General features: G+C 61.4%; 109 protein-coding genes, 1 tRNA gene and 1 pseudogene (2 of these 111 cut by a window edge). 69 read left to right on the top strand and 42 right to left on the bottom strand.

Annotation, left to right across the window (positions count from 1 at the left end; all coding sequences use genetic code 11):
* From M1R55_RS11300 to M1R55_RS11280, 5 genes are all read left to right on the top strand, one after another.
* Positions 1 to 68, top strand: the final stretch of a protein-coding gene (locus M1R55_RS11300) for a hypothetical protein (RefSeq protein ID WP_249391324.1). It extends 367 nt beyond the left edge of the window; 68 of the gene's 435 nt are visible here — the last part of the coding sequence; the start codon falls outside the window, past its left edge; the stop codon is at positions 66 to 68.
* A gap of 55 nt (positions 69 to 123) precedes the next feature.
* Positions 124 to 597: a hypothetical protein gene (locus tag M1R55_RS11295; protein ID WP_249391865.1), complete on the top strand. Its 474-nt coding sequence runs from the start codon at positions 124 to 126 to the stop codon at positions 595 to 597.
* Between the two features lie 168 nt (positions 598 to 765).
* Complete coding sequence (locus tag M1R55_RS11290) at positions 766 to 1,359, top strand: DUF5565 family protein (RefSeq protein WP_249391864.1); 594 nt, start codon at positions 766 to 768, stop codon at positions 1,357 to 1,359.
* A 254-nt stretch (positions 1,360 to 1,613) separates the two neighbouring features.
* Positions 1,614 to 1,871, top strand: coding sequence for a hypothetical protein (locus tag M1R55_RS11285; RefSeq protein WP_249391863.1), 258 nt, complete (start codon positions 1,614 to 1,616; stop codon positions 1,869 to 1,871).
* A 178-nt stretch (positions 1,872 to 2,049) separates the two neighbouring features.
* A complete protein-coding gene (locus tag M1R55_RS11280) occupies positions 2,050 to 2,469 on the top strand; it encodes a hypothetical protein (RefSeq protein ID WP_249391862.1) in 420 nt (139 codons plus the stop codon).
* Positions 2,470 to 2,620: 151 nt separating this feature from the next.
* Here M1R55_RS11280 and M1R55_RS11275 read toward each other — a convergent pair whose 3' ends face one another.
* Both M1R55_RS11275 and M1R55_RS11270 read right to left on the bottom strand, forming a co-directional pair.
* Complete coding sequence (locus M1R55_RS11275; RefSeq protein WP_249391861.1) at positions 2,621 to 2,950, bottom strand: hypothetical protein; 330 nt, start codon at positions 2,948 to 2,950, stop codon at positions 2,621 to 2,623.
* Between the two features lie 88 nt (positions 2,951 to 3,038).
* Positions 3,039 to 3,608: a dienelactone hydrolase family protein gene (locus M1R55_RS11270; protein ID WP_249391860.1), complete on the bottom strand. Its 570-nt coding sequence runs from the start codon at positions 3,606 to 3,608 to the stop codon at positions 3,039 to 3,041.
* A 274-nt stretch (positions 3,609 to 3,882) separates the two neighbouring features.
* Between M1R55_RS11270 and M1R55_RS11265 the strand changes: the two genes are divergently transcribed.
* Positions 3,883 to 4,404 (top strand): DinB family protein, encoded by a 522-nt coding sequence (locus M1R55_RS11265; RefSeq protein WP_249391859.1) that lies wholly within the window; start codon positions 3,883 to 3,885, stop codon positions 4,402 to 4,404.
* A gap of 98 nt (positions 4,405 to 4,502) precedes the next feature.
* Here M1R55_RS11265 and M1R55_RS11260 read toward each other — a convergent pair whose 3' ends face one another.
* Positions 4,503 to 5,129, bottom strand: coding sequence for a hypothetical protein (locus M1R55_RS11260; protein WP_249391858.1), 627 nt, complete (start codon positions 5,127 to 5,129; stop codon positions 4,503 to 4,505).
* 70 nt (positions 5,130 to 5,199) lie between these two features.
* Between M1R55_RS11260 and M1R55_RS11255 the strand changes: the two genes are divergently transcribed.
* From M1R55_RS11255 to M1R55_RS11195, 13 genes are all read left to right on the top strand, one after another.
* Positions 5,200 to 8,202 carry a phage tail tape measure protein gene (locus M1R55_RS11255; RefSeq protein WP_249391857.1) on the top strand — a complete coding sequence of 1,001 codons (3,003 nt, stop codon included), beginning with the start codon at positions 5,200 to 5,202 and terminating at the stop codon, positions 8,200 to 8,202.
* The gene (locus tag M1R55_RS11250) at positions 8,175 to 12,614 is read left to right on the top strand and encodes a hypothetical protein (RefSeq protein ID WP_249391856.1); all 4,440 of its coding nucleotides are present in this window, start codon (positions 8,175 to 8,177) and stop codon (positions 12,612 to 12,614) included. The genes M1R55_RS11255 and M1R55_RS11250 overlap by 28 nt, the downstream gene beginning before the upstream one ends.
* Entirely contained in the window at positions 12,614 to 13,045 is a 432-nt protein-coding gene (locus M1R55_RS11245; RefSeq protein WP_249391855.1) for a hypothetical protein, read from the top strand. The genes M1R55_RS11250 and M1R55_RS11245 overlap by 1 nt, the downstream gene beginning before the upstream one ends.
* Positions 13,042 to 13,389: a hypothetical protein gene (locus M1R55_RS11240; RefSeq protein ID WP_249391854.1), complete on the top strand. Its 348-nt coding sequence runs from the start codon at positions 13,042 to 13,044 to the stop codon at positions 13,387 to 13,389. Before M1R55_RS11245 ends, M1R55_RS11240 begins: the two co-directional genes overlap by 4 nt.
* Positions 13,390 to 13,392: 3 nt before the next feature.
* Complete coding sequence (locus M1R55_RS11235) at positions 13,393 to 15,627, top strand: hypothetical protein (protein WP_249391853.1); 2,235 nt, start codon at positions 13,393 to 13,395, stop codon at positions 15,625 to 15,627.
* A gap of 98 nt (positions 15,628 to 15,725) precedes the next feature.
* Positions 15,726 to 17,738, top strand: a complete 2,013-nt coding sequence (locus M1R55_RS11230) for a hypothetical protein (RefSeq protein WP_249391852.1) — start codon at positions 15,726 to 15,728, stop codon at positions 17,736 to 17,738.
* Positions 17,735 to 18,556, top strand: coding sequence for a PPC domain-containing protein (locus M1R55_RS11225; RefSeq protein ID WP_249391851.1), 822 nt, complete (start codon positions 17,735 to 17,737; stop codon positions 18,554 to 18,556). Before M1R55_RS11230 ends, M1R55_RS11225 begins: the two co-directional genes overlap by 4 nt.
* A 9-nt stretch (positions 18,557 to 18,565) precedes the next feature.
* Positions 18,566 to 19,048: a hypothetical protein gene (locus M1R55_RS11220; protein ID WP_249391850.1), complete on the top strand. Its 483-nt coding sequence runs from the start codon at positions 18,566 to 18,568 to the stop codon at positions 19,046 to 19,048.
* Positions 19,045 to 19,329: a hypothetical protein gene (locus tag M1R55_RS11215; protein WP_249391849.1), complete on the top strand. Its 285-nt coding sequence runs from the start codon at positions 19,045 to 19,047 to the stop codon at positions 19,327 to 19,329. Before M1R55_RS11220 ends, M1R55_RS11215 begins: the two co-directional genes overlap by 4 nt.
* An 8-nt stretch (positions 19,330 to 19,337) precedes the next feature.
* Complete coding sequence (locus M1R55_RS11210) at positions 19,338 to 19,826, top strand: hypothetical protein (protein ID WP_249391848.1); 489 nt, start codon at positions 19,338 to 19,340, stop codon at positions 19,824 to 19,826.
* Between the two features lie 2 nt (positions 19,827 to 19,828).
* On the top strand, positions 19,829 to 20,356 hold the full coding sequence (locus tag M1R55_RS11205; RefSeq protein WP_249391847.1) for a hypothetical protein: 528 nt from the start codon (positions 19,829 to 19,831) through the stop codon (positions 20,354 to 20,356).
* Positions 20,357 to 21,220, top strand: coding sequence for a hypothetical protein (locus tag M1R55_RS11200; RefSeq protein WP_249391846.1), 864 nt, complete (start codon positions 20,357 to 20,359; stop codon positions 21,218 to 21,220).
* A 1-nt stretch (position 21,221) separates the two neighbouring features.
* Positions 21,222 to 21,380, top strand: a complete 159-nt coding sequence (locus tag M1R55_RS11195) for a hypothetical protein (protein ID WP_249391845.1) — start codon at positions 21,222 to 21,224, stop codon at positions 21,378 to 21,380.
* Between the two features lie 88 nt (positions 21,381 to 21,468).
* Here the strand turns inward: M1R55_RS11195 and M1R55_RS11190 are convergent, their stop codons facing one another.
* Positions 21,469 to 21,723, bottom strand: a complete 255-nt coding sequence (locus M1R55_RS11190) for a hypothetical protein (protein WP_249391844.1) — start codon at positions 21,721 to 21,723, stop codon at positions 21,469 to 21,471.
* 246 nt (positions 21,724 to 21,969) lie between these two features.
* Positions 21,970 to 22,233: a hypothetical protein gene (locus M1R55_RS11185; RefSeq protein WP_249391843.1), complete on the bottom strand. Its 264-nt coding sequence runs from the start codon at positions 22,231 to 22,233 to the stop codon at positions 21,970 to 21,972.
* Positions 22,234 to 22,367: 134 nt separating this feature from the next.
* Here M1R55_RS11185 and M1R55_RS11180 point away from each other — a divergent pair, with 134 nt between their 5' ends.
* Positions 22,368 to 23,201, top strand: a complete 834-nt coding sequence (locus M1R55_RS11180) for a metallophosphoesterase (RefSeq protein WP_249391842.1) — start codon at positions 22,368 to 22,370, stop codon at positions 23,199 to 23,201.
* A gap of 108 nt (positions 23,202 to 23,309) precedes the next feature.
* Here M1R55_RS11180 and M1R55_RS11175 read toward each other — a convergent pair whose 3' ends face one another.
* Positions 23,310 to 23,579 (bottom strand): hypothetical protein, encoded by a 270-nt coding sequence (locus M1R55_RS11175; protein WP_249391841.1) that lies wholly within the window; start codon positions 23,577 to 23,579, stop codon positions 23,310 to 23,312.
* A 155-nt stretch (positions 23,580 to 23,734) separates the two neighbouring features.
* Here M1R55_RS11175 and M1R55_RS11170 point away from each other — a divergent pair, with 155 nt between their 5' ends.
* The 8 genes from M1R55_RS11170 (at position 23,735) to modA (ending at position 29,547) form a co-directional block, all read left to right on the top strand.
* On the top strand, positions 23,735 to 24,139 hold the full coding sequence (locus M1R55_RS11170; RefSeq protein WP_249391840.1) for a hypothetical protein: 405 nt from the start codon (positions 23,735 to 23,737) through the stop codon (positions 24,137 to 24,139).
* Between the two features lie 9 nt (positions 24,140 to 24,148).
* The gene (locus M1R55_RS11165) at positions 24,149 to 24,601 is read left to right on the top strand and encodes a hypothetical protein (RefSeq protein WP_249391839.1); all 453 of its coding nucleotides are present in this window, start codon (positions 24,149 to 24,151) and stop codon (positions 24,599 to 24,601) included.
* Complete coding sequence (locus M1R55_RS11160) at positions 24,549 to 25,076, top strand: hypothetical protein (protein ID WP_249391838.1); 528 nt, start codon at positions 24,549 to 24,551, stop codon at positions 25,074 to 25,076. Before M1R55_RS11165 ends, M1R55_RS11160 begins: the two co-directional genes overlap by 53 nt.
* Positions 25,073 to 25,792, top strand: a complete 720-nt coding sequence (locus M1R55_RS11155; protein WP_249391837.1) for a M23 family metallopeptidase — start codon at positions 25,073 to 25,075, stop codon at positions 25,790 to 25,792. The genes M1R55_RS11160 and M1R55_RS11155 overlap by 4 nt, the downstream gene beginning before the upstream one ends.
* Before the next feature lie 15 nt (positions 25,793 to 25,807).
* Positions 25,808 to 27,433, top strand: coding sequence for a hypothetical protein (locus M1R55_RS11150; protein WP_249391836.1), 1,626 nt, complete (start codon positions 25,808 to 25,810; stop codon positions 27,431 to 27,433).
* Between the two features lie 67 nt (positions 27,434 to 27,500).
* Positions 27,501 to 28,223, top strand: coding sequence for a hypothetical protein (locus tag M1R55_RS11145; RefSeq protein ID WP_249391835.1), 723 nt, complete (start codon positions 27,501 to 27,503; stop codon positions 28,221 to 28,223).
* Positions 28,220 to 28,627: a hypothetical protein gene (locus M1R55_RS11140; protein ID WP_249391834.1), complete on the top strand. Its 408-nt coding sequence runs from the start codon at positions 28,220 to 28,222 to the stop codon at positions 28,625 to 28,627. The genes M1R55_RS11145 and M1R55_RS11140 overlap by 4 nt, the downstream gene beginning before the upstream one ends.
* A 149-nt stretch (positions 28,628 to 28,776) precedes the next feature.
* Positions 28,777 to 29,547: a molybdate ABC transporter substrate-binding protein gene (gene modA, locus M1R55_RS11135; protein ID WP_249391833.1), complete on the top strand. Its 771-nt coding sequence runs from the start codon at positions 28,777 to 28,779 to the stop codon at positions 29,545 to 29,547.
* A gap of 97 nt (positions 29,548 to 29,644) precedes the next feature.
* Here the strand turns inward: modA and M1R55_RS11130 are convergent, their stop codons facing one another.
* Together M1R55_RS11130 and M1R55_RS32110 are read right to left on the bottom strand one after the other, a co-directional pair.
* Positions 29,645 to 31,111, bottom strand: a complete 1,467-nt coding sequence (locus M1R55_RS11130; protein ID WP_249391832.1) for an Ig-like domain-containing protein — start codon at positions 31,109 to 31,111, stop codon at positions 29,645 to 29,647.
* 334 nt (positions 31,112 to 31,445) lie between these two features.
* A protein-coding gene (locus M1R55_RS32110; protein ID WP_371827105.1) for an IS630 family transposase occupies positions 31,446 to 32,557 on the bottom strand; the annotation gives its coding sequence in 2 pieces (ribosomal slippage) (positions 31,446 to 32,143 and positions 32,143 to 32,557; 1,113 coding nt in all).
* A gap of 249 nt (positions 32,558 to 32,806) precedes the next feature.
* Between M1R55_RS32110 and M1R55_RS11115 the strand changes: the two genes are divergently transcribed.
* From M1R55_RS11115 to M1R55_RS11085, 7 genes are all read left to right on the top strand, one after another.
* Positions 32,807 to 33,238, top strand: a complete 432-nt coding sequence (locus tag M1R55_RS11115) for a response regulator (protein ID WP_249391830.1) — start codon at positions 32,807 to 32,809, stop codon at positions 33,236 to 33,238.
* 170 nt (positions 33,239 to 33,408) lie between these two features.
* Positions 33,409 to 33,795, top strand: a complete 387-nt coding sequence (locus M1R55_RS11110) for a response regulator (protein ID WP_249391829.1) — start codon at positions 33,409 to 33,411, stop codon at positions 33,793 to 33,795.
* A gap of 406 nt (positions 33,796 to 34,201) precedes the next feature.
* Positions 34,202 to 34,348, top strand: a complete 147-nt coding sequence (locus M1R55_RS11105) for a hypothetical protein (protein ID WP_249391828.1) — start codon at positions 34,202 to 34,204, stop codon at positions 34,346 to 34,348.
* A 23-nt stretch (positions 34,349 to 34,371) separates the two neighbouring features.
* Positions 34,372 to 35,892 (top strand): PilX N-terminal domain-containing pilus assembly protein, encoded by a 1,521-nt coding sequence (locus M1R55_RS11100; protein WP_249391827.1) that lies wholly within the window; start codon positions 34,372 to 34,374, stop codon positions 35,890 to 35,892.
* Entirely contained in the window at positions 35,889 to 36,320 is a 432-nt protein-coding gene (locus tag M1R55_RS11095; RefSeq protein WP_249391826.1) for a type II secretion system protein, read from the top strand. Before M1R55_RS11100 ends, M1R55_RS11095 begins: the two co-directional genes overlap by 4 nt.
* Positions 36,317 to 36,757, top strand: a complete 441-nt coding sequence (locus M1R55_RS11090) for a type II secretion system protein J (RefSeq protein WP_249391825.1) — start codon at positions 36,317 to 36,319, stop codon at positions 36,755 to 36,757. The genes M1R55_RS11095 and M1R55_RS11090 overlap by 4 nt, the downstream gene beginning before the upstream one ends.
* Positions 36,754 to 37,407 (top strand): type II secretion system protein J, encoded by a 654-nt coding sequence (locus M1R55_RS11085; RefSeq protein WP_249391824.1) that lies wholly within the window; start codon positions 36,754 to 36,756, stop codon positions 37,405 to 37,407. Before M1R55_RS11090 ends, M1R55_RS11085 begins: the two co-directional genes overlap by 4 nt.
* Positions 37,408 to 37,648: 241 nt before the next feature.
* Here the strand turns inward: M1R55_RS11085 and M1R55_RS11080 are convergent, their stop codons facing one another.
* A complete protein-coding gene (locus M1R55_RS11080) occupies positions 37,649 to 37,795 on the bottom strand; it encodes a hypothetical protein (RefSeq protein WP_249391823.1) in 147 nt (48 codons plus the stop codon).
* 567 nt (positions 37,796 to 38,362) lie between these two features.
* Here M1R55_RS11080 and M1R55_RS11075 point away from each other — a divergent pair.
* Entirely contained in the window at positions 38,363 to 38,590 is a 228-nt protein-coding gene (locus M1R55_RS11075; protein ID WP_249391822.1) for a hypothetical protein, read from the top strand.
* A gap of 332 nt (positions 38,591 to 38,922) precedes the next feature.
* On the opposite strand, the gene M1R55_RS11070 is transcribed toward M1R55_RS11075, so the two are convergent.
* The 3 genes from M1R55_RS11070 to M1R55_RS11060 form a co-directional block, all read right to left on the bottom strand.
* Positions 38,923 to 39,402, bottom strand: a complete 480-nt coding sequence (locus tag M1R55_RS11070) for a hypothetical protein (RefSeq protein WP_249391821.1) — start codon at positions 39,400 to 39,402, stop codon at positions 38,923 to 38,925.
* Between the two features lie 338 nt (positions 39,403 to 39,740).
* The gene (locus M1R55_RS11065; RefSeq protein ID WP_249391820.1) at positions 39,741 to 40,001 is read right to left on the bottom strand and encodes a DNA-binding protein; all 261 of its coding nucleotides are present in this window, start codon (positions 39,999 to 40,001) and stop codon (positions 39,741 to 39,743) included.
* A gap of 495 nt (positions 40,002 to 40,496) precedes the next feature.
* The gene (locus tag M1R55_RS11060) at positions 40,497 to 40,925 is read right to left on the bottom strand and encodes a hypothetical protein (protein WP_249391819.1); all 429 of its coding nucleotides are present in this window, start codon (positions 40,923 to 40,925) and stop codon (positions 40,497 to 40,499) included.
* 98 nt (positions 40,926 to 41,023) lie between these two features.
* Between M1R55_RS11060 and M1R55_RS11055 the strand changes: the two genes are divergently transcribed.
* Both M1R55_RS11055 and M1R55_RS11050 read left to right on the top strand, forming a co-directional pair.
* A complete protein-coding gene (locus M1R55_RS11055) occupies positions 41,024 to 41,218 on the top strand; it encodes a hypothetical protein (protein ID WP_249391818.1) in 195 nt (64 codons plus the stop codon).
* 279 nt (positions 41,219 to 41,497) lie between these two features.
* Positions 41,498 to 41,653, top strand: coding sequence for a hypothetical protein (locus M1R55_RS11050; protein WP_249391817.1), 156 nt, complete (start codon positions 41,498 to 41,500; stop codon positions 41,651 to 41,653).
* Positions 41,654 to 41,737: 84 nt separating this feature from the next.
* Here the strand turns inward: M1R55_RS11050 and M1R55_RS11045 are convergent, their stop codons facing one another.
* On the bottom strand, positions 41,738 to 41,989 hold the full coding sequence (locus M1R55_RS11045; RefSeq protein WP_249391816.1) for a hypothetical protein: 252 nt from the start codon (positions 41,987 to 41,989) through the stop codon (positions 41,738 to 41,740).
* A 126-nt stretch (positions 41,990 to 42,115) separates the two neighbouring features.
* Here M1R55_RS11045 and M1R55_RS11040 point away from each other — a divergent pair, with 126 nt between their 5' ends.
* A complete protein-coding gene (locus M1R55_RS11040) occupies positions 42,116 to 42,574 on the top strand; it encodes a response regulator (RefSeq protein WP_249391815.1) in 459 nt (152 codons plus the stop codon).
* 159 nt (positions 42,575 to 42,733) lie between these two features.
* On the opposite strand, the gene M1R55_RS11035 is transcribed toward M1R55_RS11040, so the two are convergent.
* Positions 42,734 to 45,058, bottom strand: coding sequence for a GAF domain-containing protein (locus tag M1R55_RS11035; protein WP_249391814.1), 2,325 nt, complete (start codon positions 45,056 to 45,058; stop codon positions 42,734 to 42,736).
* Between the two features lie 571 nt (positions 45,059 to 45,629).
* Positions 45,630 to 46,091: a peroxiredoxin gene (locus M1R55_RS11030; RefSeq protein WP_249391813.1), complete on the bottom strand. Its 462-nt coding sequence runs from the start codon at positions 46,089 to 46,091 to the stop codon at positions 45,630 to 45,632.
* A 1,028-nt stretch (positions 46,092 to 47,119) separates the two neighbouring features.
* On the opposite strand from M1R55_RS11030, the gene M1R55_RS11025 reads away from it, so the two are divergent.
* Both M1R55_RS11025 and M1R55_RS11020 read left to right on the top strand, forming a co-directional pair.
* Positions 47,120 to 49,825 (top strand): DUF11 domain-containing protein, encoded by a 2,706-nt coding sequence (locus M1R55_RS11025; protein WP_249391812.1) that lies wholly within the window; start codon positions 47,120 to 47,122, stop codon positions 49,823 to 49,825.
* A 780-nt stretch (positions 49,826 to 50,605) separates the two neighbouring features.
* Positions 50,606 to 51,394 (top strand): hypothetical protein, encoded by a 789-nt coding sequence (locus M1R55_RS11020; RefSeq protein WP_249391811.1) that lies wholly within the window; start codon positions 50,606 to 50,608, stop codon positions 51,392 to 51,394.
* A gap of 130 nt (positions 51,395 to 51,524) precedes the next feature.
* Here the strand turns inward: M1R55_RS11020 and M1R55_RS11015 are convergent, their stop codons facing one another.
* Positions 51,525 to 51,824, bottom strand: coding sequence for a hypothetical protein (locus M1R55_RS11015; RefSeq protein ID WP_249391810.1), 300 nt, complete (start codon positions 51,822 to 51,824; stop codon positions 51,525 to 51,527).
* Between the two features lie 125 nt (positions 51,825 to 51,949).
* On the opposite strand from M1R55_RS11015, the gene M1R55_RS11010 reads away from it, so the two are divergent.
* The 5 genes and pseudogenes from M1R55_RS11010 (at position 51,950) to M1R55_RS10990 (ending at position 55,672) form a co-directional block, all read left to right on the top strand.
* Positions 51,950 to 52,690 carry a hypothetical protein gene (locus tag M1R55_RS11010; protein WP_249391809.1) on the top strand — a complete coding sequence of 247 codons (741 nt, stop codon included), beginning with the start codon at positions 51,950 to 51,952 and terminating at the stop codon, positions 52,688 to 52,690.
* A gap of 227 nt (positions 52,691 to 52,917) precedes the next feature.
* A pseudogene (locus tag M1R55_RS11005) lies at positions 52,918 to 53,031 on the top strand (type IV pilin protein); the annotation flags it as partial.
* Between the two features lie 1,048 nt (positions 53,032 to 54,079).
* The gene (locus M1R55_RS32105; protein ID WP_371827104.1) at positions 54,080 to 54,490 is read left to right on the top strand and encodes a type II secretion system protein; all 411 of its coding nucleotides are present in this window, start codon (positions 54,080 to 54,082) and stop codon (positions 54,488 to 54,490) included.
* 80 nt (positions 54,491 to 54,570) lie between these two features.
* Positions 54,571 to 54,957 carry a type II secretion system protein gene (locus M1R55_RS10995; RefSeq protein ID WP_249391808.1) on the top strand — a complete coding sequence of 129 codons (387 nt, stop codon included), beginning with the start codon at positions 54,571 to 54,573 and terminating at the stop codon, positions 54,955 to 54,957.
* A gap of 478 nt (positions 54,958 to 55,435) precedes the next feature.
* Positions 55,436 to 55,672: a hypothetical protein gene (locus M1R55_RS10990; protein ID WP_249391807.1), complete on the top strand. Its 237-nt coding sequence runs from the start codon at positions 55,436 to 55,438 to the stop codon at positions 55,670 to 55,672.
* 753 nt (positions 55,673 to 56,425) lie between these two features.
* On the opposite strand, the gene M1R55_RS10985 is transcribed toward M1R55_RS10990, so the two are convergent.
* A complete protein-coding gene (locus M1R55_RS10985; protein ID WP_249391806.1) occupies positions 56,426 to 57,271 on the bottom strand; it encodes a hypothetical protein in 846 nt (281 codons plus the stop codon).
* Between the two features lie 353 nt (positions 57,272 to 57,624).
* On the opposite strand from M1R55_RS10985, the gene M1R55_RS10980 reads away from it, so the two are divergent.
* On the top strand, positions 57,625 to 58,770 hold the full coding sequence (locus tag M1R55_RS10980) for a S41 family peptidase (RefSeq protein WP_249391805.1): 1,146 nt from the start codon (positions 57,625 to 57,627) through the stop codon (positions 58,768 to 58,770).
* 1,187 nt (positions 58,771 to 59,957) lie between these two features.
* On the opposite strand, the gene M1R55_RS10975 is transcribed toward M1R55_RS10980, so the two are convergent.
* Positions 59,958 to 60,779, bottom strand: coding sequence for a hypothetical protein (locus tag M1R55_RS10975; RefSeq protein WP_249391804.1), 822 nt, complete (start codon positions 60,777 to 60,779; stop codon positions 59,958 to 59,960).
* A gap of 55 nt (positions 60,780 to 60,834) precedes the next feature.
* Positions 60,835 to 61,017: a hypothetical protein gene (locus M1R55_RS10970; protein ID WP_249391803.1), complete on the bottom strand. Its 183-nt coding sequence runs from the start codon at positions 61,015 to 61,017 to the stop codon at positions 60,835 to 60,837.
* Positions 61,018 to 61,869: 852 nt separating this feature from the next.
* Between M1R55_RS10970 and M1R55_RS10965 the strand changes: the two genes are divergently transcribed.
* From M1R55_RS10965 to M1R55_RS10955, 3 genes are all read left to right on the top strand, one after another.
* Complete coding sequence (locus M1R55_RS10965) at positions 61,870 to 63,048, top strand: acetyl-CoA C-acetyltransferase (RefSeq protein ID WP_249391802.1); 1,179 nt, start codon at positions 61,870 to 61,872, stop codon at positions 63,046 to 63,048.
* A gap of 144 nt (positions 63,049 to 63,192) precedes the next feature.
* Positions 63,193 to 63,507: a YciI family protein gene (locus tag M1R55_RS10960; RefSeq protein ID WP_249391801.1), complete on the top strand. Its 315-nt coding sequence runs from the start codon at positions 63,193 to 63,195 to the stop codon at positions 63,505 to 63,507.
* Positions 63,508 to 63,619: 112 nt separating this feature from the next.
* Positions 63,620 to 64,456: a 3-hydroxyacyl-CoA dehydrogenase family protein gene (locus M1R55_RS10955; protein ID WP_249391800.1), complete on the top strand. Its 837-nt coding sequence runs from the start codon at positions 63,620 to 63,622 to the stop codon at positions 64,454 to 64,456.
* A gap of 9 nt (positions 64,457 to 64,465) precedes the next feature.
* On the opposite strand, the gene M1R55_RS10950 is transcribed toward M1R55_RS10955, so the two are convergent.
* Together M1R55_RS10950 and M1R55_RS10945 are read right to left on the bottom strand one after the other, a co-directional pair.
* A complete protein-coding gene (locus tag M1R55_RS10950) occupies positions 64,466 to 65,062 on the bottom strand; it encodes a peroxidase-related enzyme (RefSeq protein WP_249391799.1) in 597 nt (198 codons plus the stop codon).
* Between the two features lie 52 nt (positions 65,063 to 65,114).
* Entirely contained in the window at positions 65,115 to 65,399 is a 285-nt protein-coding gene (locus M1R55_RS10945; protein ID WP_249391798.1) for a nucleoside triphosphate pyrophosphohydrolase, read from the bottom strand.
* 77 nt (positions 65,400 to 65,476) lie between these two features.
* Here M1R55_RS10945 and ffh point away from each other — a divergent pair, with 77 nt between their 5' ends.
* Positions 65,477 to 66,829: a signal recognition particle protein gene (gene ffh, locus M1R55_RS10940; RefSeq protein ID WP_249391797.1), complete on the top strand. Its 1,353-nt coding sequence runs from the start codon at positions 65,477 to 65,479 to the stop codon at positions 66,827 to 66,829.
* A 113-nt stretch (positions 66,830 to 66,942) separates the two neighbouring features.
* Positions 66,943 to 67,018, top strand: a tRNA-Lys gene (locus M1R55_RS10935).
* 106 nt (positions 67,019 to 67,124) lie between these two features.
* Here M1R55_RS10935 and M1R55_RS10930 read toward each other — a convergent pair.
* Positions 67,125 to 67,769 carry a CBS and ACT domain-containing protein gene (locus M1R55_RS10930; protein ID WP_249391796.1) on the bottom strand — a complete coding sequence of 215 codons (645 nt, stop codon included), beginning with the start codon at positions 67,767 to 67,769 and terminating at the stop codon, positions 67,125 to 67,127.
* Positions 67,770 to 67,898: 129 nt separating this feature from the next.
* Here M1R55_RS10930 and M1R55_RS10925 point away from each other — a divergent pair, with 129 nt between their 5' ends.
* Both M1R55_RS10925 and M1R55_RS10920 read left to right on the top strand, forming a co-directional pair.
* The gene (locus M1R55_RS10925) at positions 67,899 to 68,408 is read left to right on the top strand and encodes an OmpH family outer membrane protein (protein ID WP_249391795.1); all 510 of its coding nucleotides are present in this window, start codon (positions 67,899 to 67,901) and stop codon (positions 68,406 to 68,408) included.
* Between the two features lie 94 nt (positions 68,409 to 68,502).
* On the top strand, positions 68,503 to 68,982 hold the full coding sequence (locus M1R55_RS10920; RefSeq protein WP_249391794.1) for an OmpH family outer membrane protein: 480 nt from the start codon (positions 68,503 to 68,505) through the stop codon (positions 68,980 to 68,982).
* A gap of 86 nt (positions 68,983 to 69,068) precedes the next feature.
* Here M1R55_RS10920 and M1R55_RS10915 read toward each other — a convergent pair whose 3' ends face one another.
* The 7 genes from M1R55_RS10915 to M1R55_RS10885 all read right to left on the bottom strand — a co-directional run bounded on the left by M1R55_RS10915 (position 69,069) and on the right by M1R55_RS10885 (position 75,366).
* A complete protein-coding gene (locus M1R55_RS10915) occupies positions 69,069 to 69,668 on the bottom strand; it encodes a TetR family transcriptional regulator C-terminal domain-containing protein (RefSeq protein WP_249391793.1) in 600 nt (199 codons plus the stop codon).
* A 5-nt stretch (positions 69,669 to 69,673) separates the two neighbouring features.
* Positions 69,674 to 70,297, bottom strand: coding sequence for a uracil phosphoribosyltransferase (upp, locus tag M1R55_RS10910; RefSeq protein ID WP_305880264.1), 624 nt, complete (start codon positions 70,295 to 70,297; stop codon positions 69,674 to 69,676).
* Between the two features lie 104 nt (positions 70,298 to 70,401).
* On the bottom strand, positions 70,402 to 71,037 hold the full coding sequence (locus M1R55_RS10905; RefSeq protein WP_249391792.1) for a phospholipase A2: 636 nt from the start codon (positions 71,035 to 71,037) through the stop codon (positions 70,402 to 70,404).
* 272 nt (positions 71,038 to 71,309) lie between these two features.
* Positions 71,310 to 72,272: an electron transfer flavoprotein subunit alpha/FixB family protein gene (locus M1R55_RS10900; RefSeq protein WP_249391791.1), complete on the bottom strand. Its 963-nt coding sequence runs from the start codon at positions 72,270 to 72,272 to the stop codon at positions 71,310 to 71,312.
* Positions 72,273 to 72,294: 22 nt separating this feature from the next.
* Entirely contained in the window at positions 72,295 to 73,056 is a 762-nt protein-coding gene (locus M1R55_RS10895) for an electron transfer flavoprotein subunit beta/FixA family protein (RefSeq protein WP_249391790.1), read from the bottom strand.
* A gap of 203 nt (positions 73,057 to 73,259) precedes the next feature.
* On the bottom strand, positions 73,260 to 74,132 hold the full coding sequence (locus M1R55_RS10890) for a phosphotransferase (RefSeq protein WP_249391789.1): 873 nt from the start codon (positions 74,130 to 74,132) through the stop codon (positions 73,260 to 73,262).
* A gap of 220 nt (positions 74,133 to 74,352) precedes the next feature.
* Positions 74,353 to 75,366 carry an HD-GYP domain-containing protein gene (locus tag M1R55_RS10885; protein WP_249391788.1) on the bottom strand — a complete coding sequence of 338 codons (1,014 nt, stop codon included), beginning with the start codon at positions 75,364 to 75,366 and terminating at the stop codon, positions 74,353 to 74,355.
* Positions 75,367 to 75,401: 35 nt separating this feature from the next.
* Between M1R55_RS10885 and M1R55_RS10880 the strand changes: the two genes are divergently transcribed.
* Positions 75,402 to 76,178, top strand: coding sequence for a YkgJ family cysteine cluster protein (locus M1R55_RS10880; RefSeq protein WP_249391787.1), 777 nt, complete (start codon positions 75,402 to 75,404; stop codon positions 76,176 to 76,178).
* A gap of 246 nt (positions 76,179 to 76,424) precedes the next feature.
* Positions 76,425 to 77,084 (top strand): hypothetical protein, encoded by a 660-nt coding sequence (locus tag M1R55_RS10875; RefSeq protein ID WP_249391786.1) that lies wholly within the window; start codon positions 76,425 to 76,427, stop codon positions 77,082 to 77,084.
* A 34-nt stretch (positions 77,085 to 77,118) separates the two neighbouring features.
* Here the strand turns inward: M1R55_RS10875 and M1R55_RS10870 are convergent, their stop codons facing one another.
* Positions 77,119 to 77,571: a carboxymuconolactone decarboxylase family protein gene (locus tag M1R55_RS10870; protein ID WP_249391785.1), complete on the bottom strand. Its 453-nt coding sequence runs from the start codon at positions 77,569 to 77,571 to the stop codon at positions 77,119 to 77,121.
* Between the two features lie 254 nt (positions 77,572 to 77,825).
* Between M1R55_RS10870 and M1R55_RS10865 the strand changes: the two genes are divergently transcribed.
* Together M1R55_RS10865 and M1R55_RS10860 are read left to right on the top strand one after the other, a co-directional pair.
* Positions 77,826 to 78,545, top strand: a complete 720-nt coding sequence (locus M1R55_RS10865; RefSeq protein WP_249391784.1) for a c-type cytochrome — start codon at positions 77,826 to 77,828, stop codon at positions 78,543 to 78,545.
* Between the two features lie 76 nt (positions 78,546 to 78,621).
* A complete protein-coding gene (locus tag M1R55_RS10860) occupies positions 78,622 to 79,479 on the top strand; it encodes a group III truncated hemoglobin (RefSeq protein WP_249391783.1) in 858 nt (285 codons plus the stop codon).
* Between the two features lie 16 nt (positions 79,480 to 79,495).
* Here the strand turns inward: M1R55_RS10860 and M1R55_RS10855 are convergent, their stop codons facing one another.
* Complete coding sequence (locus tag M1R55_RS10855) at positions 79,496 to 80,062, bottom strand: dihydrofolate reductase family protein (protein WP_249391782.1); 567 nt, start codon at positions 80,060 to 80,062, stop codon at positions 79,496 to 79,498.
* A gap of 208 nt (positions 80,063 to 80,270) precedes the next feature.
* Here M1R55_RS10855 and M1R55_RS10850 point away from each other — a divergent pair, with 208 nt between their 5' ends.
* A complete protein-coding gene (locus tag M1R55_RS10850) occupies positions 80,271 to 81,905 on the top strand; it encodes a S49 family peptidase (RefSeq protein ID WP_249391781.1) in 1,635 nt (544 codons plus the stop codon).
* A 66-nt stretch (positions 81,906 to 81,971) separates the two neighbouring features.
* A protein-coding gene (locus M1R55_RS10845) for an IS5 family transposase (protein WP_249391780.1) occupies positions 81,972 to 82,744 on the top strand; the annotation gives its coding sequence in 2 pieces (ribosomal slippage) (positions 81,972 to 82,308 and positions 82,308 to 82,744; 774 coding nt in all).
* Positions 82,745 to 82,818: 74 nt separating this feature from the next.
* Here the strand turns inward: M1R55_RS10845 and M1R55_RS10840 are convergent.
* The 7 genes from M1R55_RS10840 to M1R55_RS10810 all read right to left on the bottom strand — a co-directional run bounded on the left by M1R55_RS10840 (position 82,819) and on the right by M1R55_RS10810 (position 91,697).
* On the bottom strand, positions 82,819 to 84,615 hold the full coding sequence (locus M1R55_RS10840) for a M3 family oligoendopeptidase (protein WP_249391779.1): 1,797 nt from the start codon (positions 84,613 to 84,615) through the stop codon (positions 82,819 to 82,821).
* A 140-nt stretch (positions 84,616 to 84,755) separates the two neighbouring features.
* The gene (locus M1R55_RS10835) at positions 84,756 to 85,364 is read right to left on the bottom strand and encodes a phosphate uptake regulator PhoU (protein WP_249394195.1); all 609 of its coding nucleotides are present in this window, start codon (positions 85,362 to 85,364) and stop codon (positions 84,756 to 84,758) included.
* A gap of 214 nt (positions 85,365 to 85,578) precedes the next feature.
* A complete protein-coding gene (pstB, locus tag M1R55_RS10830) occupies positions 85,579 to 86,343 on the bottom strand; it encodes a phosphate ABC transporter ATP-binding protein PstB (protein WP_249391778.1) in 765 nt (254 codons plus the stop codon).
* A 99-nt stretch (positions 86,344 to 86,442) separates the two neighbouring features.
* Positions 86,443 to 87,312, bottom strand: coding sequence for a phosphate ABC transporter permease PstA (pstA, locus tag M1R55_RS10825; RefSeq protein ID WP_249391777.1), 870 nt, complete (start codon positions 87,310 to 87,312; stop codon positions 86,443 to 86,445).
* Complete coding sequence (gene pstC / locus M1R55_RS10820; RefSeq protein WP_249391776.1) at positions 87,309 to 88,313, bottom strand: phosphate ABC transporter permease subunit PstC; 1,005 nt, start codon at positions 88,311 to 88,313, stop codon at positions 87,309 to 87,311. Before pstC ends, pstA begins: the two co-directional genes overlap by 4 nt.
* Before the next feature lie 250 nt (positions 88,314 to 88,563).
* The gene (gene pstS / locus M1R55_RS10815) at positions 88,564 to 89,598 is read right to left on the bottom strand and encodes a phosphate ABC transporter substrate-binding protein PstS (protein WP_249391775.1); all 1,035 of its coding nucleotides are present in this window, start codon (positions 89,596 to 89,598) and stop codon (positions 88,564 to 88,566) included.
* A gap of 77 nt (positions 89,599 to 89,675) precedes the next feature.
* Positions 89,676 to 91,697, bottom strand: a complete 2,022-nt coding sequence (locus M1R55_RS10810) for a serine/threonine-protein kinase (protein WP_249391774.1) — start codon at positions 91,695 to 91,697, stop codon at positions 89,676 to 89,678.
* A gap of 625 nt (positions 91,698 to 92,322) precedes the next feature.
* Here M1R55_RS10810 and M1R55_RS10805 point away from each other — a divergent pair.
* On the top strand, positions 92,323 to 93,777 hold the full coding sequence (locus M1R55_RS10805; RefSeq protein WP_249391773.1) for an NAD(P)/FAD-dependent oxidoreductase: 1,455 nt from the start codon (positions 92,323 to 92,325) through the stop codon (positions 93,775 to 93,777).
* Here the strand turns inward: M1R55_RS10805 and M1R55_RS10800 are convergent.
* Positions 93,774 to 94,991 (bottom strand): DUF885 domain-containing protein, encoded by a 1,218-nt coding sequence (locus M1R55_RS10800; RefSeq protein ID WP_249391772.1) that lies wholly within the window; start codon positions 94,989 to 94,991, stop codon positions 93,774 to 93,776. The two genes, M1R55_RS10805 and M1R55_RS10800, sit on opposite strands and share 4 nt — an antisense overlap.
* Before the next feature lie 187 nt (positions 94,992 to 95,178).
* Between M1R55_RS10800 and M1R55_RS10795 the strand changes: the two genes are divergently transcribed.
* The 3 genes from M1R55_RS10795 to M1R55_RS10785 all read left to right on the top strand — a co-directional run bounded on the left by M1R55_RS10795 (position 95,179) and on the right by M1R55_RS10785 (position 98,215).
* Positions 95,179 to 96,468, top strand: coding sequence for a replication-associated recombination protein A (locus M1R55_RS10795; protein WP_249391771.1), 1,290 nt, complete (start codon positions 95,179 to 95,181; stop codon positions 96,466 to 96,468).
* Between the two features lie 210 nt (positions 96,469 to 96,678).
* Complete coding sequence (locus M1R55_RS10790; protein ID WP_249391770.1) at positions 96,679 to 97,167, top strand: cupin domain-containing protein; 489 nt, start codon at positions 96,679 to 96,681, stop codon at positions 97,165 to 97,167.
* A 148-nt stretch (positions 97,168 to 97,315) separates the two neighbouring features.
* Positions 97,316 to 98,215 carry a hypothetical protein gene (locus M1R55_RS10785; protein ID WP_249394194.1) on the top strand — a complete coding sequence of 300 codons (900 nt, stop codon included), beginning with the start codon at positions 97,316 to 97,318 and terminating at the stop codon, positions 98,213 to 98,215.
* Between the two features lie 201 nt (positions 98,216 to 98,416).
* Here M1R55_RS10785 and M1R55_RS10780 read toward each other — a convergent pair whose 3' ends face one another.
* Both M1R55_RS10780 and M1R55_RS10775 read right to left on the bottom strand, forming a co-directional pair.
* Complete coding sequence (locus M1R55_RS10780) at positions 98,417 to 99,361, bottom strand: hypothetical protein (RefSeq protein WP_249391769.1); 945 nt, start codon at positions 99,359 to 99,361, stop codon at positions 98,417 to 98,419.
* 130 nt (positions 99,362 to 99,491) lie between these two features.
* Positions 99,492 to 102,629: a DEAD/DEAH box helicase gene (locus M1R55_RS10775; RefSeq protein WP_249391768.1), complete on the bottom strand. Its 3,138-nt coding sequence runs from the start codon at positions 102,627 to 102,629 to the stop codon at positions 99,492 to 99,494.
* Between the two features lie 115 nt (positions 102,630 to 102,744).
* Between M1R55_RS10775 and M1R55_RS10770 the strand changes: the two genes are divergently transcribed.
* Complete coding sequence (locus M1R55_RS10770; protein ID WP_249391767.1) at positions 102,745 to 103,734, top strand: ABC transporter substrate-binding protein; 990 nt, start codon at positions 102,745 to 102,747, stop codon at positions 103,732 to 103,734.
* A gap of 476 nt (positions 103,735 to 104,210) precedes the next feature.
* On the opposite strand, the gene M1R55_RS10765 is transcribed toward M1R55_RS10770, so the two are convergent.
* Positions 104,211 to 104,408 carry a hypothetical protein gene (locus M1R55_RS10765; protein WP_249391766.1) on the bottom strand — a complete coding sequence of 66 codons (198 nt, stop codon included), beginning with the start codon at positions 104,406 to 104,408 and terminating at the stop codon, positions 104,211 to 104,213.
* Between M1R55_RS10765 and M1R55_RS10760 the strand changes: the two genes are divergently transcribed.
* From M1R55_RS10760 to treY, 4 genes are all read left to right on the top strand, one after another.
* Positions 104,398 to 105,021 carry a hypothetical protein gene (locus M1R55_RS10760; protein WP_249391765.1) on the top strand — a complete coding sequence of 208 codons (624 nt, stop codon included), beginning with the start codon at positions 104,398 to 104,400 and terminating at the stop codon, positions 105,019 to 105,021. The two genes, M1R55_RS10765 and M1R55_RS10760, sit on opposite strands and share 11 nt — an antisense overlap.
* A gap of 396 nt (positions 105,022 to 105,417) precedes the next feature.
* Positions 105,418 to 107,571: a glycogen debranching protein GlgX gene (gene glgX / locus M1R55_RS10755; RefSeq protein WP_249391764.1), complete on the top strand. Its 2,154-nt coding sequence runs from the start codon at positions 105,418 to 105,420 to the stop codon at positions 107,569 to 107,571.
* Between the two features lie 247 nt (positions 107,572 to 107,818).
* Entirely contained in the window at positions 107,819 to 109,663 is a 1,845-nt protein-coding gene (gene treZ / locus M1R55_RS10750; protein WP_249391763.1) for a malto-oligosyltrehalose trehalohydrolase, read from the top strand.
* On the top strand, positions 109,660 to 112,254 hold the 5' portion of the coding sequence (gene treY, locus M1R55_RS10745) for a malto-oligosyltrehalose synthase (RefSeq protein WP_249391762.1). 294 nt of this gene lie beyond the right edge of the window; only the first 2,595 of its 2,889 coding nucleotides appear in the window; its start codon is at positions 109,660 to 109,662; its stop codon lies off the right edge, out of view. Before treZ ends, treY begins: the two co-directional genes overlap by 4 nt.

Genomic DNA, 112,254 nt, shown 5'->3' with positions numbered 1-112,254 from the left:
AATCGCATGTCAGTTCTGTGGACGCTTTAGAAGGCGGCTGGGTGCTCAGATTTCGCTCTCCCTCATAAATTGTGTCAGGCCGTCAGGATTGGAAGCCCACGAGCGCCAGGAGCAGTTCGTGACATGAGGGTCAAGATTGAACAGGGCAGCAAAGGGCTATGGGCGAAACGCGCGAAGGCTATCAGCAAAGGACTGGGAGGGTTGGCCCGGGATGGCGCACGCTCAGCGGAACTGCACGTCCGGCGCGGGCTTCAAATTAATGTCTATGCCACCGAACCCGGCGAGTACGAGCGCACCAAGCTCCTGCTGCGCCAGGTGTATTCCGCGGGGCAGGCCAACGCGACTTCGCTGGGGATTCTGGTGGGCAACCGTGCGCCTTACGCCACGGAGATTGAGTTCGGGACAGGGCCGTACGAGTTGAGCGAGGCGCAGTTGGCGTCCTACCTGGAGGTGCTGCCACGCGGGGGCCAGCTGCAGTTCGGACGCAGTGGTAAGGCTTACCTGTTACCAGGGCCGACACTTGGCCCTGGAATCACGTTTGCCCGCACCCTCACTCGCGAGCGGTTTCAGCGACTGATGGCAGACGCCTGGGCGTAGCCACCAAGCTGAAGAGACCCCAGCGGTCATCTTGGACAGGACTTCAGTGTCTGGATTGAGGCGAGGGCCCAGGATCACGGCCGCTTGCCCTAATCGAGTACAGCCAACTCTCTACACTGCCGATGGGTTGCAGCTGATCACGCCTGAGGCTGTACCCTCGAGGTAACCATGAAAAAGATTGTCAGTCTGTTCCAACGGAATTACGAGGGCGACCGCCTCGTTCGGGACGAAGTGGTGCCAGGTGCTGAATGGGTTATGGCGGGCGAAGGGACCGCGACGCGGAAGGTAGACGGCACGTCCTGCCTGGTACGTGATGGCCGTCTGTATAAGCGGTATGACGCGCGGGTGGGAAAAACGACCCCAGAAGGCTTTGAGGCAGCACAGGAGCCTGATCCGCAGACGGGCCATTGGCCGGGCTGGCTGCCGGTGGGTGAAGGCCCTGAGGACCGCTACCACCGAGAAGGTTGGGCCAACACGCCGGGCCTTGCGGAGGGGACGTACGAGCTTGTCGGTCCAAAGGTGCAAGGGAACCCAGAGGGGTTTGACCAGCATCTGCTCGTGCAGCATGGTGCTGAACTTCTGCCTGAAGTCCCTAGGGATTTCGAAGGGCTGAAAGCGTACTTGGAGCCCCTGCACATCGAGGGCGTCGTCTGGCATCACCCAGACGGACGGATGGTGAAGATCAAGCGCAAAGACTTTTTTAAGTCAGCCAAGCGCGCCTCTAACCCGGCCCAAACAGCTGAGCAGCTCAGAGCGAAATGAAGGAGAGTCTGCAGCGTCATGCCGCAGTTTGAACACCCTCTTTCACCTCTCAGGCAGAGCGGGGCGCCAGGAACGCTTGGCTCACGGCTTACTTTTAGGTGTTCTATTGATGGGCAATTTACCGGAAATGGAACGCTTAGGCCGGGCACTCTGCGTCTGGTTTGGAGACTTCAGCCTCGACTGCCTCCCCCTCACCACACCGCCACGCTAGCCCAGATGAACCGTTGAAACGCCAACGCTCCCAAGGACATCCCATGCTCGAACTCCAATTGACCGCTTCCGGACGCTCCCGAACCGACATTGCCAAAGCCCTGCGCGCCGCCCTAGAGAGCATCGAGGCGGGCGAGGTCACTGGCCAGGGCCAACAGGACACCAGTACGTATACGTTTACCCAGACCGGCACGGATGACCAAGCACAGTTAGAGGCGGCCGGATGGATCTGGGACGGCGACGGATGGAGCAAAGGGGCCCTGAGCGGCCTGAGCTATGGCGAGGCGTTGACCGACGACTGAGCGCAAGAGCAACAGAGCGGCAAGAGCAAGGCCCGCAATCACACGGGCCTTTTTCTTGGAGGAAACGATGCCGACAGGTTCAACTGAAGGAAGGGCACTCGTCCAGCGGCCCTTTGCCGAAACGGTCAGTCCTGACAAGACATCAGATCCTCATCACCTGAAGCGGCAATGTTGAGTTATGCGATTTCTCCTGTTGCCTTGCTTCTTGCTCACTGGCCTCGCCTCCGCTCAAGCTGTCCCCGCGCCCTTGAACGGCATCTGGCAACTCAAAGACATGAAAGTTTTTGGGAAGGCAGAAACGACCTTGCCCTCGACACAATTGATGATCTCTGGCGGGCAACTTCGGGGCATGATCGCTTGCGGCACCTATGCGGGCACCATCGCGGCGGCCAACAACCAGATGAAGATTCAGGTGATGCCGTTGCCGCCTCGCCCCAATGAGAAGTGCTTGTATGCCCTACCTGGGGTCTTTCACAGCGCCCTGAATACGTCTGGGAACTACATCATCAGTGGGGACACTCAGGTGTTGGTTCTGTTCTCTAAAACGACGCGGCTGACGTTTAAGCGCATCGGGTATGTGACCCCCGTCAAGCCCTAAACACGCTGGGAAAGGAAATCAAAAGAAAGGCCTGCATGATTGCAGGCCTTTCTCATTGAAGGAACTTATGAAGGTATCCACCGTTGAGCACCTCGCCTCAAGACTTGTCGCCTTGGTTGAGCCGACGCCTGAGGCGCAGGCCGCAGACTAATTATTTCGGCAATTGAATAATAACCGTAGGGTTGCGAGCATCCCCGCCAACTGAACATACGGCGGGGATTTCGACGGAGCCGCCGAGGGCCGTCACATTGAACCTTGCCCTGTAGCCATTCTGAGCGAAGCCGCTTACATCAAAATTCCCCTGAGTCTTCAATTGCTGCTTTGCTGTCTGTTCGCACAATTCTCGCACCTGTGACTGCGGAACAGCGCGGGGCGCGAAGTAGACGCCAATCGCTAGAACTACCAGCGCAAGTGCCGCTCCACATCCAAAGTTTGCCCGCCTTTTTGATACGGCGGGTTTGTCTGTTTGCACTTGAGTCATTCCGCCACCGTACCTCACCGTTTCTGACAGGGAGGTTTACTATTACGAGGAATTGAGATGCACAACCTTACGCATCCATGAACTTAGTTCAGAGCTCTCGGAGGAAATGAAGGACACGCTGCTGGAGCGCGGAAGTTGCCGCGGCGTCATAGGACTCCAAACTACGATCTGAAAAGAGGTGCTGATCACCGGGGTACAGAAAGAGTTGTCCTTTCGGCGCCGTGTCTACCAACGCTCTGGCGGCTTCAGCATCCTCTTCAAAGAAGGGGTCGTCCTCCATGGCATGGACTTGAACGGGGACATCCTCAGGCCATCCCGTACCAAACTCAGCAGCGGGAAAGCAAGCATGGAAGAACAGTGCACCTCTCGCTCCTGGCCGGGTCTGCACCAATTGTTGTGCTGGCGAAACACCAAGTGAAAATCCAGCATAGACGAGGTCATGGGGTAAGCCATCGGCTACCTTGACACCGCGTTCCGCGATGTCACCGAAACCGAGTTGCTTGGCGTAAGCAATCCCGTCGTCCAGCTTGTCAAAGGTTTGCCCATGGTAGAGATCCGGGGTATGGACAATATGCCCGGCTTGGCGTAAGTCGTCTGCAAAAGCGAGAAGGCCAGGGGTCAACCCTTGGGCATGATGGAAGAGGAGGATTTCACTCATGTCTTCAGAGCATAGACTTGATACCTGACAGGGTGTGTCGCATTTATCCAAGCAAAAACTGTCTAGGGCGAGGTCATGGCGGGCTCCATCAACCGCCTGACGTAGCCCTAAATGGGGTAAGAAATTGATGGTGTTCAAAAATAAAATAACCCCCGCCTCACTGGTGGGGGTTTTCCATTGGAGGTGACACCGAATGTGACCGAAACAGACACGGGCGGGGAGATGGCCCAGCATTGCGACACGTTCTGACAGAAATCGAGCATAGGCTCAGTCCATGGAGACCAAATCGTTCTACCACTACCTCACACAAGCCCGCCGCCGCCTCTGGCACAGCCTGCGTTCCCTGACGGATGAAGAGCTCTCCAAAGCCGTCATCCCGACCGAAGGAGCACGCTGTATTAAAGATTTCCTGGCGCATATCCCGATGGTCGAAGACGGTTGGTTTCGGGGTGACCTGCTGAGCGAGACGCTCGTGATGGACCGGATGGGCCGAGAACAACCCACCTCCGATGACGCCTATTGGCACCATCAAGCCGAGTCCCTGGATGCACTGCTTGCCTATTGGGAAGCCGTTGAGACGGAGACACTGAATCGCTGGGACGACCTCATGGCGGTTGTGGCGCAAAACCCCCGGGTGCAGGTGAATGAAGACCGGATTGAAACCCTCTCGGCAGATGAAGTGATGTGGCATGTCATGCAGCACGAGGTGCGGCACACGGCCCACATTGTTCAAATGATCCGCCTACTGGGACATCAGCCTCCCTCCCTGGATCTGGTGTTTCTCACCGCGCAGTGACCGTCGGCAGTGAAGCCTTAAGTGCACTGAATTAGAAGTAGAAGAAAACATAAGGCCCGCAATCACGCGGGCCTCTTCTGTCGTACCTGTTAGAAACCCTACTTTGATTGGCCCATGAAAGTAACCAGCGTGGCCGCGGTTTCTGCACAAGTCAGCATTCCTTTAGCCGCTTTTTGCGTATTGGAGAGCTGGCTCATAAGGGAGATCAGTGGTAGATCTTGGCCTGTCTCGCTCTCTAGAAGTTTTTCGAAGGTAGTTGCAATGTCGGCCACGATCATTCCGTTTTCTGGACAAGCCTCATCCAAACGAGTGAAGGCGACAGCTATCGCTGGATCATTCTTCTCCCGGTTATCTCCGATTGCCAGCATTTGAGCAGGAGTCATGTCTGCTGCGGGGTTTAAAGCGGTTGGAGTGGTTCCACAGCCTTGCAGCGCGAAGAGGATTCCCACTCCGATCAGCAGGGCCGTAACGATGCTCAAGGGCATACGCTCTTTTGGCGGGAGGGCAGCAAGAGCAGCCGCACTTTTCTGGGCTTTCTCTACTGCTGCTCGATCTTTCTTCGAAAGAGGAGGTGGCGTTACCCCCTGCTCTGCTTCTCGTTTCGCCTGAGCGCGGAACTTCTCTTCTGCACGAATCCGGGCCTTCTCCGCTTCGCTCAGCGTCCCCCCACCAGAGGTCACGCTGGCCCGCGGTGAGTTGCGCCCGAACTGTTCATCGTCGCTCATATCCCTTTACCGTACCCCGCTGCATCCATCAGCGGGTCACTATTTGCGTCCCATCCCCAGGAGGTTCCCTATGGCGGAGTATCAAGACCGGGCCACCCTCGATATCTCCGACGTGCTTAGAAAAGCAGACCTCGTTGAAGCTCGATTGGCCAAAGCGTTCGCTGTTAAGACTGGTCAGGCCATTCAAGCCCCCACCCTGAAAGTCGACACCCAAGTGTCGCGCCAGCTCAGCGAGACCGATGCTCAAATCAAACGCTTGGGACAGACGGTGAAAAGCACCCGTGACGCGTGGCAAACGCAGGCCCTGACCGATGATGAAACCATCGCGGCTTCCCGAAGACTTCGCAATGAATTGCTAAAGCTGGCCACTGCCGAAGACGCCAACATCGACAGCGTGCTGCGGGCCACCAGTGCGGCCGCCTCAGCCCAGCGGACGATGGATCAAGCGCGAGGGACGGTCACCAAGGGCGGCTTTGCCTTCAATGCCTCTGCTGGGATTATTGATTCCCTGAGCAAGCTGGGTGGCCCAGCAGGTGCAGCAGCGGGTACGGTGGGCCAGTTCGTGATCGACGGCCTCGCCCGCTCCATGAACCGGGGTAAGAGCCAACTGGCCGACGAAAGCGAGTCCCTGTCCAACGAAATCGTTGATGCTCTGAAGAAGAAGCTGAAGATCCAGAGCCCCTCCAAAGTCATGGAAGAAATCGGCGGCTACATCATGGAAGGGCTGATCGGCGGTTTTAAAAGCAAGCGTGAACTGCTGCTGATCGCCGTGCGCGATGTGGCCAGCGACATTCCAAGTGCATTTCATGCCACTGGAAACACGCTGGACGGTGCAGACCTCGCAGCGCCGATCCTCACCGGCCTGTCGGAAGGGCTGGTCAACATCCCCGAGCTGTTTCAAAAGGCCTTTGGTGGTGCGGGCCAAGCGGCTGCTGAAGGCGTCGCAGAGGTGTCAGCCGAGACGGTCAACGTCACGCCAGCGTTCGAGGGACTGGCCGCTGGATTCGAGAAGGCGAGCACCAAATTGGCTGAATTCCCAGCAGCAGCCAAACCTGCTGCTGCTGCCGTAGGGGACGCGGCGGAGGCGGCAGATGAGGCTGGCGATTCTGCCCAGGAAGCGGGCAACGGCTTCGAGCAATTGTCTGGCTTTCTGGCGGTGGCAGGCACAGCCGTCACCGTTTTTACGGCTGCTGTCGCATTGGCGGTGCCGAAAGCAGCTGAGTTTCAGGAAGGCTTGGCAGCCATCGGGACTGAAAGCGATCTCACCGAACAACAGCTCACTGAGCTGGGTGCAGGCCTGCTGCGGATCAGCGGACAAGTGGGCCAGAGTTCACAAGAACTCGTCAAAGCCAGCTATGACGTTGTCGGCGCAGGAGTCCGTGGGGCCGATACGGTTGCCAAAATCAACAAACTCACTGAAGTCAGTGCGAAGGCGGCCAGCGCTGGGCTGACCGATGTGAAAACGTCTGCGGACATCATCACCTCGGCGCTCAATTCTTACGGCTTTTCGGCAGAGAACGCTGAGCACGTCAGTGACGTCTTGTTTAAGACCACCGCTGTGGGCAAGATCAGCTTCAATCAACTCGGCAAAACCATGGGGGAAATCTTCCCTAAGGCCAAGACCCTTGGCGTGTCTTTGGAAGAATTGTCTGCCAGTGCAGCGGCGCTCACCTCCAGTGGTGTCCCCGCTGAGCAGGCCATGACGGGGATCGGCGCGGCGCTCGACAATGTACTGAAACCCAGTGCAGACGCCGTAGAACTGTCGAAAGAACTTGGCTTGAGCTTTAATGCGGCTGCGTTGCAATCCCAAGGCTGGTCTATGTTTCTAGACGAAATCCGGGCCAAGACGGGCGGCAACGTCGAGTTGATGGGCCGCTTGTTCAGCAGCTCGGAAGCCGTCAACGCCATCTTTGGTCTAACCGGAACGGAGGGTGCGCCCCGCTTCAAAAAAGCGCTGGATGAAGTGACCAATTCGGCAGGCGCAACAGACGAAGCCTTCCAAAAACAGGCAGCCACCTTCAAGTTTGCTCAGAAGCAATACGCCGCCGCCAGTGAAGCCTTCCAGATCGAATTTGGCCTCAGATTCCTTCCCCTGTTGACAAAGCTCACCAAGGGTGCGGCTCACCTCATCACGAAATTTGACGAGTTGGGGCAAAACGGCGTGGTGCAGTTTGCGCTGGTGACCGGGGGCGTGGGGTTGGCTGCGCTCGGCGTGGCAAAGCTAGCGACAGCGCTGAAAAGTGCGGCAGCCGCTTCAGCCTTGCTGCAGGGCGTGACGGCTGCGGGCGGATTGAAAGCCTTCTTAACCGCGCCCGCAGCCGCTGTCAACGGCTTGACCAAGGTTGCCGCCTTCATCCCTGGCAGATTCCTACCTCAATTGGCAGGGGCAAACGGGGCACTGGCCAACGTCGTCACGAAATTGGGCGTCTTCGGTCAAGCGGGACTCGTGGCCGGAGCTGCCTTTGCAGGTTGGAAAATTGGGGAGTGGATCGGCAAACTCAAGCTATTTGGGGATGAAACCACCACGCTGAACGATAAAATTCAAGACTTTTTGGCGGTCACTGTTTACAGGGCCGACCCTGCCCTGATCAAGCAAGCCCGCGAAGACGAAGAAGCCTTGCAGCAAAAAGCACTCGCCACCAAGGGAGTCACCGACGCCACGATTGACAGTGGTGCAGCAGAGCGGAAGGCAGCGGAGGCGGTTCAGAAAGCTGCAGACAAACGGGCTGCCCTCCTGGAAGTCATTCGTCAGCAGACCATTTCTCTCAAAGAATTGACCAAAGAACTGGGAGACCGCAAGGTCAAATTGGAATTGGAGGGCAAGACTGAATTTCAACGGGATTTGGGTGAATTGGGGGCGACTTTTGAAGCCCTCCGCGAAAAGTTCAAGGCTCCGTTTTACGTAAACGGCGCACTTGACCTCAAGAATCCCAAGCTCCAAGCCGGGTTTTCAGCATTAGATGCTCAGCAAGGCGCGGAAGCCGGGGCCTTGGTTCAGCGTGAACTGGACAAGCAGGGGATGCACGTCTCCAGCATGAACGGGACGTGCAGGCCGCTCAAACGAGCTTGCTGAAGGATGAGACGGCCCGCCGCCGCGCAGAGCTTGATCAGCAGGTGAGCGACGTCGAGCGCTCTTACCAAAAGCAGATCGACGCGGCCCGCACCAATGCGGGGGCCGTCGAAGACCCTGCTCAGCGGCAGAAATTCTTGAGCCTGGCCACGGAACTCGAAGGGCAACAGGCCGAGCAAGTGAAGGCCATTCGCCAGAAAGCCGCAGATGACCTGGCCCAGATTGACGAGGGCCGCTTGCAGAAAGTGAAGGCAGGCTACCGGGAACTGCTGGACGCGCAGGCCAAGCAAAGCAGCGCCAGCAGCACCCTCTTGGCCCAGCAGCGGGATCGTGAACTCGCGTTGGCTGGGAGTGTGCCGGAAGTCAAACTCGCAATTGAACGGCGGTATGGCCCCCTGCTGACCCAGCTGCAAGAGGAACAGCAGGCCATCGCGGGCAAGTCGGCCCGCGCTCAATTGCAACAGAATCTGGATCAGCAACTGAAGGATGCCGAGACGGCTGGAGCACAACGGGCCACCCTGGAGAAAAGTGCCCGGGCGACTTACTTGGCTCAAATCAATGCCCTAGAAGTCAGTGAGCAGGCCGAAACGGGGAGCCGCCTGCTAGCCCAAGAAGAGCGGGTGCAGACTCAGCGCCTCGCCATTTATCGCAAAGGGCTGGATGCTCGTCTCAGTAGCCTGAAGGACGCGACTGGCAAAGAGATCGCGGCACTGGAGCGAACCATTGTTGCGGAACGGGCCAAAGCGGTGGCGAGTGGCGACGGAAGCCGGGTGACTCTCCTAGATGACGGTTTGAAGCAGATCGGTGGCGTGAAAGCAGACAACCTCAAGGGCTTCCGTCTTGCTTTAACGGACGCCACCCGTGAAGCGACCGGTCTGAGAGAGGAACTGACGTCCATTGCTCGAACCCCTTTGGCCAGCGCTCGTTCAACAGCGGCCGCTCCCTTCGACGCTGTCGTCAAAGGGGCTAACAAGCAATTGGCAGACCTGAAAAAAGCTTACGGGCAAGTGGCCGCCCCCACGGCTGATCAGCGCGAGACGTTTCAGGCCCAACAGGATGACCTGACGGCCATCGTGACCCGTGCCACGACCCAGCGTACACAGGCTCAAGAACAGGCTGAAGCCAAGTATTACCGCGAGCGGGATGACAAGGCGCAAGCGGCCCACATCACCCTCAGCAAGCGCGAGCTCGACCTGGGGCGATTGACCATTGACGGCTACGCTGCCGTGCTGGTCGCCGACCGCGTCTATTGGGAAACCCGCAAAACGAATGCGAAACAGGGCAGTGAGGCCCGTGAAGAGGCGGACCAGAAGATCCGCGAGAACGAAGACGAGCGCCTGCGCTTGGAAAACGAGCGGCGCGATTTGGCCAAAGATGCGGCGGCGTTTCAGCGTGATGAACTCGTTTCTGCCGTTGAACTTGCTGATTCGGATGAAGCCAGAGCCGTCGCTTTGGCCCGTCTTACGGTCAGTGATCAGGACCGGCTTGCCGCACTGAACACTGAAATTGATCAACTGGAGCGCCAGGGCGCCCATGAACGCGAACTGTTGACTCTCAAGCAAGAGCGCGTCAGCATCCAGAAGGAGCTCACCAGCCGTCAACAGGAGGAACAGCAACGGGCCAATGAACTGGTCGATTCCACCCTGGCGCGGGTGGCTGCTGAAAATAAGCTGGCGTCCAAGCTTGCCAAGACGGATTCAGATGTGGTGGCCGCTCGGAAAAGGGATTTAAGCCAACTGCAAGGGCAACTCGCGGCGATTGACACCCGCATTCCTAAGGCCCGCAGCAAAACTGAAGAGAACGGCCTGTATGTCGAGCGTTTGGGCGTGCTGGAACAGATTTTCGATCTCCAACAGGAGATCAATCAGTTGCCGATTGAGAACGATCAGCGGCGACTGGATCTGTATAAAGCCCAGGCGCAAGCTCAACTCATCCTCTCTGGTCTGGATGACGATCAGGTGGCGAGTGCCCAGCTCGCGCTCCAGTTGGCACAAGCCGATCTGGATCTGGCCGAGAAGCGCCTGGCGCTTGCTACCACGGACGCGGGGAAAGACACGGCTCGGGGTGCGGTCGTGCAGGCCTCCGGAGCCGTGGCCCTCGCCCAGCGTGCGGCCAATCAAGCGCCAATCAAAGCGCAGGAAGATGTTCTGGCCCTTCTCCGGGCGCAAGCAGAAGCGCGCCTGGTGCTGTTGGGGCTGGATGATGACGCGGCGGCCAAAGCACAACTGGCCTTGCAGTTCGCCCGCGCTGACCTCGTCGTCGCCCAACGCCGCTTTGATCTGGCGGAGGCAGGGAGCCGGACAGAAGCCGGGAAAGCCCTGGCACAGGCCACGGTGAACGCTGCTCAAGCAGAACGTGCCCTCTCCCTAGTCCCCATCGAACTGCATGAGCGGGCACTGCGGCTCCTGCAGGCCCAAACCGCCCAGCAGCTCGAACTCAACGGGCTGGCCAGCGATGGCGTAGCAATTGCTGCTGCTGCTGTCCAGGAAGCCCAGAACAATCTCGATCTGGCGAATGAACGCGTCGTTCTCGCCCCCACACCACGGGCACGTGAAGACGCTGTGGTCACGCAAACCGCTGCGGTCACCGCCCTCTCTCAAAGTCAGCGGGCCCTGTCTAATGCCCGTTTGACGGCTGAAGACAAAGCACTGGACACTCTGAAAGCACAGGTCTTAGCTCAGGCCCAGATCACGGGACTCAGCCTCGACGCCGTGGGCAGCAAGCAACTCGACCTGGCTTTCACTCAGCAAGACCTGCAAACGACCCAGCGGCGCTTGGCAAACGCGGCTGGATTGAAATTGACCGAGGAACAGGTGCGGGACTTGCGCACCAAGAGTGTGCAACTCACCGCACAGGAGGTGGTGCAGCAGCGGGAACTGGCCAAGGCACAGGTCGAGCAGCAGCGTTCGGCACTGGATCTCTCCGATGCTCGCAGGCGGGCTCAGGCCGAACTGAGGGGCATGGCCGACGACGCGGTGACCACGGCACAAGATGACCTCGACATCACGCGCCAGCGTCAGGCATTGAACGCCCAGCAGTTGGCGGATCAGGGCAAATTGGGCCTCAGCCAACAGGAAATCAACGGCCTCTTGAAAGAGCAGGCCGACCTCACCGCGCAGGCGTCTCAAAACGAGCGCAAATTGCTCGACGCACAACGTGCTCGCCGGGATCTGCTCGAAGGTTTAGCTCAAGCGGCTCTGAACTTAGACCGCGAGGCTCTAGGAGGCACGCCAGAGGCCCGGAGTGCCCGTGAAGCGGTGGATGGGGTCACGGATGCCCGTCTGAAGCTCACACAGGCCGAGCGGGGCTATGCGGAGGCGCTGGCTGCCGTGCAGCGCTCGCAGTCCAGCAGCAATCTGGAGAAGTTCAAAACGGCCACCGAGACCTTGACCGGCGCGATCGCTGGCCAACGGACTGCGGTCAAAAACCTCGCCAGCTCATATACCGATCTGCTCGGCACGATGAAGGGCGTGCAGGATGCAGGAGACCGCCTGAAAGGGGTGGTGAACGAAGGCAAAGAGGGGCCGTTCAACGGCAACCAAGAAGTCGACCGGTTCATGGCCATTCAGAAACGCCGGGACGCGGCCATTTTGCGGTTGCGCAAGGCCCTGGCCTCCGGCGATAAAGCCCAGATCGCGGCAGCCACCGACGACCTGGCCACCCAAGAGGAACGCTACAAAAAGCAAGCTGCCTTCCTGAAGAAAAACGGGGTGGATCTGAGCCTGACCCGTGAAAACGAAGTGGTTCAGCTGGCCGATCAGGTGGACAAGTTGGGCATTCAATACGACCGGGAAGCTGACCTCCTGCAGCAGCGGGCAGATCTGGCGTTGCGTGAAAGCGAAACGGCCCGGTTCGCTGCTGAGTCCGTGAAGGCGTCTGACGACGCCCAGCAAGCCCAACTCGACCAGCGCATTGACCTCGCGGCACAGGAACGTTCCACCATGATGCTGTTCATGGAGGCCGCGCAGAAACTGGCAGCGGCAGCCGCGCTCCTGCACGACCCTGTGGCCGTCCCGGTGCAACCGTCTTCGGCTCAGGCGTCCAGCAGTGCCTCGGTGCCGCTGGTCAGCAATGCAGCGTCCGCTCCAGCTCAACCCCTTTCGGTGGTGGATGCCACCCGGTGGGCGGAGCAGCTCCGATTGGGCGGCCAGCAGGCCGGGCAACTCTTTGCCCGCGAGATTCAAGCCGCCCTCGACCGCCCAGTGAATATCAAGTTGGATGTCAATGCCCGAGTGAGCGGGACGTTGTCGAAAGGCAACGTGCCAGCGGGGCCGATGTCCAAGACGGTCACCATCCACAACAGCTACGCCCTGAAGGTCGAAAACCAGGGGCCTGAAGTGGATGCCCAAGACCTGCTGAACCAACTCAAACGATTGGCTTCACGCGATCAGGCGTGGAACGAGGACACCTGTTAATGGCCACTGACCCGCTGCTGCTCTACCCGATGATTCTCCGCATTCAAACCCCGCTTGGGCTGGTCGATTTCAGTGAACGCCCACCTGCACTGGAAGGGGTGCAGGCCGAAGCGGTGCGGGCCAGCGAACTGAAAACCCTCCTGAATGGCGTGGGGCGCTTTGCGGTCGCGGGGCAGATCACGGCCACCCGCCTCCGGATTCAAAGCGGCCCCAATAACGCGCTGGAATACGCACTGGCCCGCCGCCTGCGCGGCCTGAAGATCGGAGACCTCGTTAGCATCACGGAAAATTACACCGATCGCTATGCCCTGCGGGTCTGGACGAACGCCGTGGTGTCTGCCGCGCCCGACGTGCCGCACTGGGGCGGCGGCGAGGGCGAGGAGTACGCCAGCTTCCGCCTTGAATTCGTTCACATCACGGAGATTTCATGAAACTACTCAGTCTGCTCAATGCCGCTGGCAACGATCCCCTGCCGGTGGCGATGGAAGAAACACCGTCCGGCATGGTGGCGACCCAAACCGGGCTCCTCAAAAACACGGGCGATCAAGTGCTCACCAGCGTGCGTGTCTGGATGGAGCAAGACCCCATCCAGCCGGGCACTTTGAGTGCGGTGGTCAACGGCGTCGTTGCCGGGGCTGCACCCACCGAACTCCTGACAGGAGGCGACACGTTGACCGTAGGGGAATCGCTGAGCGTCATCTTGACGTGGTCTAACCCCGCTGACAACGCTGTAGAAGCTGAGGATCAGGGCGTGCTCCTTTGGGACGTGTTTTAAGCCATGCCGATTGTCTTTCCTGGGGGAGAAGCCCCTGAAGAACGGGTGACCGGGCAGCACCTCCTGACGACGCGGCTTGTTCCCCGCCGGGTGCGCGGCTCGTGGCGTTCCCGCGTGCAGTTGGGGCAGACGCGAGTGGCCGGGCAGCATGTATCCACGGTCAGACTGGGGGGGCGCGTGGCGGGTCAGCACACCTCCATCACAGCGCTGCGCATTCAGCCCACTCCCGTGCCAATGCCCATCCAGATCCGGCCCGGTGTCTTGCCTGACATCTGGGAGACCTCCTGCTCACTCGGCCAAGTGCAGAGCCTGAGCTATGAGCACAGCGGGATAGACGAGACGGCCACCCTGACCCTGCTGAATGTCGGGGCACCCAGCAGTGGGAGCGTCAGCTTCACAGCGGGCCTACGAAATGGCACGTCCCTCTCCCGTACCCTCAAGCTTGACGCAGGCCAGTACGAAACCAATTGGACGCCAGAAGGCAGCGTGACCACCGTGCGCCTGCTCAATGAAACCGCTGAAAAGGCCCGCACGAAACGCCTGTCCGAGCTGTTGCCGTGGAAGCTCAACCCACGCGGGGACATGCGCAACGTGCCCTGTGCCCAGCGCCCCAAGCCCCGCACGTTGACGGTGGACGCGTTGCTGACTCAGGCGGCAGGCAACGCCGGGGTGCAATTCGTGCAGCTGCAACGCCCGCTGGGGGCAGAAACGTACATGGAAGGCATGCGGGACATCAAGGTGCAGGGGCGAACCTTCGCCGAGCTGTTTAACGAGATTTACTCTGGGATTGGCTACCAGCTGATCGTGCGCGGCAACGTCGTGTATGGCCTGGGCCCAGGCCAAGCGATCAGTGGTGCTGGTTCCACGCCTCTGCCGGTGTTGACCCACACCGAGCGCGGCGAGCGGGCACAGACGCCGGGCTTAATCCGGTTAACCGGCGGCGACCAACTCGCCAAGCGTCCCAATCTCGTCAGCTTCGCGCCGCTCGCCCCTGATCCGGAAGCCTGGCGCATCGCCGTGTCGCCCGATCACCAGTGGGTGGTGCGGGAGTTTACCCAGACCGGCGAGGTCATGCGCGGATTTACCAAACTGAACGGGCAGATCGTTCGTACCGTCGAAATCACGACCGACCGGGTGGTGGTCAAGGAGGAAGGCGAGACGCCCGAAAAGATCTTCAACAACGTCCTGATGGGCTACAACACCACGGAGCTGGAGTTCGATCCAGAATGCCCTGACAAGCTCCTGTGGGAGCGCACGGTCAAGCGCAGCTACGGCTATTCGGCGGCCACCAAAATCAAGAGTTCCTATATTGCTGGCGGACCGGTGGGTGGTGGATTCTCCGCTGGGGACACAGGCGACGACGAGCAGGAGATCATTGAGCACCGCTGGGGGCCAGAAGGCATCGAGCGGCAGACCATTACGGTCAAGGGCCGGGTCACCGCCATGCAGCAGCAAGGCGCAGACGGGGAGTTGGCAGATCGGGGGGCATTGATCAGCCGCGAGACCCAGGCGGAAGTGCTGAACGAGACATACACGCAGATTGGGGGCGAGTGGTGGAATTTCTACAACGTCTCCGGAGCGGTGGCGCTTCCCGTCTACGATCTGGAAAGCCAAGAGCCGGTGCGGCTCAACATCAAGACGGGCTCCAGCGCCAGCGGCTCAAAAAAGATGGATGGGATGCCCAAAACCTTCAAGTGCAACGCGGACTGCCCCGCCGCCTTGGCCTTCCCGAATCAGGCGGCTGGGATCGTCATTGGCGGCGGGGGAACGATTACGGACGCCAGTTTCCCGGTGGTGGCGCGGGAAGCCAAGCTCAAGTCCCTCATCCCGCTGGTGGTCAAGAGCCTCGCGCCCCGTGTGGTTCACCGCCTCACGCTGGCCCAGCCAGTCAACGTGCAACCCGGAACCACCACGGGGTACGGCATCTGCAGCAGTTTCAGCCTGTCCCTGCAGAACGGCCTGGGCAGCGTTGAGATGGAAGCCGTGGATCTGAAAGCCGTTTCCACCACTTTGATCGATGATCCGGAAACGCCCAAGCGCGGGATGATGCTCTGGCACGTTCCCAGCGGCATCATCGTAGGCGTTCTGGACGAACTCAGTGACGCTGGGAACGCGACATTCAAACAGATCTTTGTGCGGGCCGGGCCAGGGGTGAACCCTGCGCCTGGAGAGCTGGTGGAGTTCCTGCCTTCCCCGAGCGAGGGCATCCTCACGCTGGTCGGTGGCTGGGGCAGATGAACAACGCGGATCTGTTGCGCTACCTCATGGGCGCGTGCTGTTGCTGCTGTGACGACGACCACACACCGCCACCCGTTCCTGTTCGCCCTCAGGGCAGCATGCAGACCCACTCTAATCCTCCGCTGCGAACTCCCATGCGGGATGAACCCTTTGTGCCGCCTAGACCCTTAGACCTCGCCCCCTTGCTACTCATCGGCCCCGGAACGGTGGCAGGCATCGGCGCTGGCCCCGCTACCCTGCATTACGCGCACGCCCCACCGCTGGGCGCGGCCACCATCGCGGCTGAACCCAGTCTCAGTGATGAACTGCTCAGCGCCGTCCAAGCCGCGTTTGTCGGGTCGCTGCCCTTCCCCCTGCGCCCCCTCAATGCTGACCCGCTGCTGCCCTACTGCGAGATTGGGGTGGTCGCGTCCACGGTGTCCGGCAGTCAGGTGATGACCGTCTACAGCGCGTTCTACACCATGCCGCCCCCTCCTGGCAGTCCGAACATGAACATGCAGCGCGGGCATGTGCCGATCTATGCCGTGGGCCTGATGGACGTGATCACGCTGCAAACGTCCGTCAGTGCCTCCGCTCTCCTGACCTCACCCGTAGCGACAGGAGGCTACGCCCCGAACCTGGAAGATGCTCCAGGAGGTTGGCGCGGCGTCAGTGGCGATCACGTCACTTACCCGTTTTTTGCCGGGGAAGCGTCCACCACCCCGCCCGCATCCGGCAGCGCTGGTACAGAACAATTTGCGGCAGCCTGGGGGCTGGACAATACCTACGCTGTCATCTCCTGTGAGTCCGGCGCGGTGCGCCTGCTCTCCGCCCTGCGTTACGTTCAGCCTGCTTTTGACGAGAACGGCCTCAGTGCTGGCTTTGAGTTTCGGTCCTTCTGGCGGGCGATTACCTGCACAGCGTCTGGAATTACCAGCACGACGACCGAGACAGGCCGCTTCACTCTGCCCGTTCCGCCTGATCGTCTGGGCTTTCCCAAGAACGTCTTCAAGCTGTGGTCAACCCTGAGCGGCGGCAGTCCCGTGCTGGTCACCGAATGGCGCGGAGGCGGGGGCAATCTTCCCTCCTGGCAGGCGCGGGCGGCCTACCGCTTTGACGGGTCTACCCCGACCCTGCTGGGCGAGGTGGCGCTGTTGCCAGACGATCCCATCCTCCTCACAGGTACCTTCAAAGACCTGAACAACGTGTTGAGCGTGGGGGGCACGTCCCTGCTGGTGGGCCATGTCTTGGGGGAACTGGCCGAGCCGCAGATCACCTACACCGGAGCGCGGGTCAACCTCGCCTCACCGGAGGCCGTGCCAGCGCCGGATCTCACCGACGTGGCGTGGGCGGTGCGGGATTTCCGCACGGGCGCGGTACAGCTCGCGGGGCCTGTGCCCCTGCTCAGAAGTGCCCCGGTGCTCACGGTACTGGCACGCCTCACCTTCACTGAACGGGACGTGACGCTCGGCACGTTGCGCCGGGTGCGGGCCACAGGCTCAGCAGGCCTCCGAAGTGGAGACACCGTACTGATCGGCGGTGTTCCTCACCCCGTGGCAGGCATCAGCGGGTTTGCCTTCGATGTGCGCCCTATGGTGGCCACCACGCTCGACGTCAATGCCAGCTTGCCTGTCACGGCGTTCTCGACGGCCGGTTGGACGGATGCCACGCCCACCAAATACCTCACCCCTCAGGTCGTCGTGCGCGAAGTGGCCTGGTTTCCACTGTCGCGCACCTTTCCGTTTGCCAGCAGCGCCGTGCCGCTTAATCCGCCCCCGCCGCGTGGGGTCTGGCGCGGCGCATTGGTGGGGGCAGGCGCCGATCCCGATCAAGCCCTGCCGGAACAGAAACGAGCCGCCCTGTTCGGCCCTGCGGATGTGCCGCTCGTCCTGTCGTTCTCCCCCATCCCGAAAGGGCGCATTGGAGCCGTGTTGGTCGTGACCGTGCGCCTGACGCACGCCGGCACCGTGACGGTGCAGGGCGGGGACAGCCGCACGATCCCCGGTGGACGCTGGGTGCAACTGCGTCTCGCGACCAATCCCGCCGCTGCGCCGACCACCGTCACGCTGATCTGTAGTCGCACAGCGCGGATCAGTTTCGCTTTCCTTGAATTTGACCCCGAGGTGTTATGAACAATCCCCTGATCCTCACCAGCAAGACGCCACCGGACGGTCTGAGCATTTCGGTCACCGCAGACTTCGGGGGCCTCGCGGGCCTGACCCTGGGCGTGGTGAGCGGTGCGCCCCTGACCGTGACGGTGAACGGCGACCCGCTCAGCCCGCCCTACCTGCTGACCGCTGGCGACATCCTGACGCTGATCCGCACGGATACCAGCACTCAGGCCAGCGTGATCGCGGCTTGGACAGAGGACAGTTACCCCGCCGTGACGGTCATCTCCGAGCCCATCTCCTTCCCCTTCCAACTGGGCAACTATGAAGGACGCAGTTACAGCCTGCCGCTTCCAAGTGGTGCCAATGGCCTGAGCATCCGGCTTTCTGGTGGGCGCGGCGATGTGGACATGGACATTCGGCGACCCGACAACACGCGCATTCAGAACCTGAACGGGGATCAGTCCGGCAACGTTGAGACCTTGTTTGAGTTCCAAGTTCCGGCGGGAACCTACACGGTCAATCTGGTCGGCACGGCGGAACTCAATACGGCCATGATGACCGTGGATTACGACCCGTTTGGGGCGTTGCCTGACCCCGTGACCCTCACCGCCACCGCCATACCGCAAGCCCTGACCCTCCCTGTCGGGGCGACTTACGTGGAATTTGCCAAAGCGGAAGGGGAGCAGCTGGAGATCAGCTACGACGCCGGGGCAAATTATCAGGCCAGCGGCACCAACGCGTTTTCCTACACGCTCGACGCGGCGCTTGCAGCAGGTGTGCGGATCAGAGAGATCAGCGGTCAAACGGGCGGCGTTACGTACCGCACCTATGTGCCTTAAGGAGCCTGCATGAGCATGATTGAAGCTGTCCTGACCCCGCTGCACGGCCTGAAGCAGTCGGTGGATTTCCCCTTCACCCTCACCTTCGCGGAGTACGGGCTCAGTCCAGACGATACGGCGCACATGGAACTGCGCTACGGCCTGAACGATGTTGCTCCCATTGACACGCTGAGCACCACCAACGAACGCATCGTGCTGAGCGCCGCTGGAGCAGACGCGGTGGACGTGTTGATCTTGCTGCACGGCGAGAAGAGTCGCCTCTACCCCATCACGATGGCCCCTCCGGCCAAGCCCGTCAGCCGCTACCGACCCCTGACTGCCGAAGACCTGACCGCCGAGGAAGCGGCCTCCCTGGCCGATCCCAGCGTCTACACGGTGTTGCCGGTGTATGGAACGTTGATCATCACTGGGCCGAATGAGACCGACCGTCCGGGTGTGGCGATGGATTTCGCGTTCTTGTTCGAAGCCAGCTGGACGCGGGGCGCGCCGTGAACGTAACGCTCACGCTCCCGCCCGTGCTGGGCACGGTCAGGTTGACCGTGCCCGATGGGACGCCAGTGCCGCTCAGCTCACCTCCGGCGCGGCGCACCGTTACCCTCCTGCCGCCGGGGAGAGAGGGGCCGCCCGCCTCGCAAGAAGCCCTGCCTGCACGCGGCTCGTATCCCGCGTCCACCGTGGTGAACCGCATTCACGCCCTGCAAGACCGCAAGGCCGAATTGACCGATCTGGAATTGACCGACCTTGTTCTCTGGTTTGAGAACCAGATCCTTTAGGAGCCGCCATGAGCTTAGAAATCAAACTTCGTGATCTGCTGACCCGCCTCGGAACCGAATTTAAGAGCGTCCGCGCCACCACAGGCAACCTGGCGGACTTGACGACCGCTCAGAAAACCAGCCTGGTCGCGGCGATCAATGAGCTGAACGCGCTTCTGGCGTCCTCGTCGAGCATCAATGACGCGGCTCCCGGCACGACCACCAGCTATTCCAGCTCGAAAACAGATCAGCAGATTCAGGCCGCGATTACTGCTCTGGTGGATGGTGCAGATCCGGCCCTGAACACCTTGAAAGAACTCGCGCAGGCTTTGGCCGCCGATCAGAGTGGGATTGCTGCGCTCGTCACCGCGCTGGAGAAACGGGTGCGCTTTGACGCGGCACAAGTGCTCACCGCCCCAGAGCAGGCCCAAGCCAGAACCAACATGGGGGCGGCGAGTGCCGCAGCGATTGGGGATACGGAAAGGAATCTCGTCGCTGACTTCGAAGCTGCACTCTAATCATGAGCCTGGAAACACGGCTTTCAGCGCTGGCAACGCGCATCGGGCAGATCATCAAGCAGCGCGGCGTGCCTGCAGGGGGCACGGTCGGGCAGTCCATCGTCAAAACGGGCGCAGGGGATTACGCGTTCGGATGGGGAACGACCTCTGGCGGCTCCGCAGCCACCCGCCTCACGGCCACCGTGACCAGCTCCCAGCTGGCCAACAACGTTACTGAACTGCTCACCGTGCCGCTCGCCAAGGGCTACGCGCTCTACCAGGTCACGTTGTCAGGGGCGGGCTGGCTCCGGATCTACCGGGACACTGCCAGCCGCACCGCAGATGCCAGCCGCGACCAGACCACCGATCCTGCCCCTGGCTCTGGCGTAGTGGCAGAAGTCATCGGCACGCTGGGCGTCTGGGATCAGGCGGTCAGCGGGTGGGACGGCAAAACACCTCCTGACGGCGTGATTCCGCTGCGCCTCACCAATCTCTCTGGCGCGGCGCAAGCCATCACTGTCACGCTCACTTACCTGCCCCTGGAGGCTTAAATGGCTGCTAGTTCTTTCTCATTCCCCAACAATGCGTCGAGTGCCGCCCTGATCATGTCCAAGCTGCATGAGCTCCTGATCGCTAAAGGCTGGGAAATCCAGTGGGCCAACGCCGCTGCCATCGGTACGGGCACCGCAGCAAACCCCAAGTGGGACACGACCCCCGCAGTCAGCACCAGCGCGGGTATCGCCAGCTACCTGATGCCGCTCGCGGGGCTAACGAACCGCTGGGTTGTTACGGTAGAAATGGCGTGGGCCGCCGGTTCCGTACTCATCCCCCTTTTTTACAGCACCACCGCTCAGAGCGTCAGCACGTCCACGGGGGTCATGACTGGGGCAGGACGGCGCAACGGCGGCTCTTTTGGACAGTTCAATGCTGGTCAGGCCCACGTCACGGTCAGTGAGTACGGGTTTGCGTTCACCAATGCAGGGTTGTGGCATGGGGTCGAGCGGCGCAGGCAGATTACCAACACCTACAGTGATGACCTGACCAGTCATCAGTTCAGCACGGCAGGCAATGTGGGTTTTGCCAACGGCGCACGCAACCTCTGCCGGAACTGGACGACGGGCGAGTATGGCGAGGACGCATTGGCGTTCTTAGGAACATATGCCACCACCGCACTCACATCAGGAGATAACATCGCCACCCTGAGCAGTGGGGACGGCAATGTGGGGTTTCCAGCGGGGCCAATCACGACTTCCAACGGTCTGGGCGGCGTGCTGCGGCATGTGCAGTGCTTCCGGCCTAATGATTCCGTCGTGGGGATTGACCAGGCCATCACGGTAGATGGGCAGACCCGGCTGTATCTCCCAACCGTAGGTGCGGGCCCAGGAACGCTCCGCGTCCTGATTGCGAGGCAGTGAGATGCCCGTCCCCACTCTGGCAAATGCTGAGGCGTTTACGGCGGGCCTGACCAACGTGGCGTACAAGGAAACATTCAAACCGCCCACCGGAAACACCACCACCACCACGGCCAGCACCCGCCCGATCTCTGGGGCCGTCTACCCGCGTCCGACCCGCTAAGCCTCACTCCTGCTCCCGCCCACGCTTCTGGCAAGCTGGGCGGCGGCTCATGTCTCAGCAGAGGCCTCCGACAACGAGAAGAAGCGACTCAGTGCAAGACGCCCCACAGAGGCAGCGCTGTCACCAGCAACCCCACCCCGGCCATTAACCCCCAGAACCCCGCCCAAACAACCGGGGACGAGAGATACTTGGGCAGCGGAACGGTCTCTTCGGGGATCGACCAAAGCCCATGCTCCATCCGCTCGCGGGTGAGGGCCACTTCAGAGGTCACTGGCTGCTTGACAGCGAAGGTCTCTACGTCATCCCAGTCTTGAAGCGTTACGGCATTCCACTGCTGATCCATGCTGTTGACGATAGGCCGATCCTTCTGACAGCCCAGTGACAGGCCCGTTAGATCAAGACAGGCAGTTCACCTCTGGGATCAAGCGAGCCTCCAGCAGTTCCGGTCTCCCTCTTTCTTTGGGAACGCCTCGTGCTGGGGAGGGGCGGCCTTGAAGCTCGAACCGCACATGGATCTCAGCCTGACTTAACCCCCCCCTCTCCACCTGCCCACGCTCCCGGCAAGCTGGGCGATCCCTTCAAACGTTCCCTACACGCCCTTCTGGATGAGGCGCTTGAGCTGCTGTTCCTTCGACTGCCAGCGGAGCGTCCAGTCCATCCACTCATCGGTGGGGCGCACCCGACTGGCCCGGATCTGCCGCCCATCGGCCAGCGTCCAGATTTCCACCTCTTGTCTCGCCTGAAAGAACCAGCGCGCTGGTTCGATATAGCGCTCAGTGCAGCACGCAGGTTGGCTCGGCTCCCCCACGATGCCGACCAACTGGATTCCACTGCGTAACTGAACGAGTCGCATCACTGTATTTTCGACAGCTGCGCTTATAGCCCTGTCACTTCACGCTCTCTCAACCCGTCCACGCACCGGCTGCTGGGCGGTGTTCTTTGGCCGACAGGAGGCCCATGAAACGAATGAGGCACTAGGTTAGGCACGTGAATGTTTCCCGGCGAACCGTACTGTTAGGTGGAGTAGGCCTTGGCGCTTTAGGCGCCACTTCAGTCAAAGAAGCCTATGGGTATAAGCTCACCTCCCACCAACACCTGTTGCCGGGCCTCCGCACGCCACTCCGGGCCGTGCAGCTCACCGACCTGCATTACGGGCCATTCATTCGCGCGGCCTCCTTGAACAATTGGGTCGACACCACCCTCGCCCTTCGCCCGGATGTCGTGCTGATCACAGGCGACTTCGTGGATCGTCATCTGCTGGATTCCACTGCACCTCTCCTGCAAACACTCAGCCGATTGACTGCACCTTTGGGCGTCTGGGGGGTCTGGGGCAACCACGACTATGACTATTTCGGCTCTGAAGCCCGCCGCCTCGGCACTCCCCTGCCCGTGACGCGGGAGACATTCCGAACCGCTCTTGAAGGGGTGGGCATCCGCATCCTGAGGAATGCGGGCACGGCTCTTCGAGAAGACCTCTATTTAGCCGGGGTGGATGATTTGAGTCGGGGCGACACGCAAGTCCAACAGGCCTTGACCCAGATGCCGACCACCGGAGCCGTGCTGCTGATGAGCCATAACCCCGACGTGCTGGAGAACGTGCCGCAGCAGGTGACGCTGACGGTGTGCGGTCACACGCACGGGGGCCAAGTGCGGCTGCCCTTCCTGGGCCCTCTAAAATCCAGTAGTCAGCTGGGTTTCACTGAGGGGTGGGTGTTTGGGCCCGCCGCCGGCTATGTGTCGCGGGGCCTGGGTGTGACGGGAGCACCCGTGCGATTGAACTGTCCCGCCGAACTGGTGGTCTTCAACTTTGAGCCTGAATGATCTGAAATCTCTGCCGACAAGCTGTTCTTCTGTCCCGCCCACGCCCTCGGCTGCTGGGCGGGTTTTCATGGCCGACAGGAGGCTTATGCATTCATGAGAAGCCACTCACTACAAGACGGCCAAGAGCGTCAACCCTGCGACCAGCAGCCCTATCAGCGCCAACACTCCCCAGAATACCCACCATGCGACTGGGGAAGAGAGGGACTTGGGGAGCGGGGTGCTCTCCTCGGGTACCGAGTGCTCCAACCGCTGGCGGGTCAGGGCCAGTTCAGGGGAGACAGGCTCCGCTGGCGACTGGATGGAACGCGTGTCCATGTCATTGACGTCATCCCAGTCTTGAAGCTCCACGGCAGGCTGCTGTTTTGGGGAGGGATCCATACGGCTGACCCTACGCTGCCCCCTCTGACATCCCAGTGACAAGTTCACTCCACTAAGGCATGCCGCGCAAGCCCTGCGCTTGACCTGAAGCCTCATCCTCTTACCCGCCCATGCACCCGGCTGCTGGGCGGTTTCCTTTGGCCGATTGGAGGCCCATGACACGAACCACACGCCTCTTGCCGCTGGTGCTCCTGGCGGTGGCTGCCCTCGCCCTAGGGTTGGCGCCGCTCGCCGCCTTCAGCGCCCCGTCTCCACCCCCCTCCTGCGCGGTGCAGGCCAGTGCGCGGCCCACCCGCACACCGGGCATCTATACCGTGACCGTGGCCGTCACGCCCGAGTGCCCCCCTGATGGCGTGGCCAACGTGCGCCTCGAGTCCTACCTCGGCGGGCACTTTCCCCGCAACAGTTGGTTCAAGGTGCGCCCTGGTCTGCCCCTGATTCGTTCCGGCACCCCCTGGTACTGGCGGGCACGGGTGCGCAGCCAGAGTGGCGCGGCCAGTTACCCCCTGATCATCCCCGGCATGACCTCTCCATTCTCTCCCGCAAGGCCACCACGATGAGGAGGGGCCGTGACTCCATCTATTTTTGCTGCCGTGGACTGGTACCTGGTGCTCTACGCGGCAGGCATGGGGGCGGTGATGTCGCTCCTGATCACCTGGCGGGAACGCAACGCCCAGCGCAGCCGCAACCTGCCGCTCAGCTCCTGGGCCAGCCTGATCCCCGACACCCTGATCGCCAGCCTCAGCGGCACCTTTGCCGCCCTGATGCTCGCCGCCCGCTTTCCGGCCCTGCGCACGTTCGAGGGCATCGGGTTCGTCTCAGCGGTCGCGGGCGTGGTGGGGCCAGCGGTCTGGGACTGGATCCGGGTCAATGGCAAGGACACGCTCTTCGAGTGGGCCGGATCCATGGCCACCGGAGGTCTCAAGAAACTGGCCGAAGCTGCAGCCAAACGCAAAGGAGGGCCGCCTGATGATCAGCAAAACAAACCCGCACCGCCCGATGACTCCACGCCCACGCTCTGAGCGCACCAGCCGCTTCCTGCGCGCTCACAACCCCCTGCAGCCGCCCGAGCTGCGCCTGTGGCATGTGCTGCTCGGCCTGGTGCTGTTCATCTTCTTCGCCGCCTGCGTCATCGCGTCCGGTGTGGCCGGGGAAGTGGGCCGCATGGCGCTGCAAGACAGCAGCTGGCAGTTGACCATCCTCTGGATCGAAGGGATTGCCGTGCTGTGCCTGGTGGCCTTGGTGCTGGTGCGGGCCATGAGTCCGTTGATGTATGTGGGGTTGGCCCTGCAGATCGTGGCGCTGGGCCTCTGGCTGGGCATCACGCGCACGGAACAGTTGCCGTTTACGTTGATCAATTTCTTTGTCCTGGTCGTCCTGACCTTGATTCCGGTGCGGGTGATCACGCGCCCGAATGAACAAGATCAACTCGTGCTGATGCGCGAGCGAGCGGAACGCGCCGAAGCCGAAGTGGCGCGGCTGAAAGGAGAGTTATGACCTCACCCGCCTTCTGGCCCACACTGGATACCCCCACGACCCGCTACACCGTGCAGCCCAGTTGTGGCTGGCTCGATCCTGCCTATTACGCCGCCCTGGGCTCCGTTCATCCTGCTATAGACCTCAATGCCGTCACCGGCGGCAACACCGATCTGGGCGACCCGGTGCACGGCGCGGATTCAGGCCGCGTGGTGGCCACCATGTGGGATGCCTACATCGGCGGCATCGTGGAGATCCTGCACGGCGACGGCAGCATTTCCGGGTACTGGCACCTGCGGGACATTCACGTCAAGGTGGGCCAACTGGTCAGGGGCGGCGACCTGATTGGGCAGATCGGCAAGGGCGCGAAGCTGGACATGGCCGCGCACCTGCACTTCTACGTCAAACGCGCAGGCGTGAACCTGCCCGCCAACTATTGGCCCAGCACGCACCACAAGAACCGGACAGCCTGCGAAGCCTTTGTGCGCGCCCATTACCACCATCCCGTGGAGTGGTTGCAAGCACGGGCAGCCAACCGCACGCTGGCCTCGCTGCAGGCCATGCACGGTGCGCCGACCCGTGTGCTGGTCAACGACGTGGAGATTACCGGGCAACTGGTACAGCGTCCCGAACACGACCTGAGCATCGACGCCCGCACGGAAACCGTGCGCGTGTACCTGAACAGCCGTGAGCCGACGCTGGTCATTCCCGCCCTGCCCCCCGGCGTCATTCACTGACGCCAGGAGACTGCCATGACCAATATTCCCTTGATTCTGCAGCCCGACGGCACCTACGCGGGCACCCTCCCAAACGGCGACACCATCCGGCTCACCCTCAGTCTGGCGCTCGCCGTGACGGTGGCTGTGGTGGCCACGCCTCCCCCTCCACCCGTGGTGACGCCGCTGCCGCCTCCAGTAGTGACGCCGGAACCCCCGGTAGTCACGCCGGAACCCCCCGTGATTGTCGTTCCCGATCCGCCTCCAGTCGTGGTGCTGCCCCCACCCCCGCCGCTTGTGGTCGTGCCGACACCGCCGAGCATTCCGATGCCCAGCATTCCCCCAGTGCGGCTGCGGCCCACCATGCCGGAACTGCCCAAAGGCAAAGTCTGGGAAAGCGCCATCAAGGTCAAACCGACTGACAATCTGGAAGGGCGCTACTTCTGGAACGAAGGCGAGGGACCGTGCTTTACGTTGCCGCCCAACACGGTTCTGCCGTCCTTCAACAACGTGGTGGCCGTGTCACGCGGGCCAATGTTCTCTGGGTGGCGGTCGCGGTTGAGAGGAAAGGACAGCAGCTACCGGATGCTGCCCCCCGTCATTGCAGGCAAACCACCCGCGAGATTCTTTGACCTTCAGGAGTTCATGGACATTGACTGGCACCATAACGATGTGTTTGGCATCGGTCAGGGCCTGTTCCTGAGTGGGTATGTCGAGGGCACCCCTCTGGCCCGTCAGTTTGCTGGCGACCCCAGCAAGGGCGACCGCCTGCGCCTGTACCGCAATCATCTCCACAACCCTGACGGCCGCATGAGTGACGGCAAAGGGGGACACATTCGCAGCCTGTGGGTCTCCACCCATGAAAGCAATGCCCGGCGCAAGGCCATCGGCGGCGTGATTGGACGCGAGGTGTCCAACTACCTCCGGCTGGGGAAGGTGCTGAACGTCCCCGGCATCGTGGAATGGAACCTCTGCACGGCTAACCTCGGCTACACGGTTGAAGACGGACTGGCCTTTCAGGAAAGCTCGGGCCTGTCCAGTGACCCGCTGGTGGTGCAAGACAACTTCGTGGTCAACACGGGCGGGCCTGATCACGACTACGTGCCGGGGGTGAGCAAGAGTTACAACGGCTCCAATCAGGTGATCAGCAATCCCACCAGTCGGCAAGACCCCAAGGAAACCGACTACAGCGGCACGGATGGACTGATTGAAGGTGTGGACGACATTCACGCCCGCAACCCGCACGACATGGTGCTCCGGCGCAACTGGGGGATCGGGTTCAGGGCCATCTGGTCGCAGCAGGGCGGCCACCACTGTGAGTGGGACGGCAACCGCAGCTACCTCACTGACCGCCACATTGAGGGCGTGCCGTGGGCAGGCGGCCCGAGCGCGTACTTCCAGATGACCAACTATGAACGGCGGGCGAGGCTGGCCACCGACAACGGCAAGCCGATCTTTGACGCCAACGTGTTCAACTGCAACATCGAGTTCAACGCGACCGTTGAAGGTATTTTGCCCGTTCCTAGCGACATTCTGACCTATGGGGGCAGCGGCAAAGACAATCTGAAGCGCCTCAAGGTAGCGGACGGCGGCAGGGCGGCGCTGGCGGAGTGGTGGGCCTTAGCCCACGCCAACAGTCAGTCGGTCGGCAGACGCTTCTAACCCCAATTTCTCGCCTTCTTCCGGCCTCAGACCTTGATGTCTGGGGCCGCGCCCTTGGAGTGTGCCCATGAACCGAATAACGAGATTCCTTCTGGCCTTTGCGGTCTCCCTACTGGGTGTGGCGATCGCCCAGTCCTTCGACCTGCCTGCAGGCATTCCCCCCGAATACACCACGCTGGTCACGCTGGGCATCGGTGTCGTCACCGGCTGGCTGGTCTACCCCCTGACCGCGATCGCCAAGAAGCTGGGCCGCACGGAAGGGCCGACCACGGTGGCCATCTCGGCAGGCCTGAGCTTGGCGGTGGCGCTGGGCCTGACCCTGATCCAGGCGGACGCCAGCCGGGGCGACGCGCCGCTGTGGCCCGCCCTCTTCTCGGCGTTCCTGGGCTGGCTGCAGGCGAACGGCACCTACATCGCCCGTGCCCAGGCGATCTCGAAGGGCAATGCGCTCGCCCCTCAGTCTGCGCCGCAGGCGACGGGCGAGGTACATCTTCCACAGGTTCGGCAACCTTCAGGAGTCGAAGCCCTACCCAACTCGGAGACGCCGCCTCCGGGGGCTCAGGGCTTGCTCGGCGGCGGACTGCTGGCGGTTGGCCTGGACAGGGTGCTGGGGCAGATTCTGACAGGCCTCGGTCTACAGGGTACGCCTGCCCAGTTGGCCCGCATCGGGGCACGGTTGGTTCTCATCGCGCCTGACCTGCTGGATGGCGACACGCACCTGAGTGCCCAGAATCGGAACATAATTCTGGGTGTCGTCATGGATCTCAAGCTTGAGGGGAAATTGATATGAAGAACATACTGTTGCTGCTGTCCACGGCCTTGACCCTTGTTGCCTGTGCGCCGGCTCTGCAAGCGGTGCAGCCCAACGAACGTGCGACCCTCACCCGTGACGGACAGAGCCTGGTGCTCACCAATCCCGGCCCAGACGCGTTGACCGGTGATCCGACCGCACCGAGCGACGGCGTAGCGCTGACCATTGACGGCAGTGACGCGCTGCTGCTCGATGCCCAAGGCCAGAAATGGTGCACGGTGGAGAAGAAAAGCTTCGGTTCCCGATGGAGCTGCAAGCTGCCCACCATCGCTCCCAACACCCGGCTGAGGGTCGCATGGCTGGGTGGCACGGTCAATGACGCGGCAGGTCTCGCGTATCGGCCCAGCTCCGATGCGACGCAGATTGTGATCTGGTTGAAGTAAGGCTGATCTCCTTGAACCAAACGCCCCCGCTCCAGCTTCGGCTGGGGGGCGGGGGCGCTTTTTGTTTTATCGATCAATCCTATCTTGACTGAGCCACACTTCAGGCTCTCCCTCTCCACCCGTTCACTTTCCTTCTCGCTGAGGTGCCTATGACATCCATTTCTCGACGCCTTGCCCTAATCGCCCTGTTGCTGACTGTGGGCCGCACCGACGCCGCCAACCTCACCGTCTTTGCCGCCGCCTCATTGACCGACGCCTTCACAGAGCTGGGCCGGGCCTTTGATACCACTTCAGGGCACAAGACCACGTTCCAATTCGCGGGGTCTCAACTGCTGCGCACCCAACTGGAAAACGGTGCGAAGGCCGACGTGTATGCCAGTGCAAACGACGCCCAGTTCGCGCCGCTGGTCACCAAGGGCCTGGTGCAGACCGGTCAACCTTTCGTTCGCAACCGGTTGATGGTGATTGCTCCAAGGGGCAATCCAGCAGTCCAAACCCTGACGGATCTCGCCAAACCTGGTGTGAAGTTGGTGCTGGCCGATAAAACCGTTCCTGTCGGTGACTACACCCGCCGTATGCTGACGGCCATTGATCAAGCCGCAACCTACGGCAAAGACTTTTCTGCTCGCGTCCTGAAGAATGTCGTGAGCGAGGAGCCGAACGTGCGTCAGGTGGCGCTCAAGATTCAATTGGGTCAGGGAGACGCTGCCGTGGTGTATGTCACGGACGTCACCCCCGCTTTAAAACCTTCGGTGCGGATCATTGCGTTGCCGACCCGTTTTAATCAGAGTGCAAGTTACCCGCTGGGGGTGGTGAAGGGGAGCGCGAGTCCAGAGGCAGCTCAGGCGTTCGTGGCGTATGTGTTGTCGGCCAAGGGGCAGAGCATCTTGAAGAAGTGGGGCTTTCAGCCTCCGAAGTAAGGGCTGAACGCGCACAGTGATGGCCCCCGCCTCAGCTTCGGCTGTGGGCGGGGGCCAGTGTTGTCTGGAGGTCAGGCAGCGTGCTGCTCAGCGACGTTTAGTACTGTTGGCCAACGACTTGAACCGTAATGGCGGAATCGTTCGTGTTCTTGAGATACATATAGATCTCACCTGTCGGAGAACCGAAACCGTACTCAATGGAATAGTAGCCGTAGTTTTCCGCAAAGGCCCGCTGATCCAGGCGACTCGTTCCGATGGTGGCCGTCATGCCTGTACTGTTGTGGTTATAAGCGTAGGCGATGTTTCCGCCCGTCCAGCCATTGGTGTTGACCTTGACCCACAACTCGCTGTTCGCAGGCATTGTGACGTCTCGGTAGTCGTAATACCCATAACTCGCGTAGTCGAGCAGCAGATCATAGTTGTTGAGGGGTGCGGCAGCCACAGAAACCGTCTGCTCGGCGCGGGTTTCGTTGCCCGAGCTGTCCGACACGATCACACTCAACTGATGGCTGCCTACCGTGGTGGGGATCCAAGTGCTGCTCCAGTTGCCACGGGCGTCCGTGGTGATGGCGGTCACGTTGTCGCTCGCCACGTTGCTTGCGACCAACGCGTTATCGTCATACACGCGGATTTCACTGAGCATCACGTCATCCGTGGCCCTCCCGCTCAGCGCCCTGGACGCGCCGACCGCCGTATTGCTCACGGCATTGAACATCAGGGTGGGCATGACGGTGTCCGCGACCAGGGCGTTGGTTTCAATCGCCTTGCTGAAGTCCAGCGTGGTGGGGCCGTACACGGCGGTGTCGGTGCCGTCCACTTGTGTCCAGGCGTTGAAGCTGGCCGTGACATTCAGGGTGCTGTCTTCAGCCGTGCCACGGGCGGTGAGGTTGATGCCGATTTTGCTGCCTGCATTGTTCAGGACGGCGTCGGTGGCGTTGCCCAGGGTGTAGGTGACGTTGCCGATGTCGGTGGTGGGCACGGTCGCGCTCAGGCCAGTGACCGGGGCAATCTTGGGGGACAGTTTCAGGTTAAACGTCGTGTTGGTGAACAGCAGTGGGGTGTTGGTGCTGAAGTCCAGGCTGCTGCTGGCTTTATGGAACACGGCATGGAACGTCAGACGCACGACCGCACCGTCACCTTGGATGGCAGCCGTGTTTTCCGCAGCAGGACCGTAGGCGAGCAGGGTGCTGCCGGTGGCGCCATCTTTGGCCGCAGTTTCGAAGGAGTAGGTGCCGGCGGGGAGCAGCAGGGTCTGGCGGAAGGCATTGCTGACGTTCAGGGTCAGGGTCTTGGTGCCGGTGCCGGTGGGGTCAAAGGTGGTGCCGTTGAAGGCCACGAGTTGGTTCTGGCTGTCCCGGACGTTCACGTTGAAGAACAAGGGACCGGCATCGCCGGTCAGGCCTTGGGCGCGCAGACCGCCGAGGGCGGCGACGTCGACCTTGACCAGGGGAGCGGTGGCTCCGGGGGTGGTGACGCCGGGGATACCTGGGGTGTTGGTGCCGCCGCAGCTGGCGAGGACGAGGGCGAGGGACATGAACGCGAACACAGTGGGGGTTTTACGCACACAAACTCCTGTTCAGCTCCCCAGGGAGCTGAATTGAACGGCAACGAGTGGCCAGAGGGGAGTTGCGGTGGGCGCACCACTTGCTCGGTCTGTGCCAGGTGCCCGGATACGGCGGCAGACGTCATCGCGTCACAACAGGACGGCGCTCATGAGGGCTTGACTCACAAACTTCATCTTCGTCTCATAGCGTGCAGCTGCGATTCTGACTCAAACCTTACAAGTGGGGTGGCGTGCTGGGGGGGAGGGGGAGGGGGAAACCCGAACGGTTTTTGCGAAAGTGGCTGGATGGCAGGGTTCAGTCACCTCTAGTGGACAGCCACAGGCATGTCTGTAGTTATTCTCGTGCCGGATAGTGCCGTCTGAGCTTCTCCCGAGCAGTCGGTGTCGCAAATTGCCAGTTCACGCGTACCGACCGCGCATTGCGGTCGGCTTCCCAGGCGTGGATCTCACGCTCGACGACCTCTTTGCTGGCGAGACGTTGTCCGAGACATTGACGTTGGAGTGCCGACCATTCGAGTTCGGCCATATTCAGCCAAGACGCATGTTTGGGCGTGTACATCCACTCAAATCGGCGGGTTAATCGCCGGGCTTCCTCTGCCGGAAGATGTTGATACAACGCCGCTGGGCTGTGTGTCGACAGCTGATCTAGGACGAGCGTGATCTTCTCTGCTTGGGGATAGCGCAACTCCAGAGCCTGGAGTTGCGCTGCGAACTCCGCATTTCCTCGCCGCTTGGTTATCGTCACCGTACGTTGACCCGTCAGGGGTTCGAAGGCTACGAAGAAATTGACCGTGCCACACCGCTTGTACTCATGATCCACCCGTGCCGGGATACCCGGCACGGGTGGCAGAGGATCGTGCACGTGGTCAAGCAATTGATAGGACTTTTCATCAAAGCAGATGACGGGCCGGGAAGCGTCGTAGGGCTGAGCATAGGTGTCCAGAACAGCTTCCATGCGCCAAACGAAGTCTGCGCCTACCTGAGCGACACACCAACTTTGAACTTGCCACGGTTTGAGCGCGTTTTTTTCAGTGTGCGTCGGACGGTTTCGTCACTGATGCTGTCCACCACGCCTAAAGTCACGAGACGATCAGCCAAGAGCTGCATCGTCCACTTCTCCCGACCATCAGGAGTCGAACAGACCTCGGCAATCAAGATTGCCGTCTGCTGGGCATTTAACTTGGGGAGTTGTTTGGGACGTGCTTTCTCGTACAGGGCGGCCTGCAGGCCGCCCTCAGCGTATTTCCTGCGAATCGATGCCACAGTCGCAGCATTGACGCTCTGACGCTCCGCGACATCCTGATCCAAGAGCCCTTGATCGCTCAGTAACAGCAGGCGTGCGCGGGTCATGACCCGCGCACTGTGCACGCCTTTGCGCGTCATATCTGTCAGCTGTTGGCGCTCTTCGTCACTCAACTTCACGACCCACTGCTTCTGTCGTCCCATCCCTAACTCTAACCCATGACATGCCTGTGGCTGTCCACTAGAACACCGGACTCCTCCGACAAATTGCCCCCGCCCCAGCTTCGGCTGGCAGGCGGGGGCGTTTTTTGTTTTACCCTTGGCCTTTGCTCTACATCCGCGTGGTCTGAAGCCTGTGGAACTCGCTGGCCTGCTCGTTCAGACGTTTTTGCCGGGGTACAGTGAATGCCCTATGGTTTCTCAGCCCGCCCCGCTGCACAGGCAGCGCTCCCCATGACCCGGGCGCTCCGGGTCTTATTGATCGACGACAGTCCTGCCGAACGACTGCTCGCCGAAGAAGCCTTCGCGCTCACGGATGAGTTGCTCTGCACGCTGACCACTGCCCCGAGTGGCCTGGAGGCCCTGACCCGCTTCCAAGGCCCCAACGCCGCCTTGCCGGACGTCATCCTGCTGGATATCAATATGCCGGGGATGAGCGGCTTTGAGGTGCTCGCGACCCTGAAAGCCGATCCGAAACTGCGGGTCGTGCCGGTGGTGATGTTCAGCACCTCACCCGCGCCTGAAGATGTCACCCAGGCCTATACCCTCCACGCCAGTGCCTACCTGCTCAAATCACCGGAGTTTCATACGTTTCTGGAGCAAATCGAGACCTTTATCCTCTTCTGGAGCCGTACCCACTTGCCTTACCGTCCCACTCCAGCCTAAGCACAGCCCGCAGGGTGGTGCGCTGCGTCGAAAAAATCGAGACCTTCATTGATTTCTGGACTTAACCCCGCTTCATCGCTTGGCCAGAGATGATCTCTGTATGAAGTGCTGCAGTGAGCTGCGCCCGCTAAGCTGAACCATATGTCGATCAACACCTGGGAGTGGGACTTGTGACCGCTCCTGCAGTCCACCGGGTGTTGATCATTGAGGACTGTGTGGAAGACGCGCTGCTCTTGGGCCTCGCCTTTGAAGACTATGCACCTGACGTTGAGGTGCAGGCGGTCTCGGACGGGGCCAGTGGTGTCGCCTCTTGCCAATCCCTGGAGCCCCCACACATCGTGGTCTTGGATTTGCATTTGCCCGGACAGACGGGTTTGGAGATTTTGACGCAATTGCGGCTGCACGCGCCAGCCCCAGTCCGGGTGGTCTGCTGGAGCAGTCACGCCCATCCCGCAGAAGTGCAAGCGGTGCTCCAGCACGGCGCGGTGGCGTATCTCGAGAAACCTCGGGAGCTCGCGGGGTATCAACAGCTTGTTCAGACCTTACTGACGCTTTGAGTGGCGGCGTCCACACTCAGGGGCAGCACAGGTAGGGTGGCGCTCTTCCGCAGTTGGGTGGCCCCCATCCACAGCTTGCCCCCGCCTCAGCTTCGGCTGGCAGGCGGGGGCGCTTTTTCACTTTGGAGCCGGAACCTGTAATTTCAGTTCTACCTCAAGCTCCAACTCCCTGGCTAAGCGGCGTACCGTACTCAAGTTGTGTCCCCAGAAAAAGAGATCCACCATATGTGCAACTACAGAGCGCCTGATACCCAAGCGGTGGGCGATTTCCGTGTGATCTAGGCCGCTCGCTTCGATAGTGCGGTCCATTTGCCTGCCCCAGAGGCTGCACTGATGGCCCGAAAGTTCCGGACGACTGAGCCGTCAGTCTTCAGGACAAATGGCGTAAACTTGCCTATGCTTTGACATGGCCCTCGCCAGTTTCCGCACTGGTGACCTCGTGGTCGGCAAGGCCAAGACTAATACCTTGAAGAACGGGCACAACAGCAGCTTCACGATTGTGGCCGTGATGCCCCCAATCGGGGGCAGTCAATCGGGTGTCTGCGCGATTTGACGCTTAAAGCGCACAATGTTTGGATGAACCATAGGCGTACAGAAGGTTACGTGCTGATCACCGTCATGATGTTGAGTGCCGTCATCATGATCATGGTGCTGATCACCACGCAGGTTTCCATGGGGGCCATGCGTTCCACTCGCAATGAAGCACAGAAATCCCAGGCATTCTACCAGGCGCAATCTGGTGTAGAACGTGCCGCCCGAAACATCCGGGGTCTGATGGGCCAGCGTCTTCCCGCCAATATCGTCAACGATCAACTTGCTGCGCAGTGGCTCGTGACTCAGCTCGGCACCATGTCCGGTCAGACTGCGGGCGCGGGACGCTACCAGGTTCAGAGCGGTACCGCCCTGAATGGCACTCAGACCATGCTGGTGCTGACCGCGCAGGGCTACGGGCCTGCGGACGGCAGCACCCGGCGCATTCAGACCTCCTTTGCCATCAAACTCCTGAGCGAGACTGACCCCCTGCACCCCATGGTCGGCAATGCCCCAGCAGCCCTGACGGTGACGGGCAACTCCAGCATCAACGGCGCAGCGCCCGTCGCGGGGGACAACGCGGTCTCCCTCATCCGTCACAATTTCACCTGCCCTCCCTCTTTAGCGGGTGCCAACGCATGTACGAAGTCCGCCACAGACCCTGATCGTTACACCCTGAAGTACGTTGGCACCGTGCCGCAGGCGTTTGAGGTCGGCAAGATGGTGCGCCCCACACAGGTCGCCGCAGGGTCTACCAGTGAGGAACGCTACATGGTTGAATCTATCAACCGTCAGACTGGCGAAGTCAAGCTCACGGTAATTAGCGACTTCATCCGGCTGAGCAACGGGTCAGGTACTCGCCGCACCTTCAATGCCTCAGGGAACATTGAGATGCAGGAACGCGCTGACGTCCCTGCCCTGCTCATTCCGCCTGACTCCAGTTTCAGCAACGTCAGCAGCAACGTCTCCTCAGCGTGCACCATTTACGCCTGCGAGCGTTACACCCTTTCCTCCAACGGTTTGTTCAACCTTGTGGCCGGGATGTCCAAAGCAGACCTTGAAGCGCGCTTCCAACTGCTCAACCAAGCGTACCCCGGCATGTACAACACGACTGGCACCGCTGTGTGCACACCGCCTACGCAGTGGCTTAAGCTCAGCAGCAGCATGGTCAACTTGCGCGAGTGCCCGAATCCGCAGATGATCATTGTCGACGCCCGTGGGAAGAGCAGCATCGATATTGACCTTCCTACAAAGGCCTCCTTCCGTGGTCTGCTGTACGTACTTGGTGACAACAATACCAACGTGAAGGTCGCGTCCAACGTCGGTTTCGCCGGGTCGGTCATCATCGACAACGGGCAGGGTGGACTTGACCTGCGGGGTACAGGGAACTTCAATATTGACTGTGCGGATACCCAAATTGAAGACGGACTGAAGAAAAACCCTAAACTGTGCTATGACGCGAGCATCATGGCGGCTGTCAAGACTATGTACATTGATCAGGTGCTAACCTACCGCCGCCTTGACATGCTCGTGAACGGTGAGAACTGGCAGGAGGTCGGACAGTGAAAGTACGTCAGCAAGGATTTACCCTGATTGAGATTCTGGTGGTTCTCGCAATCATCGGCATTTTCGCGGCCATCATGGCCCCCTCACTGATGGGGTATCAGCGTTCCTTGCAGATGCAGCAGGAAGCTCAGGAGGCCGCAGGCAGTTTCCGGTACGCCGTGGCCCAGGTCAGGCGTCACAACACCAACGCTACCGTCATCATCTCCGGCAACACCATGCAGGTGAAGCGCGGCGCGGTGCTGCTGCGTCAAGTCGCGTTTATGAAGCCCCCCGTGCTGAAGTGCCAGACTTCGCCCTGTCCCGCACAGTTCACGCTCAATGCGCCCTTCGGTCGCCTGAGCAACGACTTCTCCCTAAAGTTCTCGCATGGATCGCGTGAGCGCACGCTGATGGTGCGCGGGCCCCTTGGGATGGTGAGTCTTGAATGATGCGACGTGACGGGTTCACCATCATTGAGGTGCTGGTCTCCATCGCCATTCTCGGCATCGTCGTGATTGCCAGCACCGCCCTCGTGTCGGGGTTGCAGGTCAACGGCCTCTCGCGACGCCAGTTGGACACCTCACAGGCATCAGCGGCGTACCTCGAACGCGTCAGCAACCTGTGGAGTACCCCTGCGACTTTCGGGAACGTCAGCAACCTTCCGTCCGTGCCTGTAGTGACCAAGTACACCCACGAACTGCAGGTGTGCACAACCGACATCACCACGGGCCTAGATACCTGCGGGATTACGGTGAGTACCAACGCCCCCCTGTATGCCGGGTCAGCCACCACCACTGCCGCGCCGCTCGTGAAAATAATTGTGCGGTACAAGAAGGCCGGAGCGCAGGCCGCGTACGTCACAGCACTGAATCTGGGGCGGCCATGAATTCCCCCACTACAGGCTTCACGCTCTTGGAAGTGCTGATCGCTATGGCCGTTGCCACCGTGATCAGCCTCGCTGCTTTTCAGTTGATGACCTCCTCACAGCAGGTCACAGACGTCACCGTCAATCAGGCCGCCCGGATTGAAGATCTGCAGAGCGTCGCGGCGCTGGTTGCGGATGATGTGCGGCAGACGCACGTGATTTCAGACTCGCTGGATGTTCCGTTGTGGACAGGCATTCTGGGCGGTGTGCAATCCCTGACCCTTACGATCAAGGTGCCGGGGTGCGTGGTGTCGCAGGTCGCGTACGTCACTGTTCCGCGTGCGAACCTCACCGGGGCGATTGTCTCGGAGTGGTTGCGCGTGGCGACAGACACTGCGAATAACACTCAGCGTGCGTTGATTCGCGCCACACGGTGTGATCTGGTGATCAGCCGCCGCCTCGTGGGGGATTACCTTGAGGTTGCCGCCTTCCGTATTGGGATGATGGGTACCTCTACATTCAGCGCCACACCGACTGCGGCCACTGGCGGAACTCCGTATCAGGCCGTGGAGTTCGATCTGGTGTCCCGGCGCAGTTTCCGGGGTAAATCACAGCGCTTACCATCTCAGGGTGTTATGACGTTCGTTTCCGCGTCCAAAGTCATTCGTTAGCGCTAAGAGCAGTCATGCTTCCCGCTGAGATGACGTGGACGAATACTGGCTGGACGTGGAGTTCGTGGAACCGCTCAGAACACTGCTGAGCACGCAACAAAAACCCGCCCTTCTCAGAGCGGGGCGCTGCAGCTGATCGAGACGGCCTTTAAGCGTCTGTTCCCCTCACTCCCGGTCTACTCCGGCGAAAGGCCCTCGCCTCAGCTTCGGCTGGCAGGCGGGGGCGTTTTTTGTTTTACCCTCAGCCTATGCCATACATCCGCGTGATCTGACGCCTGTCGAACTCGCTGACCTGCTCGACGCCGCCTACCGCCAAGATCGGGGGTTGACGCATGACGGGCCAGACCCGACTCTGCGCCTCGAACTGGCCGATTATCTTGGCTGTCATCCTGGGGTACAAAGCGAGACTTGGAACGTGTGGCAAGAATTGATGGGTGATGAGGAAGGGGACGTGCTGGAAGATGATGCCGCGTTCTGGCTGGACGTGGAATTTGTGGAGCCGTGCCCAGAACACCGCTAAAGCGACGCTATAACACGGCAGCAATAGGGAGATGTTGGTTGTCAGGATCTGGAAAGAGGTTCAGATGCACGCTGGATCATGCCAAAAGAAAAGCCAACCCCGCCGCCCCCGGTACCTGAGCCAGACACCAGTGGCGGTAAAGGCGGGTGAGAGCGGGGCGTAAGCTTGCTGCTCTGCGTGCGCCGCTGGACTGCCGTACTGACACGCTTAAAGCGGAACTGGAACCCTTGGAGCAGGCATGAGCAGTGACGCCGTGCAATGGACGGTGCTCGGCTTGCTTGTCAGTACCGTGCTGCTGTCAGTGACGCTGCTCTACCGGGCTGCCAGGATGGAACAAAAGAAACGATGATCCATCTCCGCCCGCTTTAGCGCGGGCATTTCTTTCCTTATCGCGCAGTGACTTGGGCTAGCTTGTACTCCATGGCAAGGGAAAGGATGAGCCTCAAATTCAGCCGGGCACTGATCGTCTTTGTGCTGGCCACTTGCCCATTGTTCCTGTGGCTCGTTTGGATTTTGAGTACCGAACTTGTGCATTCGATGACTCGACAAGATTGGGGCTGGGTCGCTGCTTGGGGAGGCGTCACCATCGTCATGGTGTGTGGGATCGGGCAAGTCATCCAAGAGGGCTGGGCGCTCTGGAAGGAAAGCCGCCAACAGGCCTGAAACAAAACCCCCGCCCTTCTCAGAGCGGGGCGTTGTGGCAGTTGGAGAAACATGCTCCTGCCGAAGCGTGCAAAAAGTGGACCGGAGCTGGATGCTGCTGGAGTCCCAGACAGGTGAAGGGTTGTCAGAATCCTGTCACAGGATCGGGCGCACGCTGAATCATGTCCCCACCACCCAAGCCACCCCCACCGCCGAAGCCCCAACCCGAAGTGAAGATTTATCCGAGCCCCGCGACCTAATCACCTCATCCATAAAGCCTCGCCCTTGCCTTCATCGGGTTGGGGCGGGGCTTTCTTACCTGTCACACTTTGTGTCTACGGCGTGTGCCGAATTTAAAATCCAGGAACAGGCACAGCGACGGGACGAATCACCTGTCCCTGTGATTGAGCGGTGTCGAGCAGCGTCACCGTGCTCTGGTTCAGTTTCTGTATCCCTTGCTCATCGAATTGCCCGGTCTTCAGCGTATTGCCTACGGCTGTCAGCGATTTGCTGAAGTTCGGCAGGAGTCCCCCGATCTTGGTGAGGAAGGGATCCTGGGTGTTGCGCGTCATCTTGATCGCGGCATTGACTTGAAATGCAGCAAACAGCAAGGCTCCGCCTGCTTTAATGATGTTGATTCGCTGGTTGGCGGCGCCGACCTGGAACTCATATCGGCGGTACGGTTTCCAGACCCAAGTATTGAAAGCGTAGTAGGCCGCGCCCAAATGGAACACAAACTTGGCCTTTTCAAAGGCTGTCGCCTCCGCGTGTTGAAGAGGGCCCGCCACAAGGAAGACGCTGGTGAGGAGGAGGGTTTTGCGAGAAGCTGACATGCCCAGAGTTTGTCGGGTGAGGGGTCTGCCCATATGAGGGGCAGATACAGAGGACTTAGGAGATCGGCCGCAGTCTCAATCAAACGGCGTTGAAGTCTGCCATTCAGTACAAGCTGGATAGAAAGCTAAGCGGCAGGCTTTTCAGGAGCGAGCAAAGAGGGTTGCAACTCCCTTCCAGACGTTAAGGCGCTGTGGCGGTTGAGGAGACCCAGTCCCTTCAATGCGTGGACGGGAGAGAGCAAACCGAATCAATTGACAAGCCCTCTCCTGCGCTGATGCGTGGGCGAAAGCTTTTTGTATTCGCGGGCAAAGAAACACCAGCTTCGGCTGTGGGTGATTTAGGGTGTGGGGTTGTCCGGAGCGAAAGCCAGTCCTTGATCTTCCAAAGCTTGTCGAAGAATGCCCAAGGCCTTGACACCCAAGCCATGCAGGCCAAGCACCTCCGCTTCACTGTGTTGAGTGAGGTGTTCAAGGTGAGTGATTTCGGCAGCAGCCAGCCCTCGCCGAGCTGGAGCACCGATCGTTGTCGGCAAGTCTCCTGTGGCTTGTTGTCGAGGCCGCTCGATTTCTTTCATAAGCACACTCCAGCGCACCAGCATGAGATGGACTTCAGAGTACCGCCACAGACGTCGTGATTTGACAGTTGCTCTCAGCCAGTGCACTTGCGTGATCTAACGCCTGTCGAACTCGCTGACCTGCTCGACGCTCCCTGTACTCCGATGATGGAGCTCTCCTCCTAACGTCAGCTGGAACGGCGTTACCTCAAGCTCAACTCGGACAAATGAGTGACTGGTCGTCCGTTGAGTTGGCTCAATGTTCCCAGAAGCACATTAATTTCTGTCGCTTAAATCGGTTGAACCCACCGATGAACCCGGCCTCTCACTCTGTGGCGAGGCTCAGGCGACGGAGTACAAACAACGGTGGTACAACCAAATGGCGTACTCAATGATGCTCACCCTGAATCGGTGGCGGTGGGGCTTGGCGTCGCTCACGGACGGTCAGCCTACCCCGGCACAACTCAGGCAACACAACCTGATGGACAGCAATGCAGGAGCCGCAGATGAGCACCTCTGCGGCTCCTGCGAATGGGGGGCCTACTTTTTAACGACGCTGCACCAGGCCAGAATGGCGTCGGCTTCACCTGGGAACCAGACGCCGGCGTACCAGACTTTGGGAGTGGTCATCACGAACTGCTGGTAGCTGCTGCCGTCCTCAAGTTCACCGAGCTCCATCTCCTTGAACTTGAAGTCTTTCGGGATCTTCGCGTTCAGGGCTGCTGTGATCGCTGCAGGCTTGCCTTCCCAGAACAGCAGTTCGTGGAACTTACAGACGCCGCCCAGCTCTGCTGCCGTGCTGTCGAGCAGTTCGACCATTTCAGGGGCGAAGTCATCATCCGTGAGTTCAAGTGCACCTTTGGGCAACTGGAAGCCCGTGAGGTTGGACTCGGTCACGAAATCTGTAGCGAGGGCGGAAGAGCCCATCAGCAGGGCGGCGGCGATCAGCAGGCTTAATTTGTTTCTCACACAAACAGTGTGAGGCGCCGCTGCGCCCCGCGCAATGGAGGGGAGAGGGGGGGTGCGTGCAACTCAGACGCATAGACGAAACGTTATGAACTTGCGACGTGATCAAAGAGCAAGTGGAGCGGCTGGTAGAGGGGGTGAGCGGTGACGCCGTGCAGTGGACGGTGCTCGGCTTGCTCGTCAGTACCGTGCTGCTGTCAGTGACACTGCTCTACCGAGCCGATAGAAAGAAACAGAAGAGACGCTCATTCCGCCCCTCTGCCCGCCCCAGCGCGGGCTTCTACTCAATTTGGTAATTGATCATACATAAACTCGGCCTTTGACAGAACAGCACGGAGTAGGTGTCTGGGAGTGCTGAACTACACTGTGGAACGGCTCCATCTCACTTACTCCGACGAAGACCTGTACCAATATGTCCAGCGAGCTCAGACCCAGCACGCCTCTCTGTATCAACGCCTCATCGACTTCGCTTCACAGGAATTCGAGCGAAAGGCAGTGCGAGCTGAACACCATTGGCGAGCATACCGGCGCCAACAAGAAGCAACAGAGCGGGTGAACCTATGACTGGAGAAGAGGTGTTGCGCACCGCTCAAGAATTGCTCGAACGTTCTGAGGTTCTCCAACGCGAGTTGGAACTGTTCTACCAACAGCAAGCCGAGCAAGGCCTCGAACCTCTGGCAAGCGTCGATCACGCCCCCGAAAACGCGGCCACGGAAGACGACGGATCATAAAGGTATGAAACGCGGCGCGGAGTCAACACACGCGGGCGACCCAAGAGGTTTTCTTCGGTGCTGCACGCCAAGGCAAGCTGAATCCTAACCCGAAGAGACGCGACGACTGGAATGAACCTGCGCCCGACAGCGTAAAATGTCCTGCTCTAAAGCCAACCAGAGAGGGGCGGCCTGCACCGCCGAAACCCGCCCGACATTCACGGCTACGCCTAAGTCAATCAACCTGCGTCGAAGATGGGCCACCTCCGCTTCCCCTTCCGGCGTGGGATGTTGTCTGACGTCATAGATGGTCAGGGCCAATAGGCGACACACACGGTCGACCTGTCGCATCGTCATGTCTAACTCAACCGTAGCGCAGGTGAACGGCTGTTGGGGTGCTTCGTCTTCACCGTTAGCAGAGAAGGGAGTGAAAGACCTGTGGACTCTCTGAGCACAGGAGAGACTGAACCTAATGAGATCTGTATGACCCGCTTGCTTCAAATCTTTGTCGTTGACGACAATATTTCGGATCTCGTCTTGGCTGAAGAGGTTTTTGCTGCCTTCAGCGAGCGCGTCACGATCACGACCTATCAAAGCGGCAAAGCGGTCCTAGACGCCATGCGGCCGCCAGACTCAATCTGCCCCGATGTGCTGTTGCTGGACATCAACATGCCGCACATGAACGGCTTTGACGTGCTCAAAGCGATGAAGGCCGATGAACGACTCAAACTTATTCCGGTGGTGATGCTGACGACGTCGGTGGCGCCGGAAGATGTGTCAAAGGCTTATTCGTTGTTTGCCAGTTCGTATGTGGTGAAGGCGGTTGATTTTGCGGACTTCATTCAGCAGATTGAGAGCTTGGTGGCGTTCTGGACGAAAAACCGGTTATTGAATTGGCCCACGCCGATTGAGGTGACCTCCGCCGTGAGGCTCAGCGATTAGGTTCAAAAGGGTGTGTTGAGTCGTCTTGTTCGAGCAAAAGCAAGCCCCCGCTCCAGCTTCGACTGGAGAGCGGGGGCCTTTGTTGTCTGGGTCAAGCGAGGTTCAGTTGGATGCTCAAGACCCCTTCCCATCGCGTTTCAGTCTGGTGCTCGCGTGTCCTCATGCGCCGAGTTGGCCCGGTGTGGCCAGAGCTTCAGGGAAGGTGAAGAAGAAGGTGGAACCCTGCCCTGGGGTACTCTCCAGCCAAAGCTGCCCCCCGTGACGCTCGACGATCTTCTTGCACACGGCCAGCCCAATCCCCGTGCCCTCGTAGCTCTCCCGCCCGTGCAGCCGCTGGAAGATCTCGAAGATCCGCTCGTAATACTGCGCCTCAATCCCAATGCCGTTGTCCGACACCGCAAAGCGCCAGAACGCCCCTTCCCGCTCGGCAGACACCTGCACCTCAGGCACGACGCCTTCCCGGCGGTATTTCAGCCCGTTGCTGATCAGGTTTTGGAGCAGTTGATCCAGTTGTTGAGCATCCGCCTGCACCACGGGCAGCGCGCTCCGGATGAGGGTCGCCTCAGGGGTGTGGAGACGCCTGGCCACCGTGTCAAAGACGGTCTGTGCATCCACGGGCACGAGCTTCCCTTGCTGGGTATGCACCCGTGAAAAGGTCAGCAGGTCATCCACTAGGCGCTTCATGTGCTCCCCACCCTCCACGATCTGCTGCAGGTACAGTCTGCCGCGTTCATCGAGCTTGTCCCCGTACCGCTTATTGATGGCTCCGGCAAAACTCGTGACGGCCCGGATCGGCGCTTGCAGATCGTGAGACGCAATGTACGCAAACTGTTCCAGCTCTCTATTGCTGCGCCGCAGCTCCTCGTTGGCTTGGACAAGTTCAGCGGTTCGCTGCTGTAATGCCCAGGTCTGTTTCGCCCTCTCAAGGGCCAGGGCCAGGCTCCGCAAAATGGTGTCCAACAGGACGCCTTCAACGGACGTCCACCGGTGGGCTTGGTGAAGACCGACGGCCATCACCCCACGCGGCGTATCTCCGTCAAAGACCGGAAAGGCCACACTGGCCCGAATGACCCGGATCTCCTCACGGGCGGCGGCTACGCTGTTGGGATCGTGCTGATCCTGGTAGTAGGGCTGACGGGTCTCAAACGCCTGATCCACGTTGAGGGTGCTACCACGCGGCAATCCGCGTCCTAAGGCGCGCAGCAACGCGGGATTCTGGAACTCGCCCCGATGCGACAGCAGTCTCCAGGTCTCACCGTCGGGTTCGTAGTAGGTGCTGACGCTGCCCGGAAGCAGTGACACCACCAGTTCCTGTGCGCGGCCGACCAGAGTTACTGCGTCATCTTCCAGAGCCAGGTCACGGGTCAGTTCGGCAAACCCCTCCAGCGCCCGGGTGCGGATGTCGAGTTCTGCGTTTTGAACTTGCAGTTGCCGCGTGGCCTCGGTGCGCTCCAACGTGATGGTCAACCCACGCGCCACCGCGCGTGCCAGCGCTTTCTCGCGCTCGAGCCAGGCCCGGGCCTCACGGATACCCACCGCGAAGAGGCTGTGCGTTTTGCCATTGATGATCAGAGGCAAAAAGGCCACCGCGCCGTAAGCCGTGGTGCCGGGCAAGCCGTTGGCTTCGGCATCCCAGCCGTCCACAAAGACAGGCGCGCGGGAACGTGCGGCCTCGCTGAAGTCCGGCGCATCTTCGGGTACACCCGCCTGAATTTCCTCAGCGATCTCGGGCGGCATGTCCTCCGACCAGACCCGCGCCTTCCACAGGCCATCTTCCAATTCATAGTAGGCGGCGCTGACATGTTGGAGGTTGGCATGCACCACCCGCACCGCTTGATGGGCCAGAACCCGCACGTCGCTCTCGGTGCCCACCGACTCCTTGTACGCGACAAAGGCGTCCAAGGCAGCACGTTCCTCTTCGAGTTCAGCGGTGCGTGCGGCCACCCGCGCTTCCAGATGTTGCTGGAGTTGCGCCCGTTCTAGAGCCACGGCGCACTGGGCCGCCAGAGTGCGCAGAAAGGCGATTTCGGCCTGGGTGAACTGATGCGGTTCCTGGAAGTCCAGAATCAAGGCACCCAGGGGCCGGCCCTCTAGCATCATGGGCAGGACGGCCGTGGCAACGGCGGCTACGCCACCCGTGCGCTCTTCGAGGTCGGGATAGGCCTGCAACAGGGCGCCTTGGTGCTCAAAGAACAGCGGTTTCTGCCGCGCTAAGGCGTCTCCGGCAGGCATGTGCTCGTCCAGCGAAGCGTCTTGCCAAATCGTCTGGGCTCCGGCCTCGAAGCCTTGGGCGGCGGCGAGCCGCAGACGCTGGCCCGTGTCGTCCACCAGGAGGGCCGCGCTGGCAATGGCGCCTAACCCCTCCAGGGCGGGGGTCAGGAACATTCCCAACAGGTCTTCTGGGGTGTGGGCGGCCAGGGCTTCAGTGACCGCTTGCAAGCGGTCACTGAAGGAGAGAGCTGACCCGACAGGATGGCTGGACACCTGGCCAAGATACTGTCCAGCGCGGTGGATCTTGGGTACAGCACCTTTCCTGTGACCTTATGCTTGGCGTGAGGTCTGAAGCTTGAGACGGTGCTCACGGTGACGCGTCACAGACGCTTTGAGCTGGATCGTTCAAAGTCCTTGAAGGACAGGAGGGGCCACCCACCACGGCCAGAGCGCAGCCACCGGACGGTCCGCCTTGGCGTAGGTGTTGTATTGCCAGTCAAAACCCGCCGAGTAGGGCGGGGGCGCCGCGGCTGAAGGATCAGGCACGTGAGGCGTTGTCAGAATCCTGAAACGGGATCAGGCGCACGCTGAATCATGCCGAAAGACAAACCAGCACCGACTCCGAAGCCTGCTCCTCAGCCCGACAAGACTGGTGGTAAAAGCGGGTAACCCCAACAGAACATGGCCCTCCTCTGCGCTGATGCGTGGGCGAGGGCTTTTCTCTTGCCAAAAAGAACTCCCCAATCATGGGGGGCAGGGCTCCGCTCCTGTCTCACAGGGCACACAACTCCTGCCTCAGCGTGGGAGGAACGAAGGACAGAAGGGGTCTCAAGGATTGCGGTATTCAGGCGCGCCACTCGCGGGACGCCTTTAAGACGGTCTCGGCATCCAAACCAGGGTTGACCTCAGTCCAGTACTGCACAATGACGCCCAGAGGGTTCACGAGAAATGTCTCTCGGCGCGGTCTACGAATGTCCTCACCCGGCCAAGGCTCATCCATGACACCGAATAACTGGGTCAAGTTCTGAGAACTGTCATCAATCAAGGGATAACTCAACTTGCAGAGATTGCGGAACTCCACCTGTTCTTTGCGTGGGTCGCCGTTGATCCCCACAATATCGATGCCCATCGCCTCGAACTCGGGATACAGGGCCTGATACCGGCGGGCCTGCAACTGGCAGTGTGTGGTGGTGGTCTTCGGAAAGAAGTAAAACACCCGCCAGCGACCTGGCGCAGCCGTGTACAGCTCGCCAGTGTCTTGGCTAGCGACGAATGGGGGGACGACATCACCGACTTGAAGTGTCATGGCTTTACTCTAGAAATCCAGCATTGACGAGACTGTCACAACTTGACGTGCTGATTTCTTTGGAAAACGTCTGCCACCAAAAACCCGCCCTTCTCAGAGCGGGGCGCCGTGGCTGGTGGGGAGACAGGCTCCCGGCGAAGCGTGGGCAAAGTGTACTGGAGGAGAGACCAGTCATCGGCGCGGATGCTGATCGAGATGGCCTTCAAGCGCCTCTTTCTCTACGTCGGTGCCGGACAACTCAGGCGAAACCGCCCCCGCTTCGGCTGTGGGTAGGGGTTTCTTCATTGGGCTGCTCTTCAGGAAGATCAGTGTCTAAGGTCAGCTTCCAACTCTTACGCTGGAACGCATGAGATTTCTCACACCTTTAAGCATCCCTCCGCTGGCACGTGGTACGCGATGAACGGCGCGGCGTGGCAGGCCTGGGCGATGCACCTCCCTATTGATTCGCTAGAACTTGAACGGGTTAAGGCGGATCTGCAACACCAGGTGAAGCGGGCGGAGGATCGTTTGGCGGACGTCTTGGCGACAGGCGGCAACAGCCGTGCTCACCGGGAGGCTCTCATTGCGCTGGCTGAATTGAACAGTCAATTGAGGCTGGTGGAGGCCCGCTTGGTGGCTTCAGCACCCGCTCAGCTTCATCAGACCCGACAGCCTCGCAGTTAATCTGCACGCCATCCCACCCCTGCTTTGGCTGGTACGCAGGAAGCTTCTTCATGCAGCCTCACCCGGCGTCTACACCAATTCCTCTTACAACTCTCTTACACATGAAAGCCAATTTTTCATTAAAACTCCATACATGAAGGAGCAAACTTTCATATTTAATTCTTACGTCAGGTCAACATCAGAAAGAGCCACTTTCTCGCTTTCTTGACGTTTCTTCATTTAGTGGAGGATATCGCCTGAGGAATTTATGTGTCTAAATCAAGGCACGCAACAAAGCTTCCTAGGTCGCTAGGTAAGTTGTTTATCCTCAAAGTCAATGCACTTTGAGCGGCTTTGTTGATGATTTCTTGGAGGCTCTTATGAACATGAATGTCAAACTAGGTATGGCCGCATTAACCAGTGTGCTCCTGCTCGCCTCTTGTGGTGGCAACACGCCCGTCGTGAATCCTCCCGCCGTCACTGTCGGCATGGTCTCTCTCCCGGCCAACCCCAATGGCTACACCCTGACCATCCGCGACAGTGCCGGTGTGATCGTGGCTCCAGGCAACTACAGCAACCTGACGCCGGGCAACTACACGGCGACCTACAGCAAAGACGGCTTTATTCCTGAGACTCAGAACTTGACCGTCACCGCGGGTGGCACCACCAATCTGGCCTACCCCACCCTGCGGGCCAACACCGTCAGCGGCGCGTTCTACATGGACGCCAACGGCAAAATGGTCGCTATCACCAAAGACGACCTGAACAACGCAGGCACCAAATTTGTCTTCTACTCCTGGCTTGAAAATGAAACGGGCGGCATTGATGCCACCAAAGTCGGCGGCATCACCGACCCCGCTGCCCCGACCGCTGGCGAGATGGACGAAGTCGCCCCCTTGCTGAGTCAGAACGTGGCAGGTGGCTACGTGGGTTACAAGGCCGCTGACGGCAACGTGTACCCCATTGTCGGTGCCAACGTGCGCTGGGACATTCTGGAGCAGACCGGCAGCGTGCGTTTCGCCGCCGCCGATGACGGTGGCCAGGCCTCTGGTTCCCCGGTGACCGGGCAGGACATCAACGACAACGCCCTGAGCGCCAACACCTACACCAACAGCGCGACCGGCAACAACGTGCGCTTTCCCAGCAGCACCGAGTACCCGCTGTACAACGTGACCGGCGTCAATACGCCCGACACCAACGGCTTTACCTGGACGGCCCTGAACCACGACCCCGCCGTGACCACCACCGCTACGGCCCGTATTCGCGCCATCGCTTACGTCAACGGCACCGAAGTCACCAAGCGCTTCCTGAACAAGACGTTCGCCCCCAGTGCCCGCCTGACCATCGTGAAGGCCCCCAAAGACAACCAGGCCGGCATCAATCAGTCCCGCGACTTCACAGTCACGGTCAGCAACACCGGCGCAGGCCCCGCCACCGCCATCCGCCTCAGTGACGTGCTGAAGTCTGGCGACGCCGCGGCCTACAGTGTCACGGCCCCTGCCGGAACCACCGCCAACGCCACCGACGGCTTTGACGCCACCTTCGACCTTGCTGCCGGAGCCAGCCGCACCTTTACGTTGCCGGCTCAGGCCAGCGCCGTCGGCGTCTACTGTGACGTTGCCACCATCGTCAGCTACAACAACGGCGCGTTCGGCACCGTGACTCCCGCCCTGTCCGATCAGGCCTGCCTGACGGTCACGGCTCCCAACCTCGGCATCAGCAAGACGCTGGGCACCCTGGATACCGCCGGCGCCTTTACGCCGATCGCCAGCGGCGTCGTCGTCGGCCCGAACGTGCCCGTCGTGGCCCGCATCACGGTCAGCAACAACGGCAATGCACCCGCCACCAACGTGGTCGTTACCGACTCGCTGGCCAACGCTACGGTTGCTGCCAACTACGCCATTCAGGGCGCTGTCACCGCCGCGCCTCAGGCCGTAGCCGTGACCAAGGCTGGTGACGACGGCTTTACCACAGGAGCATTTACTCTGGCCGCCGGAGCCACCCAAACCTTTACCTTCGCTGCCAGCGGCACCGTCGACGGCGACTACTGCGACCAGGGCACCTTCACGGCCACCAGCAACAACGGCGTGGCCGTCACCGGCGCGTCGGGCATTCCCTGCTTCAAGGTCGCCTCGCCGCTCCTGGCGATCACCAAGGTCAACAACCAGATCGCAGGCCAGCCTGCCCTCAACCAGCTGACGCCCGGCAGCAGCTATCAGAGCGTCATCTCGGTGACCAACTCCGGCTCGGCCACGGCCACCGCCGTGGCCGTCAAGGACTTGCTGGGCAACCTGAACAACGTGTTCATGAACTACGGCAGCGGCAGCTACACCGTCACGGGCACCGCGCAGGCCGGCAGCGTGACCTTTGACGCCGCGACCCGCACGGTCAGCACCGTGCCCGCCACTGTGAACTTGGGCCCCGGTCAGGTGCTGACGCTGACCCTGACGAGCAGTGTTGCCGCTGGCACGCCTCGCGGCAGCTACTGTGACACTGGCAGCTTCACCAGCACCAACGGCGGCACCGGTCAGGCTCAGGCCTGCGTGACCGTCACGTCGTTCATCTCCGAGCAGACCCAGCTCACGGACACGGTTGACCCCATTCGTGCGGGCGACACGGTCGGCACGATCCTGGCGAGCGCCGCCAGCGTCGAGCCGGGCTCCAACGAAGGTGCGCTCAACAACGTCTTCATTTACAACTTCGGTGCCATCGATCCTGTTCAGCAGACCCCGGGCATCTTCAACTTCACCGATTCTCAGGTCTACTACGACCCCACGCCGACCCGTGATCCTCAGACCGGAGCGATCATCACCGACTACCTCAACGGCACCAGCACCCGCTTGACCGTGGGCGCCGGGGCAGGCCAGTACACCGTGAGTGCCGAAACGGGTGTGGGCCAGCAGACCATCACGCTGAACCCAGCCTTCCGTGTCGCGCCCGGCGGCGTGGTGTTTGTGCGTACGCAGGTCACGGCCCCCGCCGGAACTGCCGCCCGCCAGTACCAGGAAACCTTCCGCTGGAACAACACCGCCGAAAGCAGTGGCCAGGCCCAGACCAACTTCAAGGCCGAATCCACCACCGTCGTTCCCTAATCCTCTCAACAGGCCGATGACACGGTGTTGTCGGCCCCTGAAGACCCTCAGGCGGTGCCTGAGGGTCTTCTTTGTTGAGGCTCACCAGTGCGCAACGTCCTTTAGGTCAGGGAACTCAGCCTCAGCCCATGGATGTATACAGCTTCACCCTGGGCGAACTCGCGGACTGACTGAATACCACTTACTGCTCAGGCTGGAGTTTCTCAGAGGAGGGCGTGGGGTGAACCCAGTGTAAGGAGCTGACCAACTTCTTGGAGTGCCTCCGGAGGTGCAGGCTGAAACCTGGGCTGCCTAGCAGGAACTGATGGCCGACGGCGGCGACGTGGAGGAAGACGAGGCCGAGTATTGGTTGGACGTGGAGTTTGTCGAGCCGTGCCCAGAACATAGCTAACACAAACCCGCCGATCAGCGCAGGCCGCTGTAGCGGGTAGGAAAATTCACTTCCGCCACAGCGTGTGGGGATGGGATCACGTTCAGAGGTGAAAGAGAGGTTGGGAGACGGAGCTTCCCCATCCCCCGATGCTGCAACACTTCAGAGACGGCCCAATTGCTCAGTGGGAAACGGTCATCGCTGGTGAACATCACGCCGGGTGAACGACCGCACCGATCACCTGACCTCGTGATCCTCTGGAGGCTGGCCGGATGCGAGTCTTCACACACATTCATTTTTCCTTTATTTTGGTAGCCATGATCCATCCCTGTGGACCTCACCAGCTGACACCCCAGCGACCTTCAGGTGCTTCGCTATAAACGGGGGCCAGGCTGACGGAGCATGAACACTTGCAGGCGCGGTTTGGGGCGCTCAGCCTGGATCATACCCGCCCCGGCTTCATCACTGGGGCGCCGTTTCACGCTGCCGCTGAGCTTGACCCCTTTCTTTCAGAAGCCTACGCCCGCTTCGTCCTCACGCGCCCGCAATCTGGAACTGAAGCGGCCCATGCCCGAGACGTCGTCGTGCAGACGGCCCGAATGGTGCATGGCCTCCTCCTGAAAGATGGACGTCTTGGACACTGCCTGGCCACGGCTCAACTGCTGAGCCGGCTCCTGAACGCTCAAGGCATCTGGAACGCCGTCATCAACGGTGCGTTGGGGGTCACGCTGCCGTCGACCCGGCTGAGTCTGCCCGCCCTTTCCGATCTCCAGGGCACCACGGTCACGGGACACGCCTGGGTGCTCGCCCCGCCCTTCCTGGTGGTGGATGTCAGTGTCCAGCGTCAACCCTGGGATGAGCACCTGCCCCTTCTCCCTCAGGTCGTGCTGAGCGAGCAGCTGGAGCCCGCACACGTGTATGCCGATACGTTGCTGCGAGCGGAAGCGTACGCGGCGTTACGGCGGGAACTGGACCGTCTCCCCACCGTGGCTGACGTTCAGGCCCGGGTGCCCTGGCTGACCAAGGCGCTGCGGCGTCTCCCCATTGGTGGCTTGAGATTTGGAGACGTCCGACTGGACTACCTGCCGCTCTCCGTTCCCCTCGGCCATGCAGAGGAGAGGAGCGAGGAGCGATTGGCAGGCCACTCCGCACAGTCCATCCTTCAGCAGCTCACCAGGCAGGCCCACCCTAGGGCCTGATCACACCAGACCAGCCCAAGCCAATCCCGCCGCCAGACGCGGGCGGCACGAAGGGCGGGTCATCCAGGGCGAGCAAGGCAATGCCCTCACCCACGCATCAGCGCAGGTGAGGGCATTTTTCGGTTGTCCCTTATTGGGCTGGATCGTTCGCGCTTTTCTGCTTTTGGCGTTTCATCCACCCGATGATCAGCCACGCGCACCCAATCAGGAACCCCAAGGGGAGCGTGGCCAGACTGAACCAACTGAGCAGCGCCATGGTATTCAGCAGTGAACCAGCGTCCCATCCCAGGATCAGGCAGGGCCGAACACCGGCGCTGCTGAGGATGCAACCACGGGCGCTAGCCATGCTGGAGGCCAGCAAGACGCTGATGAGCGGCGCGAAGGTGAACAGCACCAGGGCCAGCACGGGCCAGCGACGGCGAAGAGTCATACGCAACCCTACTGCGCTGATGCGTGGGCGCGGGCTTTTTTCTGTATTCGCGGGCAAAGAAACACCCGCCTCAGCCTCGGCTGTGGGCGGGGGCGGTTTTCAGTTCATGTATGGCAGCATGCCCCATGCCAGCCGGTTTCAAGATCACGATTACTCTGGCTGCTGAAGAACTGCGTCGTGCGGAAGCTGCAGCCCAGCGTACCGCCCTGAGCCTTGAAGCGTTCTGTCGCAATGCCGTCCTGAACGCCTGCCGTGATGTCAAACTGGCCCCACCTCAATACAAACCCCACCAGCTTACCCATATCCACAAAAAAGCTGCATCAGAAGACAAAGTCTGGACGGAAGAAGAACTTCGAGAACGTGGCCTTCCCCTTTACTGGAGCCGGGCCTGGGTGGACGATCAATTGGCGCGTGGGCATAGTCACGCCGAAATTGCCATCAATGCAGGGGGGTATCAGGTGATGGCCGTGAGTCGGCACTTGCGTCTCAGCCATGGGATCGTTGGGGTAAAGCAGAAGACGCCTGAACAGCAGCAAGACATTTATGCTCGCATCTCACAAGGGGCGACCCGTGAGCAAATCATGCAGGAGTTCCGGCTGAGTGAGTTTGGGGCTGGAAGATACTTTCAACTGGTTCAGGCCGAGAATGAGTTGCAATTGCGTTTCCGACAAGAGATTGCCCGCTTGGAGTGGCCCGCCACCAAGCCTGAGGTTGCCCAGACGCTCTTCCCAGAAGAAAAACAACGAACCACCAATTGGTTGGCCGTGCGTGTAAAGAAAGGCTGGCTGGTGCGCGTTGAGCAGGGCGTGCACCAGCCCAGTCTTGAATTTTTAGGGTCTGCACAGTTCGTCTCTGATCAGAAATAGTTGTTTTTACGATTTAAGGTGATTTCTGCTGTAGCAGGTTGAGCTCATAGGAACTATGACAATCTGAATGATTAAGGTCGAGCTATGCCCAATTCTCTGCACTATTAACGATTTATTAGCGGATATGAAGTAGTATGCATTCAGCAGTCAGCGAGTGCTTACTGCCCGCCATACCCGGCCAACCAGACGCATCTATCCCTTATCTGGACGGCCCCAAGGAGATCACCATGAAGAACAACACGCAAGGTTTCACCCTGATTGAGTTGCTAATCGTGATCGCTATTATTGGGATCCTGGCCGCCGTGCTGATCCCCAACCTGTTGGGTGCCCGTAAGAGCGCCACTGCCCGTGCAGGACAGGCCCACAACGCCAGCGTCTACAAAGCCGCCATTGCTCGCCTAACCGAGAGCACCACCGAAACCTCTCAGAGCGTTATTGATGATATGAATGTTGATTGCAAAGTAGCTGTCGAAGGCACCTTTCCTGTAGATGATGCACCTGCAGGCGTCGCGACCTGCGCCCTCCTTGCCAATGGCTCCGACGACTTCTTCGTGAACACCACGATGAACGACTCCGGCAATGAAAAGCTGTTTCAGAACGGCAAGGAAGTCACGGCATTCGCTACCACTACTCCCTGATCTAAGTTGAACCCTAGGCCGCCCTTCGGGGCGGTTTTTTTATTGCACACTACTCCACTTAATGGAGTGCTACACGTATTTCGGCAGGTAACCGAGCGGAGACTCGTAACGAGCTCATCTGTCAGGGCGCGTACACTAAGTCTCAATGACAATAAACCCCGTTTAGGGCTTGAAACTCCGTCCTCATCGGAGTTAGCGCTGAATGAGGTTTTTGACCAAGCTGGGCAGAGCTCATGAGCAACCCGGTCTGGGCGGCAGAAAAGCAGAAGAATGACGTTTGAGACGAATTCCAGAGATTCTACGCTCATTACGAGAGAAACAAGCCCTAAACGGGGTAATAAGACAGATTTGCCGTGCCCTAACAGCAGGAATGCCTGTCAATGTGATGAACTTAAACGGGTGCTGACGTTGTTCCACCGTGAGGGCAAGGCCTAAATGTTGTGGCATGGGAAGAAAGCTAGCGTTCCGACTCCCAACGTACCCAACCGCTAGCTATCTCTGACTCTCGTCCACATCACTGAAACATGTGTAGCAATCCACCAGCCACTGCACCCTGGCTTATTGAACTTCATATGCCACGAGGACAGTTGAACCTGAAACCAACTGTGATTAGTAACGCGTAAGAGAAGTGTTAGAGACATCTGGGTAATGTGTTGATTAGCAAAAGCAGGAGGTTCCTGCGGTTGCCCACGCCATACTCGGCCAACCAGACGCATCTATCCCTTATCTGGACGCCCCCTAGGAGAACACCATGAAGAACAATACGCAAGGCTTCACCCTGATTGAGTTGCTAATCGTGATCGCTATTATTGGGATCCTGGCCGCCGTGCTGATCCCCAACCTGTTGGGTGCCCGTAAGAGCGCCACTGCCCGTGCAGGACAGGCCCACAACGCCAGCGTCTACAAAGCCGCTGTCGCCAACTTGGCCAGCGACAACGCGGCAACCTCTCAGAGCGTTATTGATGATATGAATGTTGATTGCAAAGTAGCTGTCGAAGGCACCTATCCTGTAGATGATGCACCCGCAGGCGTCGCGACCTGCGCCCTCCTTGCCAACGGCTCCGACGACTTCTTCGTGAACACCACGATGAACGACTCCGGCAATGAAAAGCTGTTTCAGAACGGCAAGGAAGTCACGGCATTCGCTACCACTACTCCCTGATCTAAGTTGAACCCTAGGCCGCCCTTCGGGGCGGTTTTTCATACTCCGACCAAAGTATTTGGCATGAGGTAACTCATCCTATGAATCAATCCACGCAAGGCTTCACTTTGCTCGAATTACTGGTGGTCATTGCCATCATTGGCATTCTTGCTGCCGTGCTGATTCCCAATCTGCTGAGTGCACGCCAGGTCGCTAAAGAACGTACTGCCCAAATGTTTGCTTCAAACGTGACCCATGTAACTTTCGCTTGGATGGCTGATAGTTCGCACCGTACCGTGGCAGGTTTACCCACAGACTGTAAAGCGCCTACTGAACTGCTCAACGAGAACGGCAGTAGCAGTGGCTATAGCTGGGGAACTCCGCCTGATGTGGTAACCACTTGTGAGATCGGTGCCCGTGCGGACGGCACCTTGAGCGTTAAGGTCATGACCGACCGTGCCACATACGTGAATGGTGCGCCTGAGTAACAGTTCTTAACTTCTCTCTGCCCGCCTCAGCGCGGGCTTTTCTCTTGCCAAGAAAAAGCCCCCTACACGGGGGGCACGCTTGATCAAGCGGTACCATCCACCTGTCCAGCGCAACTCCAGTATGAATTCGGGTCAGGAAGTAGGTCTATCGGATTTCTGATACACCCCCACCGTATGAAAAACCCGCCCAGTGAAGGACGGGGCGCCGCCGCTGGTGGGGAGACATGCTCCCGCCGAAGCGTGGGAAAAGTGTATTGGAGCTGGATGCTGCCCAAGTCCCGGATACGTGAGGCATTGTCAGATTGCTGAGAGGGGATCAGGCGCACGCTGGATTATGCCGAAAGACAAACCCGTGCCGCCCCCGCCACCCGCACCGAAGCCCGACCACATTGGCGGTAGAGGCGGGTAGTCAAAGCCCTCACCTGCGCTCATGCGTGGGCAAGGGCATTTTTACGTTTTGACACGATAGGAGACTGATATGGACGAAGATCTGACCCGTTTTGCAAGCAACGAAATCATCAACTATGTGAACGCGCATCCCGATAGCGCGGATACGGTGAACGGTATTCATCAATGGTGGATCCAGTGGCCGGACGCAGCGGGATCGCTGCAGGTCACTGTAACGGCGCTGGAACAACTCCAGTGGGACGGCCTCATGGAGATGGTTCCGATAGGCGATGGCGGTCGCATCCTCTGGCGGCGGCGCAGAGAGTAACCACAAGCCAATAAAAGGCTGTGGATAGTGTTGATCAGGGAGACTCTGCCGGGCTTCAGGATGTGCTTTCTCTTGCCAACAAATTACCCCCCGATCATGGGGGGCACGGCTCCGCTCCTGTCTCACAGGGCACACGGCTCCTGCCTCAGCGTAAGGAAATGGTAGCCGGGGAGAGAAACAGGAAAAAGCACGACATTGAGCGAGCCTTGAGCGCGAGAAGAACGATGGAACTGGACGCCATTGAAATCCCGGACACGTGAGGGGTTGTCAGTCAGCTGTCGGAGGATCAGGCGCACGCTGAATCATGCCGAAAGACAAGCCAGTGCCGACCCCACCACCCGCACCGAAGCCCGAGAACGATGGCAGCGGGAGGAAGGGCGGATAAGCCAGAGCAACAAAGAAGCCCTCACCTGCGCTGATGCCTGGGCGAGGGCTTTTTTTGGCATGATTCAGCGCCATGTATGGAAACGATCCGTCGAACTAGACCTGATCATGACCCCTGGAAGTCATCAAAATGCACCTGAATTGCTTGACGACATGAGCCTTTTTGGTGGAACTGTGATCTATCGAGGTAGCCTTAAAGCTTCTCGGGCACTTCCCATTCACCGTCAGCGAGTCGATGTGTTGATCGACTGTTTGGCCCAGCCCGCGCACCCCGCAGCCGGGGTGCGCGGGCACTGGGGGAGCAAGCACTGGCGGCGGGGGCAGCTACAGCGACTGAGCTGGACAGGGACTGATGGGCTGTGGGGCAGCTCAATCCAAAGCGTACAGGTCGAGCGTGCCAGTCGCGGCGGAACGCATCGCCAGGCGGCCGCCGCTGGACTCCAGCGTCAGGCTGCCGGCGGCGACGTTCCAGCCGGCTGCGAAAGACTGGTCGACGTCGACGGCGACGCGGGTCTGCGCGCCGCTGGGGGCCGTGAAGGTGCACGTGCCCAGGGCGCGGATCACGAGCGCGCGGTCGGCGTAGATCAGCTCTTGGTAGTTCGAGAGCAACGCCGTGCTGCTCGCCCGCAGCAGCTCGGACACCAGCAGGTCGGCGTGGTCGACCCCGGCACCGGGGGCCAGGATGAACTCGCCGGCCACCAGCTGGGCTGCAGCGTCCGAGACGAGGTCGACCTCACGGGTGCACTGCACGCCGGAGCCCTCGGGCCAGACGCTGCGGGCGGGCATCAGCGAGCCCTGGGGCGGAGCGGCTGGGATGCCCAGTGCGTAGCGCAGGTTCGTGCCGACTACCGTGCTGGCCAGCACCACCGGGCTGACCGTAATGGCCTGCGCGTGCACGCCCGCGCCCTGCGCGGACAGCCCCTTGCCGGACAGTGCCTGCATGGCCATGGTGGCGGCTGCAGCGGGCACGGCGGGACGCACCTCCAGGGCGCGCCCGGCAGCCTCAGCGCGGGTGTGGAAGGCGCTGCTCTCGCCGTCGATGGTGGTGCCCAGCTCGACCGTCCCCGAGATCATCGGGGCGGTGACGGGGGGCACGGGCGGCAGCGGTGGGAGCACCTCTCCGGGTCCTGAACCGCAGGAGGCCAGGGCGAGGGTGAGCGCGGCGGCGGCCAGCTTGAGTGGCGTGCGCGTGCGGATGGAGGGCAGGATCGTCATGCGGTCTCATCCTAGCGGCTGGCCCTCCTCCCTGCCCGGGCGCTGGGGGGTGGGCGCTGGGGGTAGACGCAGCCGCTCCTTACCAGCGCAGCGCCTCAGGTTCGTGCCGCGCCACTCACCCAGCAGGCGCGGGTGGGCGGGGTGGGGTGATCCATCCGGCCTTTGAAAGGGGCTCAGCTGGGCTGCTGGAGCGCGGCCTTTTTGCCTCAGACCTGGCGTAAGTTATCCACAGCGTTACCTTGGGGTGCTGATAAGTGTTGATTGGGGGCATTGGCCCGAGTTTTTGATGCAGTTGCCTTCTGGTTCCAGACACATCCAGCTTCAACTGACAGAGCTCCACATTAGACTGTCTCATGCGCATCCCTTGGTTCTTCACGCTCATGCTTCTTTCCTTAGGGAATTTTGCGGGCGCTCAGACCGACTCCCTGACCCCCGAGCAGCTCGTCAAAATTCTCGACAATTTTGAGAACACCTACTACCAACCCCTAGATCGGCCAGCCCTAGAACGCGCGGCTTCAGGTGGCCTTCACAACATCCCAGCGCTGCTGAACGATGGATTGACTCGGTATTACCCGCCCAATGATCCCCTCCTTAACGTGGATCCCAGGATCAGCCACGGAATCGATTTTGGCCCAGTCACGGGGAACACCGCGTTGACCAACATCACCGGAGTGGCCAGATATAGTCCCGCTTGGCGCAGCGGTCTGCACCCCGGCGATCTGGTTCAGGCTGTCGACGGCCAAGATGTCACCAAACTCAACGCAACTCAGCTGTTCTCTGTTTTAGCAGTGATTCCTGCTCAACACCCCTTCCAGCTGACCGTGAGCCGCAAGGGTGTGACTCAACAGGTCACCCTTCAACGCGAAGTTGTGCCTGCTGTCGTGATGCGCCGGGAGGGCTTACCAGCAGGGGTAGCTTACGTTGCCCTGCCGACGCTGTTTCATCCTGATCTTAGTGATGAACTGCAGCGCACCCTCGTCAGTCTCGTGGCGGCCCGAGTCAATACGGTAGTGCTTGACCTGCGGGACAATAGCGGAGGAACCTTGTCCACTGTTGCTAACGCAGCAGATTTTTTTATGGAACGGATTGATGGTGACATCGTCTATCTCCGATCCCGTGATGGTGGGGACAAACTCTATGCCCGAGCATCCCGGAGTTCAAAAGACTTCCTAGGCCGGGTGGTGATTCTGGTCAATAGATACACCGCGTCCGGTGCAGAGGTCTTGGCCAGCGTCCTGCAACACGCGGGAGCCACAGTTGTCGGTGAACGCACTCCAGGGATGGGGCTTGTCACGGTACCCATTGTGATTCCCAACGGGGCCCGGCTCCTGGTACCTAGCGCGCTCCTGGTCACCCAAGCTGGAGTGATTCAGGGACAGGGTGTAACCCCAAATATTCAAGTGGTGGAACCAGAACGATCCACGGATGGTCGAGAAATTCGCTTTGAGGATGACCCCTTCATTCAAAGGGCTCTCCAAGAGCTAGCTGACCAAACCTGATCAGATCTAGGCCAGCATGAACTTCCAAGGCTGACCTTACCTCTTGCAGTTGATCAGGGAGACTCTGCCGGGCTTCAGGATGTGCTTTCTCGTGCCAACAAATTACCCCCCGATCATGGGTGGCAGGACTCCGCTCCTGTCTCACAGGGCGCTCGGCTCCTGCCTTGGCGTGCGGAGAGTGTAAGTGACTAGCTGGGTAAAGAGCTAGCGCAGCCAAGGCGTCGGCACATCCTCAAAGCCACCAGACAGACCGATAGGGCCATAGTTGCCGGGATCACCTAGCGTCACCGATATTCCCGCATCGCCAGCGTCACCATAATTCGTGGTGGGCTCCCCCGCTGGCGTATCAATCGGTTTGAGGCATATAAGACGCCTAGGTATCGGCCTTGGCGGTCAACAAAGATATTTTAGGTAGGAAGCCACCAACCAATGTTGTCTCCGTTGGGTGCATGGAGACAGGTATTGCTGACTCGTGCAATGTACTTGCCCTGGCTACTGAACAGCTGGCTCATGGGTGGTATAGGAAGTCCACGAGGTTATCTGACAACTTGGGTTTAATTCACGATTAGCCCGCTGATACACGCATTATCAACGGAAGAGTAGTTCTACTTATGCCAGTTATCTCTTCTCCACTTCATCTCCTGCCTGATGGCCTCCCGCTCAAATCGTTGCGAGGCGAGTTCTAAAAACATCAGTTCAGTCTTCCTATGCTGCTCCCTCACACGCTCCAGACGCTCTGCAAATACTTTCTCTTCCTCTGACGGAGGCCACATACCACAGTCAAACACACCCCAATTCATCCTGTGTGGCCTATCCTGAAAGGTTCAGTTCATTTCCTGTACCCGCACAACAGTGAAGGTCAACGGACACGGCTCAGCTTGATGTGGACTAAGGTAGAGCTTGAGGTGCTTATGAGACCTGTAGACCGAGTCTGTGGTGCATTGGCGTCAACTATTTATCACGTGAGGCAACATCCTACGGCCGTCCAAGAAGCGGAAATAGCTCGCCTCCGACGTGCCTTCATCGACCTGTGGGTGGCACTGGAAGTCGGACGAATCTCAGCAAAGCAGGCAGAACCGCAATTTGATGCTCTTGAGCGAGAAATTTTGCGCTGTCGATTTCATGAGAAATCCTCCTCTGCTGCATAACCTCGACTGAGCGCGTATTCCGCACCGTTCTCTGTGGGTCTATTCCTGTGACTCTCGCCCTACCTTGCTCCCCCGTGCAGCATTCTCCAATGCCTCTCGCTGTATGACAGCCGCATCCCGTTGGCTGGTCAGCTCGGTGAGTTCCGCTTGCCTATTGGCATTGTCTTCTTCCAACACTGAAATCCGACTTTCTGCGGTCTGCGCTTCGGCGATCAGTTCACGCTTCTGGGCCGCATGATTTCGTCCAACCCGCTCCAGGGTTCGGATGTATTCGAGTGTCTCAGCAGCCTGACGTTCCAACTGCATCAGCTCACGTTCTCCCCGTTCCTGATCGACTTGCTGTAATTGGGCCGCCGCTTGTGCGCTTACCCCTTCCAACTGGGTGATCTGCTCCAGGGTGCTGGCATACGTCACTGCCGCTTGAATAATGTCTTCCAGGTCTTGGACTTGCTGGCGAACCGACTCGCCCAAGGTCGTGAGCAGATGACCACTGACGTGTTCCAGTGGGGTGGCACGGATCTCGGCTAAGGTGCCTTGGATAATGACGCGCAACTTGGAAGCCGTGTTGATCTGCGTTCGCCCAGAACTGATGATCTCTTTGAGCCGGACTTGATGCTCATGGGCTAAAGTCCCGATCTGAGCCAAGGGAGTCGCACGCTGCTGTTCGATGGTGGAGGCCACGACCCGCCGGAGTGCCTGCGTCACCACCAGCTGTTCGCGTCCTGCGTGGATGATCCCTTCGAGGATGTCGAGTTGAACCAATCCAGCGGCCCCCACGTGTCTGCGGGTGGAGGCAGAGGCAGACCGCTCTGTGCGGGCGTCAACATCATCAGGCAACTGAAGACCATCGGTTGGAACCATATGCCAGTGTAAAGGACGTCCCTCAGCTAGAGGTCGCTCCTCACCCTGCACACCCTCACAGGCCGCCTGAGTCAGTGTCCTCACCAGGAGTATCTTCGGAGAATTGATCTACGGCAGATTCAAGCTTCGAGTCTTGCTCGGCTTGGCGCTGGAAGAAGTGTTCCAGTTCCTGCTGAAGTCGTGCAGAACGCTCCAGCAGTTCTTTCGCTGTTTGCAACACATCTTCGTCGTCTGCCACGCCTCAGCTTAGTGAAACCTGTAAGCGTGAATACCAATCCGCAGGGGGAGACCTGAAGGTGTCCTTTATGATTGCTGATCCGCCCTGGCGTGGGCGGATGCATAGAGCGTGCTCCCTCTCCCCCGGATTCCAGGTCATGCCCGTTATTCGGGATAGGCCAACTTCCAGCCATGCCGAAAGATGCCGAAACTCAATGACGAGAAATGACGAGCTTTCCCGCCCTCACAAAACGGCCAAGAGCGTATGAGTAAGCAGCGCCGCGCCTCTCTGGTCAGCTTGCTTGAGCTTAGGCCCGCGCTGGCCTTGCTGTGGCCTGCCTCGCGCGCACATAGTTTTTCCCTCCCCATAAGTCAGCCCATCTGCGTGCAGAAAGTGTACTGGATGCAACAGTTATCCACAGGGCAACCTTGAGGGTGTGGATAACTCTAACGCCAGATCAAACGAAAGCGTTCCTCACCGTAAAAGTCCAGTAAGGCTGCCCTCATTAGTACCTCCGCAGGCAGCCTCTCCCCTGCCCCATCGGTGAGGCCTAGCAATCGGCGCTGGGTCTGGTAGCCAATCACGAGAGCGTCTCCCAGCGCCTCAGCTGTCGCGCAACGCTGGACACCCCCAGTATTGGTCAGGGTCACTGGCCACACGACCACGGAGAAAAGCGGGCTGGGCGCGGCTTGAAGGTGTTTCATAGGAAATACTGAGGTATGTCCATAGCCCGCTCATTCTACCCGGCAGGGGGCCAGCAGAAGGTGCAGAAGGCCGAAGTTGAGCCGCAGGGGGTGACGCACGGCAAGACCAAAAACCGCTCTGTCCCGCCATGCCTAACGCCCGTTAGTTTTCCTACGCTATCCTTGCCTCATGAACAAAGCAGTGATAGTGGCGGCCTCGCGCACGCCGACAGGCAAGTTTCTGGGGGCGCTGGAATCGGTACGGGCGGTAGAACTGGGGAGCATTACGCTGGCCGATACCCTGCGCCGGGCCGGAATTCCTGCCGAACTGATCGAAGAAGTGATCATGGGTCAGGTCGTGCAGGCAGGCTGCGGGCAAAACCCGGCGCGGCAGGCGGCACTGGCGGCGGGCCTCAGCAACGAGGTGGGGGCGCTGACCATCAACAAAGTGTGCGGCAGCGGCCTGAAAGCAGTGATTTTGGCCGCGCAGAGCATCCGGGCGGGCGACCAATCGGCGGTGCTGGCGGGCGGCATGGAATCCATGAGCAACGCGCCGCACCTGCTGCCGGGCGCACGCAAAGGCTACCGCCTCGGCCACGCGCAGGTGCTGGACGCCAACACCCAGGACGGCCTGTGGTGCTCCATCAACGACGAGGGCATGGGCCTGACCGGAGAGCGCGTAGCCGACAAATACGCCATTACGCGCGACGAGCAGGACGCCTACGCCACTGCCAGCCACCAGAAAGCCATTGCCGCGCAGGGGGCCGGACGCTTTGCCGAAGAAATCGTGCCCGTGACTGTGAAGGGCCGCAAGAGTGACTCCATTGTAGACGCCGATGAAGGCCCCCGCTCCGATACGAATGCCGAAACGTTGGGCCGCCTGAAGCCCGCGTTTCGCAAAGACGGTTCGGTCACGGCAGGCAACGCCCCCGGCCTGAACGACGGCGCGGCCAGCCTGCTGGTCATGAGTGAAGACGCCGCCGCCACGCATGGGCTGAAGCCTCTGGCCGAAATCACTGGGTATGCGACAGGCGGAATGGCCCCCGAATGGGTGATGATGACGCCTGTGCCCGCCACGCAAAAACTGCTGAAGAATCTGGGCATGGGCGTGGGCGATGTGGATTTGTGGGAACTGAACGAGGCCTTCAGCGTGCAGAGCCTCGCCGTGAGCCGGGAACTGGGCCTTGACCCCGCCCGCGTGAACGTGAACGGCGGCGCGGTGGCACTGGGCCACCCGATTGGCGCAAGTGGCGCACGCATTCTGGTCACGTTGCTGCACGCACTGAAGGCGCAGGACAAGGAAACGGGCGTGGCGACCCTGTGCATGGGCGGCGGCAATGGGCTGGCATTGGCGGTTCGGCGGGTGTAGGGGCAAGTCGAAGGGTCTAAGGTGCTGGGGCGGTGGATTTTTGGGTGGACAGAGCGATCAGAAAGAGTGTCCCATACTGCCTTTGCCTTTTTTAGACCATTCGACCCTTGACCCTTAGACCTTCCCGCCCCGTAAACTCCAGTTATGACCGCTCCCACCCTCTGGATCATCCAAAGCCGCTACCTCAAAACAGGCGACGAACTGGCCGCCGTAACGCCGCTACACCGCGCTTGGTTGGATCAGCACTATGTCAGTGGGCTGTTTCTGGTGTCGGGCCGGATGCTGGACGGCACAGGCGGAATCTTGCTGGCCCATGCCGACAATCAGGCGCAACTGGAAGATGTGTTCAAGGATGATCCATTTGTAATCAATGGGTGCAGCGAATACAGCTACACGCCGTTTACACCCGTGAAGCGCGGTAAGGCGCTGGAATTGGACGGGGTAGCGTTGGTGGAATAGAGAAAGTCTAAAGGGTCTACGAAATTCAAAGGCGATGCTAGACGCTCTAGTCGCCCAAAAACCCACCGCCCCAGCACCTTAGACCCTTAGACAACCCACAAGGAGCCATGGAATGAAATTCGGAGTCGTAGGCGCAGGACAGATGGGCGCGGGCATTGCACAGGTGGCCGCGCAAAGTGGCTTTAGCGTCATCGTGCAGGATGTCAAACCAGAGTTTCTGGAACGTGGACGGGCCACCATTCAAAAAAGCTTGGCTAAGCTGCACGAAAAAGGCAAGTTGACCGAAACGCCCGACGAAATTATGGGCCGCATCCGCTTCAGCACCGATCTGACCGATTTTGCAGACAGCGATCTGGTGGTGGAAGCCATCGTGGAAAACGAGGCCATCAAAGCCGAATTGTTCCGCACGTTGGGGGGCATCGTGAAGGCAGAAGGCATTTTAGCCAGCAATACCAGCAGCATTCCTATTACGGCCCTCGCCAGTGTATCAGGCCGCCCTACACAGTTTATCGGGATGCACTTTATGAATCCGGTGCCCTTGATGGCGCTTGTAGAAGTCATTCGCGGCCACAGCACCAGCGATGAAACGGCGCAAAAAGTCATTCAGACCGCCGAACAGATGGGCAAAACACCGCTGACCTGCAATGATTTCCCCGGTTTCGTATCCAACCGAATCCTGATGCCCATGCTGAACGAAGCTATTCAGTGTGTGATGGAGGGCGTGGCCGAACCGGAGGCTATTGACGGCATCATGAAACTGGGCATGAATCACCCGATGGGGCCGCTGACTCTGGCCGATTTTATTGGGCTGGATACCTGCCTTGCCATTATGGAAGTGCTGCATAAAGGGCTAGGCGACGACAAATACCGGCCTTCACCGCTGCTGAGAAAGATGGTGCAGGCGGGGCTGTTGGGGCGCAAAAGCGGAGAAGGATTCTATAAGTATTAGTCTCTGCTTTTACCGCCCCTGACCGTGATATTCGGCGTTGGGCAAGAATCCCAGTGCGCCGCTGACTCGGTTGGTCAGGTTGAACATACCGATCACCTGTACGAGTTCCAAAGTCTGCTGATCGCTGAGGCCCACGTCGCGCAGTGTTTGTAAGTCGGCTTCGGTCACCTCTGCCGGATGCAGAGTCAGGCGCTCGGCGTAGGCGCACAGGGCGGCCCTGCGGGGGCTGAGGCTGGCATGTCGCCAGTTCACGGCCACAAGGTCTGCCGTGTGGGGGTTCTCGCCCGCTTGCCGCAAGAATTCGCGTAGGGCCGCCCCGTGCGACACCGCGCAGTAAATACAGCGGTTCGCGCCGCTGACCACCACCGCCACCATCTCGCGCTCCAGCGGCGTCAGAAAGCCTTCCTTGTTCAGCAGCAGGTTGAAGTAACCCCACCACGCCAAGAACTGCTCGCCGTTGAGGGCCTGAGCGCGGAACACGTTGGGCACGAATCCGACGTTGGCCTCCGCTTTGCTCCACAGCTTCCGCACGCCTTCCGGCACGTCAGCTTCAGTGGGCACGGCAAGCCATGAAATTTGGTTGTGGGTGGAATCGGTTGGAGTCATGGGTCTAGGGTAGCGCGGGAAACCTAACGGGCGTTAGGCATGGCGGGACAGGTCAGAACTCCATCCAGACGCGTCCACCAAAACCGCCCCGTGCATCCGCTTTGGCAGCCCGCTTTGCCTCCAATTCCTGGGGTGTCAGGCCGTGCAGGGCGGCCAGAGTGTGCAAGACCTCCAGCACGTCGGCCAATTCCTCCGGGTCATGCGCTGCCAGATATTCCGCCACTTCCTCATTCAACTTGGCTTGCAGGGCAACTGCATACTCGTCTGCGTCCAAAACTCGCGCCACTGCGCCCGCGCCCACCAATGCCGGGATACTGTCTCTGACCAATTTGCCCACCCCGGCAATCTATCCCGCCTATACCCTGTCCCACCTGCACAACAAAGCTGGCCCCGGCTGCGTGGTAGCCTCACGCTATGTTTGAGGCGCTGGGCAACAAGTTACAGGACATCCTTGACCGGGTGGGCCGCGAGAGCAAACTCACCGACACGCAGGTGAAGGCCGCCATGCGCGAGATTCGGATGGCACTGCTGGAAGCCGACGTGAACTTTACGGTGGCCAAAGATTTTGTGGCCCGCGTGAGCGAAAAGGCCGTGGGCCAGGACGTGCTGGGCAGCCTGAACGCGGGCCAGACCATCGTGAAGATGGTGCACGACGAACTGATCGAGACGCTGGGCGGGCAAGCGGCACAGCCGACCCTGAAAACCGAAGGCAACGTGTGGTTCATGGTGGGCCTGCAAGGAGCGGGCAAGACGACCAGCACGGGCAAACTGGCCGCCCACTACAAGGCTAAAGGCCGCCGCGTGCTGCTGGTGGCCGCCGATACCCAGCGCCCCGCCGCCCGCGACCAATTGGAAGTGCTGGCAAAACAGGTGGGCGTGCCCGTGCTGAAGGTGGCCGACGGCGAAACCCCCCAGCAGACGCGGGCCCGGCTGGACGCTCACCTCAAAGAAGATTTCCGTGATCTGGTGATCGTGGATACGGCGGGCCGCCTGCAAATAGACGCCGCGCTGATGGATCAGTTGGCCGACCTGCAAAGCCAGTTGCAGCCCAGCGAAACGCTGCTGGTGGTGGACGCCATGACGGGGCAGGAAGCCCTGAACGTGGCCCAAACCTTCGATGCCCGCGTGAATCTGTCGGGTCTGATCATCACCAAGATGGACGGCGATGCACGCGGCGGCGCGGCTCTAAGTGCCCGCAGCGTCACTGGAAAGCCGATTTATTTTTCAGGCACCAGCGAAAAGCTGACCGGACTGGAGCCGTTTTACCCAGACCGCGTGGCGGGCCGAATCCTCGGCATGGGCGACATGCTGGGCCTGATCGAACGTGCCCAGCAGGCCGACCTGAAAGCGATGGAGGTCAAAAAACCCGGCGACTTCGATCTGGAAGACCTGCTGGTACAACTGCGCCAGATTCGCAAGATGGGGCCGTTGGGCGACCTGCTGAAGCTCATTCCCGGCATGAGCCGCGCCCTGCCCGAAGGCTTCAATGTCGACGAGGCGCAGATTCAGCGCATTGACGCCATGATCAGTTCGATGACCCTGAAAGAGAGGCGCAATCCCAAGATCATTGACGGCAAACGCCGCAAGCGCATCGCAGCGGGCAGCGGCCATACCGTGCAGGACATCAACCGGATTCTGAAAATGCACGAGCAGATGAAGGACATGATGAAGATGCTGGGCCGCATGAGTGGCCCCGGCGGAAAAGGCCCAGGCAGAGGTGGATTCCCCCAAAAAATGCCGCCCATGCCGCGCAATCTCAAACGCTGAGGGTCTAGCCCTATTCGATAGCCCTTCCGCCTAGATTTGACAGAACTACCCACCATACGTATACTCATTCCCGCTGCCACACGTAGCCCAACACGGGCAGCGGGAACAGAGAAGGGATGTTAGCTCAATTGGTAGAGCAGCTGACTTTTAATCAGCGGGTTGTAGGTTCAAGTCCTACACATCCCACCACAAAAAGACCCGCGCTAGGCGGGTCTTTCATTTATCACAGCTCGTTATCACAGCTTTGTTGTTGCAGGAGTGGGGAAGGCAGGTCGAATTGCCTTCCCCACTTCGCTCAGTCCAGCACGTCTATTCCTACGGCCCGTACCCTTGCCCGCACGTCGCGCACGCCTTCGCCCGTCACCCGTATCACAAATCGTCGGCGGCCTGCTCCGATGTTTTCATGTTCAGCGTCTTTGTGGTAGGTGGCCACACTGATGATGTTGCTGGGCTGAATGGCCTGGGTGGCCCGCGCAAGGCTGCCGGGCACGTCGGGCATATCGAGCGTCAGGCGTTTGCCGCCTTCACGCAGGCCCATGATGTTGGTAAAGGCCCGCAGCACATCGGTGATGGTGATGATGCCGCACAGTTGCCCAAAGTCGTCGAGGACAGGCAGGCCGCCCACGGCATGTTCCTGCATCCGCAGGGCCGCGTCCTCCATGTATTCGCTCTCTGAGGCGGTGATGACGGGGCGGGCCATCATTTCGGCCACCGTCAGTTTGCTCAGCAGGTAATTCAGCTCCCACACACTGAGGGTCGTGGCCTTGCTGGGCACGGCGTCCTTCAGGTCTTTGCGGGTGGTGATGCCGACCAGTTGGCCGTCCTGCATCACAGGCAGTCGCCGGAAGCCACGTTCCTTCAAAATCTTGAGGGCGTCCATCACGGGGGTATCGGGCATCACAGTGATGGGGTCAGGGGTCATCCAGTCGCGTACCAGCATAAGAACCAGTTTACGTTGCCCAGAGCCGTCAGAGAGACGTTCCTGGTCTGACGCCTCTCTGACGGGAGATGTGAACCGGCTACGGCGGCCTTCATTCGGCTCAGAAATGAGCATGATACGGTGCAAATCATGAAGCTTTCCGCCAAATCGTTCCTGTCCCCCAAAGCACTGGCCCCAGTCGCTATCGTCGCCGCCTTCGGTCTCGGTACGCTCGCGCCACACGCCCAGACCACTCCCCAGAAAATCGGCTTTGTAGACGTGCAAAAGCTGCTGACCTCTCATCCCTCCAACCCTGAAATCGAGAAAATTCAGAAGGCGGCTGACACTGAACTCGGTGGGATTAACAAGCAGATTCAGGCCATTGACGCCAAAGGTTCGCAGGCCACCGCCGCCGACAAGCAGAGCCGTGAAACACTCGTCAAGACCGGTCAGGCCAAGGCCGCCGAGTATGACAAGCAACTGGCTCCCAAAGTTGCTGTTGTGGAAACTGCCGTTGACGCCGCCATCGACAAAGTAGCCAAGGCCAACGGCTTCGGCGTGGTCATGGATCGCAACGTTGCCAAGAACAGTGGTCTGGTGGTCTACGCCGACCCCGCCGCCGAGATGACCGACGCCACCGTCAAGGCGCTGAAGCCCTGAGCCAGCAGCCCTGATCCTGCGGGGTCAGCCTGCCCACCCCCGCATCAGGCGGGGGTTGTTCTTTGCGCCCGCCTTCCCTTCTCCAGAGGTACACATGAATCCTAAACTGACTCTGCTTCTTCTCCCTTTTGCCCTGATGGTCACAGTGCCGCACGCCCAACAGTCCCGTTCACGGGTGGGCTTCGTTAACGTACAGGCCGCTGTAAAGGCCATGCCCAACAGCGCCACCTACCTGAAACTCAATACCAATGTGACGGCTGATCTGGCCGCCCGAACCAAAAGTATTCAGGCGTTGGCGGTCAAGGCCGCCGCGTCCCGCAAAGCCGCCGATCAGCAGGCATTGGTTAAGGCGCAGCAGGCTTTCCGAACCACCCAGAACGGCTACCAATCGCGCCTGAATACGGCCTTTGCACCGCTGGCAACCAAGTTGAACGCGACGGTCGCCAAGGTCGCCAAAACCAGTGGATTTACCGTGGTACTCGACCAGAGTATCGCCGCCAAAACGGGCCTTGTGGTCTACGCCAACTCGCAGACCACCGACCTGACGCCAGCTGTCATCAAAGCACTGAAATAAGGTGACCCGCAGAGAAGGCCCGGCCCAAGTGTCGGGTCTTTTTTGCTGAATGCCAGAGCAGGAGTCGGGTGGACTTGAGGCGGCGGTCAGGGAAGCGGTTGACTCTCGCCACCCAAAATGGCCCGTAGCCCGGCCAGGCAGTCATCGCGGTAGGCCTGCAAATCGGGTTCGGGGTCGGCCAGAAAGCGCACGCTCAGGCCTTCGACCAGCGCCCGCAATTGCCGCGCCCGCCGCTCTGCGCCTTCCTCTCCAGCCAGCCGCGCCAGTTCCAGATCCAGCGTCAGGGTGTCTTGCAGGGAATCCCGCTGCACCGCCATCAGAGCCGGGTCGCGGGTGGCCGCCGCCAAAAAGTCCAGCGACACGGTGTAGAAGCGCCGGGTGTTCTGCACGCCGTAAAACTGGTTTTCCACAAAGGCGGTCAGCTTGGCTTCGGGTGTTTGGGCCTGGCGCAGGGCACGCCGCGTGGCGACGCCTATGGTGCGCGTAAACCGCCTCATCACGGCGGCTAGCAGTCCGGCGCGGCTGCCGAAGTGATAGACCAGCGTGCCCCGGCTCACGCCTGCATGAGCGGCAATATCGGCCAACGTGACCCCCGCATAGCCGCGCTCATAGATGGCCAGATACGCGGCCTTTTCCAGCGCCGAACGCCGTGCCCGGTCTTGAATAGGGTTGACGGTGCGGGCCACGCGGCTTATTTCGTCCCGTAAATCCGGTCTCCGGCGTCGCCCAGCCCCGGCACGATATAGCCGTGATCGTTCAGGCGCGGGTCGACAGCGGCCACCACGATGTCTACCTCCGGGTGGTCGCGCTGAATAACCGCAATGCCTTCGGGCGCGGCCAGAATGCACATCAGCTTAATGGTCTGCGCCCCCGCTTCCTTAAGGAACCCGATGGCGGCGCTGGCACTGCCACCAGTCGCCAACATCGGATCAGTGAGGAACACGCGGCGCTCCGCAATGTCGGTGGGCAGTTTGTTGTAATAGGCCACCGGTTGCAGCGTGGTGGGGTCGCGGTACAGGCCGATATGCCCCACTTTGGCAGCGGGTACAAGCTGCACGATAGCGTCGGTCATGACCAATCCGGCCCGCAAGATAGCCACCAATGCCAGCTTTTTGCCGCTCAGCATCGGGAATTCGCCCTCTTCTATGGGCGTGTGCAGGCGCGTGGGCACGGTTTCCAGGTCGCGCATGGCCTCGTAGGCCAGCAGCAGGCTCAGTTCGGCAGCCAGTTCCCGAAATTCCTTGACGCCCGTCTGTACGTCGCGCATCAGAGAAAGTTTGTGCTGCACCAGCGGATGAGAAACGACTGTGACCATGCCGATACGATAGCGCCGCTGAGAGTGGGGTTGTGGGCTGTAGGAAGTAGGTTGTAGGCTTTTGCACCCTCCCTATCACCTACACCCCACGTTCTAGACCCTCTTTAGAAGCTGCTGTCCCCACCCACCCGCACGCCCTGATAGTAGGCATAAGCTGCCGAGTAGCACGCGGGGCGCTTGTACCAGCTCTTGGCCGCGCAGATGATATTCATGTTCGTCTGGAAAACCTCGTCGCTGGTCAGGCGGTTGGCCGAGGTGCGCTCGTAGACCTTCAGGTTGCGGTAGGCGAAGTCGTGTACGTTGCAGGCGGGCCGGAAATCTTCGCGGTAGCCGAGGCCAAGGCCGTCGGGCGCAGAGCAGCCGTCGCGTCCCCAATCTAGGTAGGAGTAGGACTGCGCAGTGAAAGCATGGGTGGCGTACTGCACGTTGTAATTCCCCACGCTGCCCCAGCCCGTGCGCTTGATGTAGGCGAGGCGGTCACTCGCAACGTCAAGTCCTGTCAGGGCGGGTGCGGTGGGCAAACTCAGTTGCGTGGGTTTCTCGCCGTAGGCCTGCTGAAGCGCGTCTATCAGGCCCGGATCGTTGCCGTAGCGGGCCAGAATCGCCTGACTCTCTGCGTCCTGCAACTCTGGGCGGCTGGCATAGTCGCCGAGGCTGGCGGGCGTGGTGGCCTGTGTACAGGCAGCCAAGGTCAGGGTCAGGGCAGCGGCGGCAAACGGCATCAGCTTGGAAGGCAGCATAAAACTCCTTGTGCAGTGCGGGGTCGGCCAGCGAAGGCCGGGGCGAATTGGAATGGCCTGCCTAGTCTAACCATAAAGTTGTCAGGGGGATGCAACCCCGCAGAAGGGATCGTCTAAGGGGCCAAAGGTCTGGGGTCTAAGGAAAGGCACTCGCGTTGCTCACTCACCCCTCCCCTGCGGAGCTTTGCAAGCCAAGGGTGAAGGAGTTGAATTACACAACCAAAAACGCCGCCCATCCCCATCAGGACAGGCGGCGCTTCAGCTTTTGATCTTTACTTCTTGGCAGCCTCGATCAATGCGGGAACGATCTGATTCACGTCGCCCACAATGCCGTAATCAGCCACCTTGAAAATCGGGGCTTCGGCGTCCTTGTTGATCGCCACGATGAATTTGCTTTTGCCCATGCCGCTGAGGTGCTGCACGGCTCCGCTAACGCCCAGCGCAATGTAGGCTTTGGGCTGCACGGTTTTCCCGGTCTGGCCCACCTGTTCGGCGTAGGGCCGCCAACCTGCGTCCACCACGGCACGGGTCGCGCCCACCCCTGCACCGATGCGGTCTGCAAGGCCTTCTACGTAGGTGGCAAAGTTGTCGGGGCTGCCCACGCCGCGCCCGCCCGTCACGATCACGTCGGCCTCGGTGAGGGCCACACGGCTGGTTTTTTCCACGCTGCGGCCTGTGATCTGGGTACGGGCAGCTGGCAATTCCAGTTCCACGTCGTACTGCTCGCCAGCGGCGGCGCCAGTGCTAGTAGCAGGGGCGGCAGGCGCAAACGATCCGGGCTTCACGGTCACGATGACGGTGGGGGCACTGGCCTCAACGGTTTCGGTCACGCGGGCCAGGTAGGTGTAACGCTGCGCCTGCACGGTCTCGCCATTCACGCTGAGGCTGGTGGCATCTTCCAAATACGGCGCGTCCAGTTTGACGGCCACACGGGGAGCATATTCGCGTCCGCTGCGGCTTCCACCGATCAGCACGAGGCTGGCTTCCCCTTCCTGCGCGATCTGCGCGGCGGCGGCGGCCCACACTTCGGGGTTGTAGGCGGCGAGCGCGGCGCTGTCTCCCACCAACACCTGCTCGGCATACTGCGCGGCTTCGGTGGCAACAGCGGCTACATTTTGCCCCAGCACCAGCAGTGTTATGGGGCCTTCTCCGCCCGCGTTCTGGGCAGCGGCCACCATTTCCAGCGTGGCCTTGGTCAGCTTGCCACTTGCATGTTCAGCAACGATCAGTTTCATGGTCAGTTCTCCTTTAGGGCCGTTACGCCAGAACCTTGGCTTCGTTTCGCAGCAAGTCCAGCAGTTGCTCGGCGGCGGCCTGCGGGTCTTTGCCGTCTATCACGCGGTTCATACGGGCACGGGTCTGAATTTCGGCATTCACCACGCGCACGGTGTTGGCCGCGCCATACGTATCCAGCGTGTCTTTCCGCAGCTCCTTGCGCTTGGCCTTCATGATGTTGGGCAGCGTGGGGTAACGCGGCTCGTTCAGGCCTTGCTGCGTGGTCACCACGGCGGGCAGCGGGGCGCTGAAACTCTCGTTGCCGTCGTCCACATCGTGCCGACCGCTGATGCTCTCGCCCTCAATCTTCAGCTCGTTCGTCCATGTCAGTTGGGGCCAGCCGAGACGTTCGGCGGTGGCCGCCCCCAGCGCCTGAGAATCCCAGTCGGCTTCCTGCCCGCCCACCAGAATCAGCGTGGCATTCTCGGCCTGCGCGATCTGGGCCACCACCCGGCTGAGGCTCACAGCGTCCAGCTTCTCATCGGTTTCTACGTGAATGGCGCGGTCTACACCCATCGCCAGCGCCGTTCGCAGGGCGTCTTCGTTGCGCTTGGGGCCAATCGCCAGCGCCGTAATCATCTCGATATTCGCGCCGCCCTCGCGCAGGCGCAGGGCTTCTTCCACGCCGTATTCGTCCATGCCGTCAATCACGAGGGTCGTACCTTCAAGGTCGACCGCGCTGCCAGAGACTTTGACGCGGGCTTCGGCATCCGGAACTTGCCGGACAAGGGTCAGAATATTCATCGGTTCTCCTGTATGGATCACTTGGGGAAATGCTGCCGGGGGCAGCGGTGTTCAGAACTCCAGAGACGAGGCTACATCATGGCAAATTAGACTGGGTTCAAGTTTAGCAGAGCCCGCAGTCTGAAGTGACTGACAAGGGATCGTCAATATTACGGGTGTCCCGACAGGGCAGATGCCAATTTTAATGGATTGGTTCACCTGGCTTAGCCCGGCAATCGCCCCAGCACATGCCGTGCTCTGGGCAATTTCTGATCACGCTGTCCCTCGAATTCATACGGCTCGTTCATCAGAAACCAGTACAAGTCGTGCAGGGTGGTCATGGCAAGGTAGGCACGGTAACGGGTCAGGGTGGCGGGCGCGTGGTCGGGCAGGAAGGTCAGGGCGGCGTCCAGACTTTCATCGGGCGGCAGCAAATCCAGCGTGCCCGTTTTCAGCAGGGCCAGATCGCGCAGGGGATCGTCCCAGCCCGCTTTCGTCCAGTCTATGACCAGCACTTCGGGTTGGCCTGTTGCCGCTAAACCAGACCCAATCAAAATGTTGTCGTGCCACATGTCCAGATGGCAAAACGCGGCGGGTTGATCCAGCAGGCCGTTTTCAAGCGGGATTTCTACGGCATCGAACAGATCGTCCAGCGGATAGGCGGCCAGCGCACTGCGGAATCGGCGCAGGCGTTCGCGAACGCGGCGCAGATCGACCCGTCCGGCGCGTTCCCCATGCAGCGCCCCGATAATTTCGCGCAGGCGGGGGAGGGCGCGGGGCACATCGGCAGCCGTCAGGGGACGCCCCGCGAACCGCCGCATGATCAGTGCCTCCACGCCGTCGGCTTCCACGGCGTCCAGCACCCACGCGCCCATGTCGGCGCGGCGCATATTGTCTGCCTCCAGGCGGTGTTCGCCCTGATGATTGCGGTACACCTTCACCACCGTTTGACCGTCAGGCGTGGCATACACGCGGCTCTGCATTCCGGCGTCCATTGGGGTCAGGCGGCCAAAGCGGGCTTCTAATACGGGGAACCGGTGGCTGGTGGCCTCGTTGCTTGCGTCGGCGTCAGTGTTCGGATTCGGGCGCAGGGTCATGGGTTCAGGCCCGCTAGGCTAGAGCGATTGGGCTGCTGGTAGGCAGGCTCTGATGCCAAGCCAGACAGAAAACCCGCCGTCTGTCTCTCTGTGAGGCAGAACGGACGCCCATATCTGGTACAGCTCCGCAGGAGAGGACGCCTGCCATCCATCGCCGTACGCCTGCTTCTGTTCCTACTCGTACCACTCGGTTTCGTCTGCGACTGGGCGGGATTTTTCTTCACTGCGGCAGCTTCTCCAGCACCGTCAGCAGGCGGGCGTCCAGACCCTTTCCGGCTTGCCCACGCAGGCGCTCCAGGTCGCCCACACGCACATAAGCGTTGGCAACGGCCAAGATTCGGGCATACAGTGGAATATCTTCGCCCGTCAGCTTGTCGGGTTCGCCCTGCCCATCCCAGCGTTCGTGGTGGTGCCGGATGGCCTTTTGCGCCTCGGCCAGATGCGGCACGCCGTGAAGGAAATTGGCCCCCACCATCGCGTGGCCCTGTTCGCCGTGAATCTTGCCCAGATCGTGCAGGGTGGCGGCGTACCAGAGTTCTTCGAGTTCGCGCTCGACCAGCCCCACAGCGCGGCCCAATTTCAGGCTCACGTCGGCCACAGCCTGTGCGTGTCCCAGAGCATCAAACTCCCGGCTTTCCACGGCTTCCACCAGCGCCGTCGTAATTTGCCGCGCCGCATGCCGCCAGTCGTCGCGGGAATCCAGAATGCCCAGTAGCGGCCCCACCGCAGTGGCCCAGCGCGACACGACTTCCATCTGTGTGGGCGAAACCGGGTCGGCCACCATACGGTCTAACACCAGGGCCCCCAGATTGCGGCCCCGGTCACTCAAGGGGATCACCAGCGTCACAGGCACCTCACGCATCCCGGCATCGTCCAGAATGCCGTGCAGTTCGGGCGGGTTCATCTCGTACAGTTCGCGCGATCCATCGGCCAGCAGGCGGGCACGCATACTGGCCCAGGGGCCGCTGAGCGCGGTGCCGATCAGGGCTTTGGGATAGCCGAAGACGGCCACCACCCGGTCTTGGCCCCGCCGCAACACGGCGAATCCGTGGGTCTGGCCGCCCAGCAGCAGCGCGGCGTGGGCGAGCGCCCCTTCCAGAATGCCTTCGGTGCTGGGGCGGGCCAGCAACTCCGAGAGAATGCGGGTGGCGTCCGGAGCCTCGGCAGAGGGCGTTGTGCCTATCTTCCGGGGTTCCGGGGTGGGCGTCTGCGGCTGGCGTGGGCGTCGGAACACGGTAGCCGCAGTATACCCGCGCTAGGCTGCTTCCGATGACGCACCACTCTTCCCCCCCCTCCCGCCCGGTTGCGGCTGGCCCTGCCCTGCCTCACGCTGCCGTCACAGACGCCGTGAAGCGCGGCTATGCCCGCTATACCCGGCAGTCGGGCGCGTGGCTGAAAGGGTACGAACAGCGGGGCGGGCGCGTATTTTGCGGCGCGGGCTGCTTTGGCTGCTGCAATATGCCCATTCGGGTATCGCTGGCCGAAGCCCTCGTGACTGCGCAGGCCCTGACCGACACGGAGGCCGCCCGCATGGAAGCCCACGCCCGCGCCGTCATTTCTAACGCCCGCAGCGCCCCCGACGACGACACCTACGTAGACCGTCACCGCCGCGAAGTCGGGTATTGCCCCCTGCTGAACCGGGAGACTGGCAGTTGCTCGCGCTACGACGTGCGCCCCACCCGTTGCCGCGACACCTTCAGCGCCCTGCCTGCCCGCTACTGCGCCGCCGAAACGTGGGACGACATGCCCCGCCGCGAGCGCGAGGAATACCGCCGCGAGGTGGCCCGCACCCCCGGCACCGACGGCGAGGTGCATTACATCGCCCCGCTGGAACACCTCAGCGAACCCGTGTGGGCGGCGGCGGCCAAAGCCATGCGCCAGCAGTGGGGGCTGGAGGCCTGGGGAGACTTCTGGGTACTGACCACGCTGGCCCGCGACGCTGCATTCATGGCCCAGATCGGGCGCGGAGATGCACGCGGTGCATGGAAAGTCGCCCAGTCTCGTGGGTTGGCTCACGCTGCTGTGCTGGAGTTTGCGCGGGCCTGATTCTTCTGGCCCTCAGAAGTCTGGGTTTGTGGAGTAGACATAAAGGCAGCATCAACAGGGTGTGCATTGCTCATTCCGGTCTGGATCTGGCTTAGATTTGTGCTGTGCTGCACATCATTTTTCCTGATTGGAGTCTGGGACTTATTGTAGATTCTGTCTCTTTTCTGACGGTGACCTGTCCCGTTTCTAAAGCTGCCGTGACACCGTTCATGAGGGCGGCTCATGTTGGTAGGCGAGGCTACACCCATGAAGAAGATCCTGATGACGGCAGTGGTAGCAGGCATGATGACGGGCGCAGCGGGCGCACAGAGCCTCAGCGGCGTAGAACTCGGCCTGACGGGCGGTTACGCAGGCGGCCTGAGTGGCAGCGTATTTGTACACAGCCCCAACCTGCTCGGCCCAGTGGGCGTGAAGGTCAGCGCCTCGTATACCAACCCCAGCGATTCCATCAACGACAGCAGCGATCTGGGCGTAGGGACGTTCGGCTCTTACAAGGCGTCGGGCGCAGCGACTGAAAACGGGAGCCACGTGACCGTAGGTGTAGACGGCACATACAGCCTGGGCGAGTTGGCCCCCGGCACCGACGCCACCCTGTACGCAGGCGGACGCTACGGCATGTTCAAAGCCACTGAAGACTATGGTGCAACCGGCAGCACCACCTACAGCGCTTCCTCCTTCGGCATCGGCGCGGGCGTCATGGCCAGCTACGCTATTGCAGGCAACCTGAGCATCGTGGGCGACCTCGGCGTCGAGCAGTACTTCAAGTCCACCATCGGCGTGAGCAACAGCAATGGCGCCACCGATTCGTTCACCACCGATGACGCTGGATATGCTGCCATCGACAACCGCTTCGTGCGCCCCGGTACGGTCTTCAAGGCCCGTGTCGGCCTGAAAGTGGCCTACTAAGCTTTAGCTCTGGCGCACTGTTATCTAGCCCCTGTTATTCAGCGTCCCCTGCCTGTTCGGTTGGGGGCGTTTTGCTGCTTCCTGTCAGCAGCAGGCGCAGTTGCTCGAAGGCGGCCACCACACGCGGAAACCCCAGATAGGGCACGCACATCAGTAGCGTTTCGCGCACTTCTGTTTCGGTGGCCCCGGCCCGGAGTGCGCCGCGCAGGTGGGTTCGCAGTTCCGGCGGACTGCCCAATCCCACCAACAGGGTGCAAGCCAACAGTTCCCGCGTTCTCAGGTCGAGGCCCGGACGCTCGTACACGGTGTCGTAGGCAAAGTCCCGAATATAGGCCATGAGGTCGGGGTCGAGGGCGGCCAGGCGGTCTAGAATCCGGCCTTCCTGCTCGCCAAAAATAGTGGCCCGCGCCCAACCTGTACCCTGTGTCGCTGTGGCCTGGGTTGCTGCGAACTGCGCTGGAAAATCCTGGTTTGGATCGTCGTTCATGGGAAGGAGCCTAAAGCATACGGAATCACGGGACACCGGCACCTCATCAACCTGAATACTGGCATGCTTGCCCGGTCTGTGTGCGTTTGCCCTGTGTGTTTGCCTGCCTGTGGCGGGCCGTGTAGCCCAGTGACCACACCATTCTCACGCCCTCTGGCGGCCCCTTCACCGACCCGAAAGATAGCCCGGACGTTTGGCCCGAAAAGCTGCCTGGCACAGTCAAACGCCCCCTGACCGTATGGTAGGGTGGGCCTATGAAGAACACGTTCGCCGTCACCATGACGCTGCTGCTGGCCCTGACGCTGGGCGGCTCTTACGCTGCGTATCAGATCGCCACCACGCCTCACCATGAAGAAACAAAGGCCGAGGGCGGCGCGGGCGACCAGGAAGAACGCGCCGGATCGGTGCCCAGCGAGGAAGCGCCGAGTGCCACGAGTACGGCCACAGGCGCGGCAGGCTCCGCCGAGGCTCAGGGCAATGCCAAAGCCCCCAACCAGGGCGGCGAGCAGGCCGGGCCGAACGGCGCGGTGGCGGGGAGCCAGGGCGCGGCCACGGGCAACCAGGAGAACGGCCAGACCGAAAATAACAGCGCCACCGTTGCCACCACCGAAGGCGCACAGGCCGGAGAAAATACTACCGCCAACGAGGGCAGCGAATCGGGTCGCCCACCCGGCGAAATGTCGTCCACGGGCGCCACCGTGACCACCGAAGCAGGCGATGTGGAAGCGGGACAGGCCAAATTTGTGAGCAGTTGCGCGGCCTGCCACGGCCCACAAGGTGGAGGCGGCATCGGCGCGGCCCTGAACACTGCCGATGGCCCCAAAAGCTGGACGCTGGATCAGTTCAAGCTGACGCTGCGTGAGGGCAAAACCCCTGACCGGGAACTGGCCCCTACCATGCCCCGCTTCTCGCCCGAACAGCTCAGCGACGCAGAAGTGGCCAATATACACGCTTACATCAAGACGCTGAACTGAAGACAGACCAGCCCCACCTGACCCGCCACTCCCGGCGGGTTTTTTGTTGCTGATACAGAAGCCTATGCTGTGAACCGTGAATTCTCGCCTGCTGCTGACCACCTCTCCCCTGCCAAACCTTTGGGACGGCTGGACGGTGCGGCCTGCCAGTGCCGACGCCCTAGCTCACGCGGCGGGCCTGCTGGTTCCCCATGACGGCCAACCCGTGCGCGACGTGCAGCACAGACCGGATCGCTGGGCGCTGCTGACGCTGGTTTCGGGCGCGGTGCGGGGCGGCTTGCCTGTGTTGGCCTGGGGAACGGGCGCGGCACTGGCAGGCCGGGTGCTGGGAGCGGCGATTCAGGCTGGGACAAAGGCAGAAGGCAGGGAAAGCACGGTGGAGGAATGGGCGGCCCTCCCCCGCACCGCCCACGCCGAACGCTGGCTGGGCAGTGCGCCGCTGCTGTGGCGGGCAGGAACCGTGACCGCCTGGGCCGGAGGAACCTTGCCTGACCCGCTGAAACTGGAATTTCTGACCGGACTGAAAACTCCCGGCCCCCGCACGCCTGCCACGCCGCTGGAGAGTATTGGGGGCGAGGCCGCACTCCGCCCACTGCTGGCCGATTTTTATGCGCGGGCACGGGCCGATGCGGTACTTGGCCCCATCTTCGCCGCCCACGTGTCCGGCTGGGAAGCGCACCTGGAGGCCGTCACCGCCTTCTGGGTCACGATGCTGGGGGGGCCGACCCAAGCAGGGGGCCAGCACTGGCGCGGCAACCTGAACCACATCCACGCGCCGCTGGGGGTACGCGGGGTGCATCTGGCCCGCTGGCTGGCCCTGTTTCGCGCCTCCGCCGAAGCCCACCTGCCGTCCGACGCCGCCCAAGTGCTGATTTCACGGGCCGAAGCAATGGGAACGAGGCTGGGGCGAAAGCCGACTGGGGCCAAGCCTTGAATGATGAGTGGGTGGCCTACGATTTCTGGCCCCCTTCCACCGGCTCTGAGTCAACAGGCTGATAGATCAGGAGCATCACGCCCGCGCCGAGGTTTTTGGAAACGGCAAGCTTGAGAGCCAGTCTGTTGCCTTCCGAAAACAACCGTTTGCCGCTGCCCAACACGACAGGAAAAACCATCAGGCGAAGTTCGTCCACGAGACCGTGACGCAGGAGCGTCTGGACAAAGGTGCCGCTACCGTACACGAGCAGGTGGCCGCCTTCCTGCCGTTTGAGTTCCTTCACGGCGGCCACCACGTCCCCTCCGAGGGGCGTCGCGTTCCATTCCAGGGAAGTGAGGGTGGTCGTCGCCACGAACTTCGGCAGGAGGTTCATTCGTTCGCCAAATGCTCCGGTACCCGGCGCCGTAGGCCAATATTGAGCGAAACCCTCGTAGGTTTTTCGGCCCAGCAACAAAGCGCCACTTTCAAAGAGTTCATCATATTTAAACTGGCCGTCGTCTGGGCTGTACTCCTTTTGCCACGAGCTTGATTCCTCGTACACGCCGTCCAGAGTCAGAAATTCAGTCACGATCACTTTCCGCATGGATGCTCCTTTCACATTCCTTCCAGTAAACACCTCCTCCATGTTCGCAGGTCAGCCGTTGGGGTGAGTGGGACATCAGATGAAAGCGGTCAAACCGACATGCAGGGTCAGGCAACAGCACTGTTGGGAGTCTGAGAAGACACAGGCGTCCAGCAGGCCATCACCCCGCACGGGAACTGATCTCATGCTCAGCGCGTACTTTGCTGATATGGCTCCCCTGAATATTCCGTTTCTGAACAAGACCGACAGCACCCTGCCGAGCGGCGTCACGCGGCCCACCTGGGTGGTGCTGGATTTGCAGGGCGCTTACCCGGCGCGGCAGCCTGCCAGCCCACTCGCCGCCCTGCTGAACCGCACCGAAACGCTGGAAGCGCTGCAAGCCCGCGTGGAAAAACTGCGCGGCGCAGAGTGGCTACACGGCGTACTGGTGCGCTTTGGCGGCTTCACGGCGGCTCCGGCCACAGCCCACGCGGTTCGCGGCATTCTGGGACGGCTGGCGCAGGACAAACGGGTGGTGGCCCACCTGCCCCAACTGACGATGACGGCCCTGATCGCGGCCAGCGGCGCACAGGAAATTGCCGCCCCCGAATCGGCAGACGTGATGCTGGGCGGCTTCGCGGTGGAATCCACGTTCCTCGGAGCGTTCCTGAAAAAGCACGGCATAGAGTTCGAGAACCTGCGAATCCGCGAGTACAAGGCCGCGCTGACCCGCTTTTCTCAGGATCATATGGATGAGGCCAACCGCGAACAGTTGGGCGCGTACATCCACGGCATGGAAGGTGCGTGGGCGCGGGATCTGGCCGCCGCACGGGGCGTCACCGAGGAGCGGGCGCGCGGCTGGCTGTCGGGCGACCTGACCTCGGCACAGGGGGCGCTGGATGCGGGCCTGATTACCCGCGTGGCCTATGAAGACGAACTGGTCGGCCCCGGCACCCGTCCGATGGCCGCCGTGCTTGACCTGTTTATGCCCAAAAAACCCAGCAATGCCAAAGCGGGCCGCATTGCCATTATTCCGCTGATCGGCACGATTATTCCGGGCAAGAGTCGGAACAACCCAGTTCCCCTGCCACTCCTGGGCGGCCCGATGGCCGGGTCGGATACGGTCACGGCGGCCCTGAAGCGGGCCAAGCAGGATGACAAGACCAAAGCGATCGTGCTGTACGTGAACAGCGGCGGCGGTTCGGCCCTCGCCTCTGACCTGATCTGGCGTGAGGTGGCGACCAGTGAAAAGCCCGTGGTGGTGGTCATGGACGAGTACGCGGCCAGTGGTGGCTATTACGTGGCGACACACGCCAAGCACATCGTGGCCTCGCCGTACACCCTGACCGGCAGCATCGGCGTGGTCAGTGGCAAGCCTGTACTGAAGGAATTCAACGCCCGCAACGGCCTGAACCCGGAGCGGGTGGGCAATGACCGCGCCCTGATGTATTCGGCGTCACGCCATTACAGCGACGATGAACGCGCCTTGATCGAGCGCGGGATTGGCGAAGTGTATGACCGCTTTGTGTCGCGGGTGGCGCAGGGCCGCAAGCTGACGCCGGAGCGGGTGAACGAACTGGGCCGGGGCCGCATCTGGAGCGGAGTGGACGCCCTAGAACATGGTCTTATTGATGAACTGGGCGACTTGCACACCGGAATCGAGCGAGCCGCAGAACTGGCGGGCCTGCCCTACGACGCGCCGACTTGGAACGCCACGCCCAAGAATCACGGCCCCCTGCCAGAATTTGTGCAGGAAGCCGCGAGTCTGGCCCACAGGGCGGTGACGCTGGACGGCCTGAGCCTGTGGCCGTTTGGTAAGGAGCGGGTGCTGACCTGGTTTGATCAGAATGTGAAAGTGAGGTAGGAAGTGTAGAGACCATCCGGAAATTGGTTACGGTAGCGGGGCAATGACGACTGGCATTCTGAATGGATGCGGTTGACGAACGAGCAATGGGCCATTCTGGCCCCGCTATTACCTCCTCCTCAGAAGCGGACCCGCCGCGGTCGTCCGCGGCGGGGTGACAAAGAGTTGCTCGAAGGCATCCTGTGGGTGCTGCGTACTGGTGCGCAGTGGGAGCGGCTCCCCCGGCCGGACTACCCGCCCAAGTCCACCTGTTTCGAGCGTTTTCAAGAGTGGAATGAGCGCGCCGTGTTCCCAAACGTTCTGGGGCAGCTCTATGAGTTGCTGGAGGAACAGGAATTGCTGGATCTCCGGGAAGCCTTCATTGACGGCACGTTCAGTGCCGCAAAAAAGGGGGCTCGGATGTCGGCCCCACCAAGAGGGGCAAAGGCACCAAAATCATGCTGATGGTGGACGCGAGCGGTCTGCCGCTTGCTGTCCACACGGTCTCAGCTAGCCCCAGTGAAGTGACTCTCGTTCACGACACCTTGGAGGCGTCTTTCGGCTTGGACTTCCCACGCCGGTTGATTGGGGACAAGGCGTACGACAGCGACCCTCTGGATGCAGAACTGGCCACGCTGGGGATTGAAATGATCGCGCCAAATCGCAAGAACCGGAAACACAAAACGCAAGATGGACGACCGCTGCGCCGCTATAAGCGGCGCTGGAAAGTTGAGCGAACCATCGCTTGGTTGCAATCGTTCCGCCGAGTCCGAACCCGCGACGAGCGCAAAGCCCAGAACTTCTTGGGCTTTGTCCAGCTGGCCTGCATCCTCATCCTGCTGCGTCGAATTTCCGGATGACTTCTAGAGGGTGGATCGTAGATCGTGGAAAGAGTCAAACCACGATCTACGATCCACTTTCTGTTTAGCGCGTTCTACTGCCCGCTGACCGCTTCCTCATACGCCGAAATCTGGCCCCGAATCACATCCAAGCTGCCTTCCCAGAACTCCGGCGCGTGCAGATCTATTCCGAATCCGGCGGCGAGGGCGCGGGCGTCGGCCTGACCTGTGCTTGCCAATAGGGCGTCGTAGCGGGCCTGAAACTCGGCTTCCTGTCCCCCCGCCCGCGCCTGCACGTACTGGGCGTACAATCCCAGCCCGAACAGCAGGCCAAAGGTGTAGGGGTAGTTGTAAAAGGATAGGGAGTAGTAATGCGGCTTGACGGCCCACATATAGGGGTGCGGCGTGGCGAGGGCGTCACCGTAGGTTTCGCGCTGCGCCCACACCATCAGGTCGCTGAACTCCTGCGGGGTCAGGTCGCGCTCGGCCCGCTTTTCAAAGACGGCCCGCTCGAACAGGAAACGGGAATGAATGTCTACGACGACCTGCGCGTGGCCCAGCAACTGGGTTTCCAGCACGTACAGACGCTCGGCACCCGTGGCCTGCTCCAGCGCCGCATTCTGAATAATGGTTTCGCAGAAGATGCTGGCGGTTTCGGCGAGCGTCATGGGAGTTTCGCGTTGCAGGGGCGTGCGGCCCGCCTTCAGCATGTTGTGGTAGCCGTGCCCCAGCTCGTGCGCCAGCGTAGACACACTGTCCAGGCTGGGGTCGTGGTTCATCAGAATGCGGCTGTCTGCGCCCTGCCAGCCCATGCAAAACGCCCCGCCGCGTTTGCCGTCGCGGGGGCCAGCGTCAATCCAGTCGCCCTCAAAAGCGCGGGCTGCGTAGTCGCCCAATTTGCCCGAAAAGGCCCGGAACTGGCTTTCCACGAACGCTTTGCCCGCGCTATACGTCCATTCGGTTTCGCTGCGCCCGGTCGGGGCGAACAGATCCCACCAGTCCAGTTTGGGCTTGTCCATGCCCCGCGCTTTGGCCGCAAAGTAGCGCCGGAAATCGGGAAAGGAGCGCACTACGGCGGCCTGCATGGCGTCCAGCGTCTCGCGGTCTATGCCGTGGGTGAGCAGGCTGGGGGCCACCGCGTCAGCAAAGCCCCGGCGGGCAGCCAGCGTGCCTTCCTCGCCCTTGACACCGTTCAGGGCGGCGGCCAGCACCACTTCCGCATCCTGCCAGACGGCAATTTCGGCGTGGTAGGCGTCTTGCCGCACACTGGCGTCGGGGTCGGTGGCCAGCGCTCGCAGGGCCGTTACGGGCAACTTCGTGCCCCGAAAGTCGCCTCTCAGGGTGCTGGTCACGTTGCCGTGCAGCTTGCTCCAGCCACCCGCTCCACTGGGACGCAGGCGGGCCGCCAGATCTTCCTCATCCGGCGACATCTGGTGCTGCGCGTATACCACGGCGCGGCGAATCAGGTGTTCGTGGGCGCGGGCCACTTCGGACTGGGCCAGCAGCGCCTCCACATTCTGCCCGCCCAGCCAGGCCGTGAGGCGCGAACGCAGCGGCCCCAGCGGAAGCGTCAGCATGGTCAGGTCGCCCTGCGCCCGCTGTGCCTCGGCGTCGCGGCTATCGGTGGTCACGAACGCGGTGATGAAGGCCCGCACAGCGGTCAGCCGGAGCGAAAGCTCGTTCAGGCCATTCAGCACAGGCTCCAGCGTTTGCGGCGTGGCGGCGGGGCCAGCCTTCCTGACGCCGATTGAATCGAAGAGAGCTTCAAGCGCCTGCACGTGCCCGCGCAACTCGGTCAGGTCGGCGGCAAAGCGGGGATCGGTCAGGCCGCTGTAAAGGTCGTCGGTGCGCCAGCGGGGCAATTCCGCTGCGGGGGGTTGGGTTTGGGTCATGTGGGGCAGTTTAAAACAGAACATCGGTGGAATCTTGAAGAATCTTATGTTTGGGGCGGGTTCACTCCCTGGTGGCCCCCTCTGCTTCGCAGTTCTGCAAGTCCCACAGAGGCGAGGGCAAAACACCACACTGCGCTCCCCTAACCCGCCCTATCAATATCCGGGAAATGCCCCAGCACCAGCGCCTCTAGCCGCTCTGCCACGTTCACCAGATGGTCGCCCAAGCGTTCCAGATTGCGGGCCATGCGTCCGGCGGTCAGGGCCACCTCGGTGTCTTCGGGGCGCTCCAGCAGGCGGGTCAGGCTGGCCCGCTGCATCTGCTCGTACAGGGCGTCAACTTGCTCGAAGTCCAGCCGCATGACTTCGCGGGCAGCGGGCAAATCCCGTTCGGCAAAGGCGAAAGCCAGCCGCTCCACCATTTCCGAGAGCAGGCGCACCAGCGGCAGGGCGTCTTGCAGGGTGGCGCTGCGGGTGCGGGGGGCCAAGGCCTCCAGATCACGCGCCACCGTAAACGCGTAGTCGCCCACGCGCTCCAGATTGGTCAGGCTGCGGAAGACCAACAGGTGAAAAGCCAGTTCTTCGGCAGACAGGCCCAGTGCAAAGGCGTGCAGGCAAGCGTCCTCTATCTCGCGTTCCAGAGCGTCGGTTTCACGTTCCAGTGTCTTGGCCCGCAGCGTCAGGCCCGCGAATTCGGCCCGGTCGTTGGCGTCGCGCACGGCGTCCAGTTGTTCGAGCGTAATACTGAGCATTCGCAGAAAGCGGCTGGTTACATGCGCGCTGCTTTCTTTGCCGCCATCGATCTTGGTTGTCACGCCGCCCCTGCCGTCATGCTGGCAGTATCGTAGCGGGTTGTGATGTGCGGGTCAGATCATCCAGCCAATCTGGACACACCACCGGGACAGTAAAAACCCCGCCGAGCGTGATGACCGGACGGGGTTGAAACCTATCTGAGGACTGGGGCAATCAGCCGAATCGCCCGGTCACATAGGCTTCGGTGCGCTCGTCGCGGGGGCTGGTAAAAATCTGATCGGTGACGCCGTGTTCCACGAGGTCGCCGTTCAGGAAAAAGCTGGTGGTGCCACTCACGCGGGCGGCCTGATGCATGTTGTGGGTCACGATAATGATGGTCGTGACCTTTTTCAGGTCGCTCATCAGATCTTCGATTTTGGCGGTGCTGGCGGGGTCAAGGGCGCTGGTGGGTTCGTCCATCAGCAGGATTTCGGGTTCCACGGCCAGCGCACGCGCAATGCACAGGCGTTGCTGCTGTCCACCCGACAGGCCAGTGGCAGGCGTCTTCAGGCGGTCTTTGACCTCTTCCCAGAGGGCCGCGCCGCGCAAACTGCGTTCGGCCACTTCCATCAGGCGCTTGCTGTCGCGCATGCCTGCGAGCTTCAGGCCGCTGACCACGTTGTCGAACACACTCATGGTGGGAAAGGGATTGGGCTTCTGAAAGACCATGCCCACGCGGCGGCGCATGTTCACCGGGTCTACGCCGGGGCCGTACACATCTTCGCCGTCCAGCATGATCTTGCCGGTCACGCGGGCGCCGGGGGTCAGGTCATGCATCCGGTTGATGGCCCGCAGGAAGGTGGTTTTGCCGCATCCGCTGGGGCCGATCAGGGCGTTCACGGAGCCGCGCTGGACTTCCAGATGTACGTTTCTGACGGCCTGCTTGGTGCCGTAAAAAATATTGACGTCGTGGGCGGTGAGGATGGGGGCAGCGGTCATGGGGACTCCTTGGAGTGGGGTGTAGGTAGGTTGTGGGGGCAGATCTAAGGGTCTCACGGTCTAGGGTCTAAGGAAGGTCAGAAGACAACCCTTTCCCCCTTACTTGCGCTGGCGGGTGGCGTAGCGGGCGAGCAGGCTGGTGGCGAAAATCAGCAGGATCAGCAGCAAGGCTCCGGCTTTGGCGAGGCGCTGGTTTTCGTCGTAGGCGCTGGTGGCTCCCCGGTAGATTTCGAGGGGGAGCGCACTCATGGGCTTGCTGGGGTCAAAGTTGACGTTGGGGTTCCCGAAGGCTGTAAACAGCAGCGGCGCAGCTTCTCCGGCCACGCGGGCCAGCGCCAGCATGACGCCCGTGATGATGCCCCCGCGGGCCGCAGGCAACACGATTCGCATGATGACCAACCACTGCGGCAGCCCCAGCGCCAGCCCTGCTTCGCGCACGTTCAGGGGTACCAGCTTCAGCACTTCTTCGGTGGTACGAACGACAATGGGAATCATCAGGAAGCCGAGGGCGAGCGCACCCGCCAGCCCGCTGAAGCCGAAGACCAGCACGATCAGGCCGTAAGCCACGAGGCCCATCACGATGGCCGGAATGCCCGCCAGCACGTCGCTGATCATGCGGATGGTGGGCATCAGGGGGTGGCGCGGGTACTCGGCCAGAAAAATGCCGCCTGCCACGCCCACCAGCACACCGATCACGCTGGCCATCGCCAACATCGTGATGCTGCCCATGATGGCGTTCAGCAGGCCGCCGCCCGTTTCGCCTTCCGGGGCCGGGGTTTTGGTAAAAAAGTCGACGTTCAGTGCGCCCACGCCCTCGCGCAGCAGATACAGGAAAATCAGGATCAAGGGCGCGACGACGGCCAGCGTTGCCAGCAAGATAATGCCGCCCATCATGGTGTTCTGGATGCGCCGTGCCGGAGAAAGCTTGGCGTTGGCCTTGGCCGTAGCCGAAAGTGCGGTGCTCATCATTGAATGCCTTTGGGCGTGAGGCGGGCGATGATCAGGCGGGCAACGTAGTTGACAATCACGCTGAGGAAGAACAGGCTGAGGCCGAGGGTAACCACGCTGGAGCGGTGAATGGCCTCCTGCGCGTCTCCGAACTGGTTGGCAATCACAGAGGCCATCGTGCTGGAGCCGCCCCACAAGCTTTTCAGAATTTCCTGACTGTCCCCGATGACCATGGCGACGGCCAACGTTTCACCGAGGGCGCGGCCCAGGGCCAGAATGACGCCGCCCAGGATTCCGGCGCGGGCATACGGCAAGATGGCGCGGCTGATGACTTCCCATTTGGTCGCGCCCAGCGCGTACATGGCTTCGCGCTGGTCGGCGGGCACAAGCCGGATCACGTCGCGGGCCACCGACGCCGTGTAGGGCAAAATCATGACCGTCAGGATGATGATGGCAAGCGCCAAGCCGCGCCCGCCCGCGCCGCTGGGCACGAAGAAGCACTGCAAGTTGGTCTGCTGGCTGGCCCACAATTCGTTACAGCGGGTAATGGTGCCCAAGTTGTCGGGATTCAGGAAGTAGGCGGTTTGCCATTTGGCCAGAAGCGGCGCAATGACGAACAAAGCCCACAGGCCGTATACCACGCTGGGCACGGCGGCCAGCAGTTCGATCAGGTACCCCACCGGATTCGCCAACCACTTGGGCGCGTACTCGGCCACGAACAGCGCACTGGCCACCGCCAACGGCACACTGATCACGAGGGCGATCAGGCTGGTCACGAGGGTGCCGACGATCATGGTGGCCGCGCCGTACGTGCCCGCCACCGGGTTCCAGGTGCGCTCGGTAAAGAAGCTGAAGCCGAAGCGTTGCAGCGCGGGCAATGATTCCTTGCCCAACTGGTACAGGCTCAGCACGAAAATCAGCACGATGATGCTGGCAAGGGCCAAAATCAGGATTTGGAACACGCGGTCTCCCTGACTGGACAGGGCACCACGTGACGGCGGACGGCGGGCAGGTTCAATCATGGCGGCTAGACCCCTCCGGGTCGGTGTGAGGAAACGTCCGGCTCCCTAAATTCAGGTCAGAATTTGAGCTTGAGTCCAGACGAGAAGGCTCCATATGAGAACAGTTCACACGCCTAAAGTCAGGGCCAAGTCAGGGCGTGAAAAACTGGGCATACAAGGCTGGATGGCTCCTCCGTGTGCAGGCACAGCAATGGGCGGCCCCATACGCGAGGCCGCCCCGTGGAAGTTCAGCTGGAGTGGAACAGACCGCTTAGAGCTTCTTGCCGCCGTAGTTGATGGAGTTGACCAACGCCTTGGCCTTGTTCAGCACATTGGTGGGCAACTTGGAGTAGTCCAGAGGCTCGTTGTACTGCTGGCCGGTGGTGATCATCCAGGTCAGCAGGTTCTTGAGCGCCTTGCCCTGCGCTTCGGTGCGGTTGCCGTACTTCTGATCCTGGTAGAAGATGACGTAGGTAAAGCTGGCGATGGGGTAAGCGTCGGCGTTGGCGCTGTTGGTGATGCTGACGCGGGTATCGGCGGGAATAACGACGCCCAGTGCGGCGGCGGCGGCGGGGCCGTTGTCGGCCACCACGAACTTGCCTGCGCGGTTCTGCACGCTGCCGAAGGTCAGTTTGTTCTGCTTGGCGTACACGAGTTCCACGTACCCGATGGCTCCGGGGGTGCTCTTAACGACTCCGGCCACGCCGTCATTGCCGCGTGCGCCCGTACCCACAGGCCACTGAAGGCTGTTGCCCACGCCCACTTTGCTCTTCCACTCGCTGCTGACTTTGGCGAGGTAGTCGGCAAACACGTAGGTGGTGCCGGAGCCGTCGCTGCGGCGGGCCACCGTGATGGGCAGGGGCGGAATGGTGACGCCGGGGTTCAGGGCCGCAATCGACTTGTCTCCCCAGGTTTTGATCTTGCCGAGGTAGATGTCGGCCAAGACCTTGCCCGTAAACTTCAGGGGCGTGGTGACGCCGGGGACGTTGTAGGCGGGCACGACTGCGCCGATGGCGGTGGGGATTTGCAGCAACTTGGCGGGGGCGTCTTTCATGCTCTCGTCGCTCATGGCGTTGTCGCTGGCCCCGAAGTCCACGGTGCGCTCCAGAATCTGCTTCTGGCCTGCGCCGCTGCCCACCGACTGGTAGTTGACGCTGACACTGCTCTTCTCTTTGTACTCGGCAAACATCTTGGAGTACAGGGGGAAGGGGAAGCTCGCGCCCGCGCCTGTGATGCTGCCCTGAGCGGAAGCGGTGCCGAACGACGCGGTTGCAACAAGGGCGAGGCCCAAGAAAGTCTTCTTCATGCCTGACAGCCTGAAGGTGAACTGTCAGGCGGGCGTCACTGGAATGTCAGGGAATGGTCAGGGCGTTGACGCCTTCCCTAATCCCCCCGGTACGCCCTGAGTGTGCCGTTCATAAAAGCCACGTAGAGCGTGCCGTCGGCGGCCAGGGGCGTGGCCTGCACGCCCGTCGTTTCGCGTTGGCTCCAGCGCACTTCTCCGGTTCGCACATCAAGCGCCACCAGTTCGCCCAGTTCCGAAGCCAGAAAAACCAGGCCCGCGCTGATGACCGGACTGGCGGTCACGCGGCCCTCTAAAGTGTGCGCCCACACGTCTTCGCCGTCTGCGAGGCGCAGGGCACGCACCGTCCCGCCCCAGCCCGCCGCGATGACGATGCCGCCGGTCACGAGGCCTGCGGGAGGGGTGGCCGAAATGTGGGTCAGATCGGCGGGCGTCGCTACCACCGATGAGCGGGCGATGGCAGGCGCGGCCCAGATTTCATCTTCCAGATCGTATGTCCAGAGGATAGGGTCAGAGGCCGCCAAGGTAGAGCCACCCGCTGTTGGCCCACCCAGTACCGCCCGCCCGCCCCGAATAGTGAGGTGCAGGGCGTGAATCTCTCCGGGCCAGGTGGCGACGATTAGCGTGGCCTCACCGGGAGCGGTGGGCAGCAGCGCGGGCGTGCCGTGAACCGTGCCGACTTCCACCTTCCACAGCGGGCTTCCGGTGCGGGCGTCCAGGGCATGAAGCCAGCCGTTTTCATCGCACAGCAGGGCCGCGCCTGCCCACACCAGCGGACTGGCCGCCACTGGCCCGCCTGCGCGGTAGGCCCAGGCCAGCTCCCCGGTGCGGGCGTCCAGGGCGTGCAGGTGTCCGTCCCGGCTGGCGGCCAGCACCTTGCCTGCCCAGTGGGTCGGTGCGCCCGTAAATTCGGCGCGGGCCTGGTGCTTCCAGACCTCTGCCCCGTCCGACAGTTGCACGCGGCGCAGGGTTCCGTCCCACGCGCCGTACAGCACATGCCGCCCTATAAACGTGGCGGGCGCGGTCACCTCGTCGCGGGCCGCGTAGGTGGCAAAAGGCCGCCCAGAAGCGTGCGTCAGCACGAGTTGGCCCCCACGGGTGCCCACCGCCACGAGGTCGCCCTCGCCCACCACGGCGGCGGGCCAGGTGACCTCTCCGGGCAGGGCCACACTCCACGCCTCGCGCAGGTTGGCTACGCGGGCGGGGCCGTCGGGGTGTTCTCCGGTGCGGGCGCGGCCTCCCCGGTACTGGCCCCGCGCATGGGCCGTCCACACGTCGCGGCGGGCCAGCGCCCACAGGTGCGCCAACGCCTCGCCACTTTCCGGGCGGTGTTCAGGGCGCTTGGACAAGAGGGCCATCAGCACCCGCGCAATGGCGTCTGGCACGGCAGGATTCAATTCACGTGGGTCTTTGGGAGCCTCGTAGACATGCTGAAACATCACGCTCTGGTCGGAGTCGCCCACGAAAGGCGGACTGCCGCACGCCACCCGGTACAGCACCGCGCCCAGCGCATACAGGTCGCTGCGGGGTTCCACGCCCACGCCTTTGGCCTGTTCGGGGGCCATGTAGGCGGGCGTGCCCAGCGTGACGCCGCTGCGGGTCAGGTGCCGGGTCTGCTCGGTCAACGTGACCAGCCCGAAATCCATGATGCGCGGCAGGCTAGCCCCGTCCAGCAGGATGTTTCCGGGCGTGAGGTCGCGGTGCACGATGCCCTGAGAATGCACGAAATGCAGGGCGCGGGAAGCGAAAGCCGCCGCCGTGAGAAAGCGGGCCAGCGGGCCGGGCGCGTCTTCCAGCGGCCCCAGCGCCGTAATTTGCCCGCCCGTAAACAGCGGCATGGTGAAAAAGGGGCGACCTGTGTCCTCCTCGCCCAGATCGAGAACTGGAACCACGCCGGGATGCGTCAGGCGGGCCAGCGTCCGGACTTCGCGCAGGAACCGCGCCCGGTCAGAGTCAGGCACATGCGCGTGCATCAGCTTCACGGCCACCTCGCGGTCAAGCAGCGCGTCGTGGGCGCGGAACACACGGGCGCTGCCGCCTTCGCCCAAGAGGGCACGCAGGCTGTAGCGGGCGGCGATGGTCGCGCCTATCTCTAACGGCATACTCGTGGGGCCATACGGGAACGAGTGTAGCGCCCGGCGTGCTGGAGCGGGGGCACGGATGAGTCTGAGGGTGAGGGGCTGGGGTTCGTGCGCCCGTAGAATGCAGTCAGCGATGCCCGATACTCTTACACATTGGCTCTCTATAGTGAATTACAAGGCGGAGCCAATCAGTACCGCGCACATAAATACCCTTGATGTCGGGTGGAGTCATGGTCTTCGTGGGGCCGAGGTGATTGATATTTGCTTGGCCGTCTTTGAGCGGGCGCATCGGCATTTGCATACATTGGCACCCGACGCCCATTCCCGGCGTTCGATTCTCTATCTACCGCTGGGCCAAAGCAACGATCTCACCCTTTGGTCAGACGCATTGTGGACGAACTTGGGCGAGGATTCGGAACCACCCAGCCTCTATGTACTCAACGATGCTGCGGCCTTTGATGAGCTTGCAGAGGAGTACCGCCGCCCCGTTCCTCTCCCAATTCCGACATCACTTCCAGTTCAGGCGGTTTACCGCTGCTTCCGATCTGAGGAACATACACGGAGGGAATGGGAGTTTTCTCTAGGGATTTATTTACTCTGACCCCAGACTCAACCCGCCCCACTCCCCACGCTCTACACTCCCCCCATGCCCCCCACCGCCAGCGCCGCGCCCAAATCTGCCGAATGGGACGCCATCGTCATCGGGTCGGGGCCGAATGGCTTGGCCGGAGCGGTCACGCTGGCACGGGCCGGGTGGCGGGTGCTGGTGCTGGAGCGCAACGCCCAACCCGGCGGCGGCCTCAGCAGCGCGGCGCTGACCCTGCCGGGGTTCACGCACGATGTGGGCAGCGCCATTCACCCACTGGGACTGGCCTCGCCCGCCTTTCGGAACTGGCCGCTGCACGCCTTCGGGCTGGACTGGATCACGCCGCCTGCCCCCTTTGGGCATGTGATGGAAGATGGACGGGGCGTGGTGATCGAGCAGAGTTTGGACGCCACCGCCGAGAGCTTGGGCGCGGGGGGGCGAGGCTGGCGCACGCTGTTCGGGCCGATGCTGGCAGGCTGGGAAGGCATGTTGGACGATGTGCTGCGGCCCCTGCCCCGGCTGCCCAAACACCCGCTCACGTTGGCCCGCTTTGGATTACGGGGCGTGCCGTCTGCCACGTTGGGGGCCACACTTCTAAAGACTCCTGAAGCGCGTGCAGCGTGGGCTGGACTGGCCGCACACGGCACGCTACCTTTGTCGGTTCCCGGCACAGGCGCGGCGGCCCTGATGCTGGGTACGCTGGCCCACGCGGTGAATTGGCCGTTTCCTCGCGGCGGCGCACAGAGTTTGACCAATGCACTCATAGCGTATTTGCGCTTTTTGGGCGGCGAGGTGCAACTGGGCGTGAACGTGGAGCACCTGAAAGCTATTCCCCCCGCCCGCGTGGTGCTGGTGGATTCCAGCCCGCGTGTGTTGCTGCACCTGCTGGGCAACGCGGCCACGCCCGCCTACCGCCGCTGGCTGGGGCGCTACCGCTACGGCAGCGGCATTCTGAAACTGGATTACGCGCTGTCGGGGCCGGTGCCGTGGCGCGATCCGGCGCTGGGGCGGGCAGGCACACTGCATCTGGGCGGCACGCTGGAAGCCATCGCACAGGCCGAAGCCACCGTGTCACGTGGCAGTTTGCCCGAACGCCCCTATGTGCTGGCCGCGCAGCACACGCTGTTCGACCCCTCCCGCGCTCCGGCAGGCCAGCACACCTTCTGGGCCTACGCCCATGTGCCGCCGAATACGCCCGACACTTACGCCGACACCATCGAAGCGCAGATCGAACGCGCCGCCCCCGGCTTCAGTGACCTGATTCTGGGGCGCACGACGACCAATGCCCGCCAACTTCAGGCACTCAGTCCGGTATTTGAGGGAGGCGACGTGAACGGTGGCAAAGGCGATCTGTGGGGCTTGTTGGCCCGGCCCCGGCCCACGCCCACGCCGTACCGCACGCCCGATACCCGCGTGTACCTGTGCAGCAGCGCCACGCCCCCCGGTGGGGGGATTCACGGCATGGGGGGGTACTGGGCCGCACAGGCAGCCCTCCGGGATCATGGTCTGCTTTAAACCACTTCTGTCCGCAGTTGCCCCGGCGTCAGGGGTTCGTTCAGCAGGCGGGCAAATCCTGCGCTGCCCTGCCGCCTCATCCAACCCTCTACCAGTTCGCCGCCCACGCTATAGGTAAAAATGTAGGCCCGAAAAGTGGGCTGCGAGATGAAGCGCAGGCTCTGGCGTGCCCGTTCAATCGGGGCCACGCTGTACTGCATCAGGAAGTCCAGCACCTCGGCTTCGGGCAGACGGTCTGCGTGCAGCATCAGGGCCGCCGTGCCGGACACGCCCTTCAATTGCTCACGGGCAAGGCTGGCGTGCTGAAAGGCGCGAATGTCGTCGGGGTCAAGGCCCGCCACAACAGCCAGATCACCCGTCAGCCACTCATCCTGTTCTTCACGCGACATCAGCGCGGCGCGGGCATTCACGGCAATGCCTTCGCTGACCACGCATTCGGGCGCGTTCAGCAGTTGAATGCTGTGTTCCTGCCAGCCGCGCCCGCGCACCAATTTGGCCTCTTTGGTGGCGTGTTCGGTGTGGTGGCCGGGGTAACCCTCGTGCGCCAGCAGATCGGGCAGGGTGGGCAGCAGCACAGGCAAATCGGTGTTGATGTCTATTCGGCTCTGAAGATTGCCCAAAGGCCAGTTGTAGCCGCCCCAGGGTTTGTCGCTGACCAGTTCTATGGAAAAGTTCTCGCCGTCTGGCAGGCCAAAACGCTGCCTGGTGCGCTCGCGCAAGATATCCAGAATCGGCGCGGCCACCCGCAAGATTTCTGATTTGGGCAGGGCGACTCGCGCCCGCAAGGCTTCTTCACGCTCCAGTAGGCTGCCGCTGCCGGGCAAAGCCGCATCCAACGCTGCCAAAGCTTCGTCCAGTACACCGAATTCTGACCGCACGGGGTCGATGTCGAACAGGCCGCGCACTTCCTCGGCGTAGGGCAACTGCTGGCCCGTCAGCATTCCGGTCAGGGTGTGCATAGCCCGCGCCTGCACGGTCAGGAAGTTACGTCGGGCCGTGTCTTCTACTCTATTCACAGCGTCCAGCAGCGCTTCAGCTTCGGCCCTCAAATCGGCTGGCTGGCGCACCGTCCGGTCAGCCCACTGCGGCGGGCCACCGTAGCCGTCCACAAAGCCCTCCAGGTGGGCGTCTATGCTGTGAGCCAGCCGGATGTAGGCTTCGGCAATATCTGAACTGGGATGGGTTGGCGCGGAGTCGTGAGGCGCAGAGGTCATGCGTAAGAGCATGGCATGTTGGTGGAGTGGGGGCAGTGGGAAAGATGGGAAGGGCAGCCCCACCACCCAGCGCCGTCAATCTGCGCCTTGGACCCTAGACCTTTCGACCCTTAGACACCCGTCAACCTAGTCGCCTTCCCACCTTTCGCCACCTTGCCTCCGCCCGCGCCCCGCTACACTCCGGCGCGTGACCCTGTTCGACCCGCCCGCGCCCCTTGCCGAACGCCTGCGCCCCCGCACGGTGGCCGAAGTGGTGGGGCAGTCCCACCTGATCGGCCCCGGCAAACCCCTGACGCGGGTGCTGGCGTCGGGGCGCCTGGGCAGCCTGATCCTGTGGGGGCCGCCGGGGGTGGGGAAAACCACGCTGGCGCGCCTGCTGGCGGGCGAAGTCGGGGCGCATTTTATTCCGCTCTCGGCAGTGTCGGCGGGCGTGAAGGACGTCCGTGAGGCCACCGCCGAAGCCGAACGCCTGCGGGGCCGGGGCCAGCGCACGATTCTGTTTCTGGACGAGATTCACCGCTTCAACAAGGCCCAGCAGGACGCCCTGCTGCCGCACGTGGAATCGGGCCTGCTGACCCTGATCGGCGCAACCACCGAAAATCCCAGTTTCGAGGTGAATCCGGCCCTGCGTTCCCGCGCCCGTACCCTGGTGTTGCAGGCGCTCACGCAGGAAGAAGTGCGGCAACTGCTAGACCGCGCCCTCTCTGACCCACGCGGGCTGCCGGGAGTAACTGCCCAGCCCGAAGCCCTGGAACTGCTGGCCCGCCTGGCCGAAGGCGACGCCCGCCGCGCCCTGAGTACGCTGGAAGTGGCCGCCAGCCTTGCCGATCCCGTAACGCCCGAAGCCATCACCGAGGCATTTGGCAAGCATCTTCCGGCGATGGACAAAAACGGCGAGGATTTTTATAACCTGATTTCGGCGCTGCATAAAAGTGTGCGCGGCAGCCACGTGGACGGGGCGCTGTACTGGCTGGCCCGCATGATCGAGGGCGGCGCAGACACGATGTACGTGGCCCGCCGCGTAGTTCGGATGGCCGCCGAGGACATCGGGCTGGCCGACCCGCAAGCCCTGCGCCTGTGCATTGCCGCCCGCGATACGGTGGAATTTTTGGGCAGCCCGGAAGGCGATCTGGCGTTGGCTCAGGCCGTGGTGTATCTGGCGCTGGCCCCCAAAAGCAACAGCGTGTATGTGGCCTGGAAAAACGCGCTGGACGCTGTGCGGGACGGCGAAACCTTACCTGTGCCCCTGCATCTGCGCAATGCCCCCACAGGGCTGATGCGCCAGCAGGGCTACGGCAAAGGCTACGCCTACTATTTTGACGACCCAGAGGGGAGTTTTGAGCAAGATTACCTACCAGACGGCGTGCAGTTGGGCCTGTACGCCCCCACCGGCGAGGGCTGGGAAGCGCGGGTAGCGGAACGCTGGCGCAAATTGCAGGACGCTCATGGGGAAACTGGGGCAGAGCGAACGGAGTAGGTGTTTCCGTCGTCAGGAGGCGCATGATAAGAGATGACTCCTGCCGCGCCGCACGACTTCCCGGCCAGGGGCAGAGCGAGGCCGTATGACAAACCATTGCGATGAGTCGAAGACGAATCCAAGCGGAGCGAGTGGCAAAAAATGCGGGCTGGCAGAGATGGACGAGCATCCGGTGGTGTTGCGGATGTTCGGGAATCGGAGCGAGGCCGTATGACAGCCCAGACTCATGGTGAATTCATCGCCCCAGACGGCGGAAAAGCCCTGCTTAATCCGGTGGGCGGCAAGATGGTTCTGAAGCTGCCCACCGCGCTCACGGGCGGCGCGTACACCCTGCACGACAACGTGATGCCCCCCGGTTCTCCCGGCCCGCGCCCCCACATCCACCACCAGCACGATGAGACCTTTTATGTGCTGGAGGGCGAACTCCAGGTTCGAGTGAACGACCAGACCTTTCACGCGCCTGCTGGAGCCTGTGTGTTCGTGCCGCGTGGGGCGGTGCATCAGCCGTCCAATCTGGGGGCAGAGGCGGCGCACTTTTTGCTGCTGTTTTCGCCGGGCGGCATGGATCAGTTTTTTGAGGAAGCGGCGGCAGGACGCCTGCCGTTGCAGGGCCTGCCCGGTGACCCAGACACGTTGGCACGGCTGAACGAGTTTTGCCGACGCTACGGCTACGAATTTGCAGAGTTCGCGGCAGGCTGAGATCGTCACCCTTCTTTAGAAAACTCCGACCAAAACGCGACTTACGGTTTTCTCCGCGCCCGCCGCCTATTCTGAGAGTCAGGGGGCAGGCGTGACACAAGCAAGACAAGACAAAGAAGGTTCCGCAGACCGCTGGACAGGCGAGCGACTGACTCCAGAACGGATCAGCGAGCGCCTCGTTTCTGACCGGAAGGTGCGGGCGGTAGCTCAGGCGGGCAGCTTCGGCACCGAAAACGCCTGGGCGGGCAGCCAGCCCACATTCGTGACCTTCGAGCGTGGCCTGCTGTCGGCGCAGACCGAAACGCGGGCCGGAATTACCGTGAACCGCTGGCCCTACGAAAAGTTGGAAGAATGGCGCGACTGGGACGCCGCCCGGCAGGAAGCGCCGCTGGCCCTGCTGGCAACGAGCCGGGTGGCCTACGATCCCACCGGGTTCTATGGCCGCATTCAGCGCACCTTATGGAACCTGAACGCCTCGCAACTGGCCGCATGGCGCTCGGAGTTGCTGCACCGCGCCACAGAGCGCCTGAATACCGCGCACGCCACCTACACCGGCCCCGGCCACGGCGTGCAGGAGCAACTGCTGGCCCTGGCCGATGCCCGCGACGTGGCCCTGAATCTGCTTTATCCCGCGCTGCTGACGCACTCGCACACCTGGCCCGAGTTTGAGATCCGGCTCCCTCACGCCTGGCGGAGCACAGCGGGTCTGCGGTTTCCCAAAGCGGTGTATGCCCTGGACAGTTTGTACGGCTTTGGCGGCGAGACCGAGGCGCGGCGGGTGCTGCTGGCAACACGAGGTCTGGGCCTGCTGGAACAGGAAAAGCGTGCCCGCGCTGCCTTCAACTCCGGCTATTACGACGGAGCCGTGCGCCTCTTGCGCGACGAAACCGCCCGCACCCACCGCAGCGACCTGGAACGCTGGGGCTTTATCAGCAGCGTGCGCCGCGACAAGTTGGCAACGTTAATCGGCGTGGAACGCTCGCCTCTCGGCCCCGCCGCCCTGCAAATCGCCGGGGAACTGCTGGAACATGCGCGGGAAGGGCGGTAGGGAAGACAGATCAATCGACAATAATCTGAAGAGGTGGCGGTGATACGTCGTCAGCCTGTGCATCACCAAAGTGTTTCAGCCACTGCCTGATTACAGCATAAAGAACAGAGTCCCCAAACCATCCAAGACCCAAAACAATCCGGCTCCATCCCAAATCGGGGCGGAGCCGGACGGCTGGAGACGAGGAGTGAGAGGCTGTACTTAGCGGCGGGTGGTGTTCGTGGTCACGGGCACGACGCGGTGAGTGGCGGCGCTGCGGGCACCGAAGATGCTGGCGAGCAGGGTCAGGCCGGCGCCCAACAACCAGCCCCAACCGGCGGTGCTGGCGGCGGTGCGGGCGGTACGCTCGGCGGCCTGGGCCACGTCAGCGGCCTGCTTCTCCAGGCGGTCAACTTCGGTGGTTACGCTGGTACGGACTTCCTGAGCCTGAGCGTTGCTGAGGCCCTGGCGCTCCAAGCGGGTCACGAACTGGTCGCCGGTCAGGGCGTTCTTGATGGCGGTCACGCGGGCAGCGGCAAAGTCGGTGATGTTGCCCAGATCCTGCTGGCCGAGGTCGTACTGGGCGCGGCGGAAAATGCCCGTCACAACGTTGCTGGCGGCGTCTACCTGCTCTTCACTCAGGTCGTCGCTGTTAGAGGCGATCAGTTCGCTGATGTCGTCCTCGTTGATGCCGCTCAGGAAGCTGGTGACGCCCCCACCGTTCTGGGCGACTTCCGTTCCAGCAGCTCCGGCAGCGTTGCCCGCAGCATTGGCGACGTTGCCCACCACGTTGCTGGCGGTTCCGATCAGGCGGCTGGCGCTGTTGAGGGCGAACAGGGTGGACAGCAGGATCAGCAGACCCGCCGTGACCAGCCCGGTCAAGGTGGCGTCGTCGTGGGTCATGGCGGCGATGCCGTCGCTGTTGCGGGTGGTGGGCGCGCTGGCCCGGACTGCGGTCAGGCCTGCCACGTATGCGCCGACAAGGGCGGCAATGGCTGTCCAGATGGCGGCGGCAATGCCCACGCCCGACAGCGTCAACCCTGTCAGAGCAGTGATGACGGTTCCCAGAGCGACGATAGTGAGTGTAGAAACGAGGCCCATTACCAGGCCAGCGAAGACACCGCGCCAACTCAGGCGGTGTGAAAGTGCATCAGCGTTCAGCGTCATGCCACAAACCTTAAATGAAACCGATTGCAAAGGCCCCATATCTAAACCCAAACTGTAGGGAACATTGAGAAATAATGGAGTTATATGATAGACGTGAAGAGGATGTTAAAGCTCAGCCTGTAGGTAACAATCAGCCGAAATAGCCTAGAAGATCAATCAGAGTGCGGGCGTAATCGTCGGGCTTAATCCCGCGTTTTTCCAGCTTGACACTGGGCGGAAAGGTTTGAACTTCGGTGCGGTGTGGGTAATTCCGCAGGCCTGCCGCGTCGTAATCCAGCGACTTGTAAGCAAAGGTGATCTGAAGGTGCGTCATGGTTTCGCCGATGCTGAGAGCGCGTTTGGCGAGGGCCGTCATCCGGAGTTTGGAGAGGTCGATGAAGTTCTGAACTTCAGGGCTGGGCGGGCCGTACTTCTTGCGGAGATCGCGTTCTACACGGCTCACGGCTTGGAGGGTGCGGGCTTCAGATAGGCGGCCATAGGCGGCAATTCGGGCCTCGTCGTCGGGCTGCCCTTCCGGCGTGGCAAAGTATTCGGGCGACAGGCGGGCATTGATGGGGAGATCAATGGACACGCTGGCAGGCGCTTTGGTCTTCTCCCCTTTCAGGCGGGCCACCGCTTCGGCCAGCATCTCGGTGTACACGTCGATGCTCACGGCCTGCACGTGCCCGTGCTGCTCCTCGCCCAGAATGTTGCCCACGCCGCGAATCTCCATATCTTTTTCGGCCAGCAAATGCCCGCTCCCCAGGTCTTGCAGGTCGGCAATAGCCCACAGGCGGCGCTGAGCGTTTTCGGTCATGCGCGGCGGATAGAACAGGTAGGCATAGGCAGTCTGGGCGCGGCGTCCCACCCGGCCCCGAAGCTGGTAGAGCTGCGCGAGGCCGAGGCGGTCACTGCGCTCGATCAGGATGGTATTGGCCTCGGGAATGTCCAGCCCAGTTTCCACGATGGTGGTGGACACCAGCACGTCGAACGCGCCCTGCTCGAAGCCCATCATGATTTCTTCCAATTCTTCTTCGTTCATGCGCCCGTGGGCCACCCCAATTCGGGCCTCGGGAATCAGGTTCCGTAGATACAGGCTGCGTGCGCCGATGGAGGCGATGCGGTCATGGATGTAAAACACCTTGCCGCCGCGCTCGATTTCCGAGAGGATGGCGTCCCGCACGGTAACCGGATCGAAGGGCGCGAGGATAGTCTGGATAGGTTTGCGGCCCTTCGGCGGTGTCTGGATGCTGCTCATGTCGCGCAGGCCCACCATGCTCATGTACAGCGTGCGGGGAATGGGCGTGGCCGAGAGCGCCAGCGTATCTACTGCCTTCGTTCCCTCTGGGATGTCCAGTTTGCCGTCTTTTGTATCCGGCATCCCGCGCAGGGCACGCAGTTTTTCCTTCTGGCTTACGCCGAATCGGTGTTCCTCATCTACAATGATCAGGCCCAGGTCTTTGAACTGAATATCGGCGCTGAGCAGGCGGTGCGTGCCGATGATGATGTCCACTTTGCCCGCAGCAAGCTCGCCCAGAATCGCTTTGGCCTGCTTGTCGCCCGTAAAGCGCGACAGGCCTTCCACCCGCACGGGCAGGCTCTTGAAGCGTTCGACGAAGGTAGAGGTGTGCTGCTCGGCCAGCAGGGTGGTGGGCACCAAGATCGCCACCTGTTTGCCGTGCCCGATCACTCGGTGGGCGGCACGCAGGGCCACTTCGGTTTTGCCGAAACCCACGTCGCCGGAAATCAGGCGATCTGCGGGGTTGGGAGCCTCCAGATCGCGCATGGTTTCTTTTAATGAGGTTTTTTGATCGGCGGTGAGTTCAAATTTGAAGTTGGCCTCGACCACCGAATCCCACTCCGGCTGCGGCGGAAAGCTGTTGCCGGGCGTGACCTGCCGGGCCGCGTACTGCACCAGCAGTTTTCCGGCCACTTCCTCGGCGTTTTTGCGTGCCCGCTCTTTGGCCCGCGCCCAGTCCTTTTTGTCGAAGCTGCTCAGCACGGGCGGGTCGTCGGTGGTGCCGGGATGCCGCCGCAACACAGGCAATTGCTCTATTGGAACGCTGAGGCGTGCGCCTGCGCGGTAATCCAGATTCAGGTAATCGCGCGTGACGCCCAGCACCGTGCGCGTCTCCAGGCCCTGAAACTGCCCGATGCCGTGTTCAGGGTGAATCAGGTAGTCGCCCACATGCAGGCCCAGCGCGTCGGTGACGGGTTTGCCGTTCAGCCGCTTGCCGCGCAGCGCACTGCCGCCCTGAAAGCCGTAGATCAGGTCTTCAGTGAGAACGACGGTGCGGTGTTCGGGAATCACGAAGCCGCCCTCGCCCGCTGCCCGCAGGAAGCCGAGGCCGCCCTCCGGCACGCGGGGAATGCTGAGCCAAGGGATTTCGTGCGTGTTCAGCAGTTTGTCGGCCAGATACGCCGCCGTGCGGTCATGGCGCACGAGGATCAGGACTCGGTAGCCCGCCCCGCGCCACTCGGTGATGTCCCGCTCCAGGTCGCTCAGGCGGGCGCGGTAGAACGGCAGCACTGTCAGGCCCAGGTCGAAGTCGGTCAGTTCCAGCGGGGCACGGCCAAACGACGTGACTTCGCGCCCCCGCAGGCGCGTCCACAGCACATCGGTGAGGGGGCCAAGCGAGGACGCGTAGAACTCTGGGGCGTCCAAGAACACGCGGCCCGGTAAGAGTTCTAGCCGTGTGGCGTCCCATTTCACGTCGGTCAGGTAGTCGGCGGTGGGCTCCAGCACAAAGTCCTTGATCTTGTCGCCAGTCATCTCACCGGGAACCAATTGGCGCAGGGTGTCCAACTCGTCGCCAAAGAATTCGGCCCGAATCCAGACCGCTTCGGCGTCGGCTGGCACGCCTGCACCGGGTTCCAGACGCAGTTCTACGGTGTCGCCGCGCAACTGGTATCCGGGTTCCTCATCGCGCTCGTAGCCCAGACGTTCTAGACGGGCCAGCAATTCCTCACGCGGATAATTGTTGCCCACGCGCAGGCTCAGGGCGTGGTCGTCTGGGCGGGCGGGAAACAAGTCCAGCGCCGTGTTCACGTCCAGCACTACATGCTCGTGGCGGGTGTCCCAGTCGCGCAAGCCGGGATTTACGGTCACGGGTGCGCCCAGCACGCCCGCCGAACCGTACAGGGCCGCCCGGTCGGGGGTGGTCAGCAGCACGGCGGGGCCGTTGTGGGCTGAAAACAGGGCCGCACGCGCCACCTGCGGCAGCAACACGAGATTGCCCACCGGGGCAGCGGGCAGGAGTTTGGCAAGATTAGAAGCGGCAACCGTCACGCCCCGATTGTAGGCGGATGGGCGGGAAGGGAGGGGAAGCAAAATGACCTATGAAGGCGGGCAGAAGTCCTACTAGTTTACAAACTTACTCAACTTATCTGCTATTCTGTGCCTCATGAAGCTTGCTCCTCTCTCCCTCCTGACCCTCTCGCTGCTGGCCCCTGTGCTGGGAACCCAGGCCAGCGCACAGCAGGCCAAAGAACTCCGCGTGGGCGTGTTTCCCAACGTGACCCACGCCGCCGGACTGGTGGCCGTGCAGCGCGGCCTGTTTCAGAAAGAACTGGGCAGCGGCGTCAAACTGGTGGTCAAGGAATTTGCCAACGGTTCTCAGATCAACGAGGCCTTTGCAGCGGGCGCGATTGACGCGGCTTACGTCGGCCCCGGCCCCGCCATGAACGCCTTTATGCGCGGCGTGCCGATTCAGGTGATGGCAGGCGCAGCCAACGCCGGAGCCGTGTTGGTGGGGCGCGGCGACGTGGCCTGGAAGGGCGTCAAGAGCCTGAGCGGTAAGAAGGTCGCCGTGCCCACACGTGGCAGCACGCAGGACATCAGCCTGCGCCACCTGCTGCACCAGAACAGCCTGAAAGCCACCGATGAGGGCGGCAATGTCACGATTGTGCCCATTGACCCGGCCAACATGCCCGCCGCCTTTGCCGCCAAACAGGTGGACGCCGCGCTGGTGCAGGAACCCTGGGGCGCAGTGATGGAAACGCAGGGCGCGAAGCTGATCGCCAACGAAAAGGCCATCTGGGAAGGCGGCAACTACACCACCACCGTATTGGTCGTGAACACCAAATACGCCGCGCAGAACCCTGAAGCGGTGAAGGATCTGCTGCGGGGTCACCTCGCCGCCATCAACTTTATTAAGGGCAGCAACGCCGGGGCACAAAAGTCGATTGCCGAGCAGATCTACAGCTTTACGGGCAAGCGCCCCAACACCGCCGAACTGTTCAAGGCCCTGTCGCGCACCCGCGTCACCTGGGAGATCAACCTGAAAACGCTGGCCGAATACGCGCAGCTGAACAAAGAAGCAGGCTTTGCGCGGGACGTGCCGGATTTGAACAAGTTCGTGGATCTGAGCGTGGTGCGGGGATTGGCGAAGTAAAAAGAACAGTTGGTGGTGAGTGGAAAGGGCAAACATCTGATTTTCCACCACTACCACAGCGCCTAAATTTCCTAAAATTTAATAACAACGGCAGAGGTCAGGGGCAATCCTTGACCTCTCATCTGTTCCCACTGGCCCCTGACCACCAACCACTGACCGCCTTTAGGCTATGCTGGCCGGATGACGGGGCCAAAGAAGGGATCTCGGGGACGCGCCCCAAAACGCAATGTGGCACAGGGGCGGGGCGGGGCAACCCGCGAAAACACCACCCCTGTCCGCGAGCGCACCACTGCACGCGGCAGTGAAATCAGTAGCGCCGGAAGCGGCAAGAGTACCAGCACGGGGAGGGCAGGGAGCGCCCGCGCCGGTGCCTCACGCTTCGGCGCAAAAAACAGTTTTTCTAAGTCAGGCTCAGCGGCAGGTTCAGGAAAAGCAGGCCCAGCCAGAGAGAGAGACGGCGCCAGAAGTCGACCTTCTCAGACCGAGGCCCGCACGGATTCGGGGCGGCCAGATTCGGGCAGACCCACCTCCAGCTCTGGCCGAACTGACATCGTAAAAGTCGGGCCAGCCAAGTCAGGTGGGAAGGCCAAAGCAGGAGCGGCCAAAGCGGGCGCACGGCCTTCTAAGTTGAGGTCGACCAAAACGGGCACCAAGTCTGGTTGGGTGCGGCCCACAGGCTCCAGACCCGGCGGAATGCGGGGCGGGGCGGGGAGCCGTGACCCGGACGCCAGAGATGGAGACGTCCGCAGCGGCGAGGAACGCAGCGATGACCGCGCTCCAGCCGGACGCAGCGGGGGCGCACAGCGTTCAGAAGGCGGGCGGAGCTTCTCGCAGGGTGGGTTTTCCAAAACCACCAACCGCCGCCCTACACCCAGAATCAATGGCAAAAAGGCGCTGCCAGAGCTGAAGCGGGTGCAACTGGACGCGCCCGACCCTGCCAAAACGTTCAAAGACCGCGACGGAGAACTGTTGACGTTTGCCGACAGCAACCTGAAGCGTGTGGCCGCCCAGATCCTGACCGACAAGAACAAGGCGTGGCGCTACCGTCCATTTGCCTTCCCACTGTTTACCGAACGCGGCGGCGAGCAGTCGTTCTATTTTGATTTTTATGTGTACGACGCCGAAGACAGCGTCATCAGGCTGCTGCTGGTGGTGCCCTTTGAGTCGCGGGAAGTGTGGGACAAGGTAGGCCGCTTTAAGCGCCAGTACCCCATGTACACCTACGAACTCTGGACACCCGAAAAACTGGCCCGCCTGATGGGGCCACGCGGCAATCTCGGCTTCTAGAGCCCATCCACGCAGCCACTCAACGCTCCAAATTAAGCCGCCGGGGCAAGACGCCTCGGCGGGCCTTTTTGTTGGGCACAGAAGATGAGTTCCACCCAAAGCCTACCCACCCTCGCCTCCCCGTCCCACCCCTAAAACGTCTAGGCAGGCTCCTGAGATGTTCTTGAGAATGGAGCGTTGTGTAAGGTTGCCCTATGAGAGCAAAAAAGCTTTCTGGTAACGTTTCCACTAGGGTAAAAGTTGCCCTGACGTGCCTGTGCTGGGGCGCTATTTGCTGAACGGCCACTCGGCAAGCCAGACGGCAGCCCAGCAGACAACTCAGTGGCTTCCCCTGATCAATCCCATCCATATCCCCTCTCTGGGTACAGTATTCGGCCCAGAAAAGAGAGCCAAACTATGACCGCGATTTCTAACCCACAACAGTCCGATCAGGCCTCAGCGCCGCCCAAGATTCGTCCCGGCAAACCCTACCCACTGGGGGCTACCTGGGATGGTCAGGGCACCAACTTTGCCCTGTATTCCGAAAACGCCACGAACGTAGAACTGTGTCTGTTCGATGAAGGGGGCCTGGAAACCCGCATTCCGATTCGGGAACAGACTGCTTTCGTATGGCACGGCTACCTGCCCAGCGTGAACCCCGGCCAACGCTACGGCTACCGTGTGCACGGCGAATACGCCCCCGAAGAAGGCCTGCGTTTTAATCCTAACGTGGTGCTGCTCGACCCTTACGCCAAGGCGCTGGACGGCACCGAACGCTTTGCCGAAGGCGTGTTCGGCTACGTGCCGGGCGGCTCCGACGACGTGATGCAGACCGGGGAACAGCGCGGCGCACCGCTGGGCATCGTGGTCGATCCCGGCTTCAACTGGGTCGGCGACACCAAGCCCAACGTGCCTTTTCACCAGTCGGTGATCTACGAGGCGCATGTAAAAGGCCTGACCATGACGCACCCTGAGGTGCCCGAAGCCCTGCGCGGCACCTATGCGGGCGTGGCCACCGAGCCCGTCATCAAATACCTCAAAGACCTGGGCATCACGGCCATCGAGTTTTTGCCCGTGCATCAGCACCTCGACGACCCCTTTCTGCTCGACAAGGGCCTGACCAACTACTGGGGCTATTCCACCCTCAGCTTCTTTGCCCCCGATGTACGGTATTCGGCGGCGGCGCGGCGGGGCGACCCAGCCGGGGCCGTACCCGAATTCAAGAACATGGTGCGGGCGCTGCACGCCGCCGGAATAGAAGTGATTCTGGATGTGGTATACAACCACACCGCCGAAGGCAACCACATGGGGCCGACCCTGAGTTTCAAGGGCATCGACAACCCTACCTATTACCGCTTGGTGGCCGAAAACCCGCGCTTTTACTTTGATTACACGGGCACCGGCAACAGCCTGAACGTGCGCCATCCGCAAACGCTGCAACTGATCATGGATTCCTTGCGCTACTGGGTCACGGATATGCACGTTGACGGCTTCCGCTTTGACCTCGCCAGTACGTTGGCACGCGGCCTGCACGAAGTCGACCAGCTCTCGGGCTTTTTTACCATCATCCATCAGGATCCGATCATCGGGCAGGTCAAACTGATTGCCGAGCCGTGGGATGTGGGCGAGGGCGGCTATCAGGTGGGCAACTTCCCGGTCAACTGGGCCGAGTGGAACGGCATCTACCGCGACGATATGCGGGCCTTCTGGCAGGGCGAGGGCGGACTGGCCCGCGACATCGGCTACCGCCTGACCGGAAGCAGCGACCTGTACCAGAACGACGGGCGCAAGCCGTATGCCAGCATCAACTTTGTGACCGCCCACGACGGCTTTACGCTGCGCGACACGGTAACCTATAACCAGAAGCACAACGACGCCAACGGGGAAGGCAACCAGGACGGCCACAACGACAACAAGAGCTGGAATTGCGGCGTGGAGGGCGAAACTGACGACGCGGAAGTGAATGCCCTGCGCCGCCAGCAGCAGCGCAATCTGCTGGCGACCCTGCTGCTGTGTCAGGGCACACCCATGATTCTGGGCGGCGATGAACTGGGGCGTACGCAGGGCGGCAACAACAACGCCTACTGCCAGGACAACGAGATCAGTTGGTACGACTGGGCCAACATCGACGAGGAACTCTTGGCCTTCACGCGCAAGCTGATCGCGCTGCGCAAGGCGCACCCGGCGCTGCACCGCCGCAAGTTTTTCAGCGGGCGCACCATTCGCGGCGAAGACGTGAGTGACATCGTGTGGCTGCGCTTCGACGGCCAGCAGATGAGCGACGAGGACTGGTACAACCCCCAGACCCAATCGCTGGGCATGTTCCTGGACGGCGACGGGCTGGATGACGTGGACGCTGAGGGCAATCCCCTGCGCGACGACGACCTCCTGCTGTTGCTCTCGGGAACCTATGTCGATCTGCCTTTCAAACTGCCTGACCTCGACAGTTGCGGCGAGTGGGAATTGCTGCTGGATACCAGCGACGACCACGCCGGGGAGATGGTGAAGGCTGGCGAGGAGACAACCCTGAAAGGCCGAAGCGTCAAGCTCTACCGGTGTAAACGCGCTTAAGCTTAACACTACAGAGGCAGGCTGCCGGGTGTGGGTCTGCCCTTGTCTTTGCTGTGTTTCTGCGCGAAATATTCTTTTCTCGCTTCTGTTCTCCGGTGAATCTCCGAAAGCGGCAAGCCGACTTTACCTTGCTCTCACTGTTGTCAGGCGCGCGGTTCCTACGCTGATCCGTCGCCCGCTCACGCCGGGTCTTTTTGGCTGTAGCAATTTGTTTGGCGTGAGGCGGGCCTGCTCAAGGAGACTGACCATGACCACTTCTGACCAGACCCAACCGAATTCAGCCCCGAATTCTGACTCGAATCTGAACGCGCACCTCCCCGAAACTGCCGCCCACGCTTCTCGCCTCGGCGCTCATCCTGTTCCTGGGGGCGGAACCCGCTTCAGGGTCTGGACAACCACCGCCCAGCAAGTCGAGGTGCGGGTAGACGGACAAATCTACCCTATGCCAGCACAGGGCAACGGTTTTTTTGAAACTGAATTGCCTGTCGGCGCCGACTCCCGCTACATTTTCTTGCTGGACGGCGTGCCCCGGCCAGATCCCTACGCCCAGTTTTTGCCTGATGGCGTTCACGGCGAAGCCGAAGTGGTGAACGTGGAAGAACACGAGTGGGTGAACACCAACTGGCGTGGCCTGAAGCTGGAAGACTGCGTGTTTTACGAGCTGCACGTGGGCACCTTTACCCCGGAAGGCACCTACCGCGCCGCGCAGGAACGCCTGCCCTACCTGGCAGAACTGGGGATCACCGCCATCGAACTGATGCCTATCGCAGCCTTTCCCGGCGAGCGCGGCTGGGGCTACGACGGCGTAGCTCTGTATTCGCCCTACGCCCCGTATGGGCGGCCCGAAGAGCTGAAATCCTTTATAGACGCCGCGCACGGGCTGGGCCTGGCTGTGATTCTGGACGTGGTGTATAACCATTTTGGGCCAGATGGAGCTTACCTGGCCGTCTACGCACCGTCTTATTTTACGGATCGGTTTTCCAGTCCCTGGGGAGCGGGATTGGATTACGCCGAGGTACATATGCGCCGCTACATCACCGGGAATGCCCGCATGTGGCTGCGCGATTACCACTTTGACGGCCTGAGACTGGACGCCACCCAGGCCATGCAGGACGACTCGGAAGTGCATATTTTGCAGGAGCTGGCGCAGGAGGTACACAAGCTGGGCGGCACGCACCTGCTGCTGGCCGAGGATTACCGCAACCTGCCCGAACTGGTCACCGAGTACCACCTGGACGGCATCTGGGTAGACGATTTCCACCATGAGGTACGCGTGACCCTCACGGGCGATCAGGACGGCTACTACTCGGCGTACCGGGGCGGGGCAGCGGCGCTGGCACATGTGATCAACCGGGGATGGGTCTTCGAGGGCCAGTACTGGGCTGAGGAAAACAGGCCGCGCGGAAAGAAAGCCGACGCCCTTGATGCATCCAATTTTGTGTATTTCATTCAGAACCACGATCAGGTGGGCAACCGCGCCATTGGTGACCGAGTGCATCACCTTGACCGCGTGTCGGACGGGGCGTTCCGGGGGGCCTCCATGCTGCTCCTGACACTGCCCATGACGCCGCTGCTGTTTCAGGGACAGGAGTGGGCGTCCAGTGCGCCGTTCCCCTTTTTCAGTGACCATCACGGCGAACTGGGCGCGGCGGTGTCGGAAGGCCGGAAGCGTGAATTTGGCACCTTCGAGTCGTTTTCCAGTCAGGAGATTCTGGATCCGCAGGCCAAAGGCACCCACCTGAAGGCCAAGCTGAACTGGCAGGAGGCGCAGGAAGGCGAACACGCCCGCACGCTGGCGCTGTACCGTGACCTGCTGTGGCTGCGGCGGGAAGACCCAGTGCTGCGTCAGCGTTTGCGCCGAAATATTCAGGCTGGAAATGAGGGCGATGTGGTGTGGGTGCGCCACCAGACCGACGCCGGAACGCGCCTGCTGCTCTGGAACACGGGGCGGGAGGAAGCGGATTTGGCAACACTGAATCTGAACCTGCCTGCCGAAGTGATTCGCCACAGCGAGGGCCGCAGTAAGTTTGACCCCTCGGATGCTGCGGCCCTGCGGCCCGGTGAGGCCGTGCTGCTGGGCGGGCAGGCATGACCCAAACCCTGCCAGAAGCCGAAGCCCAGGAGTCTCACACCGCACAGGCCACCCCTCACATCCCTTCTTCCACCTACCGCCTGCAACTGCACCCTGGCTTCGGTTTTGCGGCGGCGCGGCGGGTTCTCCCCTACCTTGCGCGGCTGGGCATTACCGACGTGTATCTGTCGCCCGTGTGGACGAGTGCGCCCGGCAGCACGCACGGCTACGACGTGACCGATCATGCCAGCATCAACCCGGAACTGGGCGGCGAGGCGGGCCTGCGCAAGCTGTCAGCGGCGGCGCGGGCGCTGGGTATGGGCGTGGTGGTGGACTTTGTGCCCAACCACATGGGCATTCAGGGCGGCCACAACCGTTACTGGGAAGATGTGCTGGCGCACGGGCAGGCCAGCCGCTACGGGCACTTTTTCGATATTTCCTGGTCACCCCTGAAAAGGGCGCTGGAGGGCAAGGTGTTGCTGCCCGTGCTGGGCGACGCCTACGGGCGGGTGCTGGAACGCCGGGAACTGCGGCTGGAGCGCGACGGCGGGCGCTTTCATTTTCGGTATTACGAGCGACGCCTGCCCATGTCACCGCGCAGCTTGGCCGCCCTGCTGGAGCGCGTAACCGAGCATCTACCCGCCACCACCGCCCCTGCCATTCGCGGCGAACTGGCGAGTATTGCCCGCAGCGTGTCCAACCTGCCGCGCTCTACCGATGCTGCCCTCACCGACGAAGACCGGGTGGGCCGCGCCCAAGAAGTGGAGGTGATGGAACGGCGACTGGCCGCGCTGGCCGAAGCGTCTGGCACCGTGCGGAAGGTGCTGGACGCCGCCGTGCAGGAAGTGAACGCCGAACCAGAGCGCTTAGATAGGCTGATGCAGGAGCAGAACTACCGCCTTGCCAACTGGCGCGTGGCCTCCGAGCAGATCAATTACCGCCGCTTCTTCGACATCAACGATCTGGCGGCGCTGAGGATGGAAGACCCCCGCGTGTTCGACTGGGCGCACGCCAAGCTGTTTGAACTGATTGCCGACGGCGTATTTACGGGTGTGCGGCTCGATCACACCGACGGCCTGTTCGACCCGGCGGGCTATTTCCGGGCGCTCCAGATGGGCGCAGCGCGGGCATTGGGCGTGCCAGAGGACGAATCAACCCTCCCGCTCTATGTCGTGGCGGAGAAAATCCTGGAACCCGGCGAGCGGCTGCCCGAAGCGTGGGCGGTACACGGCACCAGCGGTTACGACTTTCTGGCCCAGTTGGGCGGCGTGTTCGTGGAAGGAGCCAACGCCGAGGAACTGAGCGCCATCTACCGCCGCTTCACCGGAGACCGCGACTCTTACGGCGATCACCTGTACCGGGGTAAACACCTGATCCAGCGCGTGTCGTTGCCCGGAGAAGTGAACGTGCTGACCGAGCATCTGGCACTGTTGGCCGAAGCCGATCTGCGATACCGCGACTTCACGCTCAGCGCCCTGCGTGACGCTATTCGCGAAGTGATCGCCACCTTCCCAGTGTACCGAACCTATGTGCGGGCGGGCGGCGAACGCGAACCCGGCGACAATGCCAAAATTGACCACGCCATCCGCGACGCCAAAGCCCATACCCGGCAGGGCGGCGGGGCGGTGGATGCCAGCGTGTTCGACTTCCTGCGGGCCGTGCTGACGCTGGACGCGCCGGATGAGGCCACCCGCGAAGCGTATGCCGACTTTGCCCTGCGGTTTCAGCAGCTCACTGGCCCGGTGACGGCCAAAGGGGCTGAAGACACCGCCTTCTACCGCTACCCGCGCCTGCTGTCTCTGAACGAGGTGGGCGGCGACCCGGCCCTGTTCGGCACGCCGCCCCGCGCTTTTCATTCGGCAGCCAAAGACCGGGCCGAACACTGGCCCGCCGCGATGCTGGCCCTCAGCACCCACGATACCAAGCGTGGCGAAGACACCCGCGCCCGCATCAGCGTGATTTCGGAGATGCCGCAGACGTGGGCGGCGCACCTGAGCGAGTGGTCGCCGCTCCTGCGGACGCTGGAAACTGACCTGGATCTGGGCCGCGCCCCCAATGCGCCCGACACCTACACCCTGCTGCAAACCATCCTGGGAGCCTATCCGCTGGACGGCCAACTGGCCGATTTTCCAGACCGGATCGTGGCGTACATGACCAAAGCGGCGCGGGAGGCCAAGCTGCGAACCAGTTGGGCCAGCCCCAACGAGGAATATGAAACGGCGCTGGAAGACATGGTACGCGGCCTGCTGGCGAATGAACGCTACACGGAACGGTTGCAAGAACTGCATGCCCGCATCAGCCCCTACGGTGCCCAGAACGGACTGAGCGCCGCGCTGGTGCGCCTGACCGCGCCTGGCGTGCCCGATACCTATCAGGGCACGGAGGGCTGGAACCAGAGTCTGGTTGACCCTGACAACCGCCGCCCGGTGGACTATGCCCGTCTGGGCCGCCTGATGGGCCGAATAGAAAAACGGCACGGCTCGGACGGCCTGAAACTGGCCTCGGAGTTGCTGGACAACTACGCTGATGGTGGAGTGAAACTGCTGGTCACCTGGGCAGGGTTACAGGCCCGAACCCAGCATCCCGACCTGTTTCAACACGGCACCTACCGC

Origin of the sequence: Deinococcus sp. QL22 (genome assembly GCF_023370075.1) — a bacterium.
Lineage (GTDB): Bacteria > Deinococcota > Deinococci > Deinococcales > Deinococcaceae > Deinococcus.
Note: the sequence above shows the minus strand (reverse complement) of the source record. Positions and strands in the feature narration are given on the sequence as shown.

What these genes read in the sequence shown, in the direction of transcription:
- M1R55_RS11255 (WP_249391857.1), top strand. Translation starts at nt 5,200, where the DNA reads ATGGCGGAGTATCAAGACCGGGCCACCCTCGATATCTCCGACGTGCTT.
- M1R55_RS11175 (WP_249391841.1), bottom strand. Translation starts at nt 23,579, where the DNA reads ATGGATCCCTCCCCAAAACAGCAGCCTGCCGTGGAGCTTCAAGACTGG.
- pstB (WP_249391778.1), bottom strand. Translation starts at nt 86,343, where the DNA reads ATGACCGCTGCCCCCATCCTCACCGCCCACGACGTCAATATTTTTTAC.
- M1R55_RS10865 (WP_249391784.1), top strand. Translation starts at nt 77,826, where the DNA reads ATGAAGAACACGTTCGCCGTCACCATGACGCTGCTGCTGGCCCTGACG.
- M1R55_RS11285 (WP_249391863.1), top strand. Translation starts at nt 1,614, where the DNA reads ATGCTCGAACTCCAATTGACCGCTTCCGGACGCTCCCGAACCGACATT.
- treZ (WP_249391763.1), top strand. Translation starts at nt 107,819, where the DNA reads ATGACCACTTCTGACCAGACCCAACCGAATTCAGCCCCGAATTCTGAC.
- M1R55_RS10770 (WP_249391767.1), top strand. Translation starts at nt 102,745, where the DNA reads ATGAAGCTTGCTCCTCTCTCCCTCCTGACCCTCTCGCTGCTGGCCCCT.
- M1R55_RS10930 (WP_249391796.1), bottom strand. Translation starts at nt 67,769, where the DNA reads ATGCTGGTACGCGACTGGATGACCCCTGACCCCATCACTGTGATGCCC.
- M1R55_RS11235 (WP_249391853.1), top strand. Translation starts at nt 13,393, where the DNA reads ATGCCGATTGTCTTTCCTGGGGGAGAAGCCCCTGAAGAACGGGTGACC.
- M1R55_RS11185 (WP_249391843.1), bottom strand. Translation starts at nt 22,233, where the DNA reads ATGCGACTCGTTCAGTTACGCAGTGGAATCCAGTTGGTCGGCATCGTG.
- M1R55_RS11205 (WP_249391847.1), top strand. Translation starts at nt 19,829, where the DNA reads ATGAGCCTGGAAACACGGCTTTCAGCGCTGGCAACGCGCATCGGGCAG.
- M1R55_RS11015 (WP_249391810.1), bottom strand. Translation starts at nt 51,824, where the DNA reads ATGACTCTTCGCCGTCGCTGGCCCGTGCTGGCCCTGGTGCTGTTCACC.
- M1R55_RS11200 (WP_249391846.1), top strand. Translation starts at nt 20,357, where the DNA reads ATGGCTGCTAGTTCTTTCTCATTCCCCAACAATGCGTCGAGTGCCGCC.
- M1R55_RS10875 (WP_249391786.1), top strand. Translation starts at nt 76,425, where the DNA reads ATGAAGAAGATCCTGATGACGGCAGTGGTAGCAGGCATGATGACGGGC.
- M1R55_RS10890 (WP_249391789.1), bottom strand. Translation starts at nt 74,132, where the DNA reads ATGACCCTGCGCCCGAATCCGAACACTGACGCCGACGCAAGCAACGAG.
- M1R55_RS11210 (WP_249391848.1), top strand. Translation starts at nt 19,338, where the DNA reads ATGAGCTTAGAAATCAAACTTCGTGATCTGCTGACCCGCCTCGGAACC.
- M1R55_RS11260 (WP_249391858.1), bottom strand. Translation starts at nt 5,129, where the DNA reads ATGAGCGACGATGAACAGTTCGGGCGCAACTCACCGCGGGCCAGCGTG.
- M1R55_RS10920 (WP_249391794.1), top strand. Translation starts at nt 68,503, where the DNA reads ATGAATCCTAAACTGACTCTGCTTCTTCTCCCTTTTGCCCTGATGGTC.
- pstS (WP_249391775.1), bottom strand. Translation starts at nt 89,598, where the DNA reads ATGAAGAAGACTTTCTTGGGCCTCGCCCTTGTTGCAACCGCGTCGTTC.
- M1R55_RS11105 (WP_249391828.1), top strand. Translation starts at nt 34,202, where the DNA reads ATGGCCCTCGCCAGTTTCCGCACTGGTGACCTCGTGGTCGGCAAGGCC.
- M1R55_RS11270 (WP_249391860.1), bottom strand. Translation starts at nt 3,608, where the DNA reads ATGAGTGAAATCCTCCTCTTCCATCATGCCCAAGGGTTGACCCCTGGC.
- M1R55_RS11010 (WP_249391809.1), top strand. Translation starts at nt 51,950, where the DNA reads ATGCCAGCCGGTTTCAAGATCACGATTACTCTGGCTGCTGAAGAACTG.
- M1R55_RS10790 (WP_249391770.1), top strand. Translation starts at nt 96,679, where the DNA reads ATGACAGCCCAGACTCATGGTGAATTCATCGCCCCAGACGGCGGAAAA.
- M1R55_RS11140 (WP_249391834.1), top strand. Translation starts at nt 28,220, where the DNA reads ATGAAGAACATACTGTTGCTGCTGTCCACGGCCTTGACCCTTGTTGCC.
- M1R55_RS11145 (WP_249391835.1), top strand. Translation starts at nt 27,501, where the DNA reads ATGAACCGAATAACGAGATTCCTTCTGGCCTTTGCGGTCTCCCTACTG.
- M1R55_RS11220 (WP_249391850.1), top strand. Translation starts at nt 18,566, where the DNA reads ATGAGCATGATTGAAGCTGTCCTGACCCCGCTGCACGGCCTGAAGCAG.
- M1R55_RS10900 (WP_249391791.1), bottom strand. Translation starts at nt 72,272, where the DNA reads ATGAAACTGATCGTTGCTGAACATGCAAGTGGCAAGCTGACCAAGGCC.
- M1R55_RS11115 (WP_249391830.1), top strand. Translation starts at nt 32,807, where the DNA reads ATGACCCGGGCGCTCCGGGTCTTATTGATCGACGACAGTCCTGCCGAA.
- M1R55_RS11195 (WP_249391845.1), top strand. Translation starts at nt 21,222, where the DNA reads ATGCCCGTCCCCACTCTGGCAAATGCTGAGGCGTTTACGGCGGGCCTG.
- M1R55_RS10800 (WP_249391772.1), bottom strand. Translation starts at nt 94,991, where the DNA reads ATGACCTCTGCGCCTCACGACTCCGCGCCAACCCATCCCAGTTCAGAT.
- M1R55_RS11155 (WP_249391837.1), top strand. Translation starts at nt 25,073, where the DNA reads ATGACCTCACCCGCCTTCTGGCCCACACTGGATACCCCCACGACCCGC.
- M1R55_RS11030 (WP_249391813.1), bottom strand. Translation starts at nt 46,091, where the DNA reads ATGACACTTCAAGTCGGTGATGTCGTCCCCCCATTCGTCGCTAGCCAA.
- M1R55_RS10805 (WP_249391773.1), top strand. Translation starts at nt 92,323, where the DNA reads ATGCCCCCCACCGCCAGCGCCGCGCCCAAATCTGCCGAATGGGACGCC.
- M1R55_RS10905 (WP_249391792.1), bottom strand. Translation starts at nt 71,037, where the DNA reads ATGCTGCCTTCCAAGCTGATGCCGTTTGCCGCCGCTGCCCTGACCCTG.
- M1R55_RS10810 (WP_249391774.1), bottom strand. Translation starts at nt 91,697, where the DNA reads ATGCCGTTAGAGATAGGCGCGACCATCGCCGCCCGCTACAGCCTGCGT.
- M1R55_RS10870 (WP_249391785.1), bottom strand. Translation starts at nt 77,571, where the DNA reads ATGAACGACGATCCAAACCAGGATTTTCCAGCGCAGTTCGCAGCAACC.
- M1R55_RS11280 (WP_249391862.1), top strand. Translation starts at nt 2,050, where the DNA reads ATGCGATTTCTCCTGTTGCCTTGCTTCTTGCTCACTGGCCTCGCCTCC.
- M1R55_RS11190 (WP_249391844.1), bottom strand. Translation starts at nt 21,723, where the DNA reads ATGGATCAGCAGTGGAATGCCGTAACGCTTCAAGACTGGGATGACGTA.
- M1R55_RS11090 (WP_249391825.1), top strand. Translation starts at nt 36,317, where the DNA reads ATGATGCGACGTGACGGGTTCACCATCATTGAGGTGCTGGTCTCCATC.
- M1R55_RS11045 (WP_249391816.1), bottom strand. Translation starts at nt 41,989, where the DNA reads ATGACGATGCGACAGGTCGACCGTGTGTGTCGCCTATTGGCCCTGACC.
- M1R55_RS10960 (WP_249391801.1), top strand. Translation starts at nt 63,193, where the DNA reads ATGACCGCTCCCACCCTCTGGATCATCCAAAGCCGCTACCTCAAAACA.
- M1R55_RS11100 (WP_249391827.1), top strand. Translation starts at nt 34,372, where the DNA reads ATGAACCATAGGCGTACAGAAGGTTACGTGCTGATCACCGTCATGATG.
- M1R55_RS11230 (WP_249391852.1), top strand. Translation starts at nt 15,726, where the DNA reads ATGCAGACCCACTCTAATCCTCCGCTGCGAACTCCCATGCGGGATGAA.
- M1R55_RS10985 (WP_249391806.1), bottom strand. Translation starts at nt 57,271, where the DNA reads ATGACGATCCTGCCCTCCATCCGCACGCGCACGCCACTCAAGCTGGCC.
- M1R55_RS10835 (WP_249394195.1), bottom strand. Translation starts at nt 85,364, where the DNA reads ATGCTCAGTATTACGCTCGAACAACTGGACGCCGTGCGCGACGCCAAC.
- M1R55_RS11085 (WP_249391824.1), top strand. Translation starts at nt 36,754, where the DNA reads ATGAATTCCCCCACTACAGGCTTCACGCTCTTGGAAGTGCTGATCGCT.
- M1R55_RS11040 (WP_249391815.1), top strand. Translation starts at nt 42,116, where the DNA reads ATGACCCGCTTGCTTCAAATCTTTGTCGTTGACGACAATATTTCGGAT.
- M1R55_RS32105 (WP_371827104.1), top strand. Translation starts at nt 54,080, where the DNA reads ATGAAGAACAATACGCAAGGCTTCACCCTGATTGAGTTGCTAATCGTG.
- M1R55_RS11075 (WP_249391822.1), top strand. Translation starts at nt 38,363, where the DNA reads ATGAGCCTCAAATTCAGCCGGGCACTGATCGTCTTTGTGCTGGCCACT.
- M1R55_RS11070 (WP_249391821.1), bottom strand. Translation starts at nt 39,402, where the DNA reads ATGTCAGCTTCTCGCAAAACCCTCCTCCTCACCAGCGTCTTCCTTGTG.
- M1R55_RS11275 (WP_249391861.1), bottom strand. Translation starts at nt 2,950, where the DNA reads ATGACTCAAGTGCAAACAGACAAACCCGCCGTATCAAAAAGGCGGGCA.
- M1R55_RS10855 (WP_249391782.1), bottom strand. Translation starts at nt 80,062, where the DNA reads ATGCGGAAAGTGATCGTGACTGAATTTCTGACTCTGGACGGCGTGTAC.
- M1R55_RS10955 (WP_249391800.1), top strand. Translation starts at nt 63,620, where the DNA reads ATGAAATTCGGAGTCGTAGGCGCAGGACAGATGGGCGCGGGCATTGCA.
- M1R55_RS11290 (WP_249391864.1), top strand. Translation starts at nt 766, where the DNA reads ATGAAAAAGATTGTCAGTCTGTTCCAACGGAATTACGAGGGCGACCGC.
- M1R55_RS10980 (WP_249391805.1), top strand. Translation starts at nt 57,625, where the DNA reads ATGCGCATCCCTTGGTTCTTCACGCTCATGCTTCTTTCCTTAGGGAAT.
- ffh (WP_249391797.1), top strand. Translation starts at nt 65,477, where the DNA reads ATGTTTGAGGCGCTGGGCAACAAGTTACAGGACATCCTTGACCGGGTG.
- M1R55_RS10950 (WP_249391799.1), bottom strand. Translation starts at nt 65,062, where the DNA reads ATGACTCCAACCGATTCCACCCACAACCAAATTTCATGGCTTGCCGTG.
- M1R55_RS10965 (WP_249391802.1), top strand. Translation starts at nt 61,870, where the DNA reads ATGAACAAAGCAGTGATAGTGGCGGCCTCGCGCACGCCGACAGGCAAG.
- glgX (WP_249391764.1), top strand. Translation starts at nt 105,418, where the DNA reads ATGACCGCGATTTCTAACCCACAACAGTCCGATCAGGCCTCAGCGCCG.
- M1R55_RS11240 (WP_249391854.1), top strand. Translation starts at nt 13,042, where the DNA reads ATGAAACTACTCAGTCTGCTCAATGCCGCTGGCAACGATCCCCTGCCG.
- M1R55_RS11265 (WP_249391859.1), top strand. Translation starts at nt 3,883, where the DNA reads ATGGAGACCAAATCGTTCTACCACTACCTCACACAAGCCCGCCGCCGC.
- M1R55_RS10895 (WP_249391790.1), bottom strand. Translation starts at nt 73,056, where the DNA reads ATGAATATTCTGACCCTTGTCCGGCAAGTTCCGGATGCCGAAGCCCGC.
- M1R55_RS10780 (WP_249391769.1), bottom strand. Translation starts at nt 99,361, where the DNA reads ATGACGCTGAACGCTGATGCACTTTCACACCGCCTGAGTTGGCGCGGT.
- M1R55_RS10840 (WP_249391779.1), bottom strand. Translation starts at nt 84,615, where the DNA reads ATGACCCAAACCCAACCCCCCGCAGCGGAATTGCCCCGCTGGCGCACC.
- M1R55_RS11065 (WP_249391820.1), bottom strand. Translation starts at nt 40,001, where the DNA reads ATGCTGGTGCGCTGGAGTGTGCTTATGAAAGAAATCGAGCGGCCTCGA.
- upp (WP_305880264.1), bottom strand. Translation starts at nt 70,297, where the DNA reads ATGGTCACAGTCGTTTCTCATCCGCTGGTGCAGCACAAACTTTCTCTG.
- M1R55_RS11245 (WP_249391855.1), top strand. Translation starts at nt 12,614, where the DNA reads ATGGCCACTGACCCGCTGCTGCTCTACCCGATGATTCTCCGCATTCAA.
- pstA (WP_249391777.1), bottom strand. Translation starts at nt 87,312, where the DNA reads ATGATGAGCACCGCACTTTCGGCTACGGCCAAGGCCAACGCCAAGCTT.
- M1R55_RS11160 (WP_249391838.1), top strand. Translation starts at nt 24,549, where the DNA reads ATGATCAGCAAAACAAACCCGCACCGCCCGATGACTCCACGCCCACGC.
- M1R55_RS11295 (WP_249391865.1), top strand. Translation starts at nt 124, where the DNA reads ATGAGGGTCAAGATTGAACAGGGCAGCAAAGGGCTATGGGCGAAACGC.
- M1R55_RS10850 (WP_249391781.1), top strand. Translation starts at nt 80,271, where the DNA reads ATGGCTCCCCTGAATATTCCGTTTCTGAACAAGACCGACAGCACCCTG.
- M1R55_RS10990 (WP_249391807.1), top strand. Translation starts at nt 55,436, where the DNA reads ATGGACGAAGATCTGACCCGTTTTGCAAGCAACGAAATCATCAACTAT.
- pstC (WP_249391776.1), bottom strand. Translation starts at nt 88,313, where the DNA reads ATGATTGAACCTGCCCGCCGTCCGCCGTCACGTGGTGCCCTGTCCAGT.
- M1R55_RS11080 (WP_249391823.1), bottom strand. Translation starts at nt 37,795, where the DNA reads ATGACAGCCAAGATAATCGGCCAGTTCGAGGCGCAGAGTCGGGTCTGG.
- M1R55_RS11150 (WP_249391836.1), top strand. Translation starts at nt 25,808, where the DNA reads ATGACCAATATTCCCTTGATTCTGCAGCCCGACGGCACCTACGCGGGC.
- M1R55_RS10925 (WP_249391795.1), top strand. Translation starts at nt 67,899, where the DNA reads ATGAAGCTTTCCGCCAAATCGTTCCTGTCCCCCAAAGCACTGGCCCCA.
- M1R55_RS11225 (WP_249391851.1), top strand. Translation starts at nt 17,735, where the DNA reads ATGAACAATCCCCTGATCCTCACCAGCAAGACGCCACCGGACGGTCTG.
- M1R55_RS10975 (WP_249391804.1), bottom strand. Translation starts at nt 60,779, where the DNA reads ATGGTTCCAACCGATGGTCTTCAGTTGCCTGATGATGTTGACGCCCGC.
- M1R55_RS11170 (WP_249391840.1), top strand. Translation starts at nt 23,735, where the DNA reads ATGACACGAACCACACGCCTCTTGCCGCTGGTGCTCCTGGCGGTGGCT.
- modA (WP_249391833.1), top strand. Translation starts at nt 28,777, where the DNA reads ATGACATCCATTTCTCGACGCCTTGCCCTAATCGCCCTGTTGCTGACT.
- M1R55_RS10995 (WP_249391808.1), top strand. Translation starts at nt 54,571, where the DNA reads ATGAATCAATCCACGCAAGGCTTCACTTTGCTCGAATTACTGGTGGTC.
- M1R55_RS11025 (WP_249391812.1), top strand. Translation starts at nt 47,120, where the DNA reads ATGAATGTCAAACTAGGTATGGCCGCATTAACCAGTGTGCTCCTGCTC.
- M1R55_RS10880 (WP_249391787.1), top strand. Translation starts at nt 75,402, where the DNA reads ATGACGCACCACTCTTCCCCCCCCTCCCGCCCGGTTGCGGCTGGCCCT.